103 protein-coding genes, 2 tRNA genes, 7 rRNA genes and 1 pseudogene (2 of these 113 running past the window's edge) are annotated in these 113,060 nt (G+C 61.5%); 59 read left to right on the top strand and 54 right to left on the bottom strand.

From position 1 onward, the window contains the following. Positions 1-1,527, bottom strand: partial view of a glycine--tRNA ligase subunit beta gene (gene glyS / locus C2H86_RS11755; RefSeq protein ID WP_159412678.1) — the 5' portion only. The gene continues 525 nt to the left of window position 1, outside the view; the window shows 1,527 of its 2,052 coding nt (coding positions 1-1,527); the start codon lies at positions 1,525-1,527; the stop codon falls past the left edge of the window. Then, a complete protein-coding gene (gene glyQ / locus C2H86_RS11750; protein ID WP_060507781.1) occupies positions 1,524-2,471 on the bottom strand; it encodes a glycine--tRNA ligase subunit alpha in 948 nt (315 codons plus the stop codon). The genes glyS and glyQ overlap by 4 nt, the downstream gene beginning before the upstream one ends. A gap of 83 nt (positions 2,472-2,554) precedes the next feature. Between glyQ and C2H86_RS11745 the strand changes: the two genes are divergently transcribed. Beyond that, positions 2,555-3,106, top strand: a complete 552-nt coding sequence (locus C2H86_RS11745; protein WP_110638920.1) for a DNA-3-methyladenine glycosylase I — start codon at positions 2,555-2,557, stop codon at positions 3,104-3,106. A gap of 40 nt (positions 3,107-3,146) precedes the next feature. Continuing rightward, entirely contained in the window at positions 3,147-4,034 is an 888-nt protein-coding gene (locus C2H86_RS11740; RefSeq protein ID WP_085676573.1) for a lysophospholipid acyltransferase, read from the top strand. Positions 4,035-4,153: 119 nt separating this feature from the next. Here C2H86_RS11740 and C2H86_RS11735 read toward each other — a convergent pair whose 3' ends face one another. Genes C2H86_RS11735 through def form a run of 5 tightly spaced genes read right to left on the bottom strand, consistent with a single transcriptional unit; the run spans position 4,154 to position 8,678 of the window. Beyond that, positions 4,154-4,462, bottom strand: coding sequence for a tetratricopeptide repeat protein (locus C2H86_RS11735; protein WP_159412677.1), 309 nt, complete (start codon positions 4,460-4,462; stop codon positions 4,154-4,156). A gap of 11 nt (positions 4,463-4,473) precedes the next feature. Beyond that, positions 4,474-5,847 carry a Trk system potassium transporter TrkA gene (gene trkA, locus C2H86_RS11730; protein ID WP_159412676.1) on the bottom strand — a complete coding sequence of 458 codons (1,374 nt, stop codon included), beginning with the start codon at positions 5,845-5,847 and terminating at the stop codon, positions 4,474-4,476. Between the two features lie 24 nt (positions 5,848-5,871). Then, positions 5,872-7,182 carry a 16S rRNA (cytosine(967)-C(5))-methyltransferase RsmB gene (rsmB, locus tag C2H86_RS11725; protein WP_159412675.1) on the bottom strand — a complete coding sequence of 437 codons (1,311 nt, stop codon included), beginning with the start codon at positions 7,180-7,182 and terminating at the stop codon, positions 5,872-5,874. Then, on the bottom strand, positions 7,179-8,111 hold the full coding sequence (gene fmt / locus C2H86_RS11720; protein ID WP_159412674.1) for a methionyl-tRNA formyltransferase: 933 nt from the start codon (positions 8,109-8,111) through the stop codon (positions 7,179-7,181). The genes rsmB and fmt overlap by 4 nt, the downstream gene beginning before the upstream one ends. Before the next feature lie 60 nt (positions 8,112-8,171). After that, on the bottom strand, positions 8,172-8,678 hold the full coding sequence (gene def, locus C2H86_RS11715; RefSeq protein ID WP_003260000.1) for a peptide deformylase: 507 nt from the start codon (positions 8,676-8,678) through the stop codon (positions 8,172-8,174). A gap of 207 nt (positions 8,679-8,885) precedes the next feature. Between def and dprA the strand changes: the two genes are divergently transcribed. Beyond that, positions 8,886-9,983, top strand: a complete 1,098-nt coding sequence (dprA, locus tag C2H86_RS11710) for a DNA-processing protein DprA (RefSeq protein ID WP_159412673.1) — start codon at positions 8,886-8,888, stop codon at positions 9,981-9,983. Positions 9,984-10,025: 42 nt separating this feature from the next. Next, positions 10,026-10,583: an L-threonylcarbamoyladenylate synthase gene (locus C2H86_RS11705; protein WP_011953122.1), complete on the top strand. Its 558-nt coding sequence runs from the start codon at positions 10,026-10,028 to the stop codon at positions 10,581-10,583. Positions 10,584-10,972: 389 nt separating this feature from the next. On the opposite strand, the gene C2H86_RS11700 is transcribed toward C2H86_RS11705, so the two are convergent. Then, positions 10,973-11,950, bottom strand: a complete 978-nt coding sequence (locus C2H86_RS11700) for an NADPH:quinone reductase (RefSeq protein ID WP_159412672.1) — start codon at positions 11,948-11,950, stop codon at positions 10,973-10,975. 135 nt (positions 11,951-12,085) lie between these two features. Here C2H86_RS11700 and hemF point away from each other — a divergent pair, with 135 nt between their 5' ends. Continuing rightward, a complete protein-coding gene (gene hemF / locus C2H86_RS11695; RefSeq protein WP_159412671.1) occupies positions 12,086-12,997 on the top strand; it encodes an oxygen-dependent coproporphyrinogen oxidase in 912 nt (303 codons plus the stop codon). Positions 12,998-13,022: 25 nt separating this feature from the next. Next, positions 13,023-13,847 (top strand): shikimate dehydrogenase, encoded by an 825-nt coding sequence (gene aroE / locus C2H86_RS11690; protein ID WP_159412670.1) that lies wholly within the window; start codon positions 13,023-13,025, stop codon positions 13,845-13,847. A gap of 133 nt (positions 13,848-13,980) precedes the next feature. Here the strand turns inward: aroE and choX are convergent, their stop codons facing one another. Beyond that, entirely contained in the window at positions 13,981-14,904 is a 924-nt protein-coding gene (gene choX, locus C2H86_RS11685) for a choline ABC transporter substrate-binding protein (RefSeq protein ID WP_159412669.1), read from the bottom strand. 14 nt (positions 14,905-14,918) lie between these two features. After that, entirely contained in the window at positions 14,919-16,436 is a 1,518-nt protein-coding gene (gene betC / locus C2H86_RS11680) for a choline-sulfatase (protein ID WP_159412668.1), read from the bottom strand. A 108-nt stretch (positions 16,437-16,544) separates the two neighbouring features. Between betC and C2H86_RS11675 the strand changes: the two genes are divergently transcribed. Continuing rightward, positions 16,545-17,444, top strand: coding sequence for a choline sulfate utilization transcriptional regulator (locus tag C2H86_RS11675; RefSeq protein ID WP_110638932.1), 900 nt, complete (start codon positions 16,545-16,547; stop codon positions 17,442-17,444). A 32-nt stretch (positions 17,445-17,476) separates the two neighbouring features. Here the strand turns inward: C2H86_RS11675 and C2H86_RS11670 are convergent, their stop codons facing one another. Further along, positions 17,477-18,022 (bottom strand): NAD(P)H-binding protein, encoded by a 546-nt coding sequence (locus C2H86_RS11670; protein WP_159412667.1) that lies wholly within the window; start codon positions 18,020-18,022, stop codon positions 17,477-17,479. 54 nt (positions 18,023-18,076) lie between these two features. Here C2H86_RS11670 and C2H86_RS11665 point away from each other — a divergent pair, with 54 nt between their 5' ends. Continuing rightward, positions 18,077-18,409, top strand: coding sequence for a DOPA 4,5-dioxygenase family protein (locus tag C2H86_RS11665; protein ID WP_110638934.1), 333 nt, complete (start codon positions 18,077-18,079; stop codon positions 18,407-18,409). 102 nt (positions 18,410-18,511) lie between these two features. Here the strand turns inward: C2H86_RS11665 and trpA are convergent, their stop codons facing one another. Both trpA and trpB read right to left on the bottom strand, forming a co-directional pair. Beyond that, positions 18,512-19,321 (bottom strand): tryptophan synthase subunit alpha, encoded by an 810-nt coding sequence (gene trpA, locus C2H86_RS11660; RefSeq protein WP_159412666.1) that lies wholly within the window; start codon positions 19,319-19,321, stop codon positions 18,512-18,514. Next, positions 19,318-20,535, bottom strand: a complete 1,218-nt coding sequence (trpB, locus tag C2H86_RS11655) for a tryptophan synthase subunit beta (RefSeq protein ID WP_085676592.1) — start codon at positions 20,533-20,535, stop codon at positions 19,318-19,320. The genes trpA and trpB overlap by 4 nt, the downstream gene beginning before the upstream one ends. Positions 20,536-20,645: 110 nt before the next feature. Between trpB and C2H86_RS11650 the strand changes: the two genes are divergently transcribed. Then, positions 20,646-21,542, top strand: coding sequence for a LysR family transcriptional regulator (locus C2H86_RS11650; protein WP_159412665.1), 897 nt, complete (start codon positions 20,646-20,648; stop codon positions 21,540-21,542). On the opposite strand, the gene C2H86_RS11645 is transcribed toward C2H86_RS11650, so the two are convergent. Then, the gene (locus C2H86_RS11645) at positions 21,539-21,862 is read right to left on the bottom strand and encodes a DUF883 family protein (protein ID WP_027917148.1); all 324 of its coding nucleotides are present in this window, start codon (positions 21,860-21,862) and stop codon (positions 21,539-21,541) included. The genes C2H86_RS11650 and C2H86_RS11645 overlap by 4 nt on opposite strands. A gap of 151 nt (positions 21,863-22,013) precedes the next feature. Here C2H86_RS11645 and C2H86_RS11640 point away from each other — a divergent pair, with 151 nt between their 5' ends. Together C2H86_RS11640 and C2H86_RS11635 are read left to right on the top strand one after the other, a co-directional pair. After that, positions 22,014-22,229 (top strand): dodecin, encoded by a 216-nt coding sequence (locus C2H86_RS11640; protein WP_103448359.1) that lies wholly within the window; start codon positions 22,014-22,016, stop codon positions 22,227-22,229. 105 nt (positions 22,230-22,334) lie between these two features. Continuing rightward, the gene (locus C2H86_RS11635) at positions 22,335-22,556 is read left to right on the top strand and encodes a DUF1161 domain-containing protein (protein ID WP_159412664.1); all 222 of its coding nucleotides are present in this window, start codon (positions 22,335-22,337) and stop codon (positions 22,554-22,556) included. Between the two features lie 37 nt (positions 22,557-22,593). Here C2H86_RS11635 and C2H86_RS11630 read toward each other — a convergent pair whose 3' ends face one another. Beyond that, on the bottom strand, positions 22,594-23,598 hold the full coding sequence (locus C2H86_RS11630) for an LLM class flavin-dependent oxidoreductase (RefSeq protein ID WP_103448357.1): 1,005 nt from the start codon (positions 23,596-23,598) through the stop codon (positions 22,594-22,596). A 153-nt stretch (positions 23,599-23,751) separates the two neighbouring features. Between C2H86_RS11630 and C2H86_RS11625 the strand changes: the two genes are divergently transcribed. Then, on the top strand, positions 23,752-24,177 hold the full coding sequence (locus tag C2H86_RS11625; RefSeq protein ID WP_103448356.1) for an OsmC family protein: 426 nt from the start codon (positions 23,752-23,754) through the stop codon (positions 24,175-24,177). A 73-nt stretch (positions 24,178-24,250) separates the two neighbouring features. Beyond that, a complete protein-coding gene (locus tag C2H86_RS11620; RefSeq protein WP_159412663.1) occupies positions 24,251-24,484 on the top strand; it encodes a DUF1161 domain-containing protein in 234 nt (77 codons plus the stop codon). A 31-nt stretch (positions 24,485-24,515) separates the two neighbouring features. Here the strand turns inward: C2H86_RS11620 and C2H86_RS11615 are convergent, their stop codons facing one another. Both C2H86_RS11615 and C2H86_RS11610 read right to left on the bottom strand, forming a co-directional pair. Further along, complete coding sequence (locus C2H86_RS11615) at positions 24,516-24,929, bottom strand: hypothetical protein (RefSeq protein ID WP_159412662.1); 414 nt, start codon at positions 24,927-24,929, stop codon at positions 24,516-24,518. 55 nt (positions 24,930-24,984) lie between these two features. Next, a complete protein-coding gene (locus tag C2H86_RS11610; protein ID WP_110639490.1) occupies positions 24,985-25,398 on the bottom strand; it encodes a hypothetical protein in 414 nt (137 codons plus the stop codon). 67 nt (positions 25,399-25,465) lie between these two features. On the opposite strand from C2H86_RS11610, the gene C2H86_RS11605 reads away from it, so the two are divergent. Further along, positions 25,466-26,548, top strand: a complete 1,083-nt coding sequence (locus tag C2H86_RS11605) for an aminopeptidase (RefSeq protein ID WP_159412661.1) — start codon at positions 25,466-25,468, stop codon at positions 26,546-26,548. A 139-nt stretch (positions 26,549-26,687) separates the two neighbouring features. On the opposite strand, the gene C2H86_RS11600 is transcribed toward C2H86_RS11605, so the two are convergent. Together C2H86_RS11600 and C2H86_RS11595 are read right to left on the bottom strand one after the other, a co-directional pair. After that, complete coding sequence (locus tag C2H86_RS11600; protein WP_159412660.1) at positions 26,688-27,338, bottom strand: HAD family hydrolase; 651 nt, start codon at positions 27,336-27,338, stop codon at positions 26,688-26,690. Positions 27,339-27,358: 20 nt separating this feature from the next. Then, a complete protein-coding gene (locus C2H86_RS11595; protein WP_159412659.1) occupies positions 27,359-27,907 on the bottom strand; it encodes a gamma carbonic anhydrase family protein in 549 nt (182 codons plus the stop codon). 102 nt (positions 27,908-28,009) lie between these two features. On the opposite strand from C2H86_RS11595, the gene prlC reads away from it, so the two are divergent. The 6 genes from prlC (at position 28,010) to C2H86_RS11565 (ending at position 36,298) form a co-directional block, all read left to right on the top strand. Continuing rightward, positions 28,010-30,061, top strand: coding sequence for an oligopeptidase A (gene prlC, locus C2H86_RS11590; protein ID WP_240349702.1), 2,052 nt, complete (start codon positions 28,010-28,012; stop codon positions 30,059-30,061). After that, a complete protein-coding gene (locus C2H86_RS11585; protein ID WP_103448350.1) occupies positions 30,058-30,339 on the top strand; it encodes a YheV family putative zinc ribbon protein in 282 nt (93 codons plus the stop codon). Before prlC ends, C2H86_RS11585 begins: the two co-directional genes overlap by 4 nt. A gap of 92 nt (positions 30,340-30,431) precedes the next feature. Further along, positions 30,432-32,441 (top strand): M3 family metallopeptidase, encoded by a 2,010-nt coding sequence (locus C2H86_RS11580; protein ID WP_159412657.1) that lies wholly within the window; start codon positions 30,432-30,434, stop codon positions 32,439-32,441. A gap of 74 nt (positions 32,442-32,515) precedes the next feature. Continuing rightward, positions 32,516-33,574: a PA0069 family radical SAM protein gene (locus tag C2H86_RS11575; RefSeq protein ID WP_159412656.1), complete on the top strand. Its 1,059-nt coding sequence runs from the start codon at positions 32,516-32,518 to the stop codon at positions 33,572-33,574. 293 nt (positions 33,575-33,867) lie between these two features. Continuing rightward, positions 33,868-34,587, top strand: coding sequence for a carbonic anhydrase (locus C2H86_RS11570; protein ID WP_159412655.1), 720 nt, complete (start codon positions 33,868-33,870; stop codon positions 34,585-34,587). A gap of 193 nt (positions 34,588-34,780) precedes the next feature. Next, on the top strand, positions 34,781-36,298 hold the full coding sequence (locus tag C2H86_RS11565) for a SulP family inorganic anion transporter (RefSeq protein WP_159412654.1): 1,518 nt from the start codon (positions 34,781-34,783) through the stop codon (positions 36,296-36,298). 2 nt (positions 36,299-36,300) lie between these two features. Here C2H86_RS11565 and C2H86_RS11560 read toward each other — a convergent pair whose 3' ends face one another. Then, positions 36,301-37,383, bottom strand: a complete 1,083-nt coding sequence (locus tag C2H86_RS11560; protein WP_159412653.1) for a hypothetical protein — start codon at positions 37,381-37,383, stop codon at positions 36,301-36,303. 107 nt (positions 37,384-37,490) lie between these two features. Beyond that, on the bottom strand, positions 37,491-38,135 hold the full coding sequence (locus C2H86_RS11555; RefSeq protein WP_159412652.1) for a hypothetical protein: 645 nt from the start codon (positions 38,133-38,135) through the stop codon (positions 37,491-37,493). Between the two features lie 368 nt (positions 38,136-38,503). Between C2H86_RS11555 and coxB the strand changes: the two genes are divergently transcribed. From coxB to C2H86_RS11535, 4 genes are read left to right on the top strand one after another with little or no spacing between them, the layout of a single operon-like run. Further along, positions 38,504-39,631 carry a cytochrome c oxidase subunit II gene (coxB, locus tag C2H86_RS11550; protein WP_159412651.1) on the top strand — a complete coding sequence of 376 codons (1,128 nt, stop codon included), beginning with the start codon at positions 38,504-38,506 and terminating at the stop codon, positions 39,629-39,631. A 43-nt stretch (positions 39,632-39,674) separates the two neighbouring features. Beyond that, positions 39,675-41,264: a cytochrome c oxidase subunit I gene (gene ctaD, locus C2H86_RS11545; RefSeq protein WP_159412650.1), complete on the top strand. Its 1,590-nt coding sequence runs from the start codon at positions 39,675-39,677 to the stop codon at positions 41,262-41,264. Between the two features lie 10 nt (positions 41,265-41,274). Further along, positions 41,275-41,841, top strand: a complete 567-nt coding sequence (locus C2H86_RS11540; protein ID WP_159412649.1) for a cytochrome c oxidase assembly protein — start codon at positions 41,275-41,277, stop codon at positions 41,839-41,841. Between the two features lie 16 nt (positions 41,842-41,857). After that, positions 41,858-42,745 carry a cytochrome c oxidase subunit 3 gene (locus C2H86_RS11535; protein ID WP_159412648.1) on the top strand — a complete coding sequence of 296 codons (888 nt, stop codon included), beginning with the start codon at positions 41,858-41,860 and terminating at the stop codon, positions 42,743-42,745. Here the strand turns inward: C2H86_RS11535 and C2H86_RS11530 are convergent, their stop codons facing one another. Then, positions 42,746-42,949, bottom strand: coding sequence for a twin transmembrane helix small protein (locus C2H86_RS11530; protein WP_054884381.1), 204 nt, complete (start codon positions 42,947-42,949; stop codon positions 42,746-42,748). 63 nt (positions 42,950-43,012) lie between these two features. Here C2H86_RS11530 and C2H86_RS11525 point away from each other — a divergent pair, with 63 nt between their 5' ends. The 5 genes from C2H86_RS11525 to C2H86_RS11505 are packed head-to-tail and all read left to right on the top strand — an operon-like array spanning position 43,013 to position 46,896. Continuing rightward, a complete protein-coding gene (locus tag C2H86_RS11525) occupies positions 43,013-43,750 on the top strand; it encodes an SURF1 family protein (protein ID WP_159412647.1) in 738 nt (245 codons plus the stop codon). After that, positions 43,719-44,300, top strand: coding sequence for a hypothetical protein (locus C2H86_RS11520; protein ID WP_159412646.1), 582 nt, complete (start codon positions 43,719-43,721; stop codon positions 44,298-44,300). The genes C2H86_RS11525 and C2H86_RS11520 overlap by 32 nt, the downstream gene beginning before the upstream one ends. Before the next feature lie 9 nt (positions 44,301-44,309). Next, positions 44,310-45,389: a COX15/CtaA family protein gene (locus tag C2H86_RS11515; protein ID WP_159412645.1), complete on the top strand. Its 1,080-nt coding sequence runs from the start codon at positions 44,310-44,312 to the stop codon at positions 45,387-45,389. Then, positions 45,374-46,267, top strand: a complete 894-nt coding sequence (gene cyoE, locus C2H86_RS11510; RefSeq protein WP_159412644.1) for a heme o synthase — start codon at positions 45,374-45,376, stop codon at positions 46,265-46,267. The genes C2H86_RS11515 and cyoE overlap by 16 nt, the downstream gene beginning before the upstream one ends. Further along, positions 46,264-46,896, top strand: a complete 633-nt coding sequence (locus C2H86_RS11505) for an SCO family protein (protein ID WP_159412643.1) — start codon at positions 46,264-46,266, stop codon at positions 46,894-46,896. The genes cyoE and C2H86_RS11505 overlap by 4 nt, the downstream gene beginning before the upstream one ends. A 104-nt stretch (positions 46,897-47,000) precedes the next feature. Here C2H86_RS11505 and C2H86_RS11500 read toward each other — a convergent pair whose 3' ends face one another. The 3 genes from C2H86_RS11500 to C2H86_RS11490 form a co-directional block, all read right to left on the bottom strand. After that, positions 47,001-47,774, bottom strand: a complete 774-nt coding sequence (locus C2H86_RS11500; RefSeq protein ID WP_159412642.1) for a MetQ/NlpA family ABC transporter substrate-binding protein — start codon at positions 47,772-47,774, stop codon at positions 47,001-47,003. 64 nt (positions 47,775-47,838) lie between these two features. Next, positions 47,839-48,510, bottom strand: a complete 672-nt coding sequence (locus C2H86_RS11495; protein ID WP_103448334.1) for a methionine ABC transporter permease — start codon at positions 48,508-48,510, stop codon at positions 47,839-47,841. Continuing rightward, a complete protein-coding gene (locus C2H86_RS11490; protein WP_159412641.1) occupies positions 48,510-49,517 on the bottom strand; it encodes a methionine ABC transporter ATP-binding protein in 1,008 nt (335 codons plus the stop codon). The genes C2H86_RS11495 and C2H86_RS11490 overlap by 1 nt, the downstream gene beginning before the upstream one ends. A 225-nt stretch (positions 49,518-49,742) precedes the next feature. On the opposite strand from C2H86_RS11490, the gene katE reads away from it, so the two are divergent. Beyond that, positions 49,743-51,872, top strand: a complete 2,130-nt coding sequence (katE, locus tag C2H86_RS11485; protein ID WP_159412640.1) for a catalase HPII — start codon at positions 49,743-49,745, stop codon at positions 51,870-51,872. A 95-nt stretch (positions 51,873-51,967) separates the two neighbouring features. Here the strand turns inward: katE and C2H86_RS11480 are convergent, their stop codons facing one another. The 4 genes from C2H86_RS11480 to zur all read right to left on the bottom strand — a co-directional run bounded on the left by C2H86_RS11480 (position 51,968) and on the right by zur (position 54,833). Beyond that, positions 51,968-52,675: a PA5502 family lipoprotein gene (locus tag C2H86_RS11480; protein ID WP_159412639.1), complete on the bottom strand. Its 708-nt coding sequence runs from the start codon at positions 52,673-52,675 to the stop codon at positions 51,968-51,970. A 127-nt stretch (positions 52,676-52,802) separates the two neighbouring features. Next, positions 52,803-53,585, bottom strand: coding sequence for a zinc ABC transporter permease subunit ZnuB (znuB, locus tag C2H86_RS11475; RefSeq protein ID WP_110639511.1), 783 nt, complete (start codon positions 53,583-53,585; stop codon positions 52,803-52,805). Continuing rightward, the gene (gene znuC / locus C2H86_RS11470; protein WP_159412638.1) at positions 53,578-54,351 is read right to left on the bottom strand and encodes a zinc ABC transporter ATP-binding protein ZnuC; all 774 of its coding nucleotides are present in this window, start codon (positions 54,349-54,351) and stop codon (positions 53,578-53,580) included. The genes znuB and znuC overlap by 8 nt, the downstream gene beginning before the upstream one ends. Beyond that, positions 54,348-54,833: a zinc uptake transcriptional repressor Zur gene (gene zur, locus C2H86_RS11465; RefSeq protein WP_159412637.1), complete on the bottom strand. Its 486-nt coding sequence runs from the start codon at positions 54,831-54,833 to the stop codon at positions 54,348-54,350. The genes znuC and zur overlap by 4 nt, the downstream gene beginning before the upstream one ends. 18 nt (positions 54,834-54,851) lie before the next feature. Here zur and C2H86_RS11460 point away from each other — a divergent pair, with 18 nt between their 5' ends. After that, on the top strand, positions 54,852-55,808 hold the full coding sequence (locus tag C2H86_RS11460; RefSeq protein ID WP_159412636.1) for a zinc ABC transporter substrate-binding protein: 957 nt from the start codon (positions 54,852-54,854) through the stop codon (positions 55,806-55,808). A gap of 49 nt (positions 55,809-55,857) precedes the next feature. Here C2H86_RS11460 and C2H86_RS11455 read toward each other — a convergent pair whose 3' ends face one another. Continuing rightward, the gene (locus C2H86_RS11455) at positions 55,858-56,808 is read right to left on the bottom strand and encodes a homoserine kinase (protein WP_159412635.1); all 951 of its coding nucleotides are present in this window, start codon (positions 56,806-56,808) and stop codon (positions 55,858-55,860) included. Between the two features lie 71 nt (positions 56,809-56,879). After that, positions 56,880-57,167 (bottom strand): DUF2782 domain-containing protein, encoded by a 288-nt coding sequence (locus tag C2H86_RS11450; protein WP_159412634.1) that lies wholly within the window; start codon positions 57,165-57,167, stop codon positions 56,880-56,882. A 74-nt stretch (positions 57,168-57,241) separates the two neighbouring features. Here C2H86_RS11450 and polA point away from each other — a divergent pair, with 74 nt between their 5' ends. Continuing rightward, on the top strand, positions 57,242-59,989 hold the full coding sequence (gene polA / locus C2H86_RS11445; protein WP_159412633.1) for a DNA polymerase I: 2,748 nt from the start codon (positions 57,242-57,244) through the stop codon (positions 59,987-59,989). A 332-nt stretch (positions 59,990-60,321) separates the two neighbouring features. On the opposite strand, the gene yihA is transcribed toward polA, so the two are convergent. After that, complete coding sequence (gene yihA, locus C2H86_RS11440; RefSeq protein ID WP_103448325.1) at positions 60,322-60,954, bottom strand: ribosome biogenesis GTP-binding protein YihA/YsxC; 633 nt, start codon at positions 60,952-60,954, stop codon at positions 60,322-60,324. Between the two features lie 193 nt (positions 60,955-61,147). Between yihA and C2H86_RS11435 the strand changes: the two genes are divergently transcribed. The 7 genes and pseudogenes from C2H86_RS11435 (at position 61,148) to C2H86_RS11405 (ending at position 68,329) form a co-directional block, all read left to right on the top strand. Beyond that, positions 61,148-61,450: a c-type cytochrome gene (locus tag C2H86_RS11435; protein WP_027917189.1), complete on the top strand. Its 303-nt coding sequence runs from the start codon at positions 61,148-61,150 to the stop codon at positions 61,448-61,450. Between the two features lie 31 nt (positions 61,451-61,481). Continuing rightward, complete coding sequence (locus C2H86_RS11430; RefSeq protein ID WP_079230207.1) at positions 61,482-62,099, top strand: c-type cytochrome; 618 nt, start codon at positions 61,482-61,484, stop codon at positions 62,097-62,099. A 153-nt stretch (positions 62,100-62,252) separates the two neighbouring features. Beyond that, a complete protein-coding gene (gene dsbA / locus C2H86_RS11425) occupies positions 62,253-62,888 on the top strand; it encodes a thiol:disulfide interchange protein DsbA (protein ID WP_159412632.1) in 636 nt (211 codons plus the stop codon). A gap of 34 nt (positions 62,889-62,922) precedes the next feature. Continuing rightward, a pseudogene (locus C2H86_RS11420) lies at positions 62,923-63,755 on the top strand (endonuclease/exonuclease/phosphatase family protein). Positions 63,756-63,853: 98 nt separating this feature from the next. Further along, a complete protein-coding gene (locus C2H86_RS11415) occupies positions 63,854-65,791 on the top strand; it encodes a GGDEF domain-containing protein (RefSeq protein WP_159412630.1) in 1,938 nt (645 codons plus the stop codon). Positions 65,792-65,850: 59 nt separating this feature from the next. Then, positions 65,851-66,627 (top strand): N-acetylmuramoyl-L-alanine amidase, encoded by a 777-nt coding sequence (locus C2H86_RS11410; protein WP_159412629.1) that lies wholly within the window; start codon positions 65,851-65,853, stop codon positions 66,625-66,627. An 82-nt stretch (positions 66,628-66,709) separates the two neighbouring features. Continuing rightward, positions 66,710-68,329, top strand: a complete 1,620-nt coding sequence (locus C2H86_RS11405) for an EAL domain-containing protein (protein ID WP_159412628.1) — start codon at positions 66,710-66,712, stop codon at positions 68,327-68,329. Between the two features lie 12 nt (positions 68,330-68,341). Here the strand turns inward: C2H86_RS11405 and C2H86_RS11400 are convergent, their stop codons facing one another. Both C2H86_RS11400 and algB read right to left on the bottom strand, forming a co-directional pair. After that, positions 68,342-70,108, bottom strand: coding sequence for a KinB sensor domain-containing domain (locus C2H86_RS11400; protein ID WP_159412627.1), 1,767 nt, complete (start codon positions 70,106-70,108; stop codon positions 68,342-68,344). Positions 70,109-70,116: 8 nt separating this feature from the next. Further along, positions 70,117-71,463 (bottom strand): sigma-54-dependent response regulator transcription factor AlgB, encoded by a 1,347-nt coding sequence (gene algB / locus C2H86_RS11395; RefSeq protein WP_159412626.1) that lies wholly within the window; start codon positions 71,461-71,463, stop codon positions 70,117-70,119. 210 nt (positions 71,464-71,673) lie between these two features. On the opposite strand from algB, the gene C2H86_RS11390 reads away from it, so the two are divergent. The 6 genes from C2H86_RS11390 to C2H86_RS11365 all read left to right on the top strand — a co-directional run bounded on the left by C2H86_RS11390 (position 71,674) and on the right by C2H86_RS11365 (position 77,191). Beyond that, a complete protein-coding gene (locus tag C2H86_RS11390; protein WP_159412625.1) occupies positions 71,674-72,495 on the top strand; it encodes a BON domain-containing protein in 822 nt (273 codons plus the stop codon). 177 nt (positions 72,496-72,672) lie between these two features. Then, complete coding sequence (locus C2H86_RS11385) at positions 72,673-72,966, top strand: hypothetical protein (RefSeq protein WP_159412624.1); 294 nt, start codon at positions 72,673-72,675, stop codon at positions 72,964-72,966. Between the two features lie 42 nt (positions 72,967-73,008). Next, positions 73,009-73,170 (top strand): DUF1328 domain-containing protein, encoded by a 162-nt coding sequence (locus tag C2H86_RS11380; RefSeq protein WP_103448315.1) that lies wholly within the window; start codon positions 73,009-73,011, stop codon positions 73,168-73,170. Positions 73,171-73,172: 2 nt separating this feature from the next. After that, positions 73,173-73,646: an inhibitor of vertebrate lysozyme family protein gene (locus tag C2H86_RS11375; protein WP_159412623.1), complete on the top strand. Its 474-nt coding sequence runs from the start codon at positions 73,173-73,175 to the stop codon at positions 73,644-73,646. 729 nt (positions 73,647-74,375) lie between these two features. Then, entirely contained in the window at positions 74,376-75,704 is a 1,329-nt protein-coding gene (gltP, locus tag C2H86_RS11370) for a glutamate/aspartate:proton symporter GltP (protein ID WP_159412622.1), read from the top strand. Positions 75,705-75,961: 257 nt separating this feature from the next. Continuing rightward, positions 75,962-77,191 carry a nucleoside recognition domain-containing protein gene (locus tag C2H86_RS11365; protein ID WP_110639527.1) on the top strand — a complete coding sequence of 410 codons (1,230 nt, stop codon included), beginning with the start codon at positions 75,962-75,964 and terminating at the stop codon, positions 77,189-77,191. Here C2H86_RS11365 and C2H86_RS11360 read toward each other — a convergent pair. From C2H86_RS11360 to C2H86_RS11320, 9 genes are all read right to left on the bottom strand, one after another. Beyond that, entirely contained in the window at positions 77,173-77,796 is a 624-nt protein-coding gene (locus C2H86_RS11360) for an ABC-type transport auxiliary lipoprotein family protein (RefSeq protein WP_159412621.1), read from the bottom strand. The two genes, C2H86_RS11365 and C2H86_RS11360, sit on opposite strands and share 19 nt — an antisense overlap. Beyond that, the gene (locus C2H86_RS11355; RefSeq protein WP_159412620.1) at positions 77,793-78,731 is read right to left on the bottom strand and encodes an MlaD family protein; all 939 of its coding nucleotides are present in this window, start codon (positions 78,729-78,731) and stop codon (positions 77,793-77,795) included. The genes C2H86_RS11360 and C2H86_RS11355 overlap by 4 nt, the downstream gene beginning before the upstream one ends. 3 nt (positions 78,732-78,734) lie before the next feature. Next, positions 78,735-79,526 (bottom strand): ABC transporter ATP-binding protein, encoded by a 792-nt coding sequence (locus C2H86_RS11350; RefSeq protein WP_159412619.1) that lies wholly within the window; start codon positions 79,524-79,526, stop codon positions 78,735-78,737. Continuing rightward, the gene (locus C2H86_RS11345) at positions 79,523-80,656 is read right to left on the bottom strand and encodes an ABC transporter permease (protein ID WP_159412618.1); all 1,134 of its coding nucleotides are present in this window, start codon (positions 80,654-80,656) and stop codon (positions 79,523-79,525) included. The genes C2H86_RS11350 and C2H86_RS11345 overlap by 4 nt, the downstream gene beginning before the upstream one ends. A gap of 80 nt (positions 80,657-80,736) precedes the next feature. Then, positions 80,737-81,759: a DUF5924 family protein gene (locus tag C2H86_RS11340; protein ID WP_103448307.1), complete on the bottom strand. Its 1,023-nt coding sequence runs from the start codon at positions 81,757-81,759 to the stop codon at positions 80,737-80,739. 137 nt (positions 81,760-81,896) lie between these two features. Continuing rightward, the gene (locus tag C2H86_RS11335) at positions 81,897-83,303 is read right to left on the bottom strand and encodes a M16 family metallopeptidase (protein ID WP_159412617.1); all 1,407 of its coding nucleotides are present in this window, start codon (positions 83,301-83,303) and stop codon (positions 81,897-81,899) included. A gap of 30 nt (positions 83,304-83,333) precedes the next feature. Then, complete coding sequence (locus C2H86_RS11330) at positions 83,334-84,992, bottom strand: Na/Pi cotransporter family protein (protein ID WP_159412616.1); 1,659 nt, start codon at positions 84,990-84,992, stop codon at positions 83,334-83,336. Positions 84,993-85,220: 228 nt separating this feature from the next. After that, positions 85,221-85,991: a TerC family protein gene (locus C2H86_RS11325; protein WP_159412615.1), complete on the bottom strand. Its 771-nt coding sequence runs from the start codon at positions 85,989-85,991 to the stop codon at positions 85,221-85,223. A gap of 70 nt (positions 85,992-86,061) precedes the next feature. Then, positions 86,062-87,369 carry a CitMHS family transporter gene (locus tag C2H86_RS11320; RefSeq protein ID WP_159412614.1) on the bottom strand — a complete coding sequence of 436 codons (1,308 nt, stop codon included), beginning with the start codon at positions 87,367-87,369 and terminating at the stop codon, positions 86,062-86,064. A gap of 265 nt (positions 87,370-87,634) precedes the next feature. Between C2H86_RS11320 and C2H86_RS11315 the strand changes: the two genes are divergently transcribed. Next, positions 87,635-88,036: a GFA family protein gene (locus C2H86_RS11315; RefSeq protein ID WP_159412613.1), complete on the top strand. Its 402-nt coding sequence runs from the start codon at positions 87,635-87,637 to the stop codon at positions 88,034-88,036. Positions 88,037-88,148: 112 nt separating this feature from the next. On the opposite strand, the gene C2H86_RS11310 is transcribed toward C2H86_RS11315, so the two are convergent. The 9 genes from C2H86_RS11310 to C2H86_RS11270 form a co-directional block, all read right to left on the bottom strand. After that, positions 88,149-90,107 (bottom strand): DUF4105 domain-containing protein, encoded by a 1,959-nt coding sequence (locus tag C2H86_RS11310; protein ID WP_159412612.1) that lies wholly within the window; start codon positions 90,105-90,107, stop codon positions 88,149-88,151. Beyond that, complete coding sequence (locus tag C2H86_RS11305) at positions 90,104-90,424, bottom strand: DUF2388 domain-containing protein (RefSeq protein WP_103448300.1); 321 nt, start codon at positions 90,422-90,424, stop codon at positions 90,104-90,106. Before C2H86_RS11305 ends, C2H86_RS11310 begins: the two co-directional genes overlap by 4 nt. 36 nt (positions 90,425-90,460) lie before the next feature. After that, positions 90,461-90,754 (bottom strand): DUF2388 domain-containing protein, encoded by a 294-nt coding sequence (locus tag C2H86_RS11300; RefSeq protein WP_159412611.1) that lies wholly within the window; start codon positions 90,752-90,754, stop codon positions 90,461-90,463. Between the two features lie 88 nt (positions 90,755-90,842). Continuing rightward, positions 90,843-91,160, bottom strand: coding sequence for a DUF2388 domain-containing protein (locus tag C2H86_RS11295; protein ID WP_159412610.1), 318 nt, complete (start codon positions 91,158-91,160; stop codon positions 90,843-90,845). Between the two features lie 299 nt (positions 91,161-91,459). Continuing rightward, a complete protein-coding gene (locus C2H86_RS11290) occupies positions 91,460-91,675 on the bottom strand; it encodes a DUF1127 domain-containing protein (protein WP_054884336.1) in 216 nt (71 codons plus the stop codon). Positions 91,676-92,026: 351 nt separating this feature from the next. Beyond that, the gene (locus C2H86_RS11285; RefSeq protein ID WP_159412609.1) at positions 92,027-93,520 is read right to left on the bottom strand and encodes an acetyl-CoA hydrolase/transferase family protein; all 1,494 of its coding nucleotides are present in this window, start codon (positions 93,518-93,520) and stop codon (positions 92,027-92,029) included. Between the two features lie 189 nt (positions 93,521-93,709). Beyond that, a complete protein-coding gene (locus tag C2H86_RS11280; protein ID WP_103448296.1) occupies positions 93,710-95,146 on the bottom strand; it encodes an NAD(P)(+) transhydrogenase (Re/Si-specific) subunit beta in 1,437 nt (478 codons plus the stop codon). Between the two features lie 2 nt (positions 95,147-95,148). Continuing rightward, a complete protein-coding gene (locus C2H86_RS11275; RefSeq protein WP_003256966.1) occupies positions 95,149-95,463 on the bottom strand; it encodes an NAD(P) transhydrogenase subunit alpha in 315 nt (104 codons plus the stop codon). Positions 95,464-95,474: 11 nt separating this feature from the next. After that, on the bottom strand, positions 95,475-96,596 hold the full coding sequence (locus C2H86_RS11270) for a Re/Si-specific NAD(P)(+) transhydrogenase subunit alpha (RefSeq protein ID WP_015268506.1): 1,122 nt from the start codon (positions 96,594-96,596) through the stop codon (positions 95,475-95,477). On the opposite strand from C2H86_RS11270, the gene C2H86_RS11265 reads away from it, so the two are divergent. Then, positions 96,591-96,950, top strand: a complete 360-nt coding sequence (locus C2H86_RS11265) for a hypothetical protein (RefSeq protein ID WP_159412608.1) — start codon at positions 96,591-96,593, stop codon at positions 96,948-96,950. The genes C2H86_RS11270 and C2H86_RS11265 overlap by 6 nt on opposite strands. Before the next feature lie 55 nt (positions 96,951-97,005). On the opposite strand, the gene C2H86_RS11260 is transcribed toward C2H86_RS11265, so the two are convergent. Continuing rightward, entirely contained in the window at positions 97,006-97,935 is a 930-nt protein-coding gene (locus tag C2H86_RS11260) for a LysR family transcriptional regulator (RefSeq protein WP_159412607.1), read from the bottom strand. Between the two features lie 162 nt (positions 97,936-98,097). On the opposite strand from C2H86_RS11260, the gene C2H86_RS11255 reads away from it, so the two are divergent. The 11 genes from C2H86_RS11255 to rrf (C2H86_RS11205) all read left to right on the top strand — a co-directional run bounded on the left by C2H86_RS11255 (position 98,098) and on the right by rrf (C2H86_RS11205) (position 111,912). Further along, positions 98,098-99,279, top strand: a complete 1,182-nt coding sequence (locus C2H86_RS11255; protein WP_085676655.1) for an acyl-CoA dehydrogenase — start codon at positions 98,098-98,100, stop codon at positions 99,277-99,279. 14 nt (positions 99,280-99,293) lie between these two features. Continuing rightward, the gene (locus tag C2H86_RS11250) at positions 99,294-100,514 is read left to right on the top strand and encodes a CaiB/BaiF CoA transferase family protein (protein WP_159412606.1); all 1,221 of its coding nucleotides are present in this window, start codon (positions 99,294-99,296) and stop codon (positions 100,512-100,514) included. 569 nt (positions 100,515-101,083) lie between these two features. Beyond that, positions 101,084-102,620 (top strand): 16S ribosomal RNA (locus C2H86_RS11245). Positions 102,621-102,900: 280 nt separating this feature from the next. After that, positions 102,901-105,793, top strand: a 23S ribosomal RNA gene (locus C2H86_RS11240). A gap of 140 nt (positions 105,794-105,933) precedes the next feature. Then, positions 105,934-106,049: ribosomal RNA gene (rrf, locus tag C2H86_RS11235) — 5S ribosomal RNA — on the top strand. Between the two features lie 448 nt (positions 106,050-106,497). Beyond that, a 16S ribosomal RNA gene (locus C2H86_RS11230) occupies positions 106,498-108,034 on the top strand. Between the two features lie 85 nt (positions 108,035-108,119). Continuing rightward, positions 108,120-108,196 (top strand) — tRNA-Ile (locus tag C2H86_RS11225). A 21-nt stretch (positions 108,197-108,217) separates the two neighbouring features. After that, positions 108,218-108,293: transfer RNA gene (locus C2H86_RS11220), tRNA-Ala, on the top strand. A gap of 245 nt (positions 108,294-108,538) precedes the next feature. Further along, positions 108,539-111,431 (top strand): 23S ribosomal RNA (locus C2H86_RS11215). A 140-nt stretch (positions 111,432-111,571) separates the two neighbouring features. Next, positions 111,572-111,687, top strand: a 5S ribosomal RNA gene (gene rrf / locus C2H86_RS11210). 109 nt (positions 111,688-111,796) lie between these two features. Beyond that, positions 111,797-111,912 (top strand): 5S ribosomal RNA (rrf, locus tag C2H86_RS11205). Together the 16S, 23S and 5S rRNA genes with 2 tRNA genes alongside form the textbook arrangement of a ribosomal RNA operon. 77 nt (positions 111,913-111,989) lie before the next feature. Here rrf (C2H86_RS11205) and C2H86_RS11200 read toward each other — a convergent pair. Further along, positions 111,990-112,679, bottom strand: coding sequence for a GntR family transcriptional regulator (locus C2H86_RS11200; protein WP_159412605.1), 690 nt, complete (start codon positions 112,677-112,679; stop codon positions 111,990-111,992). Positions 112,680-112,897: 218 nt separating this feature from the next. Between C2H86_RS11200 and lapG the strand changes: the two genes are divergently transcribed. Next, a protein-coding gene (gene lapG, locus C2H86_RS11195) for a cysteine protease LapG (RefSeq protein ID WP_205524621.1) crosses the window boundary here: on the top strand, positions 112,898-113,060 show its beginning. It continues 584 nt past the right edge of the window; 163 of the gene's 747 nt are visible here — the first part of the coding sequence; its start codon is at positions 112,898-112,900; its stop codon lies off the right edge, out of view.

Genomic DNA, 113,060 nt, shown 5'->3' with positions numbered 1-113,060 from the left:
GACCTTGGCACCGAACTGCTTGACCGCGAACTCGACCGCAGCGCTCAGGTCCAGGTCCAGCTGCTTCTCGATCAGGATGCGCAGCACGCCCAGGGCGGCACGACGCAGGGCATAAGGGTCCTTGCTGCCGGTGGGCAGCATGCCGATGCCGAAGATGCCGACCAGGGTGTCGAGCTTGTCGGCGATGGCCACGGCAGCACCGGTGAGGGTCTGCGGCAGCTCGGCGCCAGCACCGCGCGGCATGTACTGCTCGTTCAGGGCCAGGGCGACGTCTTCCGGCTCACCGTCGTTGAGCGCGTAGTAGTAGCCGGCAACACCCTGCATTTCAGGGAACTCGCCGACCATCTCGGTAGCCAGGTCGCACTTCGACAGCAGGCCGGCACGGCCAGCGCGCTGGGCATCGCCGCCGATCAGCGGGGCAATGAAGGCAGCCAGCCTGGAAACACGTTCGGCCTTATCGTAGACAGTGCCGAGCTGGGCCTGGAACACCACGTTCTTCAGGCGCTCGTTGAAGGTTTCCAGCGGCTGCTTCTTGTCCTGCTTGAAGAAGAACTCGGCGTCGGTCAGGCGCGGGCGAACGACCTTCTCGTTACCCTGAACGATCTGCTTGGGGTCACGGCTCTCGACGTTGGCCACGGTGATAAAGCGCGGCAGCAGCTTGCCTTCGCTGTCCAGCAGGCAGAAGTACTTCTGGTTGTCCTGCATGGTGGTGATCAGGGCTTCCTGCGGCACTTCGAGGAAACGCTCCTCGAACGAGCACACCAGCGGCACTGGCCATTCGACCAGGGCAGTCACTTCGTCCAGCAGCGCCGGTGGCACGATGGCGCTGCCTTCCTGCTGCATGGCCAGCTCGGCGGTACGCTTGCTGATCAGCTCGCGACGCTCGTCGAAGTCGGCCAGCACGTAGGCTTTGCGCAGGTCTTCGACATAGTTGGCCGGGGTGGTGATGACCACGTTCTCCGGGTGGTGGAAGCGGTGGCCACGGGATTCACGGCCGGCCTTCTGCGACAGGATGGTGCAGTCGACCACCTGGTCGCCGAGCAGCATCACCAGCCACTGGGTCGGGCGCACGAACTCTTCACGGCTGGCGGCCCAGCGCATGCGCTTGGGGATCGGCAGGTCGTTGAGCGAATCTTCGACGATGGTCGGCAGCAGGCTGGCGGTAGCCTTGCCCGGGATGTGCTGGGAGAAGCGCAGCTTGGCGCCGCTCTGGTCGATTTCCGACAGCTCCACGCCGCACTTCTTGGCGAAGCCCAGGGCAGCCTGGGTCGGCTCGCCGTCTTTGAAGGCTGCCTGTATGGGCGGGCCGTCGATGTTGATGCTGCGGTCAGGCTGCTGCACGTCGAGCTGGCGGATCAGCACGGCCAGGCGGCGTGGCGCTGCGTAAACCTGCTTGCCGGTGTAATTCAGGCCAGCGGCCTGCAGGCCCTTCTCGATGCCGGCCAGGAAGGCGTCGCCGAGGCTGGCCAGGGCTTTGGGTGGCAGCTCTTCGGTGCCCAGTTCTACCAGGAAATCTTGAGCACTCATTGTGCAGCCTCCAGCTTCGCCAACACTTCGTCACGCAGTTCAGGGGTGGCCATCGGGAAGCCCAGGCGTGCGCGGGCTTGCAGATAGCTTTGCGCCACGTCCCGGGCCAGGGTACGTACGCGCAGGATGTAACGCTGGCGCTCGGTTACCGAGATGGCGCGGCGGGCGTCCAGCAGGTTGAAGGTGTGCGAGGCCTTCAGGACCATTTCATAGGTCGGCAGCGGCAGCTCCAGCTTGATCAGGCGGTTGGCTTCGCTTTCATAGAAGTCGAACAGTTCGAACAGCTTCTCGACGTTGGCGTGCTCGAAGTTGTAGGTCGACTGTTCCACCTCGTTCTGGTGGAACACGTCGCCGTAGGTGACCTTGCCGAACGGGCCGTCGGCCCACACCAGGTCGTAGACCGAGTCGACGCCCTGGATGTACATGGCCAGGCGCTCGAGGCCGTAGGTGATTTCACCGGTGACCGGGTAGCACTCGATACCACCGACCTGCTGGAAGTAGGTGAACTGGGTGACCTCCATGCCGTTCAGCCAGATTTCCCAGCCAAGGCCCCAGGCGCCCAGGGTCGGCGACTCCCAGTTGTCTTCGACGAAGCGGATGTCGTGGACCAGCGGGTCGATGCCGATGGCCTTCAGCGAGCCGAGGTACAGCTCCTGGAAGTTGGCCGGGTTCGGCTTCAGGACCACCTGGAACTGGTAGTAGTGCTGCAGGCGGTTGGGGTTTTCGCCATACCGCCCGTCGGCAGGGCGACGGCTAGGCTGCACATAGGCGGCGTTCCAGGTTTCTGGACCCACGGCGCGCAGGAATGTAGCGGTGTGGAAAGTGCCGGCGCCTACTTCCATATCGTAGGGCTGAAGCACCACACAACCTTGAGCTGCCCAGTAGTTTTGCAGGGCGAGGATCAGGTCTTGGAAGGTACGCACGGCTGGCGTAGGCTGGCTCACGAAATTCACCTGTATCTGGGGATGCGGATGTAAAGAGCGGGAGTATAACCTGATTCGCCTCGCCCTCTACTCATTGGAGCCTTATGCCACGCTGCTTTTGGTGTACCGACGATCCGTTGTACCAGGCCTACCACGACCAGGAATGGGGAACGCCACAGCGTGACCCGGCGTTGCTGTTCGAGATGCTTTTGCTCGAAGGGTTCCAGGCGGGGTTGTCGTGGATCACCGTTTTGCGCAAACGCGAGCGTTATCGCGAGGTGATGCATGGCTTCGACCCCGTCAAACTGGCGGCCATGAGCGACGAACGAATCGAGGAGCTGATGCTCGACGCCGGCATCATCCGCAACCGCCTCAAGCTCAAGGCTGCCCGGCGTAACGCGCAGGCCTGGCTGGCTGTGGATAACCCAGCCGAGTGGCTCTGGTCGTTCGTGGGCGGCGAGCCGAAGATCAACCACTTCCAGGGCCGTGGCGACGTGCCGGCGGTCACCGACGAAGCCAAGGCCATGAGCAAGGCCCTGCAGAAAGCCGGCTTCACCTTCGTCGGCCCGACCATCTGCTACGCCTTCATGCAGGCCACCGGCATGGTCATGGACCACACCACCGATTGCGATCGCTACGCCGCCTTGTTGCGCTGAGGGGTTACAATGCGCGCCTTGCTGAAATAAGGAATTGCCTGTGGAAAAGTTCAAGGGCGCCCTGATGGTCGGGGTGCTGCGTCTGTTTGCCAAGCTGCCCTGGGGCGCTGTGCAGCGCGTCGGCGCCGGTATCGGCTGGCTGATGTGGAAAGTCCCCAACGGCTCGCGCAATGTCGTGCGCATCAACCTGGCCAAGTGCTTCCCGGAGATGGATCCGGTCGAACGCGAGCAGCTGGTCGGCCGTGCACTGAAGGATATCGGTAAGTCCTTCGTCGAAAGTGCCTGTGCCTGGATCTGGCCGCCGCAGCGTTCGCTGGAGCTGGTCAAGGAAGTGCACGGCCTTGAAGTGCTGGAGCAGGCCCTGGCCTCGGGCAAGGGTGTGGTTGGCATCACCAGCCACCTGGGCAACTGGGAAGTGCTCAACCACTTCTACTGCAACCAGTGCAAACCGATCATCTTCTACCGCCCGCCGAAACTCAAGGCAGTGGACGACCTGCTGCGCGAGCAGCGGGTGCAGATGGGCAACCGCGTGGCGCCTTCGACCAAGGAAGGCATCCTCAGCGTGATCAAGGAAGTGCGTCGCGGTGGGCAGGTGGGTATTCCTGCCGACCCGGAGCCGGCGGAATCGGCGGGGGTGTTCGTGCCGTTCCTGGGCACGCAGGCGCTGACCAGCAAGTTCGTGCCGAACATGCTGGCCGGTGGCAAGGCGGTGGGGGTGTTCCTGCATGCGCTGCGGCTGCCGGACGGGTCGGGCTTCAAGGTATTCCTGGAAGCGGCGCCGGAAGAGATGTACAGCACCGACGTGAACGTGTCGGCGGCGGCCATGAGCAAGGTGGTCGAGCGCTATGTGCGCGAGTACCCGAGCCAGTACATGTGGAGCATGAAGCGCTTCAAGAAGCGCCCGGCTGGCGAGCCGCGCTGGTATTGAGATTGTTGGGGGCGCTTCGCGCCCCATTCGCGGGACAAGCCCGCTCCTACAAGGAATCGCGGGTCTCCTGTAGGAGAGGGCTTGCCCCGCGAATGGGCTGCAAAGCAGCCCCGGCGATCTCAGACCTTGTTCAGTTTCTTGAGAAAAACGGTCATCTCTTTTTCGGCCTGCTTATCCCCATGGGCTTGAGCCGCAATAATCCCGTCTTCCCACGCCTTGCGCGCCGCCGCCAGGTCACCGACCAACTGATACGCCTTCCCCAGCAGCTTCCAGGCCGCCGAGTACTTCGGGTCCTGCTCCACACACCGCGCCAGGTGCACCGCCGCTTGCGCGCCATTGCCCTCGTCCAGCCAGGCCTTGCCCAGGCCAAACCTCAGCAGTGGGTTATCCACACCCTTGGCCAGCATTTTCTCCAGCGATTCACGCATGCCGTCTTCTCCTAGAAGAAACTCAAGCCGACGTGGAACAGCTTCTCCACATCGCGAATGTGCTTTTTATCCACAACGAACAGAATCACATGGTCGCCCGACTCGATCACCGTGTCGTCGTGGGCGATCAGCACTTCCTCGTCGCGGATGATCGCGCCGATGGTGGTGCCCGGTGGCAAGGCGATGTTTTCCACAGCCTTGCCGACCACCTTGCTCGACTTCGAATCGCCGTGCGCCACCGCCTCGATGGCCTCGGCCGCACCGCGGCGCAGCGAGTGCACGCTGACGATATCGCCGCGGCGTACGTGCGCAAGCAAGGTGCCGATGGTGGCCAGCTGCGGGCTGATGGCGATGTCGATATCGCCGCCCTGCACCAGGTCGACATAGGCCGGGTTGTTGATGATGGTCATGACCTTGCCCGCGCCAAGGCGCTTGGCCAGCAGCGACGACATGATGTTGGCTTCGTCGTCGTTGGTCAGAGCCAGGAAGATGTCGGCGTCGGCGATGTTCTCTTCGAGCATCAGGTCCTTGTCCGAGGCACTGCCCTGCAGCACCACGGTGCTTTCCAGGGTATCGGAGAGGTGCCGGCAGCGTGCCGCACTCATCTCGATGATCTTCACCTGGTAGCGGCTCTCGATGGCTTCGGCCAAGCGCTCGCCGATCTGCCCGCCGCCGGCGATGACAATGCGTTTGTTGGTCTCGTCGATGCGGCGCAGCTCGCCCATCACGGCGCGGATGTCCTTCTTCGCGGCGATGAAGAACACTTCGTCATCGGCTTCGATCACCGTGTCGCCCCGCGGCGTGATCGGCCGGTCGCGGCGGAAGATGGCGGCCACGCGGGTATCGACGTTGGGCATGTGCGCGCGGATCTGGCGCAGTTGCTGGCCCACCAGCGGGCCGCCGTAATAGGCCTTCACTGCCACCAGCTGGGCCTTGCCCTCGGCGAAGTCGATCACCTGCAGCGAGCCTGGGTGTTCGATCAGGCGCTTGATGTAGTTGGTCACCACCTGCTCGGGGCTGATCAGCACATCGACCGGGATATGGTCGTTGTCGAACAGCTCTTCGCGGGTCAGGTAGGCCGACTCGCGCACCCGGGCGATCTTTGTCGGAGTGTGGAACAACGAATAGGCCACCTGGCAGGCGACCATGTTGGTCTCGTCGCTGTTGGTCACTGCCACCAGCATGTCGGCGTCATCGGCACCGGCCTGGCGCAGCACCGTCGGCAGCGAGCCGCGGCCCTGCACGGTGCGGATGTCCAGTCGGTCGCCGAGGTCGCGCAGGCGCTCGCCATCGGTATCGACCACGGTGATGTCGTTGGCTTCGCTGGCCAGGTGTTCTGCCAGCGTACCGCCTACCTGCCCTGCGCCGAGGATGATGATCTTCATCCGCTACTCCCTACCCTTTTGTGCTTACCCGCGCGAGGCGGCGATCTTGATCAGCTTGGCATAGTAGAAGCCGTCGTGGCCGCCCTCCTGGGCCAGCAGCTGGCGGCCGTGGGGCTGGCGCAGGCCGGCTTCGGTGGCCAGGTCCAGCTCACGGGCGCCCGGGGTGCGGGCGAGGAAGGCATCGATCACTTCGGTGTTCTCGGTCGGCAGGCTGGAGCAGGTGGCGTACAGCAGCATGCCGCCCACTTCCAGAGTCGGCCACAGGGCATCGAGCAGCTCGCCTTGCAGCGCGGCCAGGGCCGGAATGTCCTCGGCCTGGCGGGTCAGCTTGATGTCCGGGTGGCGACGGATCACACCCGTGGCCGAGCACGGCGCGTCGAGCAGGATGCGCTGGAACGGCTTGCCGTCCCACCAGCTGGCGGTGTCACGGGCATCGCAGGCGATCAGCTCGGCATCCAGCTGCAGGCGGTCGAGGTTCTCGCGCACCCGGGTCAGGCGCTTGGCTTCGAGGTCGATGGCCGTCATGTGGGCCAGGCCGGGTTCGGCTTCGAGCAGGTGGCAGGTCTTGCCGCCGGGGGCGCAGCAGGCGTCGAGTACGCGCTGACCGGGAGCCAGTTCGAGTAGGTCGGCCGACAGCTGCGCGGCTTCGTCCTGCACGCTGACCCAGCCTTCGGCGAAGCCTGGCAGGCCGCGCACGTCGCAGGCTTCAGCCAGCACGATGCCGTCACGGCTGTACTGACAGGCGCTGGCGCTGACGCCAGCTTCGGCCAGCAGCGCCAGGTAGGCGTCGCGGCTATGGTGGCGGCGGTTGACCCGCAAGATCATCGGCGGGTGGGCGTTGTTGGCGGCGCAGATGGCTTCCCACTGCTCCGGCCAGAAGGCTTTCAGCGACTTCTGCAACCAGCGCGGGTGGGCGGTGCGCACCACCGGGTCGCGCTCCATGCCGGCGAGCAGTTCCTCGCCCTCGCGCTGGGCGCGGCGCAGCACGGCGTTGAGCAGACCCTTGGCCCACGGTTTCTTGAGCTTGTCTGCGCAGCCGACAGTCTCGCCGATGGCAGCGTGGGCCGGAATACGGGTGTAGAACAGCTGGTACAGGCCGACCAGCAGCAGTGCCTGCACATCGGCATCGGCAGCCTTGAACGGCTTCTGCAGCAGCTGCGCGGCAAGCAGATCCAGGCGTGGCTGCCAGCGCGCTGTCCCGAACGCCAGGTCCTGGGTCAGGCCCCGATCGCGTTCTTCGACCTTGTCCAGCTGTGCGGGCAGCGAGCTGTTCAGCGAGGCCTTGCCGCTGAGCACAGCAGCAAGGGCACGGGCGGCAGCGAGACGTGGGTTCATTGGCCCAGCACCTTGCCAGCGGCGAACTTCTCACGGCGGCTGTTGAACAGGTCGCTGAAGTTCAGCGCCTTGCCGCCAGGCAGCTGCAGACGGGTCAGGCTCAGGGCCTGCTCACCGCAGGCGACGACGAGACCGTCCTTGCTGGAGGAAAGGATCTTGCCCGGGGCGCCTTTACCTGTGGACACGTTGGCAGACAGCACCTTCACGCTCTCGCCATCGAGCGTGCTGTGACACACCGGCCAAGGGTTGAAGGCGCGGATCAGGCGTTCCAGTTCGACGGCCGGGCGGCTCCAGTCGATGCGGGCTTCGTCCTTGTTCAGCTTGTGAGCGTAGGTGGCCAGGGCATCGTCCTGGACTTCACCGTGCAGCGAGCCGTCGGCCAGGCCGGCGATGGCCTGAACTACCGCTGGCGGGCCCATTTCGGCGAGGCGGTCGTGCAGGCTGCCGCCGGTGTCGTCGGCGCTGATCGGGGTGACCACCTTGAGCAGCATCGGCCCGGTATCCAGGCCAGCTTCCATGCGCATCACTGTCACGCCGCTTTCGGCATCGCCGGCTTCCACGGCGCGCTGGATCGGCGCCGCACCGCGCCAGCGTGGCAGCAAGGAGGCGTGGCTGTTGATGCAACCCAGGCGCGGGATGTCGAGGACCACTTGCGGCAGGATCAGGCCGTAGGCGACCACCACCATCAGGTCCGGCTTCAGCGCGGCCAGTTCTTCCTGTGCTTCGGCATTGCGCAGGGTCGGCGGCTGGAACACAGGGATGTCATGGGCCACGGCCAACTGCTTGACCGGGCTCGGCATGAGCTTCTGGCCACGGCCGGCAGGGCGGTCTGGCTGGGTGTAGACGGCCACGATCTCGTACGGGCTGTCGAGCAGGGCCTTGAGGTGTTCGGCGGCAAACTCTGGAGTGCCTGCAAAGACGATGCGCATGGAGTTCTCGCTTCCAAAAAGAAAAAGGCTTGCCGGAGCAAGCCTTCTGGGAGGTGGGGATCAGGCTTGCTGGCGGTGCTGCTTTTCCAGCTTCTTCTTGATCCGGTCGCGCTTGAGCTGCGACAGGTAGTCGACGAAAAGCTTGCCGTTGAGGTGGTCGAACTCGTGCTGCACGCACACCGCCAGCAGGCCTTCGCATTCCAGCTCGTATGGCTTGCCGTCGCGGTCCTGGGCCTTGACCCGCACACGCAGCGGGCGGTCGACGTTCTCGTAGAAGCCCGGTACCGACAGGCAGCCCTCTTGGTACTGGCCCATGTCGTGGGTCAGCTCTTCGACAGTCGGGTTGATGAACACGCGCGGTTCGCTGCGGTCTTCGCTGAGGTCCATGACCACGACCTGCTGGTGCACGTTGACCTGGGTGGCGGCCAGGCCGATGCCGGGGGCTTCGTACATGGTTTCAAACATGTCGTCGATCAGCTGACGCAAGGCGTCGTCGAACACCGTTACCGGTTTGGCAATGGTGCGCAGGCGCGGGTCCGGGAATTCGAGAATGTTCAAGATGGCCATAAGGTCAGGCAGTCACTGTGCGGTCGGTTGAAAACTGAGCACACATAATAAAGGGAAACGGCGATTTCAGCACCTGTGAAAGCTCGGCTAGGGTCTCTATAGGCTTGATAGCCGCCAAATCATGGACAGCTTTTCAAAGTGTTACCCACAAACTTATCCACAGGTTGTGCCACGTAGATGGCCCTGTTTCGATCAAGGATGATCCCCATGCCGAATTACCATTCGTCGCCTTGTCCACCTGCCGAACTGGAGGCCCGACTACGCCTGCATCGCCTGCCCGAGACCGGCCTGCGACGTTTTCGCACCTTGCTGGAGGCCTTTGGCAGTGCTTCTTCTGCGCTCAGCGCACCCGGCCCTGCGTGGCGCGCTTTGGGTATTCCACAAGCCACCATCGATGCCCGGCGCAGTGCAGAAGTACGTGACGGTGCACTGGCTGCAATGGCCTGGCTAGAGCGCCAGGGCCAGCATTTACTGATGTGGGATGGTCCTGGCTACCCGGCATTGCTGGGGGAAATCGACGATGCCCCACCGCTGCTTTTCGTGGCTGGCAATCCGGTACTGCTCGACCGACCTCAGCTGGCCATTGTGGGCAGCAGGCGTGCCACACCTCCGGCACTCGACACGGCCAGGGCGTTTTCCCGCTGCCTGGCGCAGGCCGGTTTCACCATCACCAGCGGGCTGGCCCTGGGCATCGATGGTGCCGCTCATCGGGCGGCTTTGGAGGTCGCAGGGGGCACGATTGGGGTGCTCGGCACAGGCTTGCACAAACTTTATCCACAGCGCCACCGCGACCTTGCGCGGATGATGATCGACATGGGCGGTGCGCTGGTGTCGGAGTATCCGCTCGACGCCGGGCCGTTGCCGGGCAACTTCCCGCGGCGCAATCGCATCATCAGCGGCCTGTCACTCGGCGTGCTGGTGGTCGAGGCCAGCCTTGCAAGCGGCTCGCTGATCACCGCGCGCCTGGCGGCTGAGCAGGGCCGCGAGGTGTATGCGATTCCCGGGTCGATCCACCACCCGGCGGCCAAGGGCTGCCACCAGCTGATCCGCGATGGCGCCCTGCTGGTGGAGAGCGTGGAGCAGATTCTGGAAAGCCTGCGCGGTTGGCAGAATTTGCCGCCAGCGGCGGTGGATAAACCGGCGCATCCGCTGCTTGCCCTGTTGCATGCCGCACCACAGACTAGCGAGAACCTGGCCCACTTCAGCGACCGGCCGCTGGCCGAGGTGCTGGCGCAGCTGACAGAACTGGAGCTTGAAGGGCGGGTCAGCAATGTCGCCGGGCGTTGGTTTGCCCGCGCCGGCTAAGTACACTGCGCGCAAGCAAGGTTAAAAGGCGGAGAGACGCAAATGGTGAGCAGTTTTCGTGTGCAACAAGCCGCACGTGAGATCCGGGCAGGCGCAGTGATCGCCTACCCGACGGAAGCGGTCTGGGGCCTGGGCTGCGACCCATGGAACGAGGACGCTGTGTATCGCCTGCTGGCGCTGAAGTCGCGGCCTGTGGATAAAGGGCTGATCCTGATCGCCGACAACATCCGCCAGTTCGACTTCCTGTTCGAGGACTTCCCTGAAGACTGGATCGACCGCATGGGCAGCACCTGGCCTGGGCCGAACACCTGGCTGGTACCGCACCAGGACCTGTTGCCCGAGTGGGTGACCGGGCAGCATGACACCGTGGCGCTGCGGGTCAGTGATCATCCGGTGGTGCGTGAGCTCTGTGCGCTGGTCGGGCCGTTGATTTCCACCTCCTGCAACCCGGGCGGGCGCCCGGCGGCTAAGACCCGCTTGCGGGTGGAGCAGTATTTCCATGGCCAGCTGGACCTGGTGCTCGGTGGGGCGCTGGGGGGGCGGAAGAATCCGAGTGTGATTCGGAACCTTGCTACTGGTGAGGTCGTGCGGCCGGGCTGATCCGCTGGTGGTTGGACGTTAAGCGGCTCTGTCACCTGAAAAAAGAAGGTGTAAGGGCTGACAGGTGTCTGCCTTTGAATTTTCAGCGCCTTCGAAATCGAGCGCCGCCCGCGCGGCGCATCGCGAGCTGTTGCTCGCTCCTACGTTTGTTTTTGGCCAGTAACGCCTGTGACAGGCGCGCGCGACCGCCTTGTTTGTATGACGTATGACGCGATATCGAGTCATGCGCCACGGCATTCGCGCGCCAATGCCTCAGGATTGCTTGGCCCGAAAGAAACGTAGGAGCGAGCAACAGCTCGCGATGCGCCGCGCGGGCGGCGCTCGATCTCACAGGCGCTGCAAACCTAATGGCATGCACCTGTTCGCCATGTCGTAATCTCCAGCCAGGATCAAGGCAACAAAACCGTAGACCCCACCGTCCTGCGCGCTGACAACTCTTCTTGCGCCTTCGCCGCCTCACTCAGCGGATACCTTTGCTGGATATCCACAATCAGCTTCCCACTACCAATCATCGCAAACAGGTCATCCGCCATGGCCTGGGTGTTCTCGGCATTGTTGGCATAGGTCGCCAAGGTCGGCCGGGTCACATACAGCGACCCCTTCTGCGACAAAATCCCCAGGTTCACCCCGCTAACCGCCCCCGAGGAATTACCGAAGCTCACCATCAACCCGCGCGGCTGCAGGCAGTCCAGCGAGGTCAGCCAGGTGTCGGCACCGACGCCGTCATACACCACCGGGCACTTCTTGCCATCGGTCAGCTCCAGCACCCGCTTGGCCACGTCTTCGCGGCTATAGTCGATGGTTGCCCACGCCCCCAGCGCCTTGGCCCGCTCGGCCTTCTCGGCGGAGCTCACGGTGCCGATCAGCTTGGCGCCCAGGGCCTTGGCCCACTGGCAGGCCAGCGAACCGACACCACCCGCTGCGGCGTGGAATAGGATCACGTCGCCCGCTTTCACTTCATAGGTCTGTTTTAGCAGGTACTGCACGGTCAGCCCCTTGAGCATCACCGCTGCCGCCTGCTCGAAGCTGATGTTGTCGGGCAGCTTGACCAGGTTGGCCTCCGGCAGCGTATGCACCTCGCTGTAGGCGCCCAGGGGGCCGCCGGCATGGGCCACGCGGTCGCCGACCTTCAGCCGGGTCACGCCCTCGCCCACTGCCTCGACCACGCCCGCCGCCTCGGTACCCAGGCCAGAGGGCAAGGATGGCGGCGCATACAGCCCGCTGCGGAAGTACGTGTCGATGAAGTTCAGGCCTATCGCATGGTTACGCACACGCACCTGCTGCGGCCCGGGTGGGGCGGGGTCGAATTCCACAAGCTGCAGCACTTCCGGGCCGCCATGCTGGCTGAACTGGATACGCTTGGCCATCTCGCACTCCTGTTGTCGGGATCGGGAAAAGGCCTTCTATCGGACGCCTTTGCTTGATCGCCGTCAACTGCGGCGCGCGCACCGGCGGTGGTATGCTACGCGGCGAATTCTTCCCTGCCCGTTCCTGGTGACCCGATGACTAGCCGCACCGAGGCCGTGAAAGCCTACCTGCTCAACCTGCAAGACCGCATCTGCTCTGCCCTCGAAGCCGAAGACGGCGGCGCCCGCTTCGTCGAGGACGCCTGGGTGCGCGAAGCCGGTGGCGGGGGCCGTACGCGGGTGATCGGGGATGGCAAGCTGATCGAGAAAGGCGGGGTCAACTTCTCCCACGTGTTCGGCGCCGGCCTGCCGCCATCGGCCAGCGCCCACCGCCCAGAACTCGCGGGCCGTGGCTTCGAGGCTCTGGGCGTGTCGCTGGTGATCCACCCGCACAACCCGCATGTGCCGACGTCCCACGCCAATGTGCGTTTCTTCATCGCCGAAAAGGAAGGTGAAGAGGCAGTCTGGTGGTTCGGCGGTGGCTTCGACCTGACCCCCTATTACGGCAACGAAGAAGATTGCATCCATTGGCACCGCGTGGCCGAGCAGGCCTGCGCGCCGTTCGGCGCTGATGTGTACCCGCGCTACAAGGCCTGGTGCGACCGCTACTTCCACATCAAACACCGCGGCGAGCCGCGTGGCATTGGCGGGCTGTTCTTCGATGACCTGAACGAGTGGGACTTCGACACCTGCTTCGCATTCCTGCGTGCCATCGGCGATGCCTACGTCGAGGCCTACCTGCCGATCGTCCAGCGCCGCAAAAACACCCCCTTCACCCCGCAGCAGCGCGAGTTCCAGGAATACCGTCGCGGCCGCTACGTCGAGTTCAACCTGGTCTACGACCGTGGCACCCTGTTCGGCCTGCAGTCCGGTGGCCGTACCGAGTCGATCCTCATGTCGCTGCCGCCACAAGTGCGTTGGGGCTACGACTGGAAGGCCGCGCCCGGCAGCGAGGAAGCGCGCCTGACCGAATACTTCTTGCAGGACCGCGACTGGCTCGGCCAGTAAACCTGTGGATAAACAAGGAATCGCCATGGACCAGTACGTTGTTTTCGGTAATCCCATCGGCCACAGCAAGTCGCCGCTGATCCACCGCCTGTTCGCCGAGCAGACCGGCCAGGACCTGGAATATGCCACCTTGCTGGCGCCGCTGGACGAGTTCAGCGATTGCGCGCGCGGCTTCTTCAAGCAAGGCAACGGTGGCAACGTCACCGTGCCGTTCAAGGAAGAGGCCTACCGCTTGTGCGATAGCCTCACCCCGCGTGCCCAGCGCGCGGGTGCGGTGAACACGCTGAGCAAGCTGGCCGACGGCACGCTGCAGGGCGACAACACCGACGGCGCTGGCCTGGTGCGCGACCTGACGGTGAACTCCGGGGTCGAACTGGCCGGCAAGCGCATTCTCATCCTCGGGGCCGGTGGCGCCGTGCGCGGCGTACTGGAGCCGATCCTGGCGCACCAGCCACAGTCGCTGGTGATTGCCAACCGTACCGTCGAGAAGGCCGAGCAGCTGGCGCGGGAGTTCGATGAACTGGGGCCGGTGGTGGCCAGCGGGTTTGCCTGGTTGCAGGAGCCGGTGGACGTGATCATCAACGCCACCTCGGCGAGCCTGGCCGGTGAGTTGCCGCCGATTGCCGACAGCCTGGTCGAGGCGGGGCGCACGGTGTGCTACGACATGATGTATGGCAAGGAGCCGACGCCGTTCTGCCAGTGGGCCGAGAAGCTGGGGGCGGCCAAGGTGCTGGATGGGCTGGGGATGCTGGCTGAGCAGGCAGCTGAGGCCTTCTTCATCTGGCGTGGGGTACGGCCGGATACGGCGCCGGTTCTTGCTGAACTCCGCCGGCAACTCGCTCGCGGCTGACTTCCTCTGGCATTACACAATACCTGTAGGAGCGGGCTTGCCCCGCGAACACCGGCGAAGCCGGTGCCATGCACCGCGTTGCATTCTTCGCGGGACAAGCCCGCTCCTACAGGGATCTATGCCGGAGCGTGTATCACAGCTTGGCTTTGACAGCCTCAAAGGCATTGCCACCGGCCTTGGTGGTCACCCCCGCCAACCACCTTTCCAATAGTTCGGGATGCTGCTTCACCCAAGCTTTGGCTGCCTGATCGAAGCTGATCTTCTTGTCCACAACCTCGGCCATGATGGTGTTTTCCATGTCCAGGGTGAAACTCAGGTTACTCAGCAGCTTCGCTGCATTCGGGCAGGCTTGTGGATAACCCTTGCGGGTAAGTGTGTACACCTCGCCCTTGCTGCCGAACCACTTCTCCCCGCCCGTCAGGTAGTGCATCTTCAGCTTCACGTTCATCGGGTGCGGCGTCCAGCCGAGGAAGGTGATGAACTGCTGTTTCTTCACCGCCCGATCCACCTGCGCCAGCATCGCCTGCTCGCTGGACTCCACCAGCTTCCACTGGCCCAGGTTGAACTCGTTCTTGTCGATGATTTCCTTCAGCGACAGGTTCGCTGGCGCACCGGAGCCGATGCCGTAAAGCTTCTTGTCGAACTGCTCAGCGTGCTTCTGCAGGTCGGCAAAATCCTTCACCCCGGCATTCCATACGTAATCCGGTACCGCCAGGGTGAATTCGGTGCCTTCCAGGTTGCGCGACAGCTGCTGCACATCGCCATTGGCGATGAACTTGTCATGGAAGCCTTGCTGCGCCGGCATCCAGTTGCCGAGGAAGGCATCGACCCGGCCGTCCTTGAGGCCGCCGTAGATGATTGGTACCGCCAGGCTGTCGATCTTCACCTGGTAGCCCAGGCTTTCCAGCAGCAGCCGGGCGACGGCGTTGGTCGAGGCGATGTCGCTCCAGCCGGGGTCGGCCATCTTCACGGTGCTGCATTGTGCGTCGCCGTCGGCAGCGTGGGCCGTGGTGGTGGCAAGAGCCAGGGCGAATACGACGGTGGAGAACTTGTGCATGGCGGCCTCTCTTCTCAATCCATGGGGGCGGGCTGTGGATAACGTGCCTTGCGCTCGAGGTCGTCGAGATCGATATGGTTGCGCATGTACTGTTGGCTGGCGTCCACCAGCGGTTGGTGGTCCCAGCTTTTCAGCTTGCCGATGGCCAGCGCCTCGGCCACCAGGCGGCGGCGGCGTTGGCTGGCGAGGACTTGCTGGCGCAGGCCGGGAATATCCCAGCGCTGCTGTGCTTCATCGACAAATGCCTGCAGCAGCGCCTGGTGATCCGGGCTGCCGGTGAGATTCTCCCGCTCGTGCGGGTCGCGGCTCAGGTCATAGAGTAGGCAAGGGTCGTCTTCGCTGTACACGAATTTGTATGGCCCTCTGCGAATCATCATCAGCGGGCCGACGGTACCTTCGGCCATGTATTCGCCGATGACCTCGTCGTGGCCGCCCTGCCCTTGCAGGTGGCCAAGCAGTGAGCGGCCGTCCAGGTGCAGATGGTTATCCACAGCGCCGCCGGCCAGTTCGACAAGGGTCGGCAGCAAATCGCAGGTAGATACCGAGGCGCTGATTCTGCTTGCGGCGAAATGTTTAGGCGCGTGCACCAGCAGCGGGACGCGTGCCGACATCTCGAACCAGTGCATCTTGTACCAGAGCCCACGCTCGCCCAGCATGTCGCCATGGTCGCCGGAGAACACGATCAGGGTGTTGTCGGTCAGGTTGCACTCCTCCAGGGTCTGCAGCAGTTGGCCGATGTTGTCATCGATGTAGCTGCAGGCGCCGAAGTAGGCGCGGCGGGCGTCACGGATCTTGTCCACAGGCAGTGGCTTGTTCCACAGGTCGTAGACCTTGAGCAGGCGTTGCGAGTGGGGGTCGAGTTCTGCCTGGCTGAATTCGGCGCGGGGCATGGGGATATCCACAGCCTCATAGCGATCCCAGTAGCGTTTGGGGATGGTGTACGGGTCGTGCGGGTGCGTCATGGACACGGTCAGGCAGAACGGCCGGCCATCGTTTTCGCGCACGTGGTCGTAGAGGTACTGGCGCGCCTTGAACACGACCTCCTCGTCGAAGTCCAGCTGGTTGGTGCGCACGCAGGGCCCGGCCTGCAGCACCGAGGACATGTTGTGGTACCAGCTCGGGCGCACGTCCGGCTCATCCCAGTTCACCGCCCAACCGTAGTCAGCGGGGTAGATGTCGCTGGTCAGGCGCTCCTCGTAGCCGTGCAGCTGGTCTGGCCCGCAGAAGTGCATCTTGCCCGACAGCGCGGTGCGGTAGCCAAGGCGGCGCAGGTAGTGTGCATAAGTCGGCACGTCGGCGGGGAAATCGGCTGCGTTGTCGTAGGCGCCGATACGGCTTGGCAGTTGCCCGCTGACCAGGGTGAAGCGTGACGGGGCACACAGTGGGCTGTTGCAGTAGGCCGAATCGAACACCACTGACTGCTCGGCGAGGCGGCTCAGGTGGGGCATCTGGATCGGCGAAGGGCCATAGATTGGCAGCAAGGGCGCGGCCATCTGGTCGGCCATGATGAACAGGATATTCGGGCGCGTCATGGTGGCTTCCATCGTTGAGGGTTATGCGAACCGCTTGCCTATCAAGATGCGACTGTGGATAACATGGGTAAAGCCCATGGCGGGCAATGTCTGGGATTAGCTGAGCTTATGTTTGATCACCTTGCCGAGTTGTCGCTGGATGCGTTGCGCGTATTCGAGGCTGCGGCCCGTTTGCGTGGCTTTACCGCAGCGGCATTGGAGCTGGGTACCACTCAGCCTGCGGTGAGCCAGCAGGTGAAGCGCCTGGAGGCGCAGCTGGGCACGCGCCTGTTCGACCGGATCTACCGTGGCATCGAGCTGACCGAGGCGGGCCAGCTGCTGTTCGAGCAGGTGCACCAAGGTCTGCAGGCGATGGATGACGGCATTGCCCAGGCCAGTGGTCGCGGCCAGCGTGAAGTGCTGCAGGTGGCCACCGACTTTGCCTTCGCGGCGTTCTGGCTGATGCCACGGCTGCAGCGCTTCCACGAGGCTTATCCACAGGTGGACGTGAGCCTGGTGACCGGTGAGCGCAGCCAGGGGATGCTGCGCCCGGATATCGATGTGGCGGTGCTGTTTGGGGATGGGCGCTTCCATCAGGGCGAGAGCCGGTGGCTGTTCGACGAGGAGGTTTTTCCGGTTTGCAGCCCGCGGCTGATTCATGGCAAACCGTTGTCAGCCGTGGCTTTGCAACGATTGCCGTTGCTCCATTTGCGCGGTGAGCAGGCTAGCCGCTGGTTTGACTGGGCGGGGGTTTTTCGCGGGTTTGGCGTGGCCAGCCCACCTCCGCCGGGGCAGCTGCGATTCGATAACTACACCTTGTTGATTCAGGCGGCGATTGCCGGGCAAGGGGTGGCGATTGGCTGGGGGCACCTGGTGGATGGACTGGTTGAGCAGGGGTTGCTGTGCCGGCCGCTGGAGGGCAGTTTGCGCTCGGCGCGGGGCTATTACGTGGTGCTGCCGCCGCGCAAGCGGCGTGGGGCGTTGATCGAGCGGTTTGTGGATTGGCTGGAGCAAGAACGCAGCCTGTAAGATTTTTGGGGCCGCTTTGCAGCCCCGGCAATCTAGACCACGAAGTTCAGATGCTCGCCCCGGTGCAGGTCCAGTTCCAGCATATCCACCATCCCCGCTGCTACACGTGCCAAGCCCTCTTCGGCAAGCGCTGGCGGCATGTTGATCAGCGTCCAGCGCAATGTACTGCGCTGCAGCCCGTCGACCACCTGATCAACCCATTCCCGCTCTACCTCGCTGTACTTCCCTGGCACATTCAGCACATCGAAATCGCCCACCAGCAACAGCCGGCGTATAGTCGTGCGGGCCAGCCCGGCCAGCAGCGCTTCGCTCGCCCGCGCCTGCGCCGCCAGATCACCCGGCGCCAGCAAGGAAATCACCGCCGAGCCCCCTGCCGCACCCTGCTCCGCCTGGTCGGCATCGTCCAGCCCGCCTATCTTGAAATGCAGGCCAGGGCGTGGCGCATGGCGGTTGAGGTCGGCGACCACCGCAATGACCTCGTGCTGGCGCGCCAGCAGCTCGCTCATCAGGGCATTGCCCAGGCTGCTTTCAGCCCCGAACAACACCAGTTTGAACACTGGGGTTTCGGCATTTTTCACCGCATCACTCCCTTTGCAGGTGGGGTGATCGTTGGACCGCAATCAGGAGTTATCGTGCAGAGGATCAAGGGTTACCACGCCCACGTGTACTACGACGCATCCACTATCGAGCAGGCCCGTGAGCTTTGCGAGGAAGCGGCGCGGCTGTTTCCCGTGACCATGGGGCGCATGCACCAGAAACCGGTCGGACCGCACCCGGACTGGAGCTGTCAGCTGGCTTTCGAGCCGGAGTTCGTGGGGGTGGTGTTGCCTTGGTTGGCGCTGTATCGGAAGGGCTTGGTGGTGTTTCTACATCCGCTGACCGGGGATGAGCTGGCGGATCACCGGGATCATGCAATCTGGATGGGGGCTGTGCGGCCTTTGAAGCTGTCGATCTTCGGAGGGTAGACCGCGATAGCCTGTGCTGGCCTCTTCGCGGGCACGCCCGCTCCCACATGGACGGCGCTGTGCCTGTGGGAGCGGGCGTGCCCGCGAAGCAGGCGACGCGGTTTAGCGGCGGGCGCCGCGCACGCCTTCAGCCAGTGCCGAGCACAGGCTCAATACATCGCTCACTGCCTGACCGGCATCCTTGGCCTGGGCAATCTTGTCGACCAGCGCCGAACCCACCACCACACCATCGGCCAAGCGGGCGATGGCGGCGGCCTGTTCCGGTGTACGAATACCGAAACCAACGCTGATCGGCAGGTCGGTATGCCGACGCAGGCGGGCAATTGCCTCGGTCACGTGCTCGGTAGTTGCGGAACCGGCACCGGTCACGCCCGCCACCGACACGTAATAGACGAATCCGGAGCTGCGCTCCAGTACGCGCGGCAGGCGCGCATCGTCGGTGGTCGGGGTGGTCAGGCGGATGAAGTCGATGCCTGCAGCCTGGGCCGGGGTGGCCAGCTCGGCGTCGTGCTCTGGCGGCAGGTCAACGATGATCAAGCCATCGACGCCTGCTTGCTTGGCTTCGGCAACGAACTTATCCACACCGAAGCGGTGGATCGGGTTGTAGTAACCCATCAGCACGATTGGCGTGGTGTGGTTATCCACACGGAATTCGCGAACCATCTGCAGGGTCTTGGCCAGGGTCTGGCCGGCTTCCAGGGCGCGCAGGGTGGCGAGCTGGATAGCCACGCCATCGGCCATCGGGTCGGTGAACGGCATGCCCAGTTCGATCACATCGGCGCCGGCTGCCGGCAGGCCCTTGAGGATCTGCAGCGAAGCGTCATAGCCCGGGTCGCCAGCGGTGACGAAGGTGACCAGCGCGGAGCGGCCTTCGGCCTTCAGTTCGGCGAAGCGTTGTTCAAGACGGCTCATGCCTGTTTCTCCTGGGCTGCCATGTGGTTCATCACGGTTTGCATGTCTTTGTCGCCGCGGCCGGACAGGCAGATCACCATCAGGTGGTCCTTGGGCAGGTTCGGTGCGCGCTTGATCGCTTCGGCCAGGGCGTGGGAGCTTTCCAGGGCCGGGATGATACCTTCCAGGCGGCAGGTGGCGTGGAACGCATCCAGTGCTTCGTCATCGGTGATGCTGACGTACTCGACGCGCTTCACTTCGTGCAGGTAGGCGTGCTCGGGGCCAATGCCCGGGTAGTCGAGGCCGGCGGAAATCGAGTGGGCGTCGGTGATCTGGCCGTCTTCGTCCTGCAGCAGGTAGGTGCGGTTGCCGTGCAGCACGCCCGGTACGCCGCCGTTCAGGCTGGCAGCGTGCTTGTCGGTGTGCACGCCGTGGCCGCCAGCTTCGACGCCGATGATCTGCACGCTCGGTTCTTCGAGGAACTCATGGAACAGGCCCATGGCGTTGGAGCCACCGCCGACGCAGGCGATAAGGCTGTCTGGCAGGCGGCCTTCCTTTTCTTGCAACTGGGCGCGGGTTTCTTTGCCGATGATCGACTGGAAGTCGCGGACCATCGCCGGGTACGGGTGCGGGCCGGCCACGGTGCCGATCAGGTAGAAGGTGTCGTCGACGTTGGTGACCCAGTCGCGCAGGGCTTCGTTCATGGCGTCTTTCAGGGTGCCGGTGCCGGCAGTGACCGGGACGATCTCGGCGCCCAGCAGCTTCATGCGGAACACGTTGGCCTGCTGGCGTTCGATGTCGGTGGCGCCCATATAGATCACGCAAGGCAGGCCGAAGCGCGCAGCGACAGTGGCGGTGGCCACGCCGTGCATGCCGGCGCCGGTTTCAGCGATCAGGCGCTTCTTGCCCATGCGCTTGGCCAGCAGCACCTGGCCGATGCAGTTGTTCACCTTGTGCGCGCCGGTGTGGTTGAGCTCTTCACGCTTGAAGAAGATTTTCGCGCCGCCGCAGTGTTCGGTCAGGCGCTCGGCGAAGTACAGCGGGTTCGGGCGGCCGATGTAGTCGCGCTGGAAGTAGGCCAGTTCTTCGAGGAACTTGGGGTCGGCCTTGGCTGCTTCGTATTCGCGGGCCAGGTCCAGCACCAGCGGCATCAGGGTTTCGGCCACGTAGCGGCCGCCGAACGAGCCGAACAGGCCATTGGCGTCGGGGCCGGGACGGTATTGGGACTGGGTCATGGGGCGCTCCACGGCGTAATGGATGAGTGATGGGCTTTACTCTAACCACGGCAAGGCCGGCTGAAAACCGATAAGATTGCGCAAACTTGTCAGAAAAACTCACAGGTACAATGGCTCACGACCTCCCTCCCCTCAATGCCCTGCGGGCCTTCGAGGCCACTGCCAGGCTCAACAGCGTCAGCCAGGCGGCCGAAGCGCTGCATGTCACCCATGGCGCGGTCAGCCGGCAGATCAAGGTGCTTGAAGAGCACCTGGGCGTGGCCCTGTTCGTCAAGGACGGGCGCGGCATCAAACTCACAGATGCCGGCACTCGTCTGCGTGACGCCAGCGGCGAGGCGTTCGACCGCCTGCGCAGTGTGTGCGCCGAGTTGAGCCGGGATGTGAGCGAGGCGCCGTTCGTGCTGGGGTGTTCCGGCAGCCTGCTGGCGCGTTGGTTCATCCCCCGGTTGGGGCGCTTGAAGGCTGACCTGCCCGAACTGCGCCTGCACCTGTCAGCGGGTGAAGGCGACCTCGACCCGCGCCGGCCCGGGCTGGATGCGTTGCTGGTGTATGCCGAACCGCCATGGCCTGCGGACATGCAGGTCCACGTGCTGGCGCAAGAGCGTATCGGCCCGGTGCTGAGCCCGCACTTCGCCGGCTTCGACCGCTTGCAGGCAGCCCCCGCCAAGGCCCTGCTGGACGAAGCCCTGCTGCACACCACCTCACGCCCGCAGGCTTGGCCAACCTGGGCGACAGAACAAGGGTTGGAGGCAGGCTCATTGCAGTACGGCCAGGCGTTCGAGCATCTGTATTACTTGTTGGAGGCCGCAGTTGCCGGCCTGGGTGTCGCGATCGCGCCACAACCCCTGGTTGCCGACGACTTGCGAGCGGGGCGCCTGAGTGCGCCGTGGGGCTTTTCGCCGACCCCTGCCGCACTGGCGTTGTGGGTGCCTCGACGCGCCGCAGACGGGCGCGCCGAGCAACTGGCGCAGTGGCTACGCGCCGAGCTGGCCAGGCAGAGCGCTTAGTTGCGCTTGCACAGCAGGTATGCCGCCAGCAGGCCCAGCGCGCCAATGGCAACGCCTGCGGTGGTGTACGGGTGCTCCTGGGCGTAATCGCGGGTGGCGATGCCGGTCTGGCGGGTGCGCTCTTTTACTTCCTCATAGGCATCGCTGATCAGGCTGCGCGAATGGCGCAGCGCGCTTTCGGCGTTGCTGCGCATCGCCTTCACTGACTTCTGGGTTTCCTCGGAGGCATCGTGCTTCAGGTTCTCCAGGCTTTTCAGGAGGCTTTCGATCTCCGCTTCCATGCTTTCCAGGGACGTTTTACGCAGCGAGTTGCGGTGCATGTTGACTCTCCTTTTGCAGTATGGACTGTAAGGATTGCGACCCCCAGGCTGCGGGAAAGTGCGATCGAACTTTACCGAAGGGTGACGGCTCGCAGGTAAACCGAGCTTGCGCTGCTAGGCTCAATCTCACTGTCACCCAAGGAGAGCGCTCATGACCGATCATCACACGTACAAGAAGATCGAGCTGGTGGGTTCGTCCCACACCAGCATCGAAGAAGCGATCAACAATGCCCTGGCCGAAGCCGGCAAGAGCATCAAGCACCTGGAGTGGTTCGAAGTGGTCGATACCCGTGGCCATATCCGCGACAACAAGGCGGCGCACTTTCAGGTCACGCTGAAGGTTGGCTTCCGTATCGCCAACAGCTGAAACATTCCCGGGCTGGAATAGCCTGGCGTGATGGCGTTATAACACCGGAGGGCGCCTTGGCGGCGCCCTTCTGGTCTTTTCTCATCTGTACAAGGAATGCGATCGATGAAGAAACTGTTGCTGGCGGTGGGTTTGATGGTGCTGGCCGGTGGGGCGATGGCTGCCGGCAAACCCTGCGAGGAGCTTAAGGCCGAGATCGCCTCGAAGCTCGATGCCAAGGGTGTGAAGGGCTACAAGCTGGAAATCGTCAACAAGGGCGAACCGGCTGGCAAAGTGATTGGTACCTGTGAGGGCGGTAGCAAGGAGATTGTCTACCGCCGTGGTTGATGCGTTGGACTCTTCGCGGGCTTGCCCGCGAAGAAGGTCACTCGGCCTTCAGGGCCTGCGCCATCAGCTCATAGGACCGAATCCGGTCCGCATGCTCATACAGATCACAGGTAAAGATCAGCTCATCCGCTCCGGTCTGCTCCAGCAGCACTTCCACCTTGGCTCGTACCTTCTGCGGGCTGCCTATCATCGCCAGGCCCAGGAAACTCCCCACGGCATCGCGCTCATGGGGCAGCCATAGCCCGTCCATGCTCGGCACAGGCGGCTTTTGCATCAGGCTCTGGCCACGGATCAGCGCCAGAATGCGCTGGTACACCGAGGTCGCCAGGTATTCGGCCTTTTCGTCGGTTTCCGCCACCACCATCGGAATTCCCAGCATCACGTAGGGCTTGTCCAGCGTGGTGGACGGCTTGAAATGGTCGCGATAGATGCGGATCGCCTCATGCATGTAGCGCGGGGCGAAGTGCGAGGCAAAGGCGTACGGCATGCCGCGCATGCCGGCCAGTTGGGCGCTGAACAGGCTGGAACCGAGCAGCCACAGGGGCACGTCAGTGTCGTGGCCGGGTACGGCGATCACTTTTTGATCATCGGTGCGTGGGCCGAGGTAGCGCGACAGCTCCTCGACATCATCCGGAAAGTCATCGGCGCTGCCGGCGCGGTCACGGCGCAGGGCGTAGGCGGTCATCTGGTCGGAGCCAGGCGCGCGGCCCAAACCCAGGTCGATACGCCCCGGATACAGGCTGGCCAATGTGCCGAACTGCTCGGCGATCACCAGCGGCGCATGGTTGGGCAGCATGATGCCGCCGGAGCCGACGCGAATGGTCGACGTACCACCGGCCAGGTAGCCGATCAGTACCGAGGTGGCCGAGCTGGCGATGCCGTCCATATTGTGGTGTTCGGCAACCCAGAAGCGGTTGTAGCCAAACCGCTCGACATGGCGGGCCAGGTCCAGCGAGTTGTGCAGCGATTGCGCCGGGCCTTTGTCGGCGCGCACCGGCACCAGGTCGAGGGTGGAAATTTTCAGGTCACGCAGCTGCGTCATTGGAGCCTCCGCAAGGGTGGTTGGCCCGGAGGCCTTGTGAACTCTGTATGGGCAGATTCCAAGGATTCAATGCTCTCTGTGCGATTGCTCTGAACTTGCCGCAGGACGCTGACCTCGAACGTGCAGGTAAGTAACCTACGACCAGGAGGCATCATGAAAAAGACAGCATCGGCGATCTGGCAAGGTGGCCTGAAGGATGGCAAAGGCCTGCTTTCCACCGAAAGCGGCGCACTCAAGCAGAACCCCTACGGTTTCAACACTCGTTTCGAGGGATCGCCCGGGACCAACCCGGAAGAGCTGATCGGCGCGGCCCATGCCGGCTGCTTCTCGATGGCGCTGTCGATGATGCTCGGTGAGGCAGGGTTCACCGCAGACCGCATCGATACCATTGCCGAAGTCACGCTGGACAAACAGCCCGACGGCTTTGCCATCACCGCCGTGCACCTGATCCTCAAGGCGAAGGTGCCGGGGGCCAGCGAGGCGCAGTTCCTCGAAATCGCCAACAAGGCCAAGGCCGGTTGCCCGGTGTCGAAGGTGCTCAACGCGAAGATCAGCCTGGACGCTGCCTTGGTGGGCTAGGCGGCGCAACGGCGACGGTTTGCTGTAGTCTAAACAGCGTCGGCAGCGTAGCTGCCTTGCCAGGAGCCGTTCCATGATTCGCGTAGCAATCGCCGTGCTGGCTTCGCTTATGGCCACTTCTGCATTGGCGGCGGTGAAACCGTGCGAAGAACTCAAGGCCGAGATCGAAGCCAAGATCCAGGCCCAGGGTGTGACGTCCTACACTCTGGAAATCGTGCCCAACAGTGAGGTCAAGGATCAGAACATGATCGTCGGCACCTGTGATGGCGGGACGAAGAAGATCATTTACCAGAAGAACGACCGTTGAACGATTGGGGCCGCACTGCGGCCCCGATGCATCACGGGATGCAGAACACGTCGCTCGGCTCGTTCACCAGCACCTTGCGGCTGGCGTCGTACAGCAGCACCTGCGGGTCCATCACCGGTGCCCGCGCTTCCAGGCGATAGCGCTCGCCGGCCTTGAAGTCGTCGAAGCGCACGGTCAGGTAGCAGGTCCGATCCTTGGGGCTGGTGAGCATGCCGCCGGCATAGATTTCATAATCGAACCGGACCACCAGTTCATGCTTGCCAGGGGTCAGCTGGAAGTAGCGGCCATCCTCCAGGCGCTGGCCGTCGAGGCGGTCGGCCATGAGCAGGCGGCCAGGGGTAACGGTGTAGAGGTCGACCCAGGCCTTGGCGGGGTCGACGGGCGGCAAGGGGCTGGCGCAAGCCCCCAGTGCACTGAGGGCGATCAGCATCATGGGCTGGCGCATGGCAAAACTCCCACTCGCGATACACAAGTTACAAGCATAGCGCCGTTTGTGCGGTTCAGGTGCGTTGGCAACCTGCTGGCAAGCCCTGCCCGACCAGTTTCTGCTGGTGGTCGTACAGCTTGATCCATGGGCGGAAGCCGATACTGCCGGCCTGCAGCTGGTAGCGCTGCCCGGCGTTGAAGTCCTTGAAGGTCAGCTTGACCTGGCAATCACGCCACAATGGCTCGTCGACCGGGCCGATATTGCTCGGCGTGACCGGGAACTGATAGCGCACGGTCAGCTCGTGGCTGCCAGGAGGGACTTCGAAATAGCGCGTGTCGGCCCAGTCGCGCTCATCCACCTGCTTCGCGTCCAGCGAAGCTTCGTCGTAGGGTGTGAGATCGACCCAGGCCAGGTTCGGGTCCGGGTCGGGCAGGGTTGAACAGGCAGAAACCAGCAGCAGTGAGCCGGTGACCAACAGTGCACGCATGGCGAAACTCCCCCTTGGCGAGATAGTCTTGGAGCGCATTGGCCATGAGCGAGTTGGATAGCCCCAGATGGATCTCTTTGTTCTTTTCAAGCGCTCAGGCCCTGGGCCACTCGACTGCGTTTTCAGGCGTTTGGTTCCCCTGCTGGCTGCCTTTCTGCTGAACGGTTGCAGCACCGTGGGCTATTACGGCCAGTTGGCCGAGGGGCAATGGCAGCTGTTGCGGGCGCGCCAGCCGGTAGAGAGAGTGATCGCCGACCCGGCCAGCAGCCCGCGCCTGCGCGCTCGTCTTGAACATGCCGAAGCGGCGCGGGTGTTTGCCAGCGAACAGCTCAAGCTGCCGGACAACCGAAGCTATCGGCTCTACGCCGATCTGCAGCGTCCCTACGTGGTGTGGAACGTGTTCGCCACACCTGAACTGTCGTTGCAACCGGTGACGCACTGCTTCCCCATTGCCGGCTGCGTCGCCTACCGCGGCTATTATCGCCAGGGCGCTGCGCGTGGCGAGGCGGCGTTGATGCGTCAGCAAGGCCTGGATGTGTACGTGAGTGGCGTCGAAGCGTACTCGACGCTGGGCTGGTTCGATGACCCGATTCTGTCTTCCATGGTCGGTTGGGGGGATGAGCGGCTGGCCACGCTGATCTTCCATGAGCTGGCTCATCAGCGCTTTTATGTGCAGGACGACACCGAGTTCAACGAGTCGTTTGCCACCTTCGTCGAGCAGGAAGGCACGCGGCAATGGCGCGCCGCCCGTGGGCTTGGGGCGACTGGGAAGGATCAGTCGCAGCAGCGTGACCAGTTCACCCGGTTGGTGCTGGCCAGCCGTGAGCGGTTGCAGGCGATTTATGCTGGGCCCTTGGATGATGCGCACAAGCGGGCGGCCAAGCAGGCGGAGTTTGAGCGTTTGCGCAGTGAGTACAAGCAGGTGCGGGACAGCCAGTGGAACGGCGACAAGCGCTATGACGCCTGGATCTATGCGCCGTTGAGTAATGCCAAGTTGTTGCCGTTCGGGCTTTATGACCAGTGGGTCCCGGCGTTTGCGGCTTTATTCAGAGAGATGGGTGGGGATTGGGGGCGGTTCTATAAGCGGGTCGAGCAGCTTGGCCGGTTGCCGGCTGTCGAGAGGAAAGCGGTGTTGCAGCGGTTGATGTGAGCCTGTGAGATTTTGGGGCCGCTTTGCGGCCCATCGCGGGACAAGCCCGCTCCTACACGTGCAGCGCCGCCCTGAAGGTCTGCGCCAATCCTGTAGGCGGGCTTGTCCCGCGATGGGCTGCGCAGCAGCCCCATGGCCTTCAAACCTTGCTGAAGGCTTGATGCAACTCGGCCACAGTAGCGAAATGGAAGGCCGGCGCCTCGGCCACCAGCTCTTCCCGGCTACCAAACCCATATCCCACCGCCACCGCCTGCAACCCATTGTTGCGAGCCCCGATCAGGTCATGCTTGCGGTCGCCGATCATCAGCGTCTGCGCTGGATCCAGCCCTTCCTCATCCAGCAGATGACGGATCAGTTCGACCTTGTTGGTCCGCGTACCGTCCAGCTCGCTGCCGTAGATCACCTTGAAGTGGTGATCGAACGCAAAGTGCCGGGCAATTTCCCGGGCGAACTCCCACGGTTTGGACGTGGCGATGTACAGCGTCCGGCCTTGGCCATTCAGAGCTTCGAGCAGCTCAGGCACGCCTTCGAACACCAGGTTCTCGTACAAGCCAGTGACACGGAAGCGTTCCCGGTAGAAGTTCACCGCTTCCCACGCCTTGGCTTCATCGAAGCTGTAGAACTGCATGAAGGCCTGCAGCAGCGGTGGGCCGATGAAGTGTTCGAGGCGGGTCAGGTCGGGCTCGTCGATGCCCAGCTTGGCCAGGGCGTACTGGATCGAGCGGGTGATGCCCAGGCGCGGGTCGGTCAAGGTACCGTCGAGGTCGAATAGGATGTTCTGCTGGTGCATGTTCGTCTCGGTAGTCGGGTTCATTCCGGTTGGTCGTAGCCTTCGGCCAGGTGCTGGTCCTTGAGCTTGACGTAGTTGCCGGCGCTGTAAGGGAAGAAGGCATGTTCCTGGTCGTTGAGCAGCCTGACCTGTTTCACCGGGCTGCCCATGTACAGGTAGCCACTGACCAGGCGCTTGCCGGGCGGCACCAGGCTGCCGGCACCGATGATCACTTCGTCTTCTACGATGGCGCCATCCATGATGGTGCTGCCCATGCCGACCAGGATGCGGTTGCCCAGGGTGCAGCCATGCAGCATGACCTTGTGGCCGATGGTCACCTCGTCACCGATGATCAGCGGATAACCGTCGGGGTTGAAGGGGCCTGCGTGGGTAATGTGCAGCACGCTACCGTCCTGCACGCTGGTGCGGGCGCCGATACGGATGCGGTGCATGTCGCCGCGAATCACCGTCAGCGGCCAGACAGAGCTGTCCTCGCCGATCTCCACGTCGCCCAGGACCACCGCCGAACGGTCGACAAACGCCCTGAGTCCCACTTTCGGAGTGTGTTGCTGGAAGCTGCGGATGGCCATGATAGCGTCTCTCATCTTTGCCGATAGGCAGGCTGCCTGCTGCGGTCGGCGTCGATTGTAATTAAGATGGGGCAGTGTTTCTCCTGCCAAGGTATCCGAACCGTGAGTGCGAACAACCCACTTCTGCAGTCCTACGATCTGCCGCCCTTCTCGCAAATCCGTGCCGAACACGTGTTGCCGGCGATCGAAGCGATCCTGGCCGACAACCGTAAAGCCATTGCCGAGATCCTCGAACAGCAGGGCAAAACCCCAACCTGGGCCGGCCTGGTGCTGGCCATGGACGAACTGAATGACCGCCTGGGTGCCGCCTGGAGCCCGGTCAGCCACCTTAACGCGGTGTGCAACAGCCAGGAACTGCGCGAGGCTTATGAGTCCTGCCTGCCAGCGCTGAGTGCCTACTCTACCGAACTGGGCCAGAACCGTGCGCTGTTCGAAGCCTATGAGGCACTGGTCAACAGCCCGGAAGCCGCAGGCTTCGACGTGGCGCAGAAAACTATCCTCGACCACGCCCTGCGCGACTTCCGCCTGTCGGGCATCGACCTGCCGGCCGACCAGCAGCAGCGTTATGCCGAAGTGCAGAGCAAGCTGAGCGAGCTGGGCAGCCGCTTCTCCAACCAGTTGCTCGACGCCACCCAGGCCTGGACCAAGCACGTTACCGACGAAGCCGCACTGGCCGGCCTGACCGATTCGGCCAAGGCACAGATGGCCGCTGCTGCGCAGGCCAAGGGCCTGGACGGTTGGCTGATCACTCTGGAATTCCCCAGCTACTACGCGGTGATGACCTACGCCAGCGACCGTGCCTTGCGTGAAGAGCTGTATGCCGCCTATTGCACGCGGGCCTCGGACCAGGGCCCGAATGCCGGCCAGTTCGACAACGGCCCGGTGATGCAGCAGATCCTCGACCTGCGCCAGGAACTGGCCGGGCTGCTGGGCTACAAGAATTACGCCGAGCTGAGCCTGGCGACCAAGATGGCCGAGTCCAGCGACCAGGTGTTGACCTTCCTGCGTGACCTGGCCAAGCGTTCCAAGCCGTTTGCCGCCCAGGACCTGGAGCAGCTCAAGGCTTATGCTGCCGAGCAGGGCTGCCCTGAGCTGGCCAGCTGGGATGCCGGTTACTTCGGCGAGAAGCTGCGCGAGCAGCGTTACAGCGTGTCGCAGGAAACCCTGCGTGCCTACTTCCCGATCGACAAGGTGCTCAACGGGCTGTTCAGCATCGTCCAGCGCCTGTACGGCATCGAGATCACCGAACTGAAAGGTTTCGACAGCTGGCACCCGGACGTGCGCCTGTTCGAGATCAAGGAAAACGGCCAGCACGTCGGCCGCTTCTTCTTCGACCTCTACGCCCGCGCCAACAAGCGTGGCGGTGCCTGGATGGACGGCGCCCGCGACCGTCGTCGCACGGCTGGCGGCGAGCTGCAGAGCCCGGTGGCCAACCTGGTGTGCAACTTCACCCCGGCCGCGCCTGGCAAGCCTGCGCTGCTGACCCACGATGAAGTCACCACCCTGTTCCACGAGTTCGGCCATGGCCTGCATCACATGCTGACTCGCATCGAGCATGCCGGTGTGTCCGGCATCAACGGCGTGGCATGGGACGCGGTCGAGCTGCCGAGCCAGTTCATGGAAAACTGGTGCTGGGAGCCGGAAGGCCTGGCCTTGATCTCCAGCCACTACGAAACCGGCGCGGCCCTGCCCCAGGACCTGCTGGACAAGATGCTCGCTGCGAAAAACTTCCAGTCGGGCATGATGATGGTGCGCCAGCTGGAGTTCTCGCTGTTCGACTTCGAGCTGCACGCCAGCCACGGTGATGGCCGCAGCGTGCTGCAGGTACTCGAAGGCGTGCGCGATGAGGTTTCGGTGATGCGCCCGCCAGCGTACAACCGTTTCCCCAACAGCTTTGCGCACATCTTCGCTGGCGGTTACGCGGCGGGATACTACAGCTACAAGTGGGCTGAAGTGCTGTCGGCCGACGCCTTCTCGCGCTTCGAGGAAGAAGGCGTGCTGAATGCCGAAACTGGCCGCGCGTTCCGTGAAGCGATCCTGGCCCGCGGCGGTTCGCGCGAACCCATGGAGCTGTTCGTGGACTTCCGTGGGCGTGAGCCTTCCATCGACGCATTGCTGCGCCACAGTGGCCTCACCGAGGACGCTGCGGCATGAGCGAGGTTGCTGTGAACAAAACCAAGAAGCGCTTCATCGCCGGGGCCGTATGCCCGGCATGCAGTGAGCCCGACAAGCTGATGATGTGGAGTGAAGACGACGTGCCGCACCGTGAGTGCGTGGCTTGCGGCTTCACCGACACCCTCAATGAGCAGGGCCTGTCGGTGCCCAAGGAGCTCGGTACGCGGGTCAACCAGTTGGCGCCGAAAGCGGCGCCGGCCAAGGTGCAGACCGTCCAGTTCTTCCCCAACCCGAAGCTGAAAAAGCCGAGCGAATAATCCGGGTCGATGGGTGTTAGATAATGCCTGCCGCGGGGGTGGAAGGAGTGCGGATAGTTCTGCTCTTCTTCCGCATCCCGTCAGGTACTGTCATGACTCTCTTACAAGCTGAAAATTTGCTGGATTACCGGCAGGTCTCTCCTGACCAGGCCCTGCAGGCTATTGAAACGAGCATTGCCAACTATCGACTGGGCATCGAAGCGGTTGTCGAGCATCAGGCCGCATTGCCCACCTGGGACGATCTCGTCCTTGCCATCGATGCGCTCGACGCCGATCTGCAAGGCACTTTCTATGACTTCGCGCCGATGGCCAACCACAGTGTTGAGTGGTGGCAGGTGTTCCAGAAGACCTATGTTCAAGTCGATGGGTGCTTCAAGGACAAGCTGCGAAATGTCGAGCTCTATCAACTCTATGAGCGTTTTGCCAACAGCGCAGTGGGCCAGCATCTGGATTCGCGCAAGAAAGCGACGCTGGCGCTGATCCTTCAGGAATACAAGAACGGCGGCGTAAACCTGGGCACGGATGACAAAGCCCGCCTGCAGCAACTGGAAAGGCGGATAGGCGAGCTGACGACGCGATTCCTGGCCAACGTCGACTCCTCCGTTGCATCCCTTGCCGTCCATGTAACGGATGAAAACCGACTTGATGGGATTGCCGGCCAACAACAGGGGCAGATGCGCTCGGCTGCGCAGGCCGCAAAGCTTTCCGGTTGGCTGATCGCCTGCGACGAAGCAAATTTCACCCACGTCCTTAAATTTGCAACAGATCGATCGCTGCGTGAGCAGGTTTATCGTGCCTACCATTTACAGGGCGTCAGCGACGACCCTGCGCTCGACAATGGTGAAGTGATTCGGGCGCTCGCTGAACTGAGAAATGAAAAGGCGCGTTTGCTGGGGTTCGAGGATCATGTGCAACTGAGTGTGCAGACCAAGAGCATCGGCACTGTTGCCCGGCTGGAGGCGTTTCTGCAAAGTCTGGAAGATCGGGTGAAACCGGCCATGTCAGCCTTTAGAAGCACGATCGAGCCGTTAGCGGCAGCACATGGCATTGATGCCCTCGAACCTTGGGATATCGATTATCTGCACGCCAATGCCCGCGACTCCAAGAGCCTGCTCTCGGAGGCAACGATGCAGGAATTCTTCACGTTCGAAGGTGTGGTGGCGGCGCTGCGCGAGATGGCCAGGCAACTCTTTGGCGTTGAGTTGCAGCAGTTGAATGACTCAAACGCCTGGCATCCCAGCGTGCTCCTTTTTGAGGTGATCCAGGATCATGCAACGATCGGTCATCTTTATCTGGATGCACTGCAGCACGATGGCAAAGCACCTGACACGGTCAAGACCGTTACTCATTGGCATCGACGAGTAGATGCCGAGGGGAGGTACCATCGAGTCGTTGTTTCCGTGTACAGCGACGTGCCTCAGGGAATTGATGGCCGCCCGCCATTGCTGGACCACCTGGCGCTCAAAAAGCTCTACCATGAGTTCGGTCACGCCCTGCACAGCCTGCTGGTCAGCACGAACAATCACGTGCTCTCCGACACGCGTCGGCTGGGTAGCGATGGCGTGGAAGTTCCATCGAAGCTCTTCGAGTGCTGGGTCTGGGATGCCGATTACCTGGCAAGTATCTCTGCTCACTACCAGGATGGTCGAAAGTTGAGCAGCGCTGAACTGAAGCCCGTGCTGGACAAACTGCAAGCAGACAATGCCAGGTCCAACGCGACGCTCCTTGGCCGGGCGCTTCTCGATCTGGGCTTGCACGGGTCGGCCACCAACGGAGTGGACCTTTCCCGTCTCGTGACTGACAGCCATCAGCGCACCGGGCTATGGCCGTTGAACGGTTTCGAGAAACCGCTGCACGGTTTCACTCATCTGGTGACGGGTTACGATGCCGGCTTTTTCGGTTACCTCTGGGCGGATGTCCATGCCTGGGACCTGTTCAGTCGGTTCGAAGCGGCAGGCTTACTGGATCAGCCTACCGGTCAAGCACTGCTGGATGAGGTTCTAGCACCGTCCGTATCTCGACCGTTCTTGCAGAGTATCGAATTGTTCCTGGGCCGGCCGACGGATACGACACGATTCTTGAAGTGGTCAGGTCTGGCCTGATGGCATTGACCGGCGGCACTGGTGTGCGTCGCAATTAAATTGTACTGTATATAAATACAGTTCAGATGACGTTCATGATGATTCCTTCGTCGCAGAAAGGGCGTGGCACTGTCCTGCAACCCCACAACCGTTTTGCTTCGACCCGCACAGTGGTCGAGGACGATGGTTGGTATCAGGAAGTGCCGCTCACCCAGGGCACCGAGGTGCGTATCGAGCGGGCCAAGTCCGTCATCAGCCGCAATACTTCACCCGATCTGCCCTTTGACCGTTCGATCAATCCATACCGTGGTTGCGAGCATGGTTGCATCTATTGCTATGCCCGCCCCTCCCATGCCTACTGGGATCTTTCTCCGGGGTTGGATTTCGAAACCAGGCTGATTGCCAAGACCAATGCTGCCGAAGTGCTTGCGCAGCAGTTGAGCAAGCCGGGCTATGTCTGCGCGCCGATCAACCTAGGTTCCAACACCGATCCTTACCAGCCGATCGAGCGCGAGCAGCAGCTGACGCGCCGATTGCTGGAAGTGCTGTTGCGTTTTCGCCATCCGGTGACCATCGTCACCAAGGGTGCGTTGGTATTGCGCGACCTCGACCTGCTGGCCGAGATGGCTAGCCAGCGTCTGGTGCGGGTGATGATCAGCCTCACTACCCTGGACGAGGACCTCAAGCGGGTACTCGAGCCTCGCGCGGCCTCACCCAAAGCCAGGTTGCGGGCCATTCGTGTCTTGCGCGAAGCCGGGGTACCGGTGGGCGTGCTGTGTTCGCCGATGATACCGATGATCAACGACAGTGAACTTGAACACCTGCTGGAGGCTGCCAAGGAAGCGGGGGCTCAGAGCGCCGCCTACATGATGCTGCGTCTGCCACTGGAAGTGGCGCCGTTGTTCGAGCAGTGGCTGCAGGAGCATTATCCGCAGCGAGCGGCCCATGTGCTCAGCCTGATTCGACAGAGCCGTGGCGGCGAACTTTACGACAGCCGCTTCGGTGCGCGGATGTGTGGTGAGGGGGTATTTGCCGAGCTGCTGGCGCAGCGCTTTGCCAGAGCGATGAAGCGGCTGAACTTCGAGGGGCGGGAAGCGCAGGCATTGGATTGCTCGGCCTTTTGCCCGCCAGGTGGTCAGATGGCGTTGTTCTGACTGCAACTGACGCCTGCAGACATCCCCAGTGCCACTCATTCAAGCAAATAATCTAAGTAATGGGTCTTGGCAGCTGATGCTTTTTTGCTATTATTCAGCTCCCGCCTTTTCGATCTGGAACGCCTGTTCTAGAGCCCTCGAATTAAGTTTCAGTTAAGTTTTCCCCGTTAGCGTAGCAATCCAGTCAGCGAAGACTGTGATTTATCGCCCGTGCGCGTCATCTAAATCTGCGCATAGCCAGAATCTTTCACCGGTAAAATGGATTTACCTACACACCGTCAAGAGGATGAAACATGCCCGTCAAGGACCCATCCAAGGTCGTTCCGCAAACCCCCGCGGAGAGCGCCGATGCCGCCCTGAAGCACATCGTCGACGGCTTCCTGCGCTTTCACCATGACGTCTTCCCCGAGCAGCAGGAGCTGTTCAAGAAACTCGCCACCGCGCAAACCCCGCGTGCGATGTTCATTACCTGTGCCGACTCGCGCATCGTCCCCGAGCTGATCACCCAGAGCTCGCCAGGCGACCTGTTCGTGACCCGTAACGTCGGTAACGTGGTGCCGCCGTATGGCCAGATGAACGGCGGTGTTTCCAGCGCTATCGAATACGCCGTGCTGGCGCTGAAGGTGCACCACATCATCATCTGTGGCCACTCCGACTGCGGTGCCATGCGCGCTGTATTGAACCCGCACTCGCTGGACAAGATGCCCACCGTCGGTGCCTGGCTGCGCCACGCCGAAGTGGCCCGCACCGTGGTCGAGAACAACTGCTCGTGCGGCAGCGAACACGAAAGCATGCAGGTGCTGACCAAGGAAAACGTCATCGCCCAGCTGCACCACCTGCGCACCCACCCATCGGTGGCCTCGCGCCTGGCTGCTGGCCAGCTGTACATCCACGGCTGGGTCTACGACATCGAGACCAGCAAGATCGAAGCCTACGACGCTGCCAGCGACAGCTTCCTGCCCCTGGCCGCTGGCCAGCCGGTGCCTAGCGCCACTCCGAGAGGCCGCTACTAAGCGACCCATTCACAGCTGAACCTTGAATAGCCGGCTGCACCCATCGTGGGTGTGGCGCGGCCTTCGGCTGCCTTGAAAATGCCCTGACTACCTGCCGGCGATCCAGCTGGCGGCCCGCGCCTGCGCGCTCGTCAGGGATCACACGTGCCCACGGCCAGGGGAATGGCCGTGCGACAGAGAAAGGAGAACGATGGTGAACATGACACAGTTGAAAGCGGCCCTGCCGCGCGAGTTGCTGGCGTCGGTGGTGGTCTTCCTGGTCGCCCTGCCGTTGTGCATGGGCATTGCGATCGCCTCGGGCATGCCGCCGGCCAAGGGGCTGATCACCGGCATCATTGGCGGCATCGTGGTGGGCTTTCTGGCGGGTTCGCCGTTGCAGGTCAGCGGCCCGGCGGCTGGCCTGGCGGTGCTGGTGTTCGAGCTGGTACGCCAGCATGGCGTGGCAATGCTCGGGCCTATCCTGCTGCTGGCGGGGATTCTGCAATTGTTGGCCGGGCGCTTGCGCCTGGGGTGCTGGTTCCGTGTCACGGCGCCAGCGGTGGTGTACGGCATGCTCGCCGGCATCGGGGTGCTGATCGTGTTGTCGCAGGTGCATGTGATGTTCGACACGGCGCCGCAGCCGTCGGGTATGCAGAACCTGCTGGAGTTTCCCGCTACCGTGAGTGCTGCCCTGCCGCTGGAGAATGCAGGTTCCGGCTGGATGGCCGGTGCACTAGGTCTAGGTACCATTGCCATCATGTGGGCCTGGGAGCGGTTGCGGCCGCAGCGGCTGAGGTTTGTTCCGGGTGCCTTGCTGGGCGTGGCGGCGATGACCGCCATCGCCATGTGGCTGGCGCTGCCGGTGAATCGTGTGCAGGTGCCAGCGGACTTGACCGAAGCCATCGACTGGATACGCCCCGATGACCTCATGAAACTGGCTGACCCGACACTGCTGGTTGCCGCCTTTGCGCTAGCGTTCATCGCCAGTGCCGAAACCTTGTTGTCAGCCGCTGCGGTCGATCGCATGCACAGTGGCCAGCGCTCGGATTTTGATCGTGAGCTTACGGCCCAAGGGGTAGGCAATATGCTCTGCGGGCTCCTGGGAGCCTTGCCGATGACCGGTGTGATCGTTCGTAGTTCGGCCAACGTCCAGGCCGGGGCGCAAACTCGGGCCTCGGCGATCCTGCATGGTTTGTGGTTACTGGCGTTCGTGGTGGTGCTGAGCACTGTACTGCAGCAGATTCCGGTGGCGAGCCTGGCAGGCGTGCTGGTCTACACCGGTATCAAACTGGTCGATTTCAAGGCGCTGCGAGGTTTGGGCCGCTACGGTCGGATGCCGATGTTCACCTATGTGGCGACAGCCATGGCGATTATCTTCACTGACCTTTTGACCGGGGTACTGCTAGGTTTCGGGCTGACATTGCTGAAGTTGGCATTCAAGGCGGCGCGCCTCAAGCTCAGCCTTGTCCAGCTGCAGCCCCCTGGCCATATGGAACTGCGCCTGAGCGGGGCGGCAACGTTCCTCAAGGTGCCAGCGTTGACTCAGCTGCTCGAAACCGTACCTGCCGGCACCACCTTGCATGTGCCGCTGGCCAACTTGACCTACATCGACCATTCATGCCTGGAACTGCTGGAGGATTGGAGCAAGACCAGCAGCTCCACCCTGTGTATCGAACAGCGAGGGCTCAAGCGCAGGGTGGAAGGCCGTTTGCGTAGCGTTGCTGGCGCCTGAGGTCAGCGCTTGAGCTCGATCATCTCCGGTGCACCCGGCCATGTACCTGTCAGGTTCACGGTGCGGGTGCCGCCCAGCCACTCGCTGGCGGGCGTGTTCCACCGCATCGACTTGCGGGTATTGGAGCCGATATTGATGAACTCTGCAGTCAACACCATCTCGGTGGCAATCAGGGGAATTTCACCGAAGCTGGCTGAACTTCCAGGCAGCACGGTCCTGGAATCTTCGACCGGGCCGGCGGGGGTCTGGTAGGTCAGCGTGACTTTGGTGGTGTAGGTGGTGAAGGACGTTGCCTTGCTATCAACCAGCAGGTTCAAGACCCCGATCTTGCCGACCCAGCTCGGAATCAGCACCCGGCTGCCTGCAAACGAGGCAAAGGTATACGCGATAGGCAGGGGGTCAGTTGCCACGTCACCGCTTTTGGCCGGCAGGGTATGCATCTCCACTTCACTGGAGTTGCTGGTGAATACGTAGCTCGCCTTGCCTTTGCCGTTGATGCCATCTTCACCGAGCAGGCGATTGAGACCGCTTGCGCTGCCTGAAACGGTGAAGCTGGCCTTATTCTTCTTCGCTACTGCATTCAGCCCACTGCTGGCGTAGATGACCGAGGTCACCACGCCAAAACCTTCGGAGATGCCGGCTGCCGTCGCCATGTTCAACTTCTTCGCCTGGGCGAGCAGCCAATCGTACTGGTCGTCCAGGACGGTCAGGTTGCTGATGGCGTGCTCACCAGCGATTGCGAACTCCGAGGCAATGGAATTTTCCTTGCCGAAGGTCCATTCCAGGGCGGCATCAGGTTTGACCTCGGCTCCCGTGTTCGGATCAAAGATCACTCCCTCGATGTTCGCACTGATCTCCTTGCGCGAGACACCCTCGGATTTGAATTCCCACTTGCGACTTTGCTGATTCTTGCTTGTTTCAACGCCCGGCAGGCAATCGGCGACAAGCTTGAAGTCGCCGGAGTCGGGATCGACGATGCCCACTGCGCCCGGCTTGATGGAGGGATTGAGGCCCCAGTTACCCCATATTGTGGGATAGGTTCCTCGCAGCAGGTCCGTGTAGATCCGGTTTCTTCTGATCGTCATTGTCATCACCTTGAAATGAAGTAGGCCGCCTTCAGGCGGCCGGATGACAGTAATGATCGAAGGTGAGTGGCAGCAGCGGGAGCGCTTTCCCTCGCCGGTTCCTAGCGTCAGGCGCTGGCCCGGCCAAACTCTACGTTCAACTGGCGCGACAGGCACGGCCAGCGCTTCCACGCCTCGCCTGTCTGTGGGCTGCTGAGGGTTTTGCGGTAGGCTTCCACCGATTCGGCGGCGAAGCTTTCGTCGTTCAGCATTTCGTCCACCGAGTGGTGAACCACCTTATCCAGCTGGTTGGCGAAGGTTTCGCCGATCAGTTGGTGGGCTATCAGGTTGGCCACCGTGGTGTCGACCGGGATCAGCGGCTGCTGGAAGTGACGGATGTACAGGTCGTTGACCTCCTCCACCAGGCGGTGCGCCAGGTAGGCCTCATCCAGCAGGCAATCGAGGCCCACATGCCCCTGCAGCTCGCTCGGCGGCTGCAGGAAATAAGCCTCGGCAATTTTCAGCACCGGCTTGATCTGCGATTCGATCCCCGCTTTGCTGGCTACGTCGTGGGCGGCTTCCAGCAGCTCCGGAACTTGATCGATGTAAGCGCTGACGAAGCGCGCCAAAGTACCCTGGGCGTCCTGCTCAGGCAGTTGGATCGAGGGGTGCAGGTGAGGCAGTTGCAGCTCGAGACGCTCTTTCAGTTGGCCGGTGCGGCTTTCGTGATCGCGGGCTTGGCTAATCTGCTCGCGTACAGCAGCGATGTTCATGACAACTCCAGGGACAAGACGTTTCAAACGGAAGACACTAAATTAGCTCGGTATACAGAATACCTAAGACGCATTTGTTATAAACCCCGCAAACGTGTGCGCAGTTCGGCATATGGCGTTGCCATTATTTTGCCATAACCCCTCAAACTCGGGCTTTTGCACGGCCTTTCGCATTTCTACAAGTTCATTTCGCCCGCGTCGTTGCGTGCCGTTGGTCGCTGTCTATACTCCCGTTGAACGTGATTCGTTGATGAGGCCCGACTGCTTTTGCAGGGGCTCGGTCGTCGAAGCCAGGCAGTCTTGACCGCCGTTCCCTCTTGCCGCAGGCCACGCCTCCGGGACTACAAGAACGAGAAGGGGAACCCGCAATGATGCGACATCCACATGTCTGGATGGGCCTCCTGTTGTGGTCGGTTTTTGGTCAGGCCAACGCTGCCTGGACCGTGAACATGCACCCGGGGGCGACGGAAGTCTCCAACGCCGTGTTCGACCTGCACATGACGATCTTCTGGATCTGCGTGATCATCGGCATTGTGGTTTTCGGTGCGATGTTCTGGTCCATGGTCATCCACCGCCGTTCCACCGGCCAGCAGCCAGCGCATTTCCACGAGCACACCTGGGTGGAAATCCTATGGACCATCGTGCCCTTCCTGATTCTGGTGGCCATGGCCATTCCGGCCACCAGGACCCTGATCGACATCTACGACGCCAGCGAATCGGACATCGACATCCAGGTCACCGGCTATCAGTGGAAATGGCACTACAAATATCTGGGCCAGGACGTGGAGTTCTTCAGCAACCTGGCCACTCCCGCCGATCAGATCCACAACAAAGCGCCCAAAGACGAGCACTACCTGCTTGAAGTCGACCAGCCGCTGGTGCTGCCGGTCGGTGCCAAGGTGCGCTTCCTGGTGACCGCCGCCGACGTCATTCACTCCTGGTGGGTGCCGGCCTTCGCGGTCAAGCGCGACGCCATCCCCGGCTTCGTCAACGAAGCCTGGACCCGTATCGAGAAGCCCGGCATCTACCGCGGCCAGTGCACCGAGCTGTGCGGCAAGGACCACGGCTTCATGCCGGTGGTGGTCGAGGTCAAGTCCAAGGCCGATTACGACACCTGGCTCGGCGAACGCAAGGCTGAGGCGGCCAAGCTCAAGGAACTGACCAGCAAGGACTGGACGCTCGAAGAACTGGTCGAGCGTGGCGACAAGGTCTACCACACCACCTGCGTGGCCTGTCACCAGGCCGAGGGCCAGGGCTTGCCACCGATGTTCCCGGCGCTCAAGGGTTCGAAAGTGGCTACCGGGCCGAAGGAAGAGCACCTGAGCGTGGTGTTCCACGGCCGCCCGGGCACGGCGATGGCTGCATTCGGCAAGCAGCTCTCGGAAGTCGACATCGCCGCCGTGGTCACCTACGAGCGCAATGCCTGGGGCAACAACAAGGGCGACATGGTCACGCCGAAGGACGTGCTGGCGCTCAAGCAGGCAGAAGCCAAGTGAACCGGGTTTTGTGCGGCAATCAGCGGATTGCAGGAGACAGGACATGAGTGCAGTGATCGACGACCACGCCCACGGCCATGACCACGCCCACGGCCCGGCCAAGGGCTTGATGCGCTGGGTGCTGACCACCAACCACAAGGACATCGGCACGATGTACCTGTGGTTCGCCTTCATGATGTTCCTGCTTGGCGGTTCGTTTGCCATGGTGATCCGCGCCGAGCTGTTCCAGCCCGGGCTGCAGATCGTCGAGCCGGCGTTCTTCAATCAGATGACCACCATGCACGGCCTGATCATGGTATTCGGCGCGGTGATGCCGGCCTTCGTCGGCCTGGCCAACTGGATGATCCCGCTGATGATCGGCGCGCCCGACATGGCCCTGCCGCGGATGAACAACTTCAGCTTCTGGCTGCTGCCGGCGGCCTTCCTGTTGCTAGTCTCGACCCTGTTCAGCCCCGGCGGCGGGCCGAACTTCGGCTGGACTTTCTACGCCCCGCTGTCGACCACCTACGCCCCGGCCAGCGTGACCTTCTTCATTTTCGCCATCCACCTGATGGGTATCAGCTCGATCATGGGCGCGATCAACGTGATCGCCACCATCCTCAACCTGCGCGCCCCGGGCATGACCCTGATGAAGATGCCGCTGTTTGTCTGGACCTGGCTGATCACCGCGTTCCTGCTGATCGCGGTGATGCCGGTGCTGGCCGGCGTGGTGACCATGATGCTGATGGATATCCACTTCGGCACCAGCTTCTTCAGCGCCGCCGGTGGCGGTGACCCGGTGCTGTTCCAGCATGTGTTCTGGTTCTTCGGCCACCCAGAGGTGTACATCATGATCCTGCCGGCCTTCGGCGCGGTCAGCTCGATCATCCCGGCGTTCTCGCGCAAGCCGCTGTTCGGCTACACCTCGATGGTCTACGCCACCGGTGCGATTGCCTTCCTGTCGTTCATCGTCTGGGCCCACCACATGTTCGTGGTCGGCATCCCGGTGGTCGGCGAGCTGTTCTTCATGTACGCCACCATGCTCATCGCCGTACCCACCGGGGTGAAGGTGTTCAACTGGGTCAGCACCATGTGGGAGGGCTCGCTCAGCTTCGAGACGCCGATGCTGTTCGCCATCGCCTTCGTCATCCTGTTCACCATCGGTGGTTTCTCTGGGTTGATGCTGGCCATCGCCCCGGCGGACTTCCAGTACCACGATACCTACTTCGTGGTGGCGCACTTCCACTATGTGCTGGTGCCCGGGGCGATCTTCGGCATCTTTGCCTCGGCCTACTACTGGCTGCCGAAATGGACTGGCCACATGTATGACGAAACCCTGGGCAAGCTGCACTTCTGGCTGTCGTTCATCGGCATGAACATGGCCTTCTTCCCCATGCATTTCGTCGGGCTGGCCGGCATGCCGCGGCGGATACCCGACTACAACTTGCAGTTTGCCGATTTCAACATGGTGTCGTCGATCGGCGCCTTCATGTTCGGCGCCACGCAGATCTTCTTCCTGTTCATCGTCATCAAGTGCATCCGGGGCGGCGCGCCGGCTCCGGCCAAGCCTTGGGATGGCGCCGAGGGCCTGGAATGGTCGATCCCCTCGCCGGCGCCGTATCACACCTTCCAGACTCCACCGGAAGTGAAATAGGAGCGTCGCCATGAAAGGCTCGTCGCTCAAGCGCCTGGTCACCCGCCTGCTGCTGCTGACAGTGGTGATGTTCGGCTTCGGGTTTGCCCTGGTGCCGATGTATGACGTGATGTGCAAGGCCTTCGGCATCAATGGCAAGACCGGCGGGCAGTACGAGGGTAGCCAGATCAGTGACCCGAGCCGTTCGGTGCGGGTGCAGTTCATGTCGACCAATGCCAGCGACATGGTCTGGGACTTCTACTCCACCGCAGACCAACTCGAGGTGAACCCGGGGGCGGTGAACCAGATGATCTTCATCGCGCACAACCCGACCGACCGGCCGATGAGTGCGCAGGCGATACCCAGCATCACCCCGGCCGAGGCCGCGGCGTACTTCCACAAGACCGAGTGCTTCTGCTTTACCCAGCAGGTGCTGCAGCCCGGCGAACGCATCGAGATGCCGGTGCGTTTCATCGTCGACCGCGACCTGCCGGAAAGCGTGAAGCACCTGACACTGGCCTACACCTTGTTCGACATCACTGCACGTCATTCGCCGGTCGCCCATGCCGCGGTTCAGGACGTCCAGGGCGCCCGCTGAGGGAAGGAGAACAGCAATGGCAAGTCATGAGCACTACTACGTTCCGGCGCAGAGCAAGTGGCCGATCATCGCCACCATCGGCATGTTCATCACGGTGTTCGGCCTGGGTACCTGGTTCAACGACATGAAGGCCGGTCACCCGTCGTCGCACGGGCCGCTGATCTTCTTCGTCGGCGCGCTGTTCCTGGCCTACATGCTGTTCGGCTGGTTCGGCGCGGTGGTCCGCGAGAGCCGCGCCGGGCTGTACAGCCCGCAGCTGGACCGCTCGTTCCGCTGGGGCATGAGCTGGTTCATCTTCTCGGAAGTGATGTTCTTCCTGGCCTTCTTCGGTGCGCTGTTCTACGTGCGCGTGCTGGCTGGGCCGTGGCTGGGCGGTGAAGGGGCCAAAGGTGTTGCGCACATGCTGTGGCCGACGTTCGAATTCACCTGGCCGCTGTTGCACACGCCCGACCCGAAACTGTTCCCGCCGCCCAAGGAAGTGATCGACCCGTGGCACCTGCCGCTGATCAACACCATCCTGCTGGTCAGCTCCAGCGTGACCATCACCATCGCGCACCACGCCCTGCGCCGTGACCATCGTGGCCCGCTGAAATTCTGGATGGCGCTCACCATCCTGCTGGGTATCAGCTTCATCACGCTGCAGGCCTACGAGTACCACGAGGCCTACACCAAGCTGGGGCTGACGCTGGGCTCGGGCATCTATGGCGCGACGTTCTTCATGCTCACGGGGTTCCACGGGGCCCACGTGACTTTGGGCACGATCATCCTGATCGTGATGTTCGTGCGCATCCTGCGCGGGCACTTCAACCCCGATAAACACTTCGGTTTCGAGGCGGCGAGCTGGTATTGGCACTTCGTCGATGTGGTGTGGGTGGGGCTGTTCATCTTTGTGTATGTGCTGTGATCAGAACGGTGCGTGAGACACCAGCTGACCACTGATGAAGCCCCAGGCGACCAGGCCGACGGTCAGGGCCGCCAGGGTGACGCGCACGGTCAGGGCTTTCAGCAGGCGGGTCGAGTTTTCATCGTCCTTGACCAGAAACACCAGGCCACTGAACAGGCTGGCGACCGTGGCCAACAGCATCAGGACAATCGCGGCCTTGAGCATGGCGATACTCCGGGGGGATGCGGTGATGTGGATAAGTATAGCGATTGGCCCGGCGAGGCTGCGATGAGACGCTTTCGCCCAGGCTGGATACCGACCCTGGTGGTGCTTGCGCTGCTGCCGGGGCTGATCGCGCTTGGCTGCTGGCAACTCGGCCGGGCCGAAGAGAAGCGCGTATTGCTTGAGACCTATGCCCAGCGTGAGGTCGATGCCCCGCTGGCCACCGCCCAGTTGCTGCAGACCCAGGACTCTGCCTTCCGCCGTGTGCATCTCTATGGCCGCTTCGACGCCGAGCACAGCGTGTTGCTGGACAACCGCATGCGTGACGGCCAAGTTGGCGTCGAGCTGCTGCAACCCTTCCATGACCAGGCCAGTGGCCTGTGGCTGCTGGTCAACCGTGGCTGGTTACCTTGGCCAGACCGCCGCGTGCCGGTGCATTTCGACACCCCCGACCAGGTACTGGCGCTGAACACGTCGGTGTATGTGGCACCGGGCAGCACCTTCCAGCTGCACCCCGACCCGATCGGGGGGCAATGGCCGCACCTGCTCACTGCGATAGACGCTGCGCAAGTGTGGCAGCAGCTCGGTCGCGAAGGCTTCGCCCATGAATTACGCCTGGAGCCCAGCGCGGCTGCTTATCGGCTGGACTGGCCGGTAGTCGCCATGGGCCCGGAAAAACACCTCGGTTACGCCGTGCAGTGGTTCGCCCTGGCCACTGCGCTGGTGCTGCTCTACCTCTACTTCGGCTGGCACAACAACAAGGAGAAACAGCATGGCCACCGCCACTCCACTGGACGTGCCTGAACGTGGCAAACCCACAGCCCGCGGGCGTTTGCAGCTGATTCTCATCCTGCTGGTGGTGCTCGGGCCGATGATACTGGCCACCTGCATGTACAAGCTCCAGTTCTGGGTACCGGACGGCCGCAGCTACCACGGCGCGATGATCGGCAACGGCGAGAGCCGTGCCGATATCGGCATTGCTGGCGAGGACGAACGCTGGCAACTGCTGGTGAGCGCGCCCGAGGCCTGCGCCGAGGAATGCCAGCGGCTGGTGTACCTGGTGCGGCAGATCCAGGTCGGCCTGGGCCGCGACGCCAGCCGTGCCAGCCACGCCTTGGCTGCCGCCCAGCCATTGGCCAGCGACTATCAGGCGCTGCTGGGGCGTGAGTATCCACAGTTGCAACGCTACCCACTGGATGCCCAGCGCTACCTGCAGAAGGTGGGTGAGACCGGCCCGCAACTGTGGATTGTCGACCCGCACGGCAACCTGGTGCTGCGCTACGACGGCAAGGTCAACGGTAAGCACGTGCTCGATGACCTGCGTCACCTGCTCAAGCTGTCCAACATCGGCTAGGAGCCTGCCATGGCCAGACCCGGATTCCGCATCGCTGTGTTCGCCACCCTGCTGGCACTGCTGGTCGTCCTGCTCGGTGCCTACACTCGCCTGACCCATGCCGGGCTCGGCTGCCCCGACTGGCCGGGTTGCTATGGCTTCATCAGCGTGCCCAGCAGCGAAGCGCAGCTGGCCCATGCCGGACTGCACTTCCCGGACCACCCGGTGGAAGAGGCCAAGGGCTGGGCCGAAATGGTCCACCGCTACTTCGCCGGCACCCTCGCCGTGGTGATCGCCCTGCTCGCCTTGCAGGCGCTGCGCCGACATGCCCGCGATGGCCAGCCGTATCGCCTGCCCCTGTTGTTGCTGGGCGTGGTGCTGGCGCAGGCAGCGTTCGGCATGTGGACCGTCACCCTCAAGCTGTGGCCGCAAGTGGTCACCGCGCATCTGCTGGGTGGCTTCACCACCCTGAGCCTGCTGTTCCTGCTGTCCCTGCGTCTATCCCGGGCCTTTGCGCCCTTGCCAAAGCTGCCGCTCAGCCTACGGCGGATAGCCGCGTTGGCCTTGCTGGTGGTGATTGGCCAGATCGCCCTGGGAGGCTGGGTCAGTGCCAACTATGCGGCGGTCGCCTGCATCGACCTGCCCACCTGCCATGGCCAGTGGTGGCCGGCGGCCGACTTCAGCAACGGCTTCCACCTCAGCCAGCACGTCGGCCCCAACTACCTGGGTGGGCAGCTGGACAGCGATGCGCGCACGGCCATCCACATCAGCCACCGTCTGGGCGCGCTATTGGTGACCTGTGTGCTGCTGATGCTCAGCTGGAAGCTTTACCGCTGTGGTCTGACTGGCCTGTCACGGCTGGTGCTGCTGGCGTTGGCCGTGCAAGTCGGCCTGGGGATCAGCAATGTGCTGTTCCACCTGCCGCTGGCCGTGGCCGTCGCGCACAACGCTGGCGGTGCATTGCTGCTGCTGAGCATTGTGCTGGTCAACTACCGCATCCGTGTGGTCGACAAGGTCCGTGTTGGTGTCGGACAGGGCTGGCGCCTGCGGCCCGTGGTCGGAGTAAGCATCAACCATCACATGAGGAACGATTCGTGGCGACGCTTCTGAGCGCACGGCGTGCCGGATGGCGCGATTACCTGGAGCTGACCAAGCCCAAGGTGGTGGTGCTGATGTTGATCACTTCGCTGGCGGGCATGTTCCTGGCAACCCGCGCAGGGGTCAGCTGGAGCGTGCTGCTGCTTGGCAACCTGGGTATCGCCCTGTGTGCGGGCAGCGCGGCAGTGGTCAACCATGTGGTGGACCGGCGCATCGACGCGCTGATGGCGCGTACCCGCAAACGCCCATTGGCCCAGGGCCGGGTCGAGCCGTTGCCGGCGTTGCTGTTCGCCCTGGCCCTGGCGCTGCTTGGCATGGCCATGCTGCTGGTCTTCACCAACGCCCTCACCGCCTGGCTGACCCTGGCTTCCCTGCTCGGTTACGCGGTGCTCTATACCGGCTTTCTCAAGCGCGCCACGCCGCAGAACATCGTCATTGGTGGCCTGGCAGGCGCCGCACCGCCGCTGCTGGGCTGGGTCGCAGTGAGTGGCCACGTCAGCGCCGAGCCTTTGCTGCTGGTGCTGATCATCTTCGCCTGGACGCCACCGCACTTCTGGGCCTTGGCCATCCACCGCAAAGAAGAGTACGCCAAGGCCGATATCCCGATGCTGCCAGTGACCCATGGCGAGCGCTACACCAAGCTGCATATCCTGCTGTACAGCCTGATATTGCTGGCAGTGAGCCTGCTGCCGTTTGCCATCCACATGAGCGGCCTGTTGTACCTGGCCTGCGCTCTGGTACTGGGCCTGCGCTTCCTGCAATGGGCCTGGGTGTTGTACCGTGGCAGCCAGCCGCACGCGGCGATCGGCACCTTCAAGTACTCTATCGGCTACCTGTTCGCGCTGTTCATCGCGTTGCTCGTTGACCACTACCTGTTGCTGAATCTATGACCCGAACCCAGAAAACCGTCTTCATCCTCGTCGCCCTGGTCGCGCTGATCCTGGGCCTTACCGTCAACAAGGTGCTCAGTGAACGGGGCCAGCTGAACCCGACCGACCTGATCGATGCCGGCATCATTCTGTTGCCGCAGAGCCGCGCGGTGGCCGACGTGACCATGACCAACCAGGATGGCCAGGCGGTACAGTTGGACGACCTGAAGGGCAAGTGGTCGCTGTTGTTCTTCGGCTATACCTACTGCCCGGACATCTGCCCGACCACCCTGGCCCAGTTGCGCCAGGTGAAGAGCGAGCTGCCCAAGGAGGCCGTGGACCGGCTGCAGGTGGTGTTGGTGAGCGTGGACCCGAACCGCGATACGCCGAACCAGCTGAAGCAGTACCTGGGCTATTTCGACAAGGATTTCGTCGGCGTGGCGGGGTCGATCGAAGATACCCAGAAGCTGGCCAATGCCTTGAGCATTCCGTTCATCCCGGCCGATACGAGCAAGCCGGGGTATACCGTGGATCACAGCGGCAACCTGGCGGTCGTCGGACCCGATGGGCGTCAGCGCGGGTTCATTCGTGCGCCGTTCAACAACCAGAAGCTGGTGGCGCAACTGCCAGGGCTTGTGAAGCGGGATTGATGGGGCTTTAAAAAGCTTCGCGGGGCAAGCCCGCTCCTACAAGGGAATGCATCCCTCTGTAGGAGCGGGCTTGCCCCGCGAAGAATCCAGCGCGATTGTTCGGCTTAGAACGCCGGCACCACAGCGCCTTTGTACTTCTCGTTGATGAACTGCTTCACCTCAGGCGAGTGCAGTGCGGCAGCCAGCTTCTTCATCGCGTCCGAGTCCTTGTTGTCCGGGCGGGCAACCAGGATGTTCACGTACGGCGAGTCTTTGCCTTCGATGGCCAGAGCGTCTTTCTCTGGGTTCAGCTTGGCTTCCAGCGCGTAGTTGGTGTTGATCAGGGCGATATCGACCTGGGTCAGCACGCGCGGGATGGTGGCTGCTTCCAGCTCACGGAACTTCACGCTTTTCGGGTTCTCGGCAACGTCCTTCACGGTCGACAGGATGTTGGTGTTGTCCTTGAGCTTGATCACGCCTGCCTTGTCCAGCAGCAGCAGGGCGCGGCCGCCGTTGGTGGCGTCGTTGGGGATGACCACGGTAGCGCCGGAGGACAGTTCGTCGAGCTTCTTGATCTTGGCCGAGTACACGCCCAGCGGCTCGATGTGCACGCCGGCAACGCTGACCAGGTTGGTGCCCTTGGCCTTGTTGAACTCATCCAGGTATGGCTGGTGCTGGAAGAAGTTGGCGTCCAGGCGCTTCTCGGCCACTTGCACGTTCGGCTGGATGTAGTCGGTGAATTCCTTGACCTTCAGGTCCACGCCCTCTTTCGCCAGCTGAGGTTTGACGAAGTTGAGGATCTCGGCGTGCGGCACCGGGGTGGCGGCGACGGTAAGGGTTTCGGCGGCGTTGGCCGAGAAGGCCGCGACAGCGGCGACAACAGCAAGCAGCTTCTTCATGAATCACTCCTTGTGAGGGCCGCGACGGCCCCCGAACGGGTCGGCCGGGCCGACCCCATTGGGGTTACTTACGGGAAAAATGCACGACCAGTTTGTCGCCCACGCTCTGCAGGACTTGAACCAGCACCAGCAACAGCACCACGGTCACGACCATCACGTCGGTCTGGAAACGTTGGTAACCGAAGCGGATGGCCAGGTCGCCCAGGCCGCCAGCGCCGACCACGCCGGCCATGGCGGTGTACGACACCAAGGTGATGGCGGTGACGGTGATCGCCGCGAAGATGCCCGGGCGGGCCTCCGGCAGCAGCGCGCTGGTGATGATCTGGCGGGTGGTGGCGCCCATCGACTGGGTGGCCTCGATGATGCCGCGGTCCACTTCACGCAGGGCGGTTTCCACCAGGCGCGCGAAGAACGGGGTAGCACCCACCACCAGCGGCGGAATTGCGCCGGCGACACCCAGCGAGGTGCCGGTGATCAGCACGGTGAACGGAATCATCACGATCAGCAGGATGATGAACGGCAGCGAGCGCAGGATATTGACGATCAACGACAGCAGCGCATACACGCCCTTCTGCTCGAACATCTGCTTCGGCCCGCAGAGGAACAGCAGCACGCCCAGTGGCAGGCCCAGCAGCACGGTGAAGAACAGCGAGCCGAACAGCATGATCATGGTATCGACGGTGGCCAGCCAGATTTCGGCCCAGTCGACGTTGGCGAAGAAATTCAGGGCGTCCATCAACGCAGTACCTCCATATGTACGTCAGCTGCCTTGAAGCGGGCGAACGCCGCTTCCATGTCCCCGCCGATCAGGGCAAGGGTGAGCTGGCCATAGGGGACATCCTTGATGCGGTCGATACGCCCGGCGAGGATGCTGTAGTCCACACCGGTTTCGCGCGCCACGGTGCCCAGCAACGGGGCGTAAGTGGCATCGCCCTGGAAGGTCAGGCGCACGATACGGCCTGGCACGTGGGCGAAGTCATCGCGCTGCTCGCCTTCATCGACCTGTTCATCCTCCTGGACGAAACGCTTGGTGGTCGGGTGTTGCGGGTGCAGGAACACGTCGGCCACCGGGCCTTGCTCGACGATCTGGCCGGCATCCATCACCGCCACGCGGTCGCAGACCCGGCGGATCACGTCCATTTCGTGGGTGATCAGCACGATGGTCAGCTTCAGCTCACGGTTGATCTCGGCCAGCAGCTGCAGCACCGAAGCAGTGGTCTGCGGGTCGAGGGCGCTGGTGGCTTCGTCGCACAGCAGGATCTTCGGGTTGGTCGACAGGGCACGGGCGATGCCGACGCGCTGCTTCTGGCCGCCGGACAACTGCGCCGGGTACTTCCTGGCGTGGTCCTGCAGGCCGACACGGGCCAGCAACTCGGTGACACGTTTGTCGATCTCGCTGCGCGACAGCTCGCCGGCCAGGGTCAGCGGCAGGGCGACGTTGTCGGCGACAGTCTTGGAAGCCAGCAGGTTGAAGTGCTGGAAGATCATCCCGACCTGCTGGCGGAAGCCGCGCAGCTGGCTGGCGTTGAACGCGGTGACGTCTTCGCCGTCGACGATGATCGTGCCGCCGGAAGGCTCTTCGAGGCGGTTGATCAGGCGCAGCATGGTGCTCTTGCCAGCGCCGGAATGGCCGATCAGGCCGAATACCTGGCCGTTTTCGATGGTCAGGCTGGTCGGATTCAGTGCGGGGATTTCCCTACCGGCGACGCGGTAGGTTTTATGTACCTGTTGGAACTCGATCACGTAGCGAACCTTGTGGGGCGCATGGAATTTGGGGCAGCGGTTAGCTGGGGTCGCGCATTTTAGCCTTTTCCCATAGCTGTTCTTAGCATTTATTTCGTAATGCACCAATCCTTCGGGCATATCGCGACAACCGGTAATCCTGATTGAACGCTCGACAAAGCCCTCCGGTCACTACTTGCACAAGCCCGTTACGGGCACGCCTGAAGACTGATAAGGAGAGCCGTGATGCCTAGCAAGAAACCGGATTCGCCGAAACAGAGCCAGCTCGCCGGTACCGACACCCCCGATCGGGCCAACACCAACCGCAAGTTGCAGGCCTTGGAAGAGAATCGCAGCGATTCGACCGGCCAGGCACTGCGGACCAACCAGGGTGTGCGCATCGCCGATAACCAGAACACGCTCAAGGCCGGGCCCCGTGGCCCCTCGCTGCTTGAAGACTTCATCATGCGCGAGAAGATTACTCACTTCGACCACGAGCGCATCCCTGAACGCATCGTGCATGCCCGGGGCACCGGTGCCCATGGCTATTTCCAGAGTTATGGCAACCACGCCGAACTGACCAAAGCGGGCTTCCTGCAGGACCCTGAGAAAGTCACCCCGGTATTCGTGCGGTTCTCCACTGTGCAAGGCCCACGCGGGTCCGGCGACACGGTGCGCGACGTGCGCGGTTTCGCCGTGAAGTTCTATACGGATGAAGGCAATTTCGACCTGGTGGGTAACAACATGCCGGTCTTCTTCATTCAGGACGCCATCAAGTTCCCGGACTTTGTGCACGCGGTCAAACCGGAGCCGCACAACGAAATCCCCACCGGTGGTTCGGCCCACGACACCTTTTGGGACTTTGTCTCACTGGTGCCCGAATCGGCCCACATGGTCATCTGGGCCATGTCCGACCGTGCCATTCCGCGCAGCCTGCGGATGATGGAAGGCTTTGGCGTGCACACGTTCCGGCTGATCAATGCCGAGGGCGTGGCGAGCTTCGTCAAGTTCCACTGGAAGCCGCGCCAGGGCGTGCACTCGCTTCTGTGGGACGAGGCCCAGAAGCTTGCAGGCAAGGACACCGACTTCCAGCGCCGGGACCTGTGGGAGGCTATCGAGACTGGCGATTATCCAGAGTGGGAACTGGGCGTGCAGATCGTGCCGGAGGCGGATGAGCACAAGTTCGACTTCGACCTGCTCGACCCTACCAAGATCATTCCCGAAGAGCTGGTGCCGGTTACGCCGCTGGGCAAGATGGTGCTCAACCGCAATCCTGACAACTTCTTCGCTGAGGTGGAGCAGGTCGCTTTCTGCCCCGGCCATATCGTGCCCGGGATCGATTTCAGCAACGACCCATTGCTGCAGGGTCGGCTGTTTTCCTATACCGACACCCAGATCAGCCGTCTTGGCGGACCGAATTTCCACCAGATCCCGATCAACCAGCCCGTTGCGCCGAACCACAACAATCAGCGCGATGCGCTGCACCAGCACGTGCTGCACAAAGGGCGCGCATCCTATGAACCTAATTCGATAGACGGCGGATGGCCGAAAGAAACCCCTCCGGCTGCTCAGGATGGAGGCTTCGAGAGTTATCAGGAGCGCATCGACGCGCACAAGATTCGCCAGCGCAGCGAGTCGTTCGGCGATCACTTCTCCCAGGCGCGGTTGTTCTTCCAGAGCATGAGCCCCACCGAGCAGCAGCACATCATCAAGGCCTACAGCTTCGAGCTGGGCAAGGTGGAGCGTGAACACATTCGTGCGCGGCAGGTGAATGAGATTCTTGCCAACATCGACCTCAAGCTGGCCGCCGCTGTCGCTGCCAACCTTGGCTTGCCGGCACCCAAGGCCGGTACGGTGCAGGTCAAGGGCAGTCAATTGGCGAAGTCGCCGGCCTTGAGCCAGATGAACCACCCAGGCGTAGTTGGTATCAAGGGCCGCAAGATCGCGGTGCTGGTGGCCGATGGTGTGGACGGCAGCAGCGTCGACAAGCTGGTCAAGGCGCTGGAGGCCGAAAGCGCCAGGCCCATGCTCCTGGGGCTGACTTCGGCGCCGGTGAAAACGGCGGACGGCAAGCAGTTGCCGGTAGATGCGTCGATGGAGGGGATGCCGTCGATCATGTTCGACGGGATTGTGGTGCCCAAAGGCGTGGACAAGGCGTTGGCTTCAAGTGGGTTGGCCAAGCACTTCCTGCTGGAGGGATACAAGCATCTCAAGGCGATGGTGTTGACCAAGGACCTGTTGAATAGCTTAGGGCTCAAGGAAGACAAGGGATTGCTGCTGGGTGATGAGCAGAAGGCAGTAGATGCCTTTGTCAAAGCGGTTGAAGGGCATCGTGTGTGGGATAGGGAGGCGGCTGCAGAATCGATTCCTGCCTGATACGGCTTCTTCGCGGGTAAACCCGCTCCCACAGATTTTATGCAAGCCGCGAGGCTGGCGCTGGACCTGTGGGAGCGGGTTTACCCGCGAAGGGATCAACGCTGATGCGGGACGAGAACCACCTGCGCCGGCATCGATCGCTGAATCTCATGCTTCTGCTTCAGCTGGAACCCGCTGTCGAGCTTGTGCACGCGCTTCTCCAGCAGGTTTTTCAGCCAAGGCGCATCCTGAGTACGCGGCACCTGGAACACCACGTCACACTGGTAATTGACCACGTCCTTGGCAATCTCATCGAGCTGGCGACGCATCGCCCGGATGTCGGTGGTCTTCAGCGCAATCACCGTGCTCGGCGCCGTAGGGTCGATCACCCGCGCTTGCGGCTTGGCCTCAGCCGCCTTCAAGGCCGCTTCGGCCTTCTCCAGCTCGGCCTTGCGCGCCTGGGTCACGGCGTCGCCGCCGGTTACGGCCGGTGCTTGCGGCATCAGCGCCCGGGCCCGCGCCAGTGCAGTGGCGGCGGCATTGACATCGCCCTTCTGCAGCACGATCTGGCTGCGTTTCAGGTAGGCCTCGGCCAGCTGGCGCTGGTTTTGCTCCAGGCGTGCGTCATCCGGCGACTGCGCCTGCAGGGCAGCCAGCTGGTCTTCGGCGGTGGCCAGCTCGTTGCTGGCGATACTCTGTTGCAGCTGCTGCCAGGCATCGGCTTGGGCAGGTGCATCGGCCTGCTCGACCGGCGCGCTGGAACACGCAGCCAGGAACAGGGAAAACGCGGCAACAAGCAGATAACGGGATGCGAACGGCTTCATTCCTGCGACTCTCTATTTGCGCAAAAAGCGAGCAAGTCTACACCCAGGTGCGCACGCTCGAAAATAAGTCTTACAGACCCTTTACCGGTGAAAAGGTTGCAGGGTGCAACTCTGTGCACCCCGGTTTTCAGCGTTTTGGCAGGGCCAGGCTCAGCAAGAATAGCACTGCCGCGCAGACCACGATCGATGGCCCGGCCGGGGTGTCCTTGAACCAGGACATGGCCAGGCCGCCGCATACGGCGGTAATGCCGAGCAGGCTGGCGCCCAGTGCCATCTGCTCTGGCGAGCGGGCGTGGCGCTGTGCCGCGGCGGCGGGAATGATCAACAGCGAGGTGATCAGCAGCACGCCGACGATCTTCATGGCCACGGCAATGACCACGGCAATCAGCAACATCAGGGCCATGCGCAGGCCCGCTACCGGCAGGCCTTCGACCATCGCCAGTTCTTCGTGCACGGTGATGGCCAGCAACGGTCGCCACAGCGCGGCGAGCAGCAGTAGGACCAGCGCGCTGCCGCCCAGGATCCACGCCAGGTCGGTGGTGCTGATGGCCAGCAGGTCGCCGAACAGGTAGGCCATCAGGTCGATGCGCACATCATGCATGAAGCTCAGCACCACCAGGCCCAGCGACAGGGTGCTGGGGGCGAGGATGCCAAGCAGCGTATCGGAGGCTAGCGGCTGGCGTTGCTGCAAGGTCACCAGCAGGATCGCCAGCAGCAGGCAGCCCACGGTCACCGCCAGGGCCGGGCTGACATCCAGCACGAAGCCCATCGCCACGCCCAGCAGCGCGGCGTGGGACAAGGTATCGCCGAAGTACGCCATGCGCCGCCACACCACGAACGAGCCGAGCGGGCCCGCTACCACTGCCAGGGAAAGACCCGCAAGCAAGGCGTAAAGAAGAAAATCAGCCATGCTTGCAGTGCTCTCCGTGAACATGGGTGCCAGGGGCGACGACCGAGCCGTGCAGGTCGTGGCTGTGGTCGTGATGGTGGTGATAGACAGCCAGGCTCGGGGCGTTCTGGCCGAACAGCTCGACAAAGGCCGGGTCGTTGCTGACTTGCTCGGGGTGGCCCGAGCAGCATACGTGGCGGTTCAGGCAGACCACCTGGTCGGTGGCGCTCATCACCAGATGCAGGTCGTGGGAGACCATCAGCACGCCGCAGCCGTGGCGGTCGCGCAGGCGGGTGATCAGGTTGTACAGCTCGGTCTGGCCGACTACGTCGACACCCTGCACGGGCTCATCGAGCACCAGCAGCTGCGGCTCGCGCAGCAGCGCGCGGGCCAGCAGCACCCGCTGCATCTCGCCACCGGAAATGGTCTGAATCGGGCTGTCGATGACCTGTTCGGCACCCACTTCCTGCAGTGCCGACAAGGCAGCCGCGCGGTCTACGCCGGGCACCAGGCGCAAGAAGCGCAGTACTGACAGCGGCAGCGTGGCATCCACCTGGATCTTTTGCGGCATGTAGCCGATACGCAGCTTCGGTTTGCGCCAGACCTTGCCGCGGTGCGGTTTGAGCAGCCCGAGTACGGCGCGCACCAGGGTAGTCTTGCCGGCACCGTTGGGGCCGATCAGGGTAACGATCTGGCCGGGCGCCACCGACAGGTCGATGCTGTCGAGCACGGCCTCGCCACCGAAACTGACGCCGACCTGCTCGAGGCGGATCAGGGCGTCGCTCATGCTGCGCTCCGGCAGTTGGCGCACAGGCCGACGATTTCCACCGTCTGGGTTTCGACGCTGAAGCCCACGCCATTGGCGCTGTTGATGATGGCGTCGCTGATGCTGTCCTGCTCCAGCTCGATGGCCACGTGGCATTCGCGGCAGATCAGGAACTGGCCCTGGTGCGCGTGCTCCGGGTGGCTGCAGCCGATGAAGGCGTTGAGCGAGGCGATGCGGTGTACCAGGCCGTTTTCCAGCAGGAAGTCCAGCGCACGGTACACAGTCGGCGGCGCAGCGCGGCGGCCGTCCTGCTCGCTGAGCACGGCGAGGATGTCGTAGGCACCCAGCGGCTTGTGGCTCTGCCACACCAGCTCCAGCACACGCCGGCGCAGTGCGGTCAGGCGCAGGCCCTGGCGCGTGCACAAGGCATCGGCTTCGGACAAGGCGCTGTGCACGCAATGGGAATGATCGTGGGGACGGTGAGCCAGCGGCGTGATGGACATGGGCAGCGACGGTTCTGGATGGAGACGTTATTATGTTACCTGTTTCTGACGAGTCGAGTATTCATCGTGTCCCGATTCCTTGTGCTTTTTGTCGCTTTCATCGCCTGCTCGGCGCAGGCCGACGTGCGCGTGCTGACCAGCATCAAACCCCTGCAGCAGATTGCCGCCGCCGTGCAGGATGGCGTGGGCAAGCCGGACGTGCTGCTGCCGCCGGGCGCTTCGCCGCACCACTATGCCCTGCGCCCGTCCGACGTGCGCAAGGTCGGCGACGCCGACCTGCTGTACTGGATCGGCCCAGACATGGAGAACTTCCTGCCGCGGGTGCTGGGCAGCCGCAGCAAGCCGACGGTGGCCGTGCAGTCGCTTTCAGGCATGAAGCTGCGCCACTTCGGTGAGGACAGCCATTCCCATGAGGAGGCGGACCAGGACGACCATGACCACGATCACCGCCCAGGCAGCCTGGATGCGCACCTGTGGCTGTCGTCGGTCAACGCCCGGGTGATCGCGGCGAAGATGGCGGCTGACTTGGCGGCGGCTGATCCTGCCAATGCGGCGCGCTACCAGAGCAACCTGAAAGCCTTCACCGAGCGCCTGGATGGCATGGATGCGCGGATCAAGGCGCGGGTGACCGGGATCGCCGGCAAGCCCTACTTCGTGTTCCATGAGGCGTTCGACTACTTCGAGTCGGCCTATGGCCTGCAGCACACTGGCGTGTTCAGTGTGGCGTCGGAGGTGCAGCCGGGCGCGCAGCATGTGGCCGCGATGCGCAAGCGTCTGCAGGAAGTGGGCAAGACCTGTGTGTTCAGCGAGCCACCGCTGCGGCCGCGCCTGGCCGAGACACTGACGGCCGGGCTGCCGGTGCGGTTGGCGGAGCTGGATGCCTTGGGCGGGACCGATCCGGTGGATGCCAAGGGCTATGAGCGCCTGCTCGAGAAGCTCGGTGGTGACCTCGCAGGTTGCCTGGAGCAGTTGTAAGCCTGTTCCGGCCTCTTCGCGGGCTTGCCCGCGAAGAAACAGATGCGGTCTAGAGGGCGAACGGCAGGTGCAATGCCACCTGCTGGCGCTGCGCCAAGCGCACCTCGAACTCGCTCGGGTCGTGGATCATCACATCCATCCCGGCAAACGATTCTGCGGCAATCAGGCGCGACAGCCAGAAGCGCACGCAGCCTACCCGCAACATTTCCGGCCACAGCTCGGCTTCGGCAGCGGTAAACGGCCGCAGCGCCGCATAGGCCCCCAGCAGTGCCTGTGCGCGCGGCACATCGATCGCACCGTGGTCATCCAGGCACCAGTCGTTCACGGTGATGGCGATGTCATACAGCATCGGCCCGGAGCAGGCGTTGTAGAAGTCGATGACACCGGTCAGGTGAGTGCCTTCGAACATCACGTTGTCGCGGAACAGGTCGGCGTGCAGGTTGGCACGCGGCAAGGCCATGATCGGCGCCTTGTGCGCGGTGATCTCGTCCAGCGCCGGTTGCAGCAGCGCAGCCTGCTCGGGGCTCAGGCGCGGCAGCAGTTCGGCACCCGAGGCCAGCATCCAGTCCAGGCCTCGGTCGGTACGGCGCTCGATGATGCGTTCGCGGGTGGCCAGGTGAATGTGCGCCAGCAGCTCGCCCACCTGGGCGCAGTGCTGGGGGTTCGGCGCCTTGATGTGCTTGCCCGACAGCCGCGGCTGCAGCAAGGCCGGCTTGCCGCACAGTTCGCGCAGGGCATTGCCGTCACGGTCACGCAGGGCGTAGGGCACCGGCATGTCGGCATTGTGCAGCACGTCGAGCAGGTCGATGAAGAACGGCATGTCCTCGACCGGCCCGCGCTCGACCAGCGTCAGGACGAACTCACCCTGTTCGAGGCTGACGAAGAAGTTGCTGTTTTCGGTACCGGCGGCAATGCCCTGAAAGTCGAGCAGACGGCCCAGCTCGTACGGCGCCAGAAAGGTTTCCAGCTCAGGCCGGGTCACGGGGGTGAAGACTGACATGATGAAAAAATGCCCATACGGGCACTTCCGCCGGGAAGTGCCGGGTTGATGTGAACGGTGCGCGCGTCAGATTACCACTCGAAGATCTTCCAGGACGGGATCAGCATGTCCGGTTGGTCGGAACGAATGAAGTTGGCATCGGTGCCATCGGCGCGGACCAGGAAATACGGCTTGCCGTTTTTCGGCGTGATCTTGATCGCATACAGGAAGCCGTTTTGCCGGTATTCCTGGATGGTTTTATCGCCTTCCGTGCGAATGGTGACATCGGGATCGGCCGATGGCGCGTCGTCCGCCGCGAGGGTGACGACTGGCATGGTTGCCAGCAGGCCCAGCAGTAACAAGCGATTGAGTGTACGCATGATAACCTAGTCCCTTTGTCGTCATTGATCCGGCTATTCTAGCTCCGGACCCGCCGAAAAGGTTGATTCTGCTCATGAGCCAAGCGCCCCTCGTCCTGGTGGACGGTTCCTCCTACCTCTACCGCGCCTTTCACGCGCTACCGCCGCTGACCACTTCCAAGGGCATGCCGACCGGTGCGGTCAAGGGTGTGCTGAACATGCTCAAGAGCCTGCGCAAGCAATACCCCGACAGCCTGTTCGCCGTGGTCTTCGACGCCAAGGGCGGGACCTTCCGTGATGCCATGTTCGCTGAGTACAAGGCCAACCGGCCGAGCATGCCCGATGACCTGCGCGTGCAGGTCGAGCCGCTGCATGCCAGCGTCCGGGCATTGGGTTACCCGCTGCTGTGCGTCGAAGGCGTCGAGGCCGATGACGTGATCGGCACCCTCGCCCGCAGCAGCGCGACTCAGGGCCGGCCGGTGATCATCTCGACCGGCGACAAGGACATGGCGCAACTGGTGGACGGCCACGTGACCCTGGTCAACACCATGACCGGCAGCGTGCTGGACGTGGCCGGCGTGCACGAGAAATTCGGCGTTGGCCCGGAACACATCATCGACTTCCTCGCCCTGATGGGTGACAAGGTCGACAATATTCCGGGCGTGCCCGGCGTCGGCGAGAAAACTGCAGTTGGCCTGCTGACCGGAATCGGCGGTGGCCTCAGCGACCTGTACGCCAACCTCGACAAGGTCCCGACCCTGGCCATCCGCGGCGCCAAGACCCTGCCGGCCAAGCTCGAAGAGCACCGCGACTCGGCGTTTCTGTCCTACGAACTGGCCACCATCAAGTGCGACGTGCCGCTGGATGTGGAAGTCGAGGCGCTGGTTTGCGGCGAGCCTGACCGCGAGGCGCTGCTGGCGCTGTACACCGAAATGGAGTTCAAGAGCTGGGTCGCCGAGGTGCAGCGCGATGCGGCCAGGGCCGGCGATGTCGCCCCTGTGGTCGAAGCGCCGGTCGCCAACGTCGAGCCCAAGTACGAAACCATTCTCGACCAGGCCCGCTTCGACGCCTGGTTGGAGAAGCTGCGCCAGGCGCCGCTGTTCGCCTTCGACACCGAGACCACCAGCCTGGACGCCCAACAGGCGCAGCTGGTGGGCCTGTCGTTTGCCGTCGAGCCCCATGAAGCGGCCTATGTGCCCCTGGCCCACGACTACGAAGGCGCCCCGACCCAGCTAGACCGCGAGGCTGTGCTGCTGGCACTGAAGCCGCTGCTGGAAGACCCGGCCAAGGCCAAGGTCGGGCAGAACGCCAAGTACGACATCAACATCCTCGCCAACAACTCGCCCGCCATCGAGATGCGCGGCGTGGCCTACGACACCATGCTCGAGTCGTACGTGCTCAACTCCACCGCCACCCGTCATGACATGGACAGCCTGGCGCTGAAGTACCTCGACCACACCACCATCGCCTTCGAGGACATCGCTGGCAAGGGTGCCAAGCAGCTGACCTTCAACCAGATCAACCTGGACAAGGCCGGCCCTTATGCCGCCGAGGACGCCGACATCACCCTGCGCCTGCACCACGCGCTGCAGGCGCGTTTGGCGCAGACGCCGAGCGTGCAGCCGGTACTGATGGACATCGAGATGCCGCTGGTGCCGGTGCTGGCCAAGATCGAGCGCCAGGGCGCGCTGGTCGATGCCGCGTTGCTGCAGGTGCAAAGCGGTGAGCTGGGCGTGAAGATGGCCGAACTGGAGCAACGTGCCTACGCGCTGGCCGGCGAGGAGTTCAACCTTGGCTCGCCCAAGCAATTGGGCGCGATTCTGTATGACAAGCTGGGCATGCCGGTGCTGAGCAAGACCGCCAAGGGCCAGCCCTCCACCGCTGAAGCGGTGCTCGACGAACTTGCCGAGCAGGGCTACCCGCTGCCCGAGGTGCTGATGCAGTACCGCAGCCTGAGCAAGCTCAAGAGCACCTACACCGACAAGCTGCCAGGGCAGATCAACCCGCGCACCGGGCGTATCCACACGTCCTACCAGCAGGCCGTGGCCGCCACCGGGCGCCTGTCGTCCAGCGATCCGAACCTGCAGAACATCCCGATCCGCACCGCCGAGGGGCGGCGCATTCGCCAGGCCTTCGTTGCCAGCCCCGGCTACAAGCTGCTGGCGGCGGACTATTCGCAGATCGAACTGCGCATCATGGCCCACCTGGCCAAGGATGAAGGCCTGCTGCATGCCTTCCGCAACGATCTGGACGTGCACCGCGCGACGGCAGCGGAAGTGTTCAGCGTGGCGCTGGAAGACGTCACCACCGACCAGCGCCGCAGCGCCAAGGCCATCAACTTCGGCCTGATCTACGGCATGAGTGCGTTCGGCCTGGCCAAGCAGATTGGCGTCGACCGCAAGCAGTCGCAGGATTACATCGACCGCTACTTCGCCCGCTACCCGGGCGTGCTGGCCTACATGGAGCGCACCCGCGCCCAGGCCGCCGAGCAAGGCTTCGTCGAAACCCTGTTCGGCCGCCGCTTGTACCTGCCAGACATCAACGCCAAGAACCCGGCCCTGCGCAAAGGCGCCGAGCGCACGGCAATCAACGCGCCGATGCAGGGCACCGCCGCCGACATCATCAAGCGCGCCATGGTCAACGTCGACAACTGGCTGAGCGAGAGCGGCCTGGATGCGCGGGTGATCCTGCAGGTGCACGACGAACTGGTGCTGGAAGTACGTGAAGACCTGGTCGACCAGGTGAAAGATGAAATCCGCACGCAAATGAGCAACGCCGCGCAACTGGATGTTCCGCTGGTGGTCGAAGCAGGTGTTGGTTCGAATTGGGACGAAGCTCACTGATTGAGCTGGGAAAGATGTGTAGGATCTGCGACGTGGTGACGCGGATCCTGGTATGGCTTGATGCCATTAGTTCGGGAGTTTCATGAAACTATCGCAAATAGTTTTGAGGGCTCCGGAACTAAACCGGTGAAGTGGAACTCAGAGTAACTGAATGGCTGGTGAAGCCTTTCGATGCTCCTATGTTGTGTTAAGTGTTGGCAGATACCTGGACCCCGCCCTAGCGGTCCAGACTTGGACCCCGAACTTCCCCCTCCCCATACGAAGTCCGGGGTTTTTTTTGCCCGGAATTTGAGTATCGGTCCCTGTGGGCACCCACAGGGACCGGATACAGGTCAGGCTACTGGCTTGTCTTCCAGCTCCATCCAGTCCGCCAGTACCCGGTAGGCCTCTTCCAGGCCCAGGCGCTTGGGTGCCGAGAACAGCTGGATGGTCGCCGCGTCACCCCACCCCTTGCGAATCTCCGACTGCACCTTGAGCAAGGTGTTCTTGCCCGCACCGTGGGTCAGCTTGTCGGCTTTGGTCAGCAGGATGTGCATCGGCATGCCGCTGGCCTTGGCCCAGTCGAGCATCATCTTGTCGAAGTCGGTCATCGGGTGACGCACATCCATCATCAAAATGATGCCTTTCAGGCAATCACGGCTGCCCAGGTAGGCCTCCAGGTGCTTCTGCCAGTGTTGCTTCAGCGGAATCGGGACTTTTGCATATCCGTAGCCCGGCAGGTCGACCAAACGCCGTTCATCGTCCAGACTGAAGAAATTCAACAGCTGGGTGCGCCCTGGGGTTTTCGAGGTACGCGCCAGGCTGGCATGAGTCAGGGTATTGAGGGCGCTGGATTTGCCGGCGTTGGAACGGCCGGCAAAAGCCACCTCGTAACCCTGGTCGTCCGGGCATTGTTCGACCTTGGCAGCGCTGAGGGCGAATTTGGCTCTCTGGCAGAGGCCGAGGATGGGGTTATTGACTTGCATGGGATTTCCGATGTGGGTGTTGCCAAAGCCTAGGCCGGCAAGCGGTGTCGTTTCCGTTTGGATGGCGGAAGTATATAATGCCCCAGTTTTTGTGTGCTCATTCTCCCAGCGAAGGGGAATGGGCATGGGGTGTCGAACAATAGCTCGCGCATCAGAACGCAGCGCGTCCCCCAACCCTGTCAGGTCGTTTCGCATGGCGAAATGGCTGCTAGCTGTCGGTATGTTCCTGCCGTTTTTCAGCGCACAGGCTACACAGGATCCCGAGGCGTTGTACAACCGCACGTGTGCGGCCTGTCACGCCGGGCAGTTGCCACAGGCACCCAAGAAGGGTGACCCGGCAGCTTGGGAGCCAAGGCTGGCGCAAGGCATGGAGCAGCTGGTAGTGCATGTTACCCAGGGTTTCAAGGCTATGCCGCCGCGTGGATTGTGCATGGACTGCAGTGCCGAGGACTACCGTTTGGTCATCCTTTGGATGAGCGGCAGTCCCGATACATAACATTTCACCCTTAGCCGTGTTGGATTAGCTGATGAACAAATTAGTCGTGAGTCTGCTGTTGACCCTGGGTGTCGCAGGTGCGGCCACTGCTGCGGAACCCATCAAAGGCGATGCCGCCGCCGGCCAGGCCAAGACAGCCGTCTGTGGTGCCTGCCACAACCCCGACGGCAACAGCCTGGCGCCGAACTTCCCGAAACTGGCCGGCCAGGGCCAGAGATATCTGGAAAAACAATTGCACGACATCAAGTCGGGCAAGCGCACCGTGCTGGAAATGACCGGCATGCTGGCCAACTTCAGTGACCAGGACCTGGCCGATATCGCCGCCTGGTTCTCCAGCCAGAAGGGCAGTGTCGGGGCGGCCGATCCCAAGCTGGTCGAACGCGGCCGCGCGCTGTTCAATGGCGGCAACCTGGAAAAAGGCATGCCTGCCTGCACCGGTTGCCACTCTCCCAACGGCGCAGGTATTGCCCTTGCCGGTTTCCCGCACCTGGGCGGCCAGCATTCGCAGTACGTGACCAAGCAGCTCACCGACTTCCGCGAAGGCAACCGCACCAACGACGGCGATGCGATGACCATGCGCACCATCGCCGGCAAGCTGAGCAACCATGAGATCGAAGCGCTGGCCAGCTACATCCAGGGCCTGCATTAACGTTCGGTTAATGCGGTAACGCTAAAGATGAAAGGGCGGCGCGGACCGCCCTTTTTTCTGTCCGCAGCCGTTACACTACAGAACTCGGGCCCTTCGCCACCGGTCACAGCACAGGTCGCGTCGAGGCGACCAATGAATGCTCAGGAGTAAAGCATGCGTAAACTGATTCTCAGCGCCGCGCTGGTCGCTGCCAGCGTCTTCGGTATGACTGCCGTCCAGGCCGCAGAGCCTGCCACTGCCGGCAAGGAATACATCGAGCTGAGCAACCCTGTTCCGGTATCCCAGCCAGGCAAGATCGAAGTGGTCGAGCTGTTCTGGTATGGCTGCCCACACTGCTACCACTTCGAGCCAACCATCAACCCATGGGTCGAGAAACTGCCCAAGGACGTCAACTTCAAGCGCGTACCAGCCATGTTCGGCGGCCCATGGGACGCCCACGGCCAGATGTTCCTGACCCTCGAAGCCATGGGTGTCGAGCACAAGGTTCACGCCGCGGTCTTCGACGCCATCCAGAACCAGCGCAAGCGCCTGACCGACCCGAACGACATGGCCGATTTCCTTGCCACCCAGGGTGTCGACAAGGACAAGTTCCTCGCCACCTTCAACTCGTTCGCCATCAAGGGCCAGGTCAACCAGGCCAAGGAACTGGCGAAGAAGTACGAGATCACCGGCGTACCGAGCATGGTGGTCAACGGCAAGTACCGCTTCGACCTGGGTACCGCCGGCGGGCCGGACGGCGTACTGAACGTTGCCGACCAGCTGATCGCCAAGGAGCGCGCCGCTAAGTAAGCGGCGAACCCCATGCGCCGCTTCAGAACCGCGCGTGGCATTGGCCTGCACCAGCCGCAGGTCAACGAGCATCACCTGCAGGCCCCTGGCCTGCCCGAGGATGGTCGTCTGCGGCTGCTCAGCTTCAACATCCAGGTGGGCATCAGTACCGAGCGCTACCGGCATTACCTGACCCGCAGCTGGCAGCACCTGCTGCCGCACACCGGGCGGGCCGGCAACCTGAAGAAAATCGGTCAGTTGCTCAACGACTTCGACCTGGTGGCCCTGCAGGAGGCCGATGGCGGCAGCCTGCGCTCAGGCTACGTCAACCAGGTGGAGCACTTGGCCCAACTGGGTTCCTTTCCTTATTGGTACCAGCAGCTCAATCGCAACCTCGGGCGTTTTGCCCAGCACAGCAATGGCGTGCTCAGCCGCATCAAGCCACAACTGCTCGAAGATCACCCGCTGCCCGGCCCGGCCGGCCGTGGTGCGATCCTGGTGCGTTTTGGCGAGGGTGAGGATGCGCTGATCGTGGTCATGATGCACCTGGCCCTGGGTGCCAAGACTCGCGCCCTTCAACTGGGCTACATTCGCGAATTGATCGGCGGCTACCGCCATCAGGTACTCATGGGCGACATGAATACCCACGCCACCGACCTGCTCGAGCATTCGCCCCTCCGCGATCTGGGCCTGATCGCACCACAGGTCGAAGCCACCTTCCCCAGCTGGCGCCCGCAGCGCTGCCTGGACCACATCCTGCTCAGCCCAAGCCTGACCCTGGAGCGGGTCGAGGTGCTGGCGCAGCCGATTTCCGACCATCTTCCCGTTGCGGTAGAGATCCGATTGCCTGATGCACTGACTGTGGATACGCTGCCGGTCTTGAGCTAGATCAGCTAAACCGCGGCAAGCCCTCAAGTGTTCGAGGCGCGCGCCGACAGCGTGTAATTACACAGCCCACAGATGCATTACCCGTCGCGGATCCAGGCATGACCGAAGAAGCCGAGCGCTGGAAAGAAAAATACCTTAAAAGCATCGAACAGCAGGAAAAGCTCGAACGCCGCTGGAACGCGCGCCTCGACCTGCTGCGCCGTGGCCTGGTGCGCAGCACTCTGGCGGCCGAAGGCAGCGACAAGGTCGTCGACCAGTACATGAAGGAAATGCGCGAGGTCATCCGCAGCGACAACATGGACGCCGGCCTGGCCGGGTTGATCCCGCGCTTGGAAAAGGCGGTGTTGGACTCCGAGCAGCGCCGGGAAACCCGCATGAATCAGGTCAGTGATGCCCTGAATGCGCTGGTTACCCAGCTTCAAGGCTTGCCGCTGCCCGGTGAAGTTGCCCGGCCGCTGAAAAAGCTGGCGAAGAAGCTCGATGGTGGGGTCGCCCAGTCACGTGAGTTGCCGCCGCTGCTGGGTGAGCTCAGTGGCCTGCAAGGTCGAGCCCTTTCATCCCTGAGCAAGCCGGATGACGAGGCCCGTCCTGGCTTCCTGCAGCGCCTGTTCGGTAACCGCGACAACGAGCCCCAGCCAGAGACCGCTGAGTCTGCGCAACCTGCGCCTGAAGTTGCGCCGGCCGAAGCCAAGCCGCAGCCGGATGGGCCTGTGCTGGTGGACTTGCCGCCGCGTGATGCGGACGAGCTGCAACCTCTGGCTGCCGCCGCGCCTGCCCCGGAGCCTGAGGAAGCTGCGCAGCCGGAGTTGATTGCACAGCCACATACCGTTGAACAACCGGTAGTGGTCCAGCCTGAAGCTGAGCTGCAGGCCGATGAAGCTCCCGACCTGCAGGAACAGCCTGAGCAGCCGACAGTCCCGGTGCCGGCGACACTCGAAGAAGTATTCGGTGAGGACGGCCCCTACTCCCTTCCCGATGCGGTGGAGCCGCCGTACAGCCAGGTCGCAGCGCACATCGAACAGACTCTGATCGGCCTGCTCGACGACCTCAGCCTGCCGGAACGCCACAAGGCCCAGGCCCTGGAAATGCGCGAGCGGGTGGCACGCGGGCTGAACTGGTACGAACTGATCCCGGTCCTCGATGACCTGGCCGTGCTCATGCTGGCGATCACCGACAGCGGGCAGCACGAATTCGAAACTTACCTTCAGCAGCTCAACGAACGCCTCGACAGCTTCCAGAGCCACCTGCACGAAGCCAGCGCCGGCCATGCCGACAACAGTTCCGCCGCGCGCGAGCTGGACAGCCAGCTGCGCGAACAGGTCGATGGTCTGCAAAGCAGCGTGCAGGGCGCCGTGGATGTGGACAGCCTCAAGCACATCCTGGAAAACCGCCTGGAAACACTGCTTGGCACCATGGACGAGCACCAGCATGAGCGTGACCGCCGCGAGCAGGAGCTTGCCGGGCGCCTGCAGGGCCTGGCCGAGCGGGTCGCGAGCATGGAGCAGGAAGCGCTTGGCTATCGTGAACACCTGGAGGAACAGCGGCAGAAGGCGTTGATCGACCCGCTGACGGGCTTGCCCAATCGCGCGGCCTGGACCGAGCAGGTGGAGCGCGAAATGCTCGACTGGCAGGAAAGCGGTGGTCACCTGGCCATGGCAATTCTCGATCTGGACCATTTCAAGCGCATCAATGACAGTTACGGTCACCTGGCCGGCGACAAGGTGCTGAAGATCGTTGCCGACCAGCTGCGCAAGCGCCTGCGCGCACGTGATTTCATCGCCCGGTTCGGCGGCGAAGAGTTCGTGCTGTTGCTGCCGCAGACGTCTCCTGCAGCCGCTGCCCAGGTTGCTGAAGCGCTACGCGCGGCGATCGAGGCCTGTCCCTTCCACTTCAAGGGCGAGCGCGTGGTAATCACCACCTCTATCGGATTGAGTGCCTTCCGCTCAGGCGAGCGTGGCGACCAAGTGCTGAAACGGGCTGACGCTGCACTCTATCGGGCCAAGGACTCTGGAAGAAACCGGGTGGAGCAAGGATAAGTCTGATACGTCAGTATCCGTTATCCTATTGCATTACCAACATTGCCTTGGCTTTTCCCATGAAAGCGTTGCTATCCGCATTGCTGCTTTTGACGTTGGCCGGTTGCTCGACCGGCCTGCACATCGACCGCAGCCACCCTTCGGCCAACCAGGACAACCGTATCCAGTTCGTCGTCCTGCACTATACCAATGCCTCGCTGGAACGTTCGCTGGCGTTGTTGACCCATGGTGAAGTCAGCGCTCATTACCTCATCGGCGATGGTCCGGGCACCATCTATCAACTGGTCGACGAGAACCGTCGCGCCTGGCATGCCGGTGACAGCCAGTGGCAGGGGCGCACCTGGCTGAACTCCAGCTCCATCGGCATCGAGATCGTCAACCCAGGGTTCGACGATACGGCCAATGGCCGCGTCTGGTACCCCTACAGCGAGGCGCAGATCCAGTCGTTGATCGCTTTGCTCAAGGACATCGTCAAGCGCAACAACATCGAGCCGCGGCACATCATCGGGCACAGCGACATCGCCCCTGCGCGCAAGCTCGACCCTGGTCCGTTGTTCCCCTGGAAGCGTCTGGCGGATGCAGGTCTCGGCGTCTGGCCTGAAGCCAATGCCGTAGCGCGCCAGCAGGCCTATTTCAACGTCAACCCACCGACCATCGGCTGGTACCAGCAGGAACTGGCGCGCTTTGGCTATGCCATCGAGCAGACCGGGCAGCTCGATGTGGCCACGCGGAACGTCATCGCCGCCTTCCAGATGCACTTCCGCCCGCAGCGTTTCGACGGCACGCCGGACGCGCAGACCGCAGCCATGCTATCGGTGCTCAACCGCATGCGTTAAAGAGAGTTGCATTCGGGCGCCAAACGGCAGAGCCGATTCTCATTCCAGTTGCTATACCTTGTTAATCAACTGGATGCTGCCCATGTCTGCCCTGATTTCTGCATTGCGCCAATTTTTTTACCGCCCCTGGATGCTGGCCTCCCTGGCAGCGTTGGCCAGCGCCGCAGTATTGCTGACCGCCAGCATCGGTATTGCGCTGCAGCAGATGAAGGAAAGCGAGAGCGCGCAGATGAACGCCCAGGGTGAGCGCTTTCTCGACCGCCTGGAGCAGGTGTTCGGCCAGCTGCGCGAGGGTGTCGACGAACTGCAGGCGCAGTCGCTGCGTGGCTGCAGCCCGGCGATGATCTCGGTGTTGCAGCAAGTCGGCCTGGGTTCGCGCTTCATCTATGAAGCAGCCTATGTGGATGCCAATGTCGCCTGCTCCAACCGTGGTGGGGCCAGGGCTTTCGTGCCAACGCGCGCGCCGGATATTCAAGGCCCGACCTATAGCTACTGGCTCAATACCACTACTGAGCCGAACGAAAACCTCGCTGCATTGATGCTGGCGCGGGGTAACTTCCTGGTTTCCACCTCACGCGGGCACCTGACCGATGTGGTCGACCTGCCACCGGGCGGCAGCTTGCTGGTAGTGCTGGATAACGGCACTCGTGCAATCCCTGTGCTGGGCCCCCCCCAGGCTTGGCCGCCGACTAGTGGCTGGCCACCACCCAGCCAGAAGGCCTTGTTCGAGCTGCGCGATCGGTTGGTCTATCGCATGCCGACCAAGTCGCCGGACTACCAACTGGTGCTGATCGCACCGCGGGCCAGCCTGCCTTTACGCATGAACGGTATGCTCTGGCTGCTGTTCCCGGGCAGCGTGCTGGCGGCCTGCTGTATCGGCTGGCTGGTGCTGCAGCTGATCCTGCAGCGGCGTTCGATGAGTTCCGAACTGCAGAATGCCCTGCGTCGGGGCGAGCTGCAGGTGCTGTATCAGCCGATCATCGAGCTCGACAGCCGTCGCTGTGTCGGTGCCGAGGCCCTGGTGCGCTGGCGGCGCCCGGACGGTTCACTGACCAGCCCGGATCTGTTCATTCCACTGGCGGAAAACACCGGGCAGATCCGCCAGATCACCGATTTCGTGCTGCAACGTGTGCTTGAGCAGCTGGGCCAGCTGCTGCGCTCACATCGCAATCTTTATATCTCGGTGAACCTGGCTGCCTGCGACGTGATGGTGCCGCGCATTGGCCGGGTGGCAGCGCGGCTGCTGGCGCTTCATCGCGTCGCGGCCAGCCAGATTGCCTTTGAAGTCACCGAACGCGGTCTGATCGATGTGGTGGTGGCGCGGGATAACCTGCAAGCCCTGCGTGCGGTCGGGCACCAGGTGCTGATCGACGATTTCGGCACGGGCTATTGCAGCCTCGCCTACCTGCAGACCTTGCCGGTGGACTGCCTGAAGATCGACAAGGCGTTCATCGACGCCCTGGGGCACGACGCCGCCAGCAGCGGGGTAGCGCCGCACATCATTCGCATGGCCCATGACCTGCACCTGCGAGTGATTGCCGAAGGCATCGAGTGCGAGGCGCAGGCGGTGCTGCTCAACAGCGAGGGCGTGAATTATGGGCAGGGCTGGCTGTTTGCCCATCCGCTCAATGCCCGGCAGTTCGCCGAGCTGGTAACCCGTGGCCGGCAACCACGGAGGGCGCGGATCGATGATGAGCCGTGAGCGCGGGTAAAGTCAGGCTGGCAGGGCCATGTAGAACTGTGTGCCCTGCCCTGGCCGGGAAAACACGCCCATGCGCCCGCCATGCAACTGTACGATCTCCTTGCACAGTGCCAGCCCCAACCCGGCGCCTCCTTTCTTGCGCCCCACCTGTACGAACGGCTCGAAGATCCGCCCCTGCTGCCCGTAGGCAATGCCTTCACCATTGTCCTCGACACTGATGATTACCCGCTCCGCGTGCCGCCGCGCATGCAGGCGGATACGCCCGCCACTGGCGGTATGGCGGATGGCGTTGTGCAGAAGGTTGTCCAACACCCGGTCGAGTTGCGCGACGTCGGCCTGGATACGCGGCAGCGGCGGCTCCAGGGCCTTGATCAGCTCGATCCGCTTGTTGGCGGCCTGTTCGCTGAAGCGTGCCTGCGCCCTGTCGAGCAGTTCATCGATGGCGCATGGGGCAAGCTCGAGCTTCTGCAGGCCGCTCTGGTAGCGCGAGAAGTTGAGCAGGTCGTTGATCAGTTGGGTCAGGCGCTGCATTTCTTCGCCGATGGTCTCCAGCAGATCGCTTTCGCGAGCCTCGGGCGGGAACTTCAAGCGCTCGCGTAGCAGGCCGAATGCCATGTGCATGCCTGTCACCGGTGTGCGCAATTCATGGGACGCACGCAACACGAACTCACTGCGCACACGTTCGAAGGCGCGTTGCTCGGTGACATCGTGCAAGACCATCACCGCGCCCAGAATCGGCCCTTGCGGATGACTGACGGGGGTCAGGCTATAGGTCAGCAGGCGAGATTCTTCATCAACCTCAATGCTCAGGTCTTCCGGTGGCCGATCCAGGCTGCCGCCGCGCAGTACCTGGCGCAACTGTTGCTCCAGCTCCGGGCGCTGCAGGGCCTCGGCCAGGCCACTGCCGACCCGGCTGTCGCTCCAGCCCAGCTGCCGCTGGGCGACCGGGTTGAGGTGCTCGAGATGCCCTTGGCGGTCGATGATCAGCAAACCATCGTCGATGCTGTCGAGCACAGCCTGCAGCCGCTGCTGGCCCGCCAGCAGTTCATCGACATTGGTTGCCTGGTGCTTGCGCAGGGCATCGGCCATCAGCCCGAAGCGGCGGGTCAGCTGGTTCAGCTCGATGGCCTGGGTGACCGGCAAGGTGATTTCGAAATCACCCTGGCCGAGCTGGTCGGCGGCCTTGGCCAGCGCTTCGATCGGCTGGCCGAAGCGGCGGGCGATGTTGTGCGCGGTGATGAATCCGAGCACCAGCACCACCAGGCCCATCAGGCCGAGTACCCCACTGACCAGCAAGGCGCGGTCACGAGTGTGCTCTTCGCTGCGGGTCATGAAGTCGAGGGCTTGCTTGTGCGAATCGATCAGGTCGGTACGCACTTGGTTGAATGCCGCGCCCAGTGGTTGTTCCATGCCCATGCTGCGGGCCGGCGTCGGGCTGTCGCGATAAGCCTGGATGAAGGCCTGGTAGTTGCTGCTGGCCTTACTGAAGCCGGTGCGTTCACCCCCTTGCGCCAGCCCCTGGTTGAGTAGCTCCTGAAAATTGTCCTGCAGGGGGCGCAGGTTGTCCTGAGTGGTGTCTTCGTCCAGTAGCAGGGTCAGTTGTTCGCCGAGGTTCTGCCGAAGCTTCAGGCCCACTTCCAGCGCGTTGGTGGTTTCGCGCACTGACTGTTGCTGCACCGTGGCCATCTGCAGCACGCTCACCAACCCCAGCAACAAGCCCAGCAGGGCCACGGTCACCAGGGCCGAGATACTGAGGAACAGCCGCGTGCGCAGCTTCATTGGCAGCCTCACAGGTTGTACTGCTTGCGCTTGCGGTAGAGCGTGGAGGCGTCGATGCCGAGGGTCTTGGCAGCTTGATCGAGGGTGTCGCTGGTGGCCAGCACGGCGCCGATGTGCGCGCGTTCCAGCTCGTCCAGGCTCATGGCTGCGCCTACCTTGGGCGCGCTGCCTGCCGGTTGTTCGCCCATTCCCAGGTGGCTGATTTCCACACGCTCCTGCGGGCAGATGATGCTGGCGCGCTCGATCACGTTGCGCAGTTCGCGGATGTTGCCCGGCCAGCGGTAGTTGAGCAGCGCGCTGCGCGCCTCGTCGCTGAAGCCACGGGCCGGGCGGGAGTATTCCTTGACGAAGCGGGCCAGGAAGCGGTCGGCCAGGGTCAGGATGTCCTCGCTGCGCTCGCGCAGCGGCGGCAGGTGCAGGGTAATGACGTTGAGGCGGTACAGCAGGTCTTCGCGGAAGCGGTTCTCGCGCACCATGTCATCAAGGTTGAGGTTGGTCGCGGCGAGAATGCGCACGTCGGCGCGGCGGGTGACCGGGTCGCCTACCCGCTCGTACTCCTTGTCCTGGATGAATCGCAGCAGCTTGGGCTGCAAGGTCAGGGGGAAATCGCCGATTTCATCGAGGAACAGCGTGCCGCCGTCCGCCTGGTTGACGCGACCCAGAGTGCTTTCGCTGGCACCGGTAAATGCCCCGCGGGTATGGCCGAACAATTCACTCTCCATCAGCTCGGCGTTCAGCGATGGGCAGTTGATGGTCACGCAGGCTTTGCGTGCCCGCTTGCTCCAGCCGTGGATGGCACGGGCCAGCTCGCCCTTGCCGGTACCCGACTCACCGAGAATGAGGATGTTGGCATCGGTACTGGCCACCTGGCGGGCGGTTTCCAGCACGGCCATCATCGCCGGGCTGTGTGAGTCGAGTCCGTCCTTGGGTTTGCGCACTTCGCCTTCAAGGGCCTCCAGGCGCGCCGACAGTTGACGGACTTCCAGCTGCTTGGCGGTGGCCAGGCGCAGCTGGTCGGGGCTGCAGGGTTTGACCAGGTAATCGGCGGCGCCGGCCTGGATGGCATCGACGGCGGTGTCGATCGCCGAATGCGCGGTGACGATCACCACGCGCATCCAGGGGGCCTGAATACGCATCTGCGCCAGCACATCGAGACCATTGTCCTCGCCCAGGCGCAGGTCGAGGAAGCACAGGTCGAACACCTGGCGCTGCAGCAATGCGTCCGCCTGCGCAGCACTGTTGGCCGTGGCCACGCTGTAGCCTTCGTCTTCAAGGCAGTAGCGGAAGGTGCGCAGGATCGCGGACTCGTCATCCACCAGCAGAATGCGGCCTTGGTTGTCCTGGGCTGACTCCATTTCCTGCGCTCCTTCGGATAGTTCTTCAATTAGTGTGGGAAAAATCGGGCAAGTTGCACGGTCAATTGTGAAGGAATCTGTCCTTTGCATGCTAGCCAATGGCCAAACGGGACCGTGATGCCGGATATCTCGATGATTTTCTTAGAGCTGCGCGCTGGCACATTGGTTGCGACGATTTTCTGCTTTTGCCAACTAAAAGGAGGTACACCCGTGTCCCTTACCATCCGAATGGCCGTGTTGTCGGCCACCCTGCTGTCCGTTTGCACAGCTGCGTCAGCCGACCCTGTTCAGGACGCCCGCCTGGAGGGCTCGCTGCAAACCGCGCTGGCCCTCAACCAGATGCTCAATCCGTTCCGCATCAAGGTCGAGGTCGATGGCCAGCAGGCTCGCCTTTCCGGTGAAGTCGAGAACGGCGTCGAGCGCGAGTTGGCCGAGCAGCTGGCCCTGGCCACACGCGGTATCGAGCAGGTCGACAACCAGTTGCGGGTCAACGCCGAACTGGTCGAGCGCCCGCTGGAGCTGCGTGCCTACGCCCAGCGGTTGGAGGATGCGACATTGGCGGCGGTGATCCGCGCCCGATTGTTGTGGAGCAAGGCCACGGAGAAATCACCTATCGAGGTGCAAAGCGAAAATGGCGTAGTGACATTGCGTGGAAAAGTCGACAGTGCCGAGGCCAAGGAGCTGGCAGGTGTGGTGGCGCGCACCACCGACGGCGTGCACCTGGTCAACAACCTCGTCAGCATGGATACCGCAGCCATGGCGAAGGCAAGGGAAACCCCCGTTGACGCTACGAGTGGGGCGCAGCCGAGCGACGGCTGGGTGGTTGACAAGATTCAGACCAGCTTCCGCTTCAGCCGCAATCTGGACGGCCTGAACATCAAGGTGGCCAGCGAACAAGGCATGGTCCGGCTGACCGGAGAGGTGGTCAGCAGCGAGCAGAAGACCATCGCCGTGGATATCGCGATGCAGATCATCGGTGTGCGGGGTGTCGACGCCGATCTGCTCAAAGTGGCAACCAAGGTCGAGGGCTGAATCGTGCAATTCGCACGACGCCAGCTGGGGCATCGTGCAGGATACGTCCTCAATGGTAGTGCGCCATGAATGTAACTGATTGATTTATAAGTATTTTATTTTAATTGCCGGGCTGGCATGCAGGCTGCAATTACTTGTTCAGGTTTGAACAGAAAAATTACAGCAGGAGAAGCCGGCATGAACCGCCCATCCGTCAACAGCTCGCTGAATGCCGCACTTCCTGTGCGCCAGTTCTTGATCCTTGGCATGGCGTTGCTGCTGACCTTGGCCGCTGGCCTCTTCTATTACAGCTGGCAGACCGCGCGCCTGGCCGATCAGGTGGCAGCGCAAACCGCGCTGCTGACGCAGATTCAGGCAAGCCGCGCCAACACCCTGGTAAAAGCCGCCGAACCTGCCGGGCAGCGGCCTGCCGCCAATACCTCTCCGGCCACTGTGGATAACGTCGCGCCCCAGCAGCGCTGGGTGTTCTGAGACGCTGGCCGGACCGATTTCAAAAAAGAAAGGAGAAGCATCATGCTTAGCTGGGCTGTCACTTTCCTCATCATCGCCATTGTTGCCGCTGTGCTCGGCTTCGGTGGTATCGCTGGCGCCGCTACGGGTATCGCGAAGATCCTGTTCATTGTCTTCCTGGTCCTGTTCGTAGCCTCCTTCTTCTTTGGACGTGGTCGAGGTTGAAAATGAGCAGGAAGCTATACGCAGCCCTGGCTGCTGCTGCCTTGATGTCGGGCGGTAGTGCAGCGGTGCTGGCGGCCAACGATGGCCAGGTCCGGGTCGAGCAGTTGCTCGGCTCGGACCCCGAATACCGGGAAACCTGGCAAGACACGATCAAGGGCGAGGAACGCTTGCCTGACTGGGTGATCAACCTGAGCGGCAGCGGCCAGGAGCAGATGTCAGCAGTGACCGAAGACGGCGACAAGTATCTGGTCGGCCCGCTGTGCGAGTCACCGCAGAACTGCACCTACAAGCGCCTGATCGTGGCGTTCAGCTGGGACAAGGACGACGCCTACGGGATGTTGGTGGAAGTACCCGAAGGCTTGCCGAGTGACAAATCGCCAACCCGCCACGCGCAGTACCGCTGGCTGGGTAAGCCGGACGACGGCATGAAGGCGATGTTGCAGGAGCAACTCAAGCGTGACCTGAATTGGTACTGACCAGCGGTCGCGCGCTGTCATGTAATGGAAGCGGAACCTTTTTATCTTTCTCGCTTCTATGATGCGCCGCCCCGAGGAGGGGCAGCGCATGACCAAGGGGCCGGGCTGTTCTGATTGTTGCAGGATCGGAGTGGCCTAGGGGTACAGGGAGTACCTCCAGCATTGGGCCGGGTCAGGAAAAGGCAGAATCGGAAGCTTCAGGTCGGGAGTGTCTGACAAACACCGCAACCGGGCCTGGCTTCCGAGGCGCCATCCCTCCTTTTGCTGATTCCTTTCAGGTTCTGACCTTCAAGACACATTTTGTCTTGACCGTACATCAAATTTTTTTCGGCCAATGCGCGTGCTGAACAAGTGACATTTCGGCCATTCGGATTGTCGAACAAGCCGTTTTCAACCCCGCCTACATACCGTCAAAACTGCCGAAATATGGCGGTTTGGCCTTGTTCGGATTTCCGAACGTTATAAATCAATGACTTACGTGTGGCGTATTTTGACCAGAATGCCTATGCCGTATCGGCATGGGGTATGCGTTTCCGGCATTAGATTTCAGCCTTCCCCATCGCAATAGTTGCCGCCTTTTTCGCTGGCCCGAGCGCCCTGTCGCTCGCTCGCGGTGTCCTTACACGAGGTCCCCGGACGGAAGCCAAAAGCTCCCCGTGACGTTGCCAACGGCTCTGTTACGCGCTTTTCCGGTCGGTACCCGTGACCACTAGAACAAAGGGTAAAGACATGAAGAAGGCAAAACTGAGCCTCGCCTGGCAGATCGTCATCGGTCTGCTCCTGGGCGTTGCAGTCGGCGCGCTGCTGAACCACTTCAGCGCGGAAAAGGCCTGGTGGATCAGCAACGTCCTCCAGCCCGCCGGTGACATCTTCATTCGCCTGATCAAGATGATCGTCGTCCCGATCGTGATTTCGTCGCTGATCGTGGGTATCGCCGGGGTTGGCGATGCGAAGAAACTGGGCAGCATCGGCCTGAAGACCATCCTCTACTTCGAGGTGGTGACTACCATCGCCATCGTTGTCGGCCTGGTGTTGGCCAACCTGTTCCACCCGGGCGCCGGTATCGACATGAGCACCCTGGGTACCGTCGACATCTCCAAGTACCAGGCCACCGCAGCCGAAGTGCAGCATGAACACGCGTTCATCGAGACCCTGCTCAACCTGATTCCGTCGAACATCTTCGCAGCGCTGATGCGTGGCGAAATGCTGCCGATCATCTTCTTCTCGGTGATGTTCGGCCTCGGACTGTCGAGCCTGCAGGCCGACTTGCGCGAGCCGCTGGTGCGTACCTTCCAGGCCGTGTCGGAAACCATGTTCAAGGTCACCCACATGATCATGAACTACGCCCCGATCGGCGTGTTCGCCCTGATCGCCGTGACCGTTGCCAACTTCGGCTTCAGCTCGCTGCTGCCGCTGGCCAAGCTGGTGCTGCTGGTGTACTTCGCCATCGCCTTCTTCGCCTTCATGGTGCTGGGCCTGGTGGCGCGCCTGTTCGGCTTCTCGGTGATCAAGATCATGCGCATCATGAAAGATGAGCTGATCCTCGCCTACTCCACCTCCAGCTCCGAGACCGTGCTGCCGCGCGTGATCGAGAAGATGGAGAAGTACGGTGCGCCGAAGTCGATCTGCTCGTTCGTGGTGCCGACCGGCTACTCGTTCAACCTCGACGGTTCGACCTTGTACCAGAGCATCGCGGCCATCTTCATCGCCCAGCTGTACGGCATCGACCTGTCCTGGAGCCAGCAGCTGCTGCTGGTGCTGACCCTGATGGTCACCTCCAAAGGCATCGCAGGTGTACCGGGCGTGTCCTTCGTGGTGCTGCTGGCGACTTTGGGCAGTGTGGGCATTCCGCTGGAAGGCCTGGCCTTCATCGCCGGTGTCGACCGCATCATGGACATGGCGCGTACCGCCCTGAACGTGATCGGCAACGCCCTGGCGGCCCTGGTGATTGCACGTTGGGAAGGCATGTACGACGCGGCCAAGGGCGAGAAGTACTACGCCTCGCTGATGGCAGACAAGCAGGAAGCTGCCTTGGTTGGCGAAGCCGCCAAGCGCTGAGCCTGAACGGCTGAACCAGAAAGCCCCGACCTGTCGGGGCTTTTTGTTGTCTGTGGATTTGTCCGGTCTGCTGGCCGGTTCGCGATCTCTGTGGGAGCGGGCTTGTCCCGCGAACACCGGCGAAGCCGGTGCCATACATCGCGTTGCCTGCTTCGCGGGACAAGCCCGCTCCCACAAGGTCCGTCGTCAGGCCAGGGGTCTGCAGCCAGGCGCCGCGATACGCTATCATTCGGGCATTTTTCAGGGGGAACACGCGGATGCTCAACGGCCTTTGGCTCGGCTTTTTCCTGGTGGCGGCTGTCTCCGCCCTGGCCCAATGGCTGGTCGGTGGCAATGCCGGCATCTTCGCCGCGATGGTCGAGAGTATCTTCGCCATGGCCAAGCTGTCGGTGGAGGTCATGGTCCTGCTGTTCGGCACCCTGACCCTGTGGCTGGGCTTTCTCAAGATCGCCGAAAAGGCCGGCATCGTCGAATGGCTGGCCAAGGTGCTCGGGCCGCTGTTCGCCCGCCTGATGCCGGAAGTACCACCCGGCCACCCGGCCCTGGGCCTGATCACCATGAACTTCGCCGCCAATGGCCTGGGCCTGGACAACGCCGCCACGCCGATCGGCCTCAAGGCCATGCGCGCGCTGCAGGAACTCAACCCCAGCAGCACCACGGCCAGCAACGCGCAGATCCTGTTCCTGGTGCTCAACGCCTCGTCGCTGACGCTGTTGCCGGTGACCATCTTCATGTACCGCGCCCAGCAAGGTGCCACCGACCCTACCCTGGTGTTCTTGCCGATCCTGCTGGCGACCAGTGCCTCGACCCTGGTCGGCCTGCTATCGGTGGCGGTGATGCAGCGCCTGCGCCTGTGGGACCCGGTGGTACTCGCCTACCTGATCCCCGGTGCGCTGCTGCTGGGCGGCTTCATGGCGTTCCTGGGCACCTTGTCGGCCGCAGCGCTGGCCAGCCTGTCGTCGATCCTCGGCAACCTGACGTTGTTCGGGGTGATCATCCTGTTCCTGGTGATCGGCGCGCTGAAGCGGGTGCAGGTGTACGAAACCTTCGTTGAAGGTGCCAAGGAAGGTTTCGATGTGGCCAAGAGCCTGCTGCCCTACCTGGTGGCAATGCTGGTGGCGGTGGGCGTGCTGCGCGCTTCGGGCGCACTCGAACTGGCCCTGGACGGCATCCGCCACGCGGTCAACTGGATGGGCCTGGATACCCGCTTCGTCGAGGGCCTGCCCACCGCGCTGGTCAAGCCGTTCTCGGGCAGTGCGGCGCGGGCCATGCTGATCGAGACCATGCAGACTCACGGCGTCGACAGCTTCCCGGCCTTGGTGGCCGCGACCATTCAGGGCAGCACCGAAACCACCTTCTACGTGGTGGCGGTGTATTTCGGCGCAGTCGGCATCCAGCGGGTGCGCCATGCCGTCGGCTGTGCCTTGCTGGCCGAGCTGTCCGGTGTAATCGCCGCCATCTGCGTCTGCTACTGGTTCTTTGCCTGAGCCAGCGCGCTCTGCGCCACGGTCCAGTTCACCACCTGCCCGGCCAGCTGATCGCTGGCCGCGCCAAAGCCGGCGACCACGGCTGACACCTGAGTATCTGCCAGTGGCTGGCGCACTTCGAAGCGCTTGCTGCTTAGGATGCGTTGGCTGCGGCCTTGCACCAGGCGTACGTCGTAGCGGATCACCACTTCCACCTTGCCCCCCGGTTGGTATTCGCTCTGGAACGCCTGCAGCTCGCCGCTCAGTTCGTAGTCGGCCTGCAGGTTGCTGTCGTCAGCACTCAGCCGCTGCACCCGGCCGTCACGCTGGAAACCATCGAGCAGGCGGTTGCGCACCAGCAACGGCACCGGGTCGCTCCAGCGGGCGCCCTTGTAGCTGCTGATCACATCGCCTTGAGGAATCACGGCGATTCGTGGCCCGGCCAGCACTTCGCTGGCCAGCGGCTTGTTCAGGCGCAGCGACCAGTCCACCGGGCTGGCAGCATGGCTGGCCTGGTTGACTGGCAGGCGGTAGGTATCCACCGGTTCGCTCTGCGGCAGGATCGAGCAAGCGCTGGCCAGGCTCAGGGTGGCTGCCAGGGCCAACAGGCGCAGCGATGGGGTCATGGCTGGAACTCCTTGTTGTTATCACGGCCAAGCAGGTAGCCGCTCGGGTCGGCCTCCAGGCGCCGGGAAATGCCCTTCAGCGAGTTGAGGGTTTCGCGCAGCTCGCGGATGGCCGGGGTCAGCTGGTTGAGCCCCTGGGCGCCGTCGTCGATGGACTGGCGGTTGTCCTGCAGCAGGCTGTTGAGGGTCGCGGCGCTTTCGGCCAGCGACTGCATGGCCTGCTCGGCGCTGCCAATGGCCTGTTTGCCCTGGGTGCCGAGCAGGCCGTTGGCGTTGCGCATCAGTGCCTGGGTTTCGGCCAGGGTGGCGTTGGCCTGCTTGCCGACCTGGGCCAGCTGGGCGATCGCCTCGCTGACACCGCCGTTCTGGTTGGCGAATGCGCTTGTGGTCTGGTCGAGGTTGGCCAGGGTGTTGCTCAGGTGCTCGATGTTGCTGTCCGAGAACATCTGCGTGGCGTTGTGCAGCAACAGGTTGATGTTGGTCACCAGGTCGCTGCTGTCGTTGAGCAGGCGGGAGATCGGCGACGGCGAGGCGACGATCACTGGCAGCTTGCCATCCTTGCCCTTGAGCTCCGGGCTGTGCGGAGTGCCGCCGGTGAGCTGGATGAACGAGTTGCCGGTGACCCCGGCCAGGGTCAGCTTGGCCTGGGTATCTTCCTTGACCGGGGTATCACCGCTCAGGCGCACACGGGCGAGCACCCGGCGTGGGTCCTTCGGGTCCAGGCGCAGGCTGGTGACATCGCCGACCTTGATGCCGTTGTATTGCACCGGGCTGCCGCGGGACAGGCCCGAGACCGCTTCGTTAAAGATCACTTCGTAATCCTTGAAGGCGTCGTCGACGCTGGACTTGGTCAGCCACAGGCCGAACAGCATGGCGCCGGCCACCACCAGAACGGTGACCAGGCCAATCAGGACGTGATGAGCTCGGGTTTCCATTGTTCAGCGCTCCTGCCCGGCGCTGGCGGCGGCGTGTTCGGCTGCGCGCCCGCGTGGGCCGTGAAAATATTCGTGGATCCAGGAGTCGTTGGTCTGCTCGACCTCGGCCAGGGGGCCTGCGACCAGTACTTTCTTCTGTGACAACACGGCGACGCGATCGGTGATGGTGTAGAGAGTGTCGAGATCGTGGGTGATCAGGAACACGCTCAGGCCCAGGGCGTCGCGCAGGGTCAGGATCAATTGGTCGAAGGCGGCGGCGCCGATCGGGTCGAGGCCGGCGGTGGGTTCGTCGAGGAACAGGATGTCCGGGTCCAGTGCCAGGGCGCGGGCCAGGGCTGCGCGCTTGATCATGCCGCCGGAGAGCGAGGCTGGGTACTTGTCGGCGGCGGAGATGGGCAGGCCGGCCAAGGCCAGCTTGACCCCGGCCAAATGCTCGGCATCGGCGCGCGACAGGCCGGCATGCTCGATCAGCGGCAGGGCGACGTTTTCAGTGACGGTCAACGACGAGAACAGTGCGCCTTTCTGGAACAGTACGCCAAAGCGGCGCTCGACCAGCGAACGTTGTTCCTCGCGCATCCCGGCCAGGTCTTCGCCGAATACCTTGACCTGCCCTTCGTTGGGGCGTCGCAGGCCGATGATGCTGCGCAGCAGCACCGACTTGCCGCTCCCCGATCCACCGACCACCGCGAGGATTTCGCCGCGGTACAAGTCCAGGTCGAGGTCCTGGTGCACCACCTGGCTGCCGAAGCGATTGCAGATGCCCCGCGCCTCGATTACCGCTTCCCGGCCACTCACCAGCCCATCTCCATGCAGAACAGAGCCGCCACCGCATCCAGCACGATGACCACGAAAATCGATTGCACCACGCTGGAGGTGGTGTGGGCACCGACCGATTCGGCGCTGCCGCTGACCTTGAAGCCTTCGAGGCAGCCGATGGCCGCGATCAGGAAGGCGAAGACCGGTGCCTTGGCCAGGCCGACCAGGAAGTGCTGCACGCCGATGTCGCTTTGCAGCAGTGACAGGAACATGGCCGGCGAGATGCCCAGTGACAGGGCGCAGACTACCGCACCCCCGACGATGCCGCAGATCATCGCGACGAAGGTCAGCAACGGCAGCGAGATCAGCAGCGCCAGTACCCGCGGCACCACCAGCAGTTCGATCGGGTTGAGGCCCAGGGTGCGGATGGCGTCGATCTCTTCATTGGCCTTCATCGAGCCGATCTGTGCGGTGAAGGCACTGGCAGTGCGCCCGGCCATGAGGATTGCGGTCAGCAGCACGGCGAATTCGCGCAGGAACGAGAAGGCCACCAGGTCGACGGTGAACACCGTTGCACCAAAATTGGCCAGCACCGTGGCACCGAGGAAGGCCACCACGGCGCCCACCAGGAAGGTCAGCAAGGCGATGATGGGGGCGGCGTCCAGCCCGGTCTGCTCGATGTGCGCGATCACCGGGGTGACGCGCCAGCGGTGTGGCTGCAGCAGGCGGCGTAGCAGGGTCTCGATGATCAGGCCGAGGAAGCCGAGCAACTGCATGGTGTCCTGCCACAGCGTGCCGACCGCGCAACCGATGCGCTCCAGCAGCACCAGCAGCACGTTGCGCTCGGGCTCCTTGATCGGGATGCAGTAGTCCTGCACCGAGCAGTAGACATTCTTGAGCAGGGCGCGGCTGGCTTCAGGCAGGCCGTGAGTGCAGTGCGAGAGGCGCTCGGAGCCTAGCAGCTCGGCCAGCAGCGAGGCACCGGCGGTGTCCAGGCGGCCCAGCTGGCTGAGGTCGACGGCGGTATCGGCGCCGTACTGCGTGCGCAGGCGTTCGCTGTCGCGCCTGAGGCTGGCGTAGTGGGCCAGGGTCCAGTCACCGGCAATCCGCAGGCAGGCCGGCTGGCAGCTGGTGTCCAGAGTGGCGCTGGGGGTGGTCATAGGCTCCATGCATCCGGCTGGGCTAGAGGCTGATCATAGCGCAGCGGGCATGGAGCGGTTTGTTGAATATGTGCTGTCCTTCGCCGCGGTCACGGCGCGGGCGCGTCGTCCACCACCTTGAAGCGCAGTACACCGATCACCTGGCCGTCTTCGGTCAGCACCCGAACTTGCCACTTGCCCACCGGGTTGGGCGGGAAGTTCTGCTTGTGGGTCCAGGCACGGTAGCCTTCCTTGCGCCCGCCGTGGATGTCCAAGGCAATGCGATCGACCTCCTGGCCGTCTTTCTGCCACACATGGTAGATGCGCTCGTCCAGGCCCCGCGGTGCATTGATCGCGGTATAGGCGTACAGGCCATTGCTGCGAATGCGGCTGGCTGCAATCTCCTCCAGCGATTCGCCGGGCTGACGATTGAGTACTTCGGTGCTCACCGCCACGTCTGTCATCCACAGCGTTGCCGGCGGCACCCACGAACGCAGCAACCAGCCACTACCGCCTACCGCCAGGGTCACCAGCACCAGTGCCACGCCGCGGCGCCAGGTGGTGACCGGGAAGCTGCTGAGCAGGCTCGGGAACGACAGCACCATGGCGGCAATCAACGCCAGCTTGAAGCTCTGTGCGGTGGTCAGGTGCAGGATGATTGGCAGCGCGGTGAGCAGCGCGGCGAACAGCGTCAGGGTGTGCATCGCAAGGAACAGCCAGCGCCGTGGCGCCAGCCATTTGTAGTACAGCGGGTCGATGATCGAGATGAGGCCGGCGGCGCCAAGCAGGCCGGTGAACACCAGCTGACCGCTGTTCCAGGTGGTGGTGATGAAGAAGAACGGCAAGACGAAGAACAGGCTTTCCTGGTGGATCATCTGCGTCGCGTAGCGCAGCAGCGGCTGTGGGATCTCGCGCTTGAAGGTGCGCGCGAACAGGCCGGTCAGGGTGTTTTCCAGCATCAGCCAGACCCAGCTGACCAGCATGATGATAGCGATCCAGCTGGCCAGGCTGGCCTGGCGATCGACCAGGATGAAGCTGCCGATGCCGGAGAGGAAACCTCCGAGCGCGATGACGCCGGGGTAGCGTTTGAGCAGCTCGATGACGCGCTGGACGAAGTGGGGTATTGGGGGCATGGTTCTGCAACAAGAATATGAAGTGGCTGTGCCAGCCTCTTCGCGGGGCAAGCCCGCTCCTACAGGAAATCACGTCCCCCTGTAGGAGCGGGCTTGCCCCGCGAAAGGACCGGTACTGGCAAAAGGATACCGCCGATTCACTGCTGCCGTGTAGCACCACTCGGTCGTTCCGGTTTGTGCCGTCGCCAGCGCAGCAGCCCCAGCGCCAGTATCAGCCCCAGCAACAAGGCAACCAGGCCATAAAGCTCGTCATACCCCAGGAACGGCTTTTCGATGCGAAGGTAACCCTGATCCTTGAGCAATTCCTTCAGGGCCGCGTTGGCCTCTTCCAGCGTCACCTGGCGCAACTTGCGCGCCGGGTCGGCAAAGCGGCCGTGGGTGTAGTCGTTCAGGGCCCCCCAGTAATAATCGGCCAGCGCACTGTTGCCCTGGGTGCTCCAGCTTTCCTTGGCCACGGCGGCATCCTTGATGCGGGCGAAGGTATCCGGGTCGAGGCCGTCCTTGCGCAAATGATCGAACAGCTGCTGCATCACCTTCACGGCTTGGTCGATATCATCGCGCTCAAGGTCGGCATTGAGGCTGAGCATGCCGCTGTCGCCAAAGCTTTCGCGTTGTACCGATGGCCCATACGACAGGCCGTTGCGCAGGCGCAGCTGGTCGTATACGGCCCAGTCGAGGTAGCGCGACAGCAGGTCAAGGGTCTGCTGATGGTCACTGTCCAGGACCGGCTCGATGAACAGCCAGTGCAACTTGACGCTGTCGCCCAGCAGGCCACGGGTCAGGTCGCGGCGCTGTTCGGCCTGCTGGCTGATACTTTCGAGGGTTCGCCGCTCTTCTGGCTCGGTGGCAGGCAATTCGCCGAAGGTGCGCTCCAGATAGGCCGGCAACAGGCGATCCAGGCCGCCTACCACGATCAGGGTCATGTTGTTGGCGGCGTACCAGTGATCACGCAGGGTTTTCACCTGCTCCAGGGTCATGTCCGCGACGTTGGAGCGTTCAGGGCATTTCAGGCCCAGCTCGGTGGCCAGTTGATCGCTGGCCGGGTGCCCGATGTCCTGGCGGTCGAGCCAGCGCTGCAGGTGGCCATAGTGGCCGCCATCCTCGCGCTCGATGATGCGCTTGGCCGTGGCCAGGGCCTTGGCGTCGATGCGCGTGTCGCGGACGATGGCCAGTAACAGGTCGAGTATCTTGCGTTGGTTACGTGCCGGCGCCTCGATGACGAAGGTGGTGTCGGCGCTGCTGGTGAAGGCGTTCCACTCGCCCCCCAGGCTCTGCAGGCGTTCTTCCAGGCCGCCTTCACCGGTCTCGTCGATGCCGGTGAACAGCAGGTGTTCGAGCAGGTGCGGCAACTCCTTCTGGTCGCAGTCGAAGTCATCCAGGCCAACGCCCACCACCAGGCGGATCGCCACATGGTCGCGCTCATAGCCGGACTTCAGGATCACCTGCAGCCCGTTGGGCAACAGGTAACCCTCGACCCGCGAGCGATCAAGGGCAAATGAGGGCAGGCTGCAGATCAGCAGGCAAACGAACATCAGGCAACGCATGGGCGAGCGACGGTCTCCAGGTGTGCGAGATCAGGACAAGTGGGCGTCTTCCGGGACGCTGTCGAGCAGCAGCCCGCCAGTGTCCGAGCCACCCAGTACCACATAGGCACTGCTGCAGAACAAAGAGTTCAACCGCTTCATGTCGGCGATCAGTTCCAAGTGTAGCGAACTCGTCTCGATACTTTGCACCACCTTACGTTGCAAACGGCTGACATGGGCATGCGCCAGGCGCCGTTCCTGGGCGCGGAAGCGGCGTTTTTCACGCAGCAGCAGGCGCGCGCTTTCGGGGTCGGCGCTGAGGAACACCGACAGCCCAAGGCGCAGATTGGCCAGCAACTGCTCCTGCAGCCCGGTGAGTTCTTCCAGGCCGACCTGGGAAAACTCCCGGCGCTGGCTGGTTTTCTGCTGCTGCACCTTGCGCAGCATGCGTTCGATCAGGTCACAGGCCAGCTTCAGGTTGATCGCCAGTTCGATGATTTCGGCCCAGCGCCGGTTGTCCTGGTCGCTGAGGTCTTCCCGTGGCATTTGCGCCAGGTACAGTTTGATCGCGCTGTACAGCGCTTCGGCATCCTCGCTCAAGGCCCGCACCTGCTGGGGCATGGCGGCCTGGGTGCCGCGCAGGGCGCCGAGCATGGCCTCCAGCAGGCTATCGACGATATCGCCCAGGCGCAGGGTCTCGCGGGCGGCGTTGGCCAGGGCCAGGCTAGGCGTGGTCAGCGCCGAGGCATCGAGATGTCGCGGGCGTATCTGGCCATTGCCGGTCTCGCGTTCGGGCAGCAGCGTGTTGCACAGGCGGCCCATGGGTTTGACCGTCGGCAGCATGATCAGGCAGCGCAGGGTGTTGTAGAGCAGGTGGAAACCGATCACCAGCTCCTGCGGGCTGAAGCTCAGGCTGTCCATCCACTCCACCAGCGGGTGCAGCACAGGGATGATCAGCAACAGGCCGATCAGCTTGTACAGCAAGCTGCCCAAGGCCACGCGACGGCCGGCAGCGTTCTGCATGCTGGTGCTGAGGAACGCCAGCAGGCCGCTGCCGATGTTGGCGCCGACTACCAGGCCAATGGCCACAGGCAAACTGATCACCTCGGCGCCGGCCAAGGTGGCGGTGAGCAGCACGGCGGCCAGGCTGGAATACGAGATCATGGCGAACAGAGCGCCGACCAGGGCGTCGAGGAGAATGTCGCCGGTCAATGAGGCGAACAGCACTTTCACCCCTTGCGCATGGGTGATCGGCGTCGCCGCCTGCACGATCAGCTCCAGCGCCAGGATGATCAGGCCCAGGCCGATTGCCACGCGGCCCAGCTGGCCGGCGCGGGTCTGCTTGCGCGAGAGGAAAAAGATCACCCCGAGGAATACCAGTAGCGGCGACAACCATGACAGGTCCAGCGTCAGTACCCGGGCCATCAGCGCGGTGCCGACGTCGGCACCAAGCATGATCGCCAGGGCCGGGGTCATGGCCATCAGGCCTTGGCCGACGAAAGAAGTGACCAGCATGGCGGTTGCGTTGCTGCTTTGCACCACGGCGGTGACGACGATGCCGGCGATGAACGCCAGCGGTCGACGGTTCATGTTCTGGCTGAGTACCCGGCGCAGGTTGGAGCCGAACACCCTGAGGATGCCGGTACGGACGATATGCGTGCCCCATACCAGCAGGGTCACGGCGGAAAGCAGGTTGAGCAGGGTCAACATGGTCGAGCCCCCCATTGTTATCGGGCTCCAGTGGCGGAGCCAAAAAAAGTGAAGCCGTAAGCCTGGCCCGGGGGTGGGTGTTTTGATCCAGTGCTTACTCAAGCTTTAGTTGTTTTGCGGACCTCGCGCCAGCTTGGCACGCTCTGAAGGCATTTGAAATGTTTCTGTCATGAAAGCCTGTCCATGAAAAAGGGCCCCGGAGGGCCCTTTCTTGAACGCATCCTGATCTTATTGACCCGGAATATCCTTGCGCAGTTTCACCGGGTCGTGCTCCTTGCCCTGCTTGCGCGCCATGGCGGTGCGCATGCGGATGTTGATCGCCTCCACGGCCAGCGAGAAGGCCATGGCGAAGTACACATAGCCCTTCGGCACATGCACGTCGAAAGATTCGGCGATCAGCACGGTACCCACGACGATCAGGAAGGAAAGTGCAAGCATCTTCAGCGACGGGTGCTTGTCGATGAAGTCGCTGATGGCACCGGCGCAGGCCATCATCACCAGCACCGCGACGACGATCGCGGCAATCATCACCGGCACGTGGGAGACCATGCCGACGGCCGTGATCACCGAGTCCAGCGAGAACACGATGTCGATGATGGCGATCTGGATGATGGTGTAGAAGAACTTGCCGCCAGCGCCCTTGGGTTCGTCTGCGCTTTCGTCCTCGCCTTCCAGGCCGTGATAGATCTCCTGCGAGCTTTTCCAGAGCAGGAACAGGCCGCCGCAGAACAGGATCAGGTCACGACCGGAAATGCCCTGGCCAAACACCACGAACAGGTCTGCGGTCAGGCGCATGACCCAGGTGATCGACAGCAGCAGCATGATGCGGGTGACCATGGCCAGGGCCAGGCCGAAGATCCGGGTACGTGGCTGCATGTGCTTGGGCATGCGGCTGACCAGGATCGAGATCATGATGATGTTGTCGATCCCGAGGACGATCTCAAGCGCTGTGAGGGTAAAAAAGGCAACCCAGATTTCCGGGCTGGTCAGCCATTCCATGTGTATTCCTTCAAACGATAAAGGCGATGCACCCCTTCAGGGGCGCATCGCGTTGGGTGATGCGTGTTAATTAAAGACTACTGAACAGCGGGAAAATGCCCATCAGCAGCGCGGCGAACATTATGCATAGGCATACCAGCACTGCCCACTTGAGCGTGAAACGCTGGTGGTCGCCGAACTCGATACCGGCCAGGGCCACGAGCAGGTAGGTCGAAGGTACCAGTGGGCTGAGCAGGTGTACCGGCTGGCCGACAATCGAGGCACGGGCCATTTCCACCGGGCTGATGCCGTAATGGCTGGCCGCTTCCGACAGCACCGGCAGCACGCCGTAGTAGAAGGCATCGTTGGACATGAAGAAGGTGAACGGCATGCTCACGATTGCGGTGATCACCGCCAGGTACGGGCCTAATGCTTCAGGGATGACTGCCAGCAGGCTCTTGGACATGGCCTCGACCATGCCGGTGCCGGACAGGATGCCGGTGAAGATGCCCGCAGCGAAGATAAGCCCGGTCACGGCCAGCACGCTGCCGGCGTGAGCGGCGATGCGGTCTTTCTGCTGCTGCAGGCAGGGGTAGTTGACGATCATGGCGATGCTGAAGGCGATCATGAACAGTACCGGCAGCGGCAGCACGCCAGCGATCAGCGCGACCATCAGGGCTGCGGTCAGGGCACCGTTGAAGTAGAGCAGCTTGGGACGGCGTGCGTCCGGGAACTGCGACACGCTGATTTCGCTGTGGTCGATGTCATCGGTCGGCAGGTGCAGTTCACCCAGGCGGGCACGTTCGCGCTTGCCGTACATATAGGCGATGGCAAGGATCGCCAGCACGCCGAAGACCATGGCCGGGATCATTGGCACGAAGATGTCCGACGGGTCTACGTGCAGGGCGCTGGCAGCACGAGCGGTCGGGCCACCCCACGGGGTCATGTTCATCACCCCGCCGGCGAGGATGATCAGGCCAGCCATGATCCGCGGGCTCATGCCCAGGCGGCTGTACAGCGGCAGCATGGCAGCGCAGCAGATCATGTAGGTGGTGGCGCCGTCACCGTCGAGCGAGACCACCAGAGCCAGCACCGCGGTACCGACCGAGACTTTCAGCGGGTCGCCCTTGACCAGCTTGAGGATCTTGCGCACGGCCGGGTCGAACAGGCCAGAGTCGATCATCAGGGCGAAGTAGAGGATGGCGAACATTAGCATCACGCCGGTGGGCGCGAGCTTGCTGATGCCCTCGAGCATCATAGGGCCGATCTTGGCGGAAAAGCCGCCGAACAGGGCGAACAGGATCGGTACCAGGATCAGCGCGATCAAGGCCGACAGGCGCTTGGTCATGATCAGGTACATGAAGGTGATGACCATGGCAAAGCCGAGGAAGGTCAGCATGGCAATACTCCAGGCGTGGCGCGGCGAAAGGACTGTCGATTCGGCGGATCAGCGCGTGTGGCGCTGCACGGGGAGCATCGGTCGGGGGGCTGTATAAAGGCGGGCGCAGGAATACATCAGAATCACCATTGTTGTTGTTGATGGGCCGGGCGCGGAGATTTCCGGGTGCCCTGGCTGACCGGTCTTGTGCCGGTAGTGGCGGCTATCCTAGGGGGGTAAGCTTTCAGCCAGCTTTCGCCGGAAAAACGGCGACGGGAGGTAGGTGATGCAGGATGTAACCGAGGGGGGCTGCCATTGCGGCGCCTTGCGCTACCGGCTGCAGGGTGACCTGACGGATGTTGCCCATTGCCATTGTTCGATCTGCCGGCGGGTCAGCGGCGGGTTGGTGGTGACCTGGGTCACGCTGCCCCGCTCGGCATTCCGCTGGATGGCAGGAAGGCCTCAGTGCTATGTGGCACCGGCCAGCTGCAAGCGGTATTTCTGTGGGGAATGTGGGGCGCATGTGGCACTGGTGACCGAACATAGCCCGGGAACCATCGATGTGACGGTGGCGACGCTGGACCACCCGGAGCGGGTGCCGGCCAGGCGGCATATCTGGACGACGAGCCGATTGCCCTGGATGCATCTGGATGAGGGATTGCCAGAGGAGTCTGAGGAGAAACTGTAGCCTTGGGGTGCCTGTGCCGGCCTCTTCGCGGGGCAAGCCCGCTCCTACAGGCCCGCGGCTTGCGCTGACCCTGTAGGAGCGGGCTTGCCCCGCGAAGAGGCCGGTAGAGGACTCAGGGCAACTGCAGGCCACCCGCAGCTTTGTGCAGCGCCCGCAAATGCTCGCCAATCTGCTTCACGTTGGCTTCGACAGCCTTGATCTCCCTGGCCCGCGACGGCTCGAGCAGCGCCCTCACCTCTTGATCCAGATTCGTGCTCAAGCGCAGCAGCTGCGCCTGGCGTTCGCTGCTCACCTGCTCCAGATGCTTGCGCTCCTCCGGCTGCGGCAACCCGTAACCCTTGGCATCCAGCAACTCGGCCGGGCGGCTGAGGAAGCCGCTGTTGGCGAGCATCTGCTTCAGGGTCTGGTCGGCTTTGTTGATACTGCCGTCCTTCAGCGCTGCTGCGTTCAGGTAACGCTGTTTCACTTCGTCCTGAGCCAGCAGCAACTGCCGGCGCAGACTGGCTTGCTCGAGCAGCAGCAAGGCCGCGCTGGTGCGCAGGTCGGCCTTGTCGAACCAAGGGCGTCTCTGCTCTGCATCCTGGGCCAGCCAGTCTTCGACCTCGGCCTGCTTGATTGGCAGTTGCTTCCTCAGCACATCGAACATGGCCTGGTAACGGTCGCGATACGAGTCGAAGCGGTAACCCAGGCGCAGGGCCTCTCGCGGGTCATCGAGCACACTGGTATCGGCCAGCCCCCGGCCCTTGAGCACGGCCAGCAAGCCATTGGGCATGATGCTGTCGAGATCATTGAGGCGCGGGTTGGCAGTGCCGCTGCGCAGCAGCTTCAACGATTCCACGGCGCAGTTGTTGGACAGGAACCAATAGTTGCCGTCGTAGCTCCAGTGCATCTCGGCGGCCTGGCGCACCAGGTTTTCAATCTCGTCGCGGTTTAGCTTGAGCGGTACCGAGGCCAGGCTGCGCAGTTCGGTCTTGGTGTATTCATCGATCACCTGGCCCAGCGGCAGCACGAACAGCCGTGAGGGGTAGGCGCCGACCAGGCCGTCCCAGCTGGACAGCTGCACGTCGTTGACGAACGCACGGTAAGACAGCACCAGGCTCTGGTCGAGGTCCAGGCGGCAGTCCGGGCCACGTGGGCGGCCGGGTTTGCAGATCACCAGGCGCAGCATGCTGTGGCCCCAGCGGCTGACCAGGTTCTGGTTGGCTTCAGCGAGCAGAAAGTCGACTTCGTAGACCCGTTCGGGGTCGATCTCGCCCAATGGCTGGCGGGCGAAGTCACTGCCGGCATTGATGAACGGCAGGCCTTTGGCGCACGTGTTCTGCTGAGGCGCCCAGCCGAAGTGGTTACGCAGGTACTGGTTGAGCGCCGGTCGACGGCAGCTGTAGCTCGGATCGAGGAGGAAATACTCCATGTTGACCGCGATGTATTCCTTGGGGCTGCTCAGCTCGTAACTGTCGGGGCTGCGCATGAACTGGGCATTGTGCTGCTCACGTTCGCCGCGGCGGCCGACGTATTGTGGCCAGCCAGCCAGGTCGAGCAGGCGTGGGTCGTCGCTGAGGGTAAAGCGGCGTTCGGCTTGACCGCGGCATTCTTCCGGCTGGCCGATCTTGCCCAGCGTGCCTTGCTGGCGCGCGCAGCGGGCGATCAGCGAGCGCTCGGCGCTGGGCCAAAGACGGGCACGATCGTAAATATGGGTGAGCTCATGCAGGACGGTGGCCAGCAGCTCTTCACGGACCGTGCCATGGGGACGGTTGGTACGCTCGGTGGCGGCACTGCCGTCGGTCAGGCTGGGCAGCAGGCGGCGGTTGAGTTCGAGGGTCGAGACCAGCGACGCCTGGCCATAGGCATCGGCCGGCATGCTATCGCTCCAGCTGACCGCGACGCGCCGGTCCAGCCGTTGCTTGAACAGTGGCGGCAGCTTGGCCATGGCCTCGTCGAGCAGGGCCTGGCTGGCTTGGGTCTGTTGCGGGTCGAGGCCTGCCGCCTGCAGTTCGAGCTGCAGGTCGGCCAGGGCGGGCGTGCCCAGCAGCGTCAGGGCGCAGCCGAGCAGCCAGGCACGCACGTGGTTCACAGCGCGAGGATGGCTTCGGCCAGTACCTGGTCGCTGGCGTCGCGCGCTTCAGGTACGCGCTCGCGCAGGGTGCTGAATGCGGCCTCGAGTTGCGCGCCACGGATATCGCCGTTGCTGGCGACAAAGCTGGCGGCGTCGTCATGGGCTTCGCGAACGACTTTGGCGTCGCGGATCGACGTGGTGGTGTCAGAGGTGAAATCGATCGAACGGCCAAAGGCGCGCACGATGATGTTGCTGGTGGCCACCAGGGTCTGTGCATGGGCCAGGTCGGCCAGCAGCAACATGCCGAGGGAAGCGGCAATCAGCGGTTTACGCATGGAGCATCTCCGAATAATACAGGGAGTCAGGTGTGATTATTGGACGAGAATTGCTTCTGCCAGTTCAAGGTCGCCGACGGAGTGCCGAGCGCAGTTGTGGCGTAGCGAGTCGAGTGCCGCTTCCAGGCGGGCACCGCGGATCAGGCCATCGCTGGCAACGTATGCCGCAGCATCGTCACGGGCCTGCCTGACCAGTTTACGGTCGAAGGGGGCGGCGGTGACCTGGCTGGTAACGTACCCCGTGATGACCAGGCCTTGTGTGGTGGTGTCCATGGCGTGGGCGCTGGCCATGGCAGTGGCGCTGAGCAGTAACGGCAACAGATAACGCATGGGCTTTTTTGACGGCATGAGAAGAGAACGGCGAAGGCTACTTCAGGTGCGTGGCTGCTAGCCAACGCACCTGCTTTGATAGCCTTGATCAGATCGCGAGGATGGCCTGAGCCAACTGTGCATCACTGGCCTGCAGCAGCGGCATGGTCGAACGGATGTGCAGGAAGGCACTTTCCAGGCGCGCACCACGAATGGCGCCTTGGGTGCCGACGAAGCTGGCGGCGTCATCACGGGCGGCCTGCACGATCTTGTCATCGCGGAACGATGAAGTCAGGTCGGAGGTGGCGTCGGTGGAGGCGGCGAAGGCGCGTACCACAGCATCGGTGGTGACAACGAAACTGCTCGCTTGGGCGGTGCTGGCCAGGCCGAGCAGCAGGGCGGCACCAATCAGGTATTTACGGGACATGTTCTTGGACTCCTGGATAGGGTTCTGCTTTATCGGACGCTTGCACAGCTCGTCGCGGTACGTGTTGGACAACGGGTTCTACCAGACTGCTGAGCGAAGCGTATCACGCGGTGCTGTTTCTGGATGTTAGTGAGAGCGGAAGTGGACAACTGTTATGGTCAATTTCTCGTACTTAATAACTGTGCAGGTGCCGCGAGGGATTGCTCTGGAACGCACCTTGCGGGCAAAAAAAACCCGCTGCAGTCGCCTGCAACGGGTTGGGGAATTCGCGGTGCCGGCCGGAGCCGGCGAACCGGAGCTTAGCGCCAGAACGGCTTGCTCAGCTCTTCGTAACGCTGCGACTCGCTGATACCGGCGTCGGCCAGCAGGCGGGCATCCAGGCGAGCCAGTTGACGGCGGCTGGCCATGCGACGCTGCCACAGCAGCAGAGTGGAGATAGCGCGCAGTGGCAGGGAAGCCTGAGACTGCTGGGCGTTGCTTTCAAAAACCAGACCGGAACTGAGGGTACGTTCCATGATGCTTCATCCTTCCGCTTATGGCGGGATTAGGTAGTGATTTAACTGATGCCAATGATCCTCCTCTGTTGTCCATAACAGTAGATACAGTTCAACAGTAATGCGATGGGCCAGTTAACTGTTTAACCCTACTGTTGCACCCGAAATAGGCGCAACTGTACCGGTCCGCACTGAGTTGGTGCATTTTTGCTTGGCGCGGAAGATTTTCAATGTAGAAAGGCCTGAAAAAGGCAGTACAGTAGTACAGTTTTAATCAGGAAACCGAGTGAAGTGTTCAGGCGGGGCGTTTTGACTGTTGTGGTCCTGTCGTCGGCGTGGCGACGACAGGGCCAAACAGTTGAGGCGGCTGGATCAGCTGGCGAGCATGCGCCCGGTTTCTTCCAGGTTTTCGTGCCAGCTCAGTGCTTCACGCAGGATGTGCGGGGTGTGGCCACCACGCTGACAGGCGCGATCGAAGTAATCGTTCAGCGCTGCGCGGAAGTCCGGGTGCACACAGTTGTCGATGATCGCCCGCGCCCGCTCGCGCGGTGCCAGGCCACGCAGGTCGGCGAGGCCTTGCTCGGTGACCAGGATGTCGACGTCGTGCTCGGTATGGTCAACGTGGCTGACCATTGGCACCACGCTGGAAATCGCACCGCCCTTGGCGATCGACTTGGTGACGAACACCGCCAGGTGGGCATTGCGGGCGAAGTCACCCGAACCGCCAATGCCGTTCATCATCTTCGTGCCACAGACGTGGGTCGAGTTGACATTGCCGTAGATGTCGAACTCCAGCGCCGTATTGATGCCGATGATGCCCAGGCGACGGACCACTTCGGGATGGTTGGAGATCTCCTGTGGGCGCAGGACCAACTTGTCCTTGTAGCGCTCCAGGTTGCCGAACACGTCAGCATTGCGACGGGTCGACAGGGTGATCGAGCTGCCCGAGGCAAAGCTCAGCTTGCCGGCGTCGATGAGGTCGAAGGTCGAGTCCTGCAGCACTTCGGAGTACATGGTCAGGTCTTCGAACGGCGACTCGATCAGGCCACACATCACCGCGTTGGCGATGCTGCCGATACCTGCCTGCAGCGGGCCGAGCTTGTTGGTCATGCGGCCAGCTTCCACTTCCTGCTTCAGGAAGTTGATCAGGTGGTCGGCGATGCCCTGGGTTTCGTCATCCGGTGGCAGCACGGTGGATGGCGAATCCGGCTGGTCGCTGATGACGATGCCGACGATCTTGGCCGGGTCGATCGGGATCGCGGTGCTGCCAATGCGGTCGTCGACCTTGACCAGCGGGATTGGCGTGCGGGTCGGGCGATAGGTCGGGATATAGATGTCGTGCAGGCCTTCGAGGTTGGCGTTGTGCGACAGGTTGATCTCGACGATCACTTTTTTGGCGAAGATCGCGAAGCTGGCGGAGTTGCCCACCGAGGTGGTTGGCACGATGTGGCCCTGCTCGGTGATGGCCACGGCTTCGATGACCGCGATATCCGGCAGCTTGAGCTGCTGGTTGCGCAGCTGCTCGACGGTTTCCGACAGGTGCTGGTCGATGAACATCACCTGGCCGTCGTTGATGGCCTTGCGCAGGGTGCTGTCGACCTGGAACGGCATGCGACGAGCCAGTACGCCGGCTTCGGTCAGCTGCTTGTCGAGGTCGTTGCCCAGGCTGGCGCCGGTCATCAGGCTGATTTTCAGTGGCGACTGCTTGGCGCGTTCGGCCAGGGCATGCGGCACAGCCTTGGCTTCGCCGGCGCGGGTGAAACCGCTCATGCCGACGGTCATGCCGTCCTCGATCAGGCCAGCGGCATCAGCCGCACTCATTACCTTGCTGTGCAGGGAGGACAAGCGGATACGATCACGGTACATGGATTGTTATCTCGGGCTACTGAAACTACTGAAGCGCAGTCTAGAGATTTCGCCCATTGCCGTCCCACGACCATGGTCGTATGAGAAGCATTGAAATAGAGCCGTTGATCTGGATCATTGAAAAGCAAAGGCCCCAGGAGAAATCTCGCCGGGGCCTTCTATATAACGCACAGTTTTCGGCGAAAAGACTTACTCGACCGCTTTGACCATATCCTCGATGACCTTCTTCGCGTCACCGAACACCATCATGGTCTTGTCCAGGTAGAACAGTTCGTTGTCCAGGCCGGCGTAGCCGCTGGCCATCGAGCGCTTGTTGACGATGATGGTCTTGGCCTTGAAGGCCTCGAGGATCGGCATGCCGGCGATGGGCGACTTCGGATCGTTCTTCGCCGCCGGGTTGACCACGTCGTTGGCACCCAGCACCAGCACCACGTCGGCCTGGCCGAACTCGGCGTTGATGTCTTCCATCTCGAACACCTGGTCGTATGGCACTTCGGCTTCGGCCAGCAGTACGTTCATGTGCCCAGGCATGCGCCCTGCCACCGGGTGGATCGCGTACTTCACGGTCACCCCGTTGTGGCTCAGCTTCTCGGTCAGTTCCTTCAGTGCGTGCTGGGCACGGGCCACCGCCAGGCCGTAACCCGGGACGATGATCACGCTGTCAGCGTTGCTCAGCAGGAAGGTAGCGTCGTCGGCAGAGCCGGACTTCACCGGGCGCTGCTCCTTCGAACCTTGCGCCGCGCCGGCATCGGTATCGCCACCAAAGCCGCCGAGGATGACGTTGAAGAACGAACGGTTCATCGCCTTGCACATGATGTACGAGAGGATGGCACCGGACGAACCGACCAGGGAGCCCGCGATGATCAGCATCGAGTTGTTCAGCGAGAAGCCGATACCGGCCGCGGCCCAACCCGAATAGCTGTTGAGCATCGACACCACCACCGGCATGTCGGCACCCCCGATCGGAATAATGATCAGCACGCCCATGATGAAGGCCAGTACCAGCATCAGGGTGAAGGCACTGTAGTGGCCGGTGAAGGTGAACAGCAGGCCCAGGGCGATGGTGGTCAGGCCGAGGATCAGGTTCAGCTTGTGCTGGCCGGCAAACTGTACTGGTGCGCCCTGGAACAGGCGGAACTTGTACTTGCCCGATAGCTTGCCGAAGGCGATCACGGAGCCGGAGAAGGTGATGGCACCGATGGCTGCACCCAGGAACAGTTCCAGGCGGTTACCAGTGGGGATCGGGTCGCTGATGGCGGCAACGATGCCCATCGACTGCGGCTCGAGCACGGCAGCAATGGCGATGAATACCGCAGCCAGGCCGATCATGCTGTGCATGAAGGCGACCAGCTCGGGCATCTTGGTCATCTCGACACGCTTGGCCATGATCGAACCGGCGGTACCGCCGACCAGCAGGCCGACGATGACGTAGCCTATGCCTGCAGTTGCAAGCTCAGCCCCGAGCTTATAGATGAGGCCAACCGTGGTGAGGATGGCGATCCCCATGCCGATCATGCCGAACAGGTTGCCGCGCCGCGACGTGGTCGGGTGCGACAGGCCCTTGAGCGCCTGGATGAAGCACACCGAGGCGACGAGGTAGAGGAGCGTTACCAGATTCATGCTCATGCTTACTTCTGCGCCTCGTTCTTGGTTTTCTTCTTGAACATTTCAAGCATGCGGCGGGTGACCAGGAAGCCACCGAACACGTTGACCGCAGCCAGGGCTACCGCCAGGGTGCCCATCAGCTTGCCGGCCGGTGTCACGGTCAGGGCCGCCGCCAGCATGGCGCCGACGATGACGATCGCCGAAATGGCGTTGGTAACCGCCATCAGCGGTGTGTGCAGCGCCGGGGTGACGTTCCACACCACGTGGTAGCCCACATAGATGGCCAGCACGAAGATGATCAGGTTGTAGATGCCATGGGAAATCAGCATGTCTTCCATTGTCGTGCTCCTTAGCCGTTCTTGCGGACGACCTGGCCATCGCGGCACATCAGGCAGGCCGCGACGATGTCGTCTTCGAGGTTGATGACCAGCGCGCCGTCCTTGTCGAACAGCAGCTTCATGAAGTCCAGCAGGTTGCGTGCATACAGCGCCGAGGCATCGGCGCCCACCTGGGCCGGCAGGTTCGTCGGGCCGACGATGATCACGCCGTTTTCCTGCACCACCTGGTCAGCGACGGTCAGTGGGCAGTTGCCGCCCTGGGCTGCTGCCAAGTCGATCACCACCGAGCCGGGCTTCATCTGCGCGACGGTTTCGGCACTGAGCAGGGTCGGTGCCTTGCGGCCAGGGATCAACGCGGTGGTGATGACGATATCGGCCTGCTTGGCGCGCTCGTGCACGGCTTGGGCCTGGCGTTGCATCCAGCTGGCCGGCATTGGCCGGGCATAGCCGCCAACACCTTCGGCGCATTCACGCTCTTCGTCAGTCTCGTAGGGCACGTCGATGAACTTGGCGCCCAGCGACTCGATCTGTTCCTTCACCGCCGGGCGTACGTCGGATGCCTCGATCACCGCACCCAGGCGCTTGGCCGTGGCGATGGCCTGCAGGCCGGCAACGCCTGCCCCCAGGATCAGCACGCGCGCGGCCTTAACAGTACCGGCGGCGGTCATCAGCATGGGCATGAAGCGAGGGTAGTGGTGGGCCGCCAGCAGCACGGCCTTGTAACCGGCGATGTTGGCCTGCGACGACAGCACATCCAGGCTCTGGGCCCGTGAAGTGCGTGGCGCGGCTTCCAGGGCGAAAGCGGTGATACCGCGTTCGGCCATCTTGCCGATCAGCTCGCTGTTGAAGGGGTTGAGCATGCCTACCAGAAGGCTGCCACTGTTGATCAGGGCCAGCTCCTGGTCGTTGGGAGCGACCACCTTGAGCACCAATTGGGCGCCGTAGGCATCGGCCGCGCTTCCCAGGGAAGCCCCCACGGCTTCATAGGCACTGTCCGGAATGCTGGCGTTGAGCCCTGCCCCCCGTTGGACGGTGACCTGATGGCCCTGGCCAATCAGTTTCTTGATGGTTTCCGGGGTCGCAGCGACCCTTGTCTCACCGGTCTGCGTCTCGAGAGGAACACCAATGTGCACGACTATTTCTCCTGCGGTGACCTTTGTCTTTGTAAAAGCCAGCACACTGCGGATGGCGCGCTGGGGCGGCTGTTGAGCGCCGGGCCCGCCAAATCCAGGGCGGGCGAAGCATTTTGCAGACGAACCCAGGGGCCTTCAACCGGTTCTGGAGCGAAACGAAGTCAAAACTACAAGTCACCCTGTGACCGTATGTCGCAAGTGATGGGCTACAGCCCGTCAAACATGGGCTATTGGCAGATTAGGGGAAAAATCGAAATTTTTTGCGATGATTTCGCTGATTGGCTCGCGAATGTCGTAAAACCCTCTGAAAGCCGCGTGTTTAGCGGTCTCGATGGGGTTTTTCGATTCACCTGAACAGTTTTCGTTGAAGCGACAAAAACGTATATCTGTAGGTGTTTAAAATAATTGACTACAAAGGTAGGTCAGCGCTTTTTTCGTCTTTGTGCGAGGCGGTATAGAGCTGTGCCTGTCCCACCACCCAGTCACGGAAGGCGCGGAGCGAGGCGGACTCCACCTTGCGTTCGGGGATCATCAGATAGTAGGCCTTGTCGCTGGACAGCGCGTATCTATTAGCGACCACCAACCTGCCCGCTTCCAGCTCGCGCTGGATCAGGAACGGCGGGATCAGTGCGATGCCCATTTCGTGCATGGCCGCCTGGGCCAGCATGGAGAATAGTTCATAGCGCGGGCCTGTCATGTCACTCGCGATATTCAGGCCCAGGCCGTTGAACCACTGGCGCCAGGCATAGGGCCGGGTGGTCTGCTGTAGCAGTGGCAGGCTGGCGATGCGCTGCGCATCAAGCATGCCCTGCCCGTCCAGCAAGGCCGGGCTGCACACTGGCACGGGGTTCTCGCCCATCAGGCGATGGGACTGGGTGCCGGACCAGTCGGCATCGCCAAAGTAGATGGCTGCATCGAACGGTGTGTCGGCAAACAGGAATGGGCGGGTGCGATTGGTCAGGTTGACGGTGACCTCGGGGTGGCGTTGCTGGAAGTCCTTTAGCCGTGGCAGCAGCCATTGGGTGCCGAAGGTGGGCACCACGGCCAGTTCAATCACGTTGGCGCCCTGCTGGCGCATCACCGACAGCGTGTCGCGCTCCACTGCATCCAGCTGCGCGGCAACCTGTCGGCTATAGGAAAGCCCGGCCTCGGTGAGTTTCACGCCACGGCGTGAGCGCCTGAACAGCTCGACATTAAGGAACTCCTCCAATCCGCCGATCTGGCGACAGACGGCGCCCTGGGTCAGGGCCAGCTCCTGGGCCGCCTTGGTAAAGCTCTCGTGGCGTGCTGCCGCTTCGAAGCAAACCAGTGCGGTGGTGCTGGGGATCTTGCGTCGCATGTACGTCAACCTCACTCATGTGGCCTTGAATATGGCGTCTTCGAGTATCTCGAAGTGACAAAATATCACTGATGCGTGCGCAATCCTCGTTTGTCGTGATGCCAGAACAGGCCTAGGATCAATGGCACAAGAAACTGCTCCCCTATTTCGAGGATTTCGCTCATGGCCGGTAAAGCAAGCTTCAACTGGATCGACCCGCTGCTGTTGGATCAGCAGCTCACTGAAGAAGAGCGCATGGTGCGTGACAGCGCTTATCAGTTCGCCCAGGACAAGCTGGCCCCGCGCGTGCTGGAAGCCTTCCGTCACGAACAGACCGACCCGGCGATCTTCCGCGAGATGGGCGAAGTCGGCCTGCTCGGTGCGACCATCCCCGAGCAATACGGCGGCAGTGGCCTGAACTATGTGTGCTATGGCCTGATTGCCCGTGAAGTGGAGCGTATCGACTCCGGCTACCGTTCGATGATGAGCGTGCAGTCTTCGCTGGTGATGGTGCCGATCAACGAATTCGGTACCGAAGCGCAGAAGCAGAAATACTTGCCCAAGCTGGCCTCTGGTGAGTGGATTGGCTGCTTTGGTCTGACCGAGCCTAACCATGGCTCCGACCCAGGTTCGATGATCACCCGTGCCAGGAAGGTCGATGGTGGCTATCGCCTGAGCGGCAGCAAGATGTGGATCACCAACAGCCCGATCGCCGATGTGTTCGTGGTCTGGGCCAAGGATGATGCCGGTGATATCCGCGGCTTTGTCCTGGAAAAAGGCTGGCAAGGCCTCAGTGCCCCGGCGATCCACGGCAAGGTTGGCCTGCGGGCATCCATCACCGGTGAAATCGTCATGGACAACGTGTTTGTTCCGGAAGAGAACATCTTCCCGGATGTGCGTGGCCTGAAGGGGCCGTTCACCTGCCTGAACTCGGCGCGTTATGGCATCTCGTGGGGTGCGCTGGGTGCGGCCGAAGCCTGCTGGCACACTGCTCGCCAATACACCCTGGATCGTCAGCAGTTCGGTCGCCCGCTGGCTGCCAACCAGCTGATCCAGAAGAAACTGGCTGACATGCAGACTGAAATCACCCTGGCCCTGCAAGGCTGCCTGCGCCTGGGTCGCATGAAGGATGAAGGCACTGCAGCGGTAGAGATCACCTCGATCATGAAGCGCAACTCCTGCGGCAAGGCCCTGGACATCGCCCGCATGGCTCGCGACATGCTTGGCGGCAACGGCATCTCTGACGAGTTCGGCGTGGCGCGCCACTTGGTCAACCTTGAGGTGGTCAACACCTATGAGGGTACCCATGACGTGCATGCGCTGATCCTCGGGCGTGCACAGACCGGCATCCAGGCCTTCTACTGATAAGGAGCCAGTCCATGGGCGCGCTATCTCATCTGCGGGTGCTGGACCTCTCCCGTGTGCTGGCGGGGCCTTGGTCTGGCCAGATCCTGGCGGACCTGGGTGCTGACGTGATCAAGGTCGAGCGCCCTGGTAGCGGCGACGACACCCGCTCCTGGGGGCCGCCCTTCCTCAAGGGTGCCGAGGGTGAGAACACCAGCGAGGCGGCCTATTACCTGTCGGCAAACCGTAACAAGCGCTCGGTGACCATCGACTTCACCCAGCCGGAAGGCCAGCGCCTGGTGCGCGAGCTGGCGGCCAAGTCCGATATCGTCATCGAGAACTTCAAGGTCGGCGGGCTGGCGGCTTACGGGCTGGACTATCCGAGCCTGAAGGCGATCAATCCCAAGCTTATCTATTGCTCGATCACTGGCTTCGGCCAGACTGGGCCGTACGCCAAGCGTGCGGGGTATGACTTCATGATCCAGGGGCTGGGTGGGCTGATGAGCCTGACGGGTCGCCCGGATGGAGAGGAAGGTGCCGGGCCGGTGAAGGTAGGTGTGGCGCTGACCGACATTCTCACCGGGCTGTACTCGACCGTCGCGATTCTGGCTGCCCTCGCCTATCGCGATCAGCATGGCGTTGGTCAGCACATCGACATGGCGCTGCTCGATGTGCAGGTGGCTTGCCTGGCCAACCAGGCGATGAACTACCTGACAACGGGCAATCCACCGCGGCGGCTGGGCAATGCTCACCCAAATATCGTGCCTTACCAGGACTTCCCGACGGCGGATGGCGATTTCATCCTCACCGTGGGTAACGATGGCCAGTTCCGCAAGTTCGCCGAGGTGGCCGGCCAGCCGCAGTGGGCGGATGACCCGCGTTTCGCTACTAATAAGCAGCGGGTGGCGAACCGGGCCGAGCTGATCCCGCTGATTCGCCAGGCGACGGTATTCAAGACTACTGCCGAATGGGTGGGCCAGCTGGAGGCTGCCGGGGTGCCATGTGGGCCGATCAACGATTTGGCGCAGATGTTCCAGGATCCGCAGGTCCTGGCCCGGGGGTTGGCGGTAACCATGCCCCATGTGCTGGCGGGGAGCGTGCCGCAGGTGGCCAGCCCGATTCGGTTGTCGGAAACGCCTGTGGAGTATCGGCAGGCGCCGCCGCTGTTGGGCGAACATACCGAGGCGGTGTTGGGCGATGTGCTGGGGCTGGATGCCGATGCTGTAGGGCGGTTGCGCAACGCTGGCGTTCTTTGATGCTATATAGAGCAGTTCAAAAGCGGGGAGGCCGACAGGCCTCCCCGCTTTGCTTTTCAGCGATATTAAAGTTTCTTGAAATTAAAGGTTGACGCGCTTTCGAATCCCCTTATAATGCGCCCCACTTCCAGCGACATCGGAGCGACAAACTCCTTGAGATTCAATGAGTTAGGTAGTTAAGACGAGGTTGGAAGCGCTTCGGTCGAAAGATCGATGGCGGTTGAGATGAAGGTTGACAGCGGTTTTAAACGCTGTATTATTCGCCTCCCGCTAGCGAGTGATCGCAGCGAGTCAAGTGTTTGAAGCTAAACGAGTTTCTCGCAAAAAACTTCAAAATAAACGCTTGACACGAAATGAGGAAAGCGTAGAATGCGCGCCTCGGTTGAGACGAAAAGCTCTTAACCAAACGCTCTTTAACAAATCGAATCAAGCAATTCGTGTGGGTGCTTGTGAGTACGGACTGATAGTCACAAAGATTATCAGCATCACAAGTGGCCATGCGAGAAATCACATAGTCATTTGAGATTGCTGAGCCAAGTTTAGGGTTTCTTAAAAACCCAAGCAGTATTGAACTGAAGAGTTTGATCATGGCTCAGATTGAACGCTGGCGGCAGGCCTAACACATGCAAGTCGAGCGGATGACGGGAGCTTGCTCCTTGATTCAGCGGCGGACGGGTGAGTAATGCCTAGGAATCTGCCTGGTAGTGGGGGACAACGTTTCGAAAGGAACGCTAATACCGCATACGTCCTACGGGAGAAAGCAGGGGACCTTCGGGCCTTGCGCTATCAGATGAGCCTAGGTCGGATTAGCTAGTTGGTGGGGTAATGGCTCACCAAGGCGACGATCCGTAACTGGTCTGAGAGGATGATCAGTCACACTGGAACTGAGACACGGTCCAGACTCCTACGGGAGGCAGCAGTGGGGAATATTGGACAATGGGCGAAAGCCTGATCCAGCCATGCCGCGTGTGTGAAGAAGGTCTTCGGATTGTAAAGCACTTTAAGTTGGGAGGAAGGGCAGTAAGCTAATACCTTGCTGTTTTGACGTTACCGACAGAATAAGCACCGGCTAACTCTGTGCCAGCAGCCGCGGTAATACAGAGGGTGCAAGCGTTAATCGGAATTACTGGGCGTAAAGCGCGCGTAGGTGGTTTGTTAAGTTGGATGTGAAAGCCCCGGGCTCAACCTGGGAACTGCATCCAAAACTGGCAAGCTAGAGTACGGTAGAGGGTGGTGGAATTTCCTGTGTAGCGGTGAAATGCGTAGATATAGGAAGGAACACCAGTGGCGAAGGCGACCACCTGGACTGATACTGACACTGAGGTGCGAAAGCGTGGGGAGCAAACAGGATTAGATACCCTGGTAGTCCACGCCGTAAACGATGTCAACTAGCCGTTGGAATCCTTGAGATTTTAGTGGCGCAGCTAACGCATTAAGTTGACCGCCTGGGGAGTACGGCCGCAAGGTTAAAACTCAAATGAATTGACGGGGGCCCGCACAAGCGGTGGAGCATGTGGTTTAATTCGAAGCAACGCGAAGAACCTTACCAGGCCTTGACATGCAGAGAACTTTCCAGAGATGGATTGGTGCCTTCGGGAACTCTGACACAGGTGCTGCATGGCTGTCGTCAGCTCGTGTCGTGAGATGTTGGGTTAAGTCCCGTAACGAGCGCAACCCTTGTCCTTAGTTACCAGCACGTAATGGTGGGCACTCTAAGGAGACTGCCGGTGACAAACCGGAGGAAGGTGGGGATGACGTCAAGTCATCATGGCCCTTACGGCCTGGGCTACACACGTGCTACAATGGTCGGTACAGAGGGTTGCCAAGCCGCGAGGTGGAGCTAATCTCACAAAACCGATCGTAGTCCGGATCGCAGTCTGCAACTCGACTGCGTGAAGTCGGAATCGCTAGTAATCGCGAATCAGAATGTCGCGGTGAATACGTTCCCGGGCCTTGTACACACCGCCCGTCACACCATGGGAGTGGGTTGCACCAGAAGTAGCTAGTCTAACCTTCGGGAGGACGGTTACCACGGTGTGATTCATGACTGGGGTGAAGTCGTAACAAGGTAGCCGTAGGGGAACCTGCGGCTGGATCACCTCCTTAATCGACGACATCAGCCTGCTGATGAGCTCCCACACGAATTGCTTGATTCATTTGCTGATCAGAACTCAGTAATGAACATTCCCTGTGAATGTTGATTTCTGACTTTTGTCAGATCGTTCTTTAAAAATTCGGATATGTGATAGATATAGACTGAACACCAGTTTCACTGCTGGTGGATCAGGCTAAGGTAAAATTTGTGAGTTCTGCTCTTAATTGAGCGAAATGCGAATTTTCGGCGAATGTCGTCTTCACAGTATAACCAGATTGCTTGGGGTTATATGGTCAAGTGAAGAAGCGCATACGGTGGATGCCTTGGCAGTCAGAGGCGATGAAAGACGTGGTAGCCTGCGATAAGCTTTGGGGAGTCGGCAAACAGACTGTGATCCAGAGATCTCTGAATGGGGGAACCCACTCAGCATAAGCTGAGTATCTTGTACTGAATACATAGGTGCAAGAGGCGAACCAGGGGAACTGAAACATCTAAGTACCCTGAGGAAAAGAAATCAACCGAGATTCCCTTAGTAGTGGCGAGCGAACGGGGACCAGCCCTTAAGTTGGTTTGAGATTAGTGGAACGCTCTGGAAAGTGCGGCCATAGTGGGTGATAGCCCCGTACACGAAAATCTCTTGTCAATGAAATCGAGTAGGACGGAGCACGAGAAACTTTGTCTGAACATGGGGGGACCATCCTCCAAGGCTAAATACTACTGACTGACCGATAGTGAACCAGTACCGTGAGGGAAAGGCGAAAAGAACCCCGGAGAGGGGAGTGAAATAGAACCTGAAACCGTATGCGTACAAGCAGTGGGAGCCTACTTTGTTAGGTGACTGCGTACCTTTTGTATAATGGGTCAGCGACTTATATTCAGTGGCGAGCTTAACCGAATAGGGGAGGCGTAGCGAAAGCGAGTCTTAATAGGGCGTTTAGTCGCTGGGTATAGACCCGAAACCGGGCGATCTATCCATGGGCAGGTTGAAGGTTAGGTAACACTGACTGGAGGACCGAACCGACTACCGTTGAAAAGTTAGCGGATGACCTGTGGATCGGAGTGAAAGGCTAATCAAGCTCGGAGATAGCTGGTTCTCCTCGAAAGCTATTTAGGTAGCGCCTCATGTATCACTGTAGGGGGTAGAGCACTGTTTCGGCTAGGGGGTCATCCCGACTTACCAAACCGATGCAAACTCCGAATACCTACAAGTGCCGAGCATGGGAGACACACGGCGGGTGCTAACGTCCGTCGTGAAAAGGGAAACAACCCAGACCGTCAGCTAAGGTCCCAAAGTCATGGTTAAGTGGGAAACGATGTGGGAAGGCTTAGACAGCTAGGAGGTTGGCTTAGAAGCAGCCATCCTTTAAAGAAAGCGTAATAGCTCACTAGTCGAGTCGGCCTGCGCGGAAGATGTAACGGGGCTCAAACCATGCACCGAAGCTACGGGTGTCATCTTAGGATGACGCGGTAGAGGAGCGTTCTGTAAGCCTGTGAAGGTGAGTTGAGAAGCTTGCTGGAGGTATCAGAAGTGCGAATGCTGACATGAGTAACGACAATGCGAGTGAAAAACTCGCACGCCGAAAGACCAAGGTTTCCTGCGCAACGTTAATCGACGCAGGGTTAGTCGGTCCCTAAGGCGAGGCTGAAAAGCGTAGTCGATGGAAAACAGGTTAATATTCCTGTACTTCCAGTTATTGCGATGGAGGGACGGAGAAGGCTAGGCCAGCTTGGCGTTGGTTGTCCAAGTTTAAGGTGGTAGGCTGAAATCTTAGGCAAATCCGGGATTTCAAGGCCGAGAGCTGATGACGAGTTGCCATTAGGCGACGAAGTGGTTGATGCCATGCTTCCAAGAAAAGCTCCTAAGCTTCAGATAACTGGGAACCGTACCCCAAACCGACACAGGTGGTTAGGTAGAGAATACCAAGGCGCTTGAGAGAACTCGGGTGAAGGAACTAGGCAAAATGGCACCGTAACTTCGGGAGAAGGTGCGCCGGCGAGGGTGAAGGACTTGCTCCGTAAGCCCATGCCGGTCGAAGATACCAGGCCGCTGCGACTGTTTATTAAAAACACAGCACTCTGCAAACACGAAAGTGGACGTATAGGGTGTGACGCCTGCCCGGTGCCGGAAGGTTAATTGATGGGGTTAGCGCAAGCGAAGCTCTTGATCGAAGCCCCGGTAAACGGCGGCCGTAACTATAACGGTCCTAAGGTAGCGAAATTCCTTGTCGGGTAAGTTCCGACCTGCACGAATGGCGTAACGATGGCGGCGCTGTCTCCACCCGAGACTCAGTGAAATTGAAATCGCTGTGAAGATGCAGTGTATCCGCGGCTAGACGGAAAGACCCCGTGAACCTTTACTATAGCTTTGCACTGGACTTTGAATTTGCTTGTGTAGGATAGGTGGGAGGCTTTGAAGTGGGGACGCCAGTTCTCATGGAGCCATCCTTGAAATACCACCCTGGCAACTTTGAGGTTCTAACTCAGGTCCGTTATCCGGATCGAGGACAGTGTATGGTGGGTAGTTTGACTGGGGCGGTCTCCTCCCAAAGAGTAACGGAGGAGTACGAAGGTGCGCTCAGACCGGTCGGAAATCGGTCGTAGAGTATAAAGGCAAAAGCGCGCTTGACTGCGAGACAAACACGTCGAGCAGGTACGAAAGTAGGTCTTAGTGATCCGGTGGTTCTGTATGGAAGGGCCATCGCTCAACGGATAAAAGGTACTCCGGGGATAACAGGCTGATACCGCCCAAGAGTTCATATCGACGGCGGTGTTTGGCACCTCGATGTCGGCTCATCACATCCTGGGGCTGAAGCCGGTCCCAAGGGTATGGCTGTTCGCCATTTAAAGTGGTACGCGAGCTGGGTTTAGAACGTCGTGAGACAGTTCGGTCCCTATCTGCCGTGGACGTTTGAGATTTGAGAGGGGCTGCTCCTAGTACGAGAGGACCGGAGTGGACGAACCTCTGGTGTTCCGGTTGTCACGCCAGTGGCATTGCCGGGTAGCTATGTTCGGAAGAGATAACCGCTGAAAGCATCTAAGCGGGAAACTTGCCTCAAGATGAGATCTCACTGGGATCTTGAATCCCCTAAAGGGCCGTCGAAGACTACGACGTTGATAGGTTGGGTGTGTAAGCGCTGTGAGGCGTTGAGCTAACCAATACTAATTGCCCGTGAGGCTTGACCATATAACACCCAAGCAATTTGCTAGCGCAGATTGCGGTGGTGAAGACGAAAGAACCGAAGATTCGCTTTTCACAAGAGCAGCACAAATTCACATATCCGAATTCGCTGGGCTGTCCATCTGGACATTCTGGCTACAGAATTTCTTGACGACCATAGAGCATTGGAACCACCTGATCCCATCCCGAACTCAGTAGTGAAACGATGCATCGCCGATGGTAGTGTGGGGTTTCCCCATGTGAGAGTAGGTCATCGTCAAGATTCATTTCGCAAAACCCCTATCTGCGCATGCAGGTAGGGGTTTTGTCTTTAAGTAGAAGCTATCGCTTCTCCTGGTGGGCTGAATGGCCAATCGGTGGTGGTAAAAAGGTGGTTGACAGTGTTTCTGAATACTGTATTATTCACCTCCCGCGACGAGAGATCGAAGCGAGTTAAGTGTCTGAAGTTAAACGAGTTTCTCGCAAAAAACTTCAAAATAAACGCTTGACAGGCTCTGAGGAAAGCGTAGAATGCGCGCCTCGGTTGAGACGAAAAACTCTTAACCAAACGCTCTTTAACAAATCGAATCAAGCAATTCGTGTGGGTGCTTGTGAGTACGGACTGATAGTCACAAAGATTATCAGCATCACAAGTGGCCATGCGAGAAATCACATAGTCATTTGAGATTGCTGAGCCAAGTTTAGGGTTTCTTAAAAACCCAAGCAGTATTGAACTGAAGAGTTTGATCATGGCTCAGATTGAACGCTGGCGGCAGGCCTAACACATGCAAGTCGAGCGGATGACGGGAGCTTGCTCCTTGATTCAGCGGCGGACGGGTGAGTAATGCCTAGGAATCTGCCTGGTAGTGGGGGGCAACGTTTCGAAAGGAACGCTAATACCGCATACGTCCTACGGGAGAAAGCAGGGGACCTTCGGGCCTTGCGCTATCAGATGAGCCTAGGTCGGATTAGCTAGTTGGTGGGGTAATGGCTCACCAAGGCGACGATCCGTAACTGGTCTGAGAGGATGATCAGTCACACTGGAACTGAGACACGGTCCAGACTCCTACGGGAGGCAGCAGTGGGGAATATTGGACAATGGGCGAAAGCCTGATCCAGCCATGCCGCGTGTGTGAAGAAGGTCTTCGGATTGTAAAGCACTTTAAGTTGGGAGGAAGGGCAGTAAGTTAATACCTTGCTGTTTTGACGTTACCGACAGAATAAGCACCGGCTAACTCTGTGCCAGCAGCCGCGGTAATACAGAGGGTGCAAGCGTTAATCGGAATTACTGGGCGTAAAGCGCGCGTAGGTGGTTTGTTAAGTTGGATGTGAAAGCCCCGGGCTCAACCTGGGAACTGCATCCAAAACTGGCAAGCTAGAGTACGGTAGAGGGTGGTGGAATTTCCTGTGTAGCGGTGAAATGCGTAGATATAGGAAGGAACACCAGTGGCGAAGGCGACCACCTGGACTGATACTGACACTGAGGTGCGAAAGCGTGGGGAGCAAACAGGATTAGATACCCTGGTAGTCCACGCCGTAAACGATGTCAACTAGCCGTTGGAATCCTTGAGATTTTAGTGGCGCAGCTAACGCATTAAGTTGACCGCCTGGGGAGTACGGCCGCAAGGTTAAAACTCAAATGAATTGACGGGGGCCCGCACAAGCGGTGGAGCATGTGGTTTAATTCGAAGCAACGCGAAGAACCTTACCAGGCCTTGACATGCAGAGAACTTTCCAGAGATGGATTGGTGCCTTCGGGAACTCTGACACAGGTGCTGCATGGCTGTCGTCAGCTCGTGTCGTGAGATGTTGGGTTAAGTCCCGTAACGAGCGCAACCCTTGTCCTTAGTTACCAGCACGTAATGGTGGGCACTCTAAGGAGACTGCCGGTGACAAACCGGAGGAAGGTGGGGATGACGTCAAGTCATCATGGCCCTTACGGCCTGGGCTACACACGTGCTACAATGGTCGGTACAGAGGGTTGCCAAGCCGCGAGGTGGAGCTAATCTCACAAAACCGATCGTAGTCCGGATCGCAGTCTGCAACTCGACTGCGTGAAGTCGGAATCGCTAGTAATCGCGAATCAGAATGTCGCGGTGAATACGTTCCCGGGCCTTGTACACACCGCCCGTCACACCATGGGAGTGGGTTGCACCAGAAGTAGCTAGTCTAACCTTCGGGAGGACGGTTACCACGGTGTGATTCATGACTGGGGTGAAGTCGTAACAAGGTAGCCGTAGGGGAACCTGCGGCTGGATCACCTCCTTAATCGACGACATCAGCCTACTGATGAGCTCCCACACGAATTGCTTGATTCATTGTAAAAGACGATGCTGTAACGCGACCCTGTTATAGGTCTGTAGCTCAGTTGGTTAGAGCGCACCCCTGATAAGGGTGAGGTCGGCAGTTCAAATCTGCCCAGACCTACCATTACTTGGTTCAGCCGTATACGGGGCCATAGCTCAGCTGGGAGAGCGCCTGCCTTGCACGCAGGAGGTCAGCGGTTCGATCCCGCTTGGCTCCACCACTTTCGCAGTACGCAGTAACTTGTCAGAACTTAGAAATGAACATTCAGTTTGAATGTTGATTTCTGACTTTTGTCAGATCGTTCTTTAAAAATTCGGATATGTGATAGATATAGACTGAACACCAGTTTCACTGCTGGTGGATCAGGCTAAGGTAAAATTTGTGAGTTCTGCTCTTAATTGAGCGAAATGCGAATTTTCGGCGAATGTCGTCTTCACAGTATAACCAGATTGCTTGGGGTTATATGGTCAAGTGAAGAAGCGCATACGGTGGATGCCTTGGCAGTCAGAGGCGATGAAAGACGTGGTAGCCTGCGATAAGCTTTGGGGAGTCGGCAAACAGACTGTGATCCAGAGATCTCTGAATGGGGGAACCCACTCAGCATAAGCTGAGTATCTTGTACTGAATACATAGGTGCAAGAGGCGAACCAGGGGAACTGAAACATCTAAGTACCCTGAGGAAAAGAAATCAACCGAGATTCCCTTAGTAGTGGCGAGCGAACGGGGACCAGCCCTTAAGTTGGTTTGAGATTAGTGGAACGCTCTGGAAAGTGCGGCCATAGTGGGTGATAGCCCCGTACACGAAAATCTCTTGTCAATGAAATCGAGTAGGACGGAGCACGAGAAACTTTGTCTGAACATGGGGGGACCATCCTCCAAGGCTAAATACTACTGACTGACCGATAGTGAACCAGTACCGTGAGGGAAAGGCGAAAAGAACCCCGGAGAGGGGAGTGAAATAGAACCTGAAACCGTATGCGTACAAGCAGTGGGAGCCTACTTTGTTAGGTGACTGCGTACCTTTTGTATAATGGGTCAGCGACTTATATTCAGTGGCGAGCTTAACCGAATAGGGGAGGCGTAGCGAAAGCGAGTCTTAATAGGGCGTTTAGTCGCTGGGTATAGACCCGAAACCGGGCGATCTATCCATGGGCAGGTTGAAGGTTAGGTAACACTGACTGGAGGACCGAACCGACTACCGTTGAAAAGTTAGCGGATGACCTGTGGATCGGAGTGAAAGGCTAATCAAGCTCGGAGATAGCTGGTTCTCCTCGAAAGCTATTTAGGTAGCGCCTCATGTATCACTGTAGGGGGTAGAGCACTGTTTCGGCTAGGGGGTCATCCCGACTTACCAAACCGATGCAAACTCCGAATACCTACAAGTGCCGAGCATGGGAGACACACGGCGGGTGCTAACGTCCGTCGTGAAAAGGGAAACAACCCAGACCGTCAGCTAAGGTCCCAAAGTCATGGTTAAGTGGGAAACGATGTGGGAAGGCTTAGACAGCTAGGAGGTTGGCTTAGAAGCAGCCATCCTTTAAAGAAAGCGTAATAGCTCACTAGTCGAGTCGGCCTGCGCGGAAGATGTAACGGGGCTCAAACCATGCACCGAAGCTACGGGTGTCATCTTAGGATGACGCGGTAGAGGAGCGTTCTGTAAGCCTGTGAAGGTGAGTTGAGAAGCTTGCTGGAGGTATCAGAAGTGCGAATGCTGACATGAGTAACGACAATGCGAGTGAAAAACTCGCACGCCGAAAGACCAAGGTTTCCTGCGCAACGTTAATCGACGCAGGGTTAGTCGGTCCCTAAGGCGAGGCTGAAAAGCGTAGTCGATGGAAAACAGGTTAATATTCCTGTACTTCCAGTTATTGCGATGGAGGGACGGAGAAGGCTAGGCCAGCTTGGCGTTGGTTGTCCAAGTTTAAGGTGGTAGGCTGAAATCTTAGGCAAATCCGGGATTTCAAGGCCGAGAGCTGATGACGAGTTGCCATTAGGCGACGAAGTGGTTGATGCCATGCTTCCAAGAAAAGCTCCTAAGCTTCAGATAACTGGGAACCGTACCCCAAACCGACACAGGTGGTTAGGTAGAGAATACCAAGGCGCTTGAGAGAACTCGGGTGAAGGAACTAGGCAAAATGGCACCGTAACTTCGGGAGAAGGTGCGCCGGCGAGGGTGAAGGACTTGCTCCGTAAGCCCATGCCGGTCGAAGATACCAGGCCGCTGCGACTGTTTATTAAAAACACAGCACTCTGCAAACACGAAAGTGGACGTATAGGGTGTGACGCCTGCCCGGTGCCGGAAGGTTAATTGATGGGGTTAGCGCAAGCGAAGCTCTTGATCGAAGCCCCGGTAAACGGCGGCCGTAACTATAACGGTCCTAAGGTAGCGAAATTCCTTGTCGGGTAAGTTCCGACCTGCACGAATGGCGTAACGATGGCGGCGCTGTCTCCACCCGAGACTCAGTGAAATTGAAATCGCTGTGAAGATGCAGTGTATCCGCGGCTAGACGGAAAGACCCCGTGAACCTTTACTATAGCTTTGCACTGGACTTTGAATTTGCTTGTGTAGGATAGGTGGGAGGCTTTGAAGTGGGGACGCCAGTTCTCATGGAGCCATCCTTGAAATACCACCCTGGCAACTTTGAGGTTCTAACTCAGGTCCGTTATCCGGATCGAGGACAGTGTATGGTGGGTAGTTTGACTGGGGCGGTCTCCTCCCAAAGAGTAACGGAGGAGTACGAAGGTGCGCTCAGACCGGTCGGAAATCGGTCGTAGAGTATAAAGGCAAAAGCGCGCTTGACTGCGAGACAAACACGTCGAGCAGGTACGAAAGTAGGTCTTAGTGATCCGGTGGTTCTGTATGGAAGGGCCATCGCTCAACGGATAAAAGGTACTCCGGGGATAACAGGCTGATACCGCCCAAGAGTTCATATCGACGGCGGTGTTTGGCACCTCGATGTCGGCTCATCACATCCTGGGGCTGAAGCCGGTCCCAAGGGTATGGCTGTTCGCCATTTAAAGTGGTACGCGAGCTGGGTTTAGAACGTCGTGAGACAGTTCGGTCCCTATCTGCCGTGGACGTTTGAGATTTGAGAGGGGCTGCTCCTAGTACGAGAGGACCGGAGTGGACGAACCTCTGGTGTTCCGGTTGTCACGCCAGTGGCATTGCCGGGTAGCTATGTTCGGAAGAGATAACCGCTGAAAGCATCTAAGCGGGAAACTTGCCTCAAGATGAGATCTCACTGGGATCTTGAATCCCCTAAAGGGCCGTCGAAGACTACGACGTTGATAGGTTGGGTGTGTAAGCGCTGTGAGGCGTTGAGCTAACCAATACTAATTGCCCGTGAGGCTTGACCATATAACACCCAAGCAATTTGCTAGCGCAGATTGCGGTGGTGAAGACGAAAGAACCGAAGATTCGCTTTTCACAAGAGCAGCACAAATTCACATATCCGAATTCGCTGGGCTGTCCATCTGGACATTCTGGCTACAGAATTTCTTGACGACCATAGAGCATTGGAACCACCTGATCCCATCCCGAACTCAGTAGTGAAACGATGCATCGCCGATGGTAGTGTGGGGTTTCCCCATGTGAGAGTAGGTCATCGTCAAGATTCATTTCGCAAAACCCCTATCTGCGCATGCAGGTAGGGGTTTTGTCTTTAAGTAGGAACTACAGAGATTCGCAGGCACGTCAAAGCGACGGGCCAGCACACAGAATTTCTTGACGACCATAGAGCATTGGAACCACCTGATCCCATCCCGAACTCAGCAGTGAAACGATGCATCGCCGATGGTAGTGTGGGGTTTCCCCATGTGAGAGTAGGTCATCGTCAAGATTCAAATAAAAGCCCCTGTCTGCATTGCAGACAGGGGCTTTTTCTTTTCCGGTGTTAAAACATCCTGGTGTTGAGCGCTAGCGGCTGAGTTGTTTGTCCAGGTAGTTTCTGATTACCCGCGATCCATTGTTCAGATGCTGCTCCAGCACCCTTACCGCCTCGTCGACACGTTTGTCAGCGGCAGCATCGACCAAGGCGTTATGGTCGTCCTGGGTGAGCTTACCCAGCCCCATGGACGATAAATGGAAGCGCAGGAAGCGTTCTTCCTCGTTCAACTCATTCTCGATCAGGCGCAGCAGTTTCTGGTTGGATGCCTTGCTATAGAGCGCCATGTGGAACAGGCGATTGAGACGGCCGATTTCCGCATGGCTGGTTTCGTTCTCGAGTTGCTGGATGTAACCACGGGCACTGGCGATGTCATCGGCATCGAGCAGCGGGATCGACTGGCGCAGCGCTTCGCTCTCCAGAAGCACGCGCAACGCATAGGTGTCGACGGCGTCCTCGCCAATCAACGGTGCAACCACTGCACCCTTGTACATTTCCACCTTCAGCAGCGATTGCGCCTCTAACTGGCGCAGTGCCTCGCGCACTGGCATGCGGCTGACGCCGTACAAGTCGGCGATTTCCTGTTGGCGTACGGCGGTGCCAGGTGGCAGGCGGCCATCGAGAATGGCGCTGCGCAAGCGTTCTTCTATGACGCCACGGGCCTGTTGTGCCAGCAGCTGTTCGCTGGCCAGCACGTTACTGAGTTTGATTTTCTCGGCCAAGCGAAATGTGCCTCGACGACAGAAGGTTGGATCCAACGACACTAGTGACAAGCAAGGGGGCTTGTCAAACCTGCGCCCGCAACGGCGCGAGCGGCCCAAGCTGACAATTATGGTGGATGAGTTTTCCCGGCAAAGGAAGCGACACACACTAAGCGCTAACAATAAAGTTATATCTGGCCGACCATCGGCTACATGATTGCGCAGTGCCATTGTCTTTTATGTGGCCAGGCCGCACCATCGCTGCTTTGGAACGACCTGAACAGGGCCTCGCAGTGGCGATTACCTGGCTGATCAAAACCGCCGTGCGACGTTTTGGCTTTGCCCTGTTGCTGGGTGGCTTGCTGCTGGGCGGGTTGCATGCGGATTGGGACTTTGCCGAGA

The organism is Pseudomonas putida (assembly GCF_009883635.2).
Lineage (GTDB): Bacteria > Pseudomonadota > Gammaproteobacteria > Pseudomonadales > Pseudomonadaceae > Aquipseudomonas > Aquipseudomonas putida_W.
The sequence above is the reverse complement of the archived record's forward strand: the minus strand, read 5'-3'. Positions and strand labels throughout refer to the sequence as shown.

Bases quoted from the DNA above. Each gene is read 5' to 3' on its own strand.
- C2H86_RS11450 (WP_159412634.1), bottom strand. From the start codon at position 57,167: ATGCGTACACTCAATCGCTTGTTACTGCTGGGCCTGCTGGCAACCATG.
- C2H86_RS11575 (WP_159412656.1), top strand. From the start codon at position 32,516: ATGATGATTCCTTCGTCGCAGAAAGGGCGTGGCACTGTCCTGCAACCC.
- C2H86_RS11520 (WP_159412646.1), top strand. From the start codon at position 43,719: ATGGCCACCGCCACTCCACTGGACGTGCCTGAACGTGGCAAACCCACA.
- yihA (WP_103448325.1), bottom strand. From the start codon at position 60,954: ATGCAAGTCAATAACCCCATCCTCGGCCTCTGCCAGAGAGCCAAATTC.
- betC (WP_159412668.1), bottom strand. From the start codon at position 16,436: ATGACGCGCCCGAATATCCTGTTCATCATGGCCGACCAGATGGCCGCG.
- znuC (WP_159412638.1), bottom strand. From the start codon at position 54,351: ATGAGCGACGCCCTGATCCGCCTCGAGCAGGTCGGCGTCAGTTTCGGT.
- C2H86_RS11705 (WP_011953122.1), top strand. From the start codon at position 10,026: ATGGTGAGCAGTTTTCGTGTGCAACAAGCCGCACGTGAGATCCGGGCA.
- dsbA (WP_159412632.1), top strand. From the start codon at position 62,253: ATGCGTAAACTGATTCTCAGCGCCGCGCTGGTCGCTGCCAGCGTCTTC.
- trkA (WP_159412676.1), bottom strand. From the start codon at position 5,847: ATGAAGATCATCATCCTCGGCGCAGGGCAGGTAGGCGGTACGCTGGCA.
- C2H86_RS11640 (WP_103448359.1), top strand. From the start codon at position 22,014: ATGACCGATCATCACACGTACAAGAAGATCGAGCTGGTGGGTTCGTCC.
- C2H86_RS11405 (WP_159412628.1), top strand. From the start codon at position 66,710: ATGTCTGCCCTGATTTCTGCATTGCGCCAATTTTTTTACCGCCCCTGG.
- trpB (WP_085676592.1), bottom strand. From the start codon at position 20,535: ATGACCCAGTCCCAATACCGTCCCGGCCCCGACGCCAATGGCCTGTTC.
- C2H86_RS11595 (WP_159412659.1), bottom strand. From the start codon at position 27,907: ATGGCCATCCGCAGCTTCCAGCAACACACTCCGAAAGTGGGACTCAGG.
- C2H86_RS11290 (WP_054884336.1), bottom strand. From the start codon at position 91,675: ATGGAACGTACCCTCAGTTCCGGTCTGGTTTTTGAAAGCAACGCCCAG.
- algB (WP_159412626.1), bottom strand. From the start codon at position 71,463: ATGGAGTCAGCCCAGGACAACCAAGGCCGCATTCTGCTGGTGGATGAC.
- C2H86_RS11455 (WP_159412635.1), bottom strand. From the start codon at position 56,808: ATGTCAGTCTTCACCCCCGTGACCCGGCCTGAGCTGGAAACCTTTCTG.
- ctaD (WP_159412650.1), top strand. From the start codon at position 39,675: ATGAGTGCAGTGATCGACGACCACGCCCACGGCCATGACCACGCCCAC.
- C2H86_RS11365 (WP_110639527.1), top strand. From the start codon at position 75,962: ATGCTCAACGGCCTTTGGCTCGGCTTTTTCCTGGTGGCGGCTGTCTCC.
- C2H86_RS11300 (WP_159412611.1), bottom strand. From the start codon at position 90,754: ATGCGTTATCTGTTGCCGTTACTGCTCAGCGCCACTGCCATGGCCAGC.
- choX (WP_159412669.1), bottom strand. From the start codon at position 14,904: ATGCACAAGTTCTCCACCGTCGTATTCGCCCTGGCTCTTGCCACCACC.
- C2H86_RS11600 (WP_159412660.1), bottom strand. From the start codon at position 27,338: ATGCACCAGCAGAACATCCTATTCGACCTCGACGGTACCTTGACCGAC.
- C2H86_RS11325 (WP_159412615.1), bottom strand. From the start codon at position 85,991: ATGGAATGGCTGACCAGCCCGGAAATCTGGGTTGCCTTTTTTACCCTC.
- C2H86_RS11480 (WP_159412639.1), bottom strand. From the start codon at position 52,675: ATGAAGCCGTTCGCATCCCGTTATCTGCTTGTTGCCGCGTTTTCCCTG.
- C2H86_RS11400 (WP_159412627.1), bottom strand. From the start codon at position 70,108: ATGAAGCTGCGCACGCGGCTGTTCCTCAGTATCTCGGCCCTGGTGACC.
- C2H86_RS11460 (WP_159412636.1), top strand. From the start codon at position 54,852: ATGGAGACGTTATTATGTTACCTGTTTCTGACGAGTCGAGTATTCATC.
- C2H86_RS11250 (WP_159412606.1), top strand. From the start codon at position 99,294: ATGGGCGCGCTATCTCATCTGCGGGTGCTGGACCTCTCCCGTGTGCTG.
- C2H86_RS11615 (WP_159412662.1), bottom strand. From the start codon at position 24,929: ATGCGCCAGCCCATGATGCTGATCGCCCTCAGTGCACTGGGGGCTTGC.
- C2H86_RS11435 (WP_027917189.1), top strand. From the start codon at position 61,148: ATGGCGAAATGGCTGCTAGCTGTCGGTATGTTCCTGCCGTTTTTCAGC.
- C2H86_RS11530 (WP_054884381.1), bottom strand. From the start codon at position 42,949: ATGCTCAAGGCCGCGATTGTCCTGATGCTGTTGGCCACGGTCGCCAGC.
- C2H86_RS11375 (WP_159412623.1), top strand. From the start codon at position 73,173: ATGAGCAGGAAGCTATACGCAGCCCTGGCTGCTGCTGCCTTGATGTCG.
- C2H86_RS11360 (WP_159412621.1), bottom strand. From the start codon at position 77,796: ATGACCCCATCGCTGCGCCTGTTGGCCCTGGCAGCCACCCTGAGCCTG.
- C2H86_RS11735 (WP_159412677.1), bottom strand. From the start codon at position 4,462: ATGCGTGAATCGCTGGAGAAAATGCTGGCCAAGGGTGTGGATAACCCA.
- C2H86_RS11280 (WP_103448296.1), bottom strand. From the start codon at position 95,146: ATGAGCATGAATCTGGTAACGCTCCTCTACCTCGTCGCCTCGGTGTGC.
- C2H86_RS11430 (WP_079230207.1), top strand. From the start codon at position 61,482: ATGAACAAATTAGTCGTGAGTCTGCTGTTGACCCTGGGTGTCGCAGGT.
- znuB (WP_110639511.1), bottom strand. From the start codon at position 53,585: ATGGCTGATTTTCTTCTTTACGCCTTGCTTGCGGGTCTTTCCCTGGCA.
- C2H86_RS11580 (WP_159412657.1), top strand. From the start codon at position 30,432: ATGACTCTCTTACAAGCTGAAAATTTGCTGGATTACCGGCAGGTCTCT.
- coxB (WP_159412651.1), top strand. From the start codon at position 38,504: ATGATGCGACATCCACATGTCTGGATGGGCCTCCTGTTGTGGTCGGTT.
- C2H86_RS11320 (WP_159412614.1), bottom strand. From the start codon at position 87,369: ATGCTGACCTTCCTCGGCTTTGCCATGGTCATCACCTTCATGTACCTG.
- C2H86_RS11330 (WP_159412616.1), bottom strand. From the start codon at position 84,992: ATGTTGACCCTGCTCAACCTGCTTTCCGCCGTGACCCTGCTGGTATGG.
- C2H86_RS11700 (WP_159412672.1), bottom strand. From the start codon at position 11,950: ATGGCCAAGCGTATCCAGTTCAGCCAGCATGGCGGCCCGGAAGTGCTG.
- C2H86_RS11260 (WP_159412607.1), bottom strand. From the start codon at position 97,935: ATGCGACGCAAGATCCCCAGCACCACCGCACTGGTTTGCTTCGAAGCG.
- C2H86_RS11535 (WP_159412648.1), top strand. From the start codon at position 41,858: ATGGCAAGTCATGAGCACTACTACGTTCCGGCGCAGAGCAAGTGGCCG.
- C2H86_RS11495 (WP_103448334.1), bottom strand. From the start codon at position 48,510: ATGGACGCCCTGAATTTCTTCGCCAACGTCGACTGGGCCGAAATCTGG.
- C2H86_RS11415 (WP_159412630.1), top strand. From the start codon at position 63,854: ATGACCGAAGAAGCCGAGCGCTGGAAAGAAAAATACCTTAAAAGCATC.
- C2H86_RS11515 (WP_159412645.1), top strand. From the start codon at position 44,310: ATGGCCAGACCCGGATTCCGCATCGCTGTGTTCGCCACCCTGCTGGCA.
- C2H86_RS11555 (WP_159412652.1), bottom strand. From the start codon at position 38,135: ATGAACATCGCTGCTGTACGCGAGCAGATTAGCCAAGCCCGCGATCAC.
- C2H86_RS11505 (WP_159412643.1), top strand. From the start codon at position 46,264: ATGACCCGAACCCAGAAAACCGTCTTCATCCTCGTCGCCCTGGTCGCG.
- zur (WP_159412637.1), bottom strand. From the start codon at position 54,833: ATGTCCATCACGCCGCTGGCTCACCGTCCCCACGATCATTCCCATTGC.
- C2H86_RS11380 (WP_103448315.1), top strand. From the start codon at position 73,009: ATGCTTAGCTGGGCTGTCACTTTCCTCATCATCGCCATTGTTGCCGCT.
- C2H86_RS11585 (WP_103448350.1), top strand. From the start codon at position 30,058: ATGAGCGAGGTTGCTGTGAACAAAACCAAGAAGCGCTTCATCGCCGGG.
- rsmB (WP_159412675.1), bottom strand. From the start codon at position 7,182: ATGAACCCACGTCTCGCTGCCGCCCGTGCCCTTGCTGCTGTGCTCAGC.
- C2H86_RS11285 (WP_159412609.1), bottom strand. From the start codon at position 93,520: ATGTACCGTGATCGTATCCGCTTGTCCTCCCTGCACAGCAAGGTAATG.
- hemF (WP_159412671.1), top strand. From the start codon at position 12,086: ATGACTAGCCGCACCGAGGCCGTGAAAGCCTACCTGCTCAACCTGCAA.
- C2H86_RS11570 (WP_159412655.1), top strand. From the start codon at position 33,868: ATGCCCGTCAAGGACCCATCCAAGGTCGTTCCGCAAACCCCCGCGGAG.
- C2H86_RS11745 (WP_110638920.1), top strand. From the start codon at position 2,555: ATGCCACGCTGCTTTTGGTGTACCGACGATCCGTTGTACCAGGCCTAC.
- C2H86_RS11410 (WP_159412629.1), top strand. From the start codon at position 65,851: ATGAAAGCGTTGCTATCCGCATTGCTGCTTTTGACGTTGGCCGGTTGC.
- C2H86_RS11635 (WP_159412664.1), top strand. From the start codon at position 22,335: ATGAAGAAACTGTTGCTGGCGGTGGGTTTGATGGTGCTGGCCGGTGGG.
- def (WP_003260000.1), bottom strand. From the start codon at position 8,678: ATGGCCATCTTGAACATTCTCGAATTCCCGGACCCGCGCCTGCGCACC.
- trpA (WP_159412666.1), bottom strand. From the start codon at position 19,321: ATGAGCCGTCTTGAACAACGCTTCGCCGAACTGAAGGCCGAAGGCCGC.
- C2H86_RS11345 (WP_159412618.1), bottom strand. From the start codon at position 80,656: ATGGAGCCTATGACCACCCCCAGCGCCACTCTGGACACCAGCTGCCAG.
- C2H86_RS11675 (WP_110638932.1), top strand. From the start codon at position 16,545: ATGTTTGATCACCTTGCCGAGTTGTCGCTGGATGCGTTGCGCGTATTC.
- C2H86_RS11630 (WP_103448357.1), bottom strand. From the start codon at position 23,598: ATGACGCAGCTGCGTGACCTGAAAATTTCCACCCTCGACCTGGTGCCG.
- C2H86_RS11525 (WP_159412647.1), top strand. From the start codon at position 43,013: ATGAGACGCTTTCGCCCAGGCTGGATACCGACCCTGGTGGTGCTTGCG.
- fmt (WP_159412674.1), bottom strand. From the start codon at position 8,111: ATGCGCATCGTCTTTGCAGGCACTCCAGAGTTTGCCGCCGAACACCTC.
- C2H86_RS11305 (WP_103448300.1), bottom strand. From the start codon at position 90,424: ATGCGTAAACCGCTGATTGCCGCTTCCCTCGGCATGTTGCTGCTGGCC.
- C2H86_RS11620 (WP_159412663.1), top strand. From the start codon at position 24,251: ATGATTCGCGTAGCAATCGCCGTGCTGGCTTCGCTTATGGCCACTTCT.
- C2H86_RS11275 (WP_003256966.1), bottom strand. From the start codon at position 95,463: ATGGAAGACATGCTGATTTCCCATGGCATCTACAACCTGATCATCTTC.
- C2H86_RS11500 (WP_159412642.1), bottom strand. From the start codon at position 47,774: ATGAAGAAGCTGCTTGCTGTTGTCGCCGCTGTCGCGGCCTTCTCGGCC.
- C2H86_RS11315 (WP_159412613.1), top strand. From the start codon at position 87,635: ATGCAGGATGTAACCGAGGGGGGCTGCCATTGCGGCGCCTTGCGCTAC.
- C2H86_RS11385 (WP_159412624.1), top strand. From the start codon at position 72,673: ATGAACCGCCCATCCGTCAACAGCTCGCTGAATGCCGCACTTCCTGTG.
- C2H86_RS11295 (WP_159412610.1), bottom strand. From the start codon at position 91,160: ATGTCCCGTAAATACCTGATTGGTGCCGCCCTGCTGCTCGGCCTGGCC.
- katE (WP_159412640.1), top strand. From the start codon at position 49,743: ATGCCTAGCAAGAAACCGGATTCGCCGAAACAGAGCCAGCTCGCCGGT.
- C2H86_RS11650 (WP_159412665.1), top strand. From the start codon at position 20,646: ATGGCTCACGACCTCCCTCCCCTCAATGCCCTGCGGGCCTTCGAGGCC.
- C2H86_RS11340 (WP_103448307.1), bottom strand. From the start codon at position 81,759: ATGCCCCCAATACCCCACTTCGTCCAGCGCGTCATCGAGCTGCTCAAA.
- C2H86_RS11645 (WP_027917148.1), bottom strand. From the start codon at position 21,862: ATGCACCGCAACTCGCTGCGTAAAACGTCCCTGGAAAGCATGGAAGCG.
- C2H86_RS11560 (WP_159412653.1), bottom strand. From the start codon at position 37,383: ATGACGATCAGAAGAAACCGGATCTACACGGACCTGCTGCGAGGAACC.
- C2H86_RS11625 (WP_103448356.1), top strand. From the start codon at position 23,752: ATGAAAAAGACAGCATCGGCGATCTGGCAAGGTGGCCTGAAGGATGGC.
- dprA (WP_159412673.1), top strand. From the start codon at position 8,886: ATGCCGAATTACCATTCGTCGCCTTGTCCACCTGCCGAACTGGAGGCC.
- C2H86_RS11255 (WP_085676655.1), top strand. From the start codon at position 98,098: ATGGCCGGTAAAGCAAGCTTCAACTGGATCGACCCGCTGCTGTTGGAT.
- aroE (WP_159412670.1), top strand. From the start codon at position 13,023: ATGGACCAGTACGTTGTTTTCGGTAATCCCATCGGCCACAGCAAGTCG.
- C2H86_RS11540 (WP_159412649.1), top strand. From the start codon at position 41,275: ATGAAAGGCTCGTCGCTCAAGCGCCTGGTCACCCGCCTGCTGCTGCTG.
- C2H86_RS11335 (WP_159412617.1), bottom strand. From the start codon at position 83,303: ATGCGTTGCCTGATGTTCGTTTGCCTGCTGATCTGCAGCCTGCCCTCA.
- C2H86_RS11610 (WP_110639490.1), bottom strand. From the start codon at position 25,398: ATGCGTGCACTGTTGGTCACCGGCTCACTGCTGCTGGTTTCTGCCTGT.
- gltP (WP_159412622.1), top strand. From the start codon at position 74,376: ATGAAGAAGGCAAAACTGAGCCTCGCCTGGCAGATCGTCATCGGTCTG.
- C2H86_RS11605 (WP_159412661.1), top strand. From the start codon at position 25,466: ATGGATCTCTTTGTTCTTTTCAAGCGCTCAGGCCCTGGGCCACTCGAC.
- C2H86_RS11355 (WP_159412620.1), bottom strand. From the start codon at position 78,731: ATGGAAACCCGAGCTCATCACGTCCTGATTGGCCTGGTCACCGTTCTG.
- polA (WP_159412633.1), top strand. From the start codon at position 57,242: ATGAGCCAAGCGCCCCTCGTCCTGGTGGACGGTTCCTCCTACCTCTAC.